Origin of the sequence: Staphylococcus sp. OJ82, assembly GCF_000294465.1 — a bacterium.
In the GTDB taxonomy this organism is placed as follows: Bacteria; Bacillota; Bacilli; order Staphylococcales; family Staphylococcaceae; genus Staphylococcus; species Staphylococcus equorum.
Genome location: NZ_ALPU01000003.1, coordinates 173015 through 288357, shown reverse-complemented (window position 1 = coordinate 288357; position 115343 = coordinate 173015). Strand labels below are relative to the sequence as shown.

Genomic DNA, 115343 nt, shown 5'->3' with positions numbered 1-115343 from the left:
CATATATAGCTGCTTCTGCAATATCTTCAGGGTCTAATTTTTTACGTTCTCCCCAATCCGTTGCTCCACTTAAAGGCGTATCAACCATTCCTGGTGAAATACTCGTTGCCCTAACGCCTGTCTTAGCCAATTCTTTTTCTAAGCCTTGTGTTATCGCATGTACAGCTGCTTTTGACGCACTATATAATGTACTTTTTTTCGTTACTTCAAATCCAGAGATAGAAGCTATATTTATAATATGACCACTTGATTGATTTAAAAATGTTGGTAGCACTGCATTTATGCCATAAAGTGTTCCTTTAACATTCACATCAATCATTGCATCCCACGCTTCTACATCACCATCTGTAATTGCTGAAGACAGCATTTGACCAGCACTATTGATTAATATATCTACACGACCATATTTGTCTTTCGCCGTTTGGACTAAGCGCTCAACATCTTGTTTGTCTGTAATATCCACTGCTAATGTCTCAACGTCTGCATTGCCTGCTTTTTGAATACGTTGGGCAGTATCATTTAAACGTGATTCATTACGCCCTGACAATACCACTTTCACTCCATGACTTGAAAGTACTTGCGCAATACTTGCACCAATCCCACTACTTGCCCCTGTAACAATTGCAACTTTATTTTTTAATTCAACCATTTATAACTTCCTCTCTTTATAATGTAGGTAAATCTTTCCTTATATTTTCACATTGTATCATGCAGTTATAAGGATAAATAAATAATTGAATTTGGGTTATCTTGTCAGAATACATATTTCATTATAAAGTAGGTGTATATAATAAATATAAGTAGCAATATGTTCGATGCTTAAAGGAGGATGGCTCATGAATTTTGAAGAACGCTTAGCTAAGTTACGTGAAACGATTGGTAAAACAAGCTTTGATTTTCGATTTGAATCATTATTTGATAAAGAAGAATGGATTAATATGAACATACCACAGCGTAAACAATTAGAACGTGAATTTCATAAATTTATAGAACAAAACGACCATTTACGTATACCTTACACTACCGAAGACCATATTCGTATGCGCTTGTATAATTTAGTTTATGATTACAATGAAATTAAACATAATTTTAAGTCCTATATTTGATTCCTTCATACTAAGATAACGTTTGAGTATGCATTTTATATACAATACAAAAGGGAGTGGGACAGAAATCTAATTTTCTAATAAAATTTCGTCGTCCCACCCCGGCACAGCTACTGTAAAATGGAATACAAGCGCTTCAGCGCTTGCATAAGAACTACTTGTCTTCATAAATGAAGTAGTAGTTCTTTAAAAGCTTGATATAAGCGCATTTTCAATTCAGTCAGCCACTGCCAATATAAAAAACTGAGGCTAAGACATGTGATATGTCCCAGCCTCTTTTTAAGATTCTAACGGACGAACGGTAAATCATGAAAGTTGATACGTGGAGAAAACCATGTCAGAAGTTGGCTAATACCTTTCATTATTGCACAGTCATAACGAGAGGTATTACTTAACGCCATAATCACTCGATGCACACAGTGTATAAATCATTAGCTAGCTACTTTTTTTGCAAGTCCATAATTGTATAATTTCTCTGCATCAACGTAAGCTATATAATCAATACTTCTGTATCCATCTTTAATATCATTGATAATACCTTGATTTACACCGGTATGAGTGTAAATATCATAACTACTTTCATTTGAAAAAATAACTTCCTCAATTACTTTTCTCATTATAATCACTCCGTATTTTTACTTTCGCTAAGCTTTTTCTATCTTCTACACTTTCATCATAATAGATAGTAACTTGATTTGAAAGTATTTTGTGATTATTTTCACAAAATCATCACTTTTAAGCTTTTTCTATTTATTAAAATCGTTTATTAATTGACTTCTCAAATTAATTGAAATGATTTCTTTATTTTTATGATGTTGAAAGTATTCTTATATTATTATTTTTATAGAAATACATAAGCTATGAGTTCCTCATTACGTTCTTTCACAAACATATTTTTTATTAAAAGAATAACCTTTTTGTTAAAATACCTCTTTAAACTAAACATTTTGTGAAAATTATCACATTATTCCGTGAAATAATGTGGTATTTTTGCTTTGAGCGTGATAATTTTAATAGTGTAATGTAAGCGCTTTATAAAATTCTCTACGCTTAGACTAACAATGCTTTAACTATTTATTCGTAATGTTTAGATAACTATAAATAAAAATTATTTTTGAAAGGAGCATTTAATATGATCGAAACTTTATCACAATATCAACCTAAATTTAAAAAATTGATTTGTGTTGATTCAGATGGTTGTGCCATTGATTCAATGACAATTAAACACGAACGCGCTTTTGGCCCTGCGCTTGTAAATGAATGGCAACTTGATGATATCAAAGAAGCTGTGTTACAGCGTTGGAATGCTTTTAATTTATATGAAATAACAAGAGGGATCAATCGTTTTAAAGGCCTCGAAAAAATGTTAAGCGAACTTGTAGCAAAGGGATTAAACATTGAAGGTTATGAAGATATAAAGCATTGGGTTCAAACCACTGCATCTTTTTCCAATCCGGCTCTAGAACAAGCAATACAAGCCTCTCCTGAAAAGTTAGGCTTACAAAAAGCACTGGCATGGTCGCACAGTGTAAATGACCACATCAAGAATTTACCTAGTATTGGTCCTTTCGACCATGTCCAACGTACGTTGAAAAATGCCTCAACGTTTGCAGATATTGCAATCGTATCTTCCGCAAATTTATCCGCAGTTGCTTATGAATGGGAAACATATCACCTTACACCCTATTTGAGTGGCATGTTTGCTCAAGAAGCTGGTACTAAAGAATACTGTTTAGAACAATTGAAACAATATTACAATACCGAAGACATCATCATGTTAGGTGATGCTATGGGTGACATGGATGCTGCAAAATCGCATGATATTTATTTTTATCCTATTTTAGCAGGACATGAAAATCAATCATGGTTAGATTTTGATAATAAATATTTAAAATTATTTAAAGAAGGTCGATTCAATCAAGACATTCAATCATCCTTAACTACTATATTTTATAATAATTTCGAAGGAGAGAACTAAATTTATGGCAAAAGTAAATTTAAAAGCAACACCTTATAATTTAGATGACGAACAAATTTCATGGGTAGAGCGTACACTTGGCAGTTTGACAGACGAAGAAAAAATTGGACAACTCTTTTTTAATTTGTTTTCTTTAGAAGGCGGTAAGAAGTTTCATGATGCTGACTTAACAAATAAAGAAGTCTTAGAACGTTTCCACATTGGTGGCGCACGTTATGAGGGCGGGAATAAAGAAGATGTACAAAATTTACTCAATGATTTACAAAAACACGCAAAAGTTCCAGTCTTAGTAGCCGCAAACTGTGATTCAGGTGGTAACGGCGCTTGTAAAGATGGTACCTACATCGCAAGTGCTGCTCAATGTGAAGCAGCACAAGACACAAAAGTAGCTTATAATGCTGGCCTCGTATCAGCACGTGAATCTTCTGCTTTAGGCGTACATATTAATTTCGATCCATGTGTAGATATTTTGCAAAATTGGCGAAATACAATAGTGAACACACGTGCTTATGGTACAAATGCAGAAACAGTTATAAAATATTCTAGCGCTTTTATAGATGGATTTAACTCTGAACGTGACATGATTACTTGTATCAAACACTTCCCAGGAGATGGTACTGAAGAACGTGACCAACATCTCGTACTTGGTGTAAATGAACTCTCAACACAAGAATGGGATGATAGTTTCGGAAAAGTTTATCAGCATCATATCAATCGTGGTGTTCAAATGATTATGGCAGGTCATATTGCACAACCCGCTTATTCTAAAAAATTAAATCCAGCGCTTGAAGATAAAGATATCTTACCTGCTACACTTGCACCCGAATTAATTACAGGCTTATTAAAAGAAGACTTAAACTTTAATGGATTAGTTGTTACTGATGCCAGCCATATGTTAGGTATGACCGCTGCAATGCGTCGTGAAGACTATGTGCCACAATCTATAGCTGCCGGCTGTGATATGTTCTTATTCTTCAATGATTTAGAAGAAGATTATCAATTTATGTTAAATGGTTATAGAAATGGTGTTATCACTGAGGAGCGTTTAAATGATGCAGTACGTCGTATTTTAGGACTTAAAGCTCAAATGAATTTGCATAAACAACAAGCAGAGGGTACACTAATCCGCTCACAAGAAGATTTAGCTATTATTGGTTGTGATGAGCATTTAGCAATGCGTACTGAAGCTGCTGACTTAGGTATCACTTTAGTTAAAAACACTTTAGATCAATTACCGATTCGACCTGAAATACATAAGAATATTCAGTTATATATTATAGAAGGTGAAAAAGATGGTATCTATAAATCTGCAAACAATGTAGAAGAAGATATTATTCAAGAATTAGAATCACGTGGTTTCCATGTGACATTGAATGATGGTTCTACACGAGTTAAAGGTAAAACGTTAGAGTATCGTGAAAAAGTAGATGCAGCACTTGTCTTTGCTAATATTATTGGTTACGCAGCTGAAAATAATTACCGTATTAAATGGGGCACTGCCATGAGTAATGAAATTCCTTGGTATGTGCATGAAGTCCCAACAGTATTCGTTTCTTTAAACTTCACAACTCATTTGCACGATGCGACAATGGTCAAAGCTTATATCAATGCCTACCATTCAAACCCAGAAACAATCAAACAAACAGTAGATAAAATCATGGGTGAAAGTGAATTCAAAGGTACTCATAACGACTTAGTTTGGACTGATAAATGGCAAGCAAAATTATAATATTAAGTAAGTTTTCTATATTAGATTGTTGAAACATTTTTAAGAACATAAATACTTATCAACGACTAAAAGGGATTTTCCACTTATGGAAAACCCTTTTTATATTTGTCGTTACAGTCGTTACCTTTATTTGCATTTTCAATCATGCTTTACAACGGACCAGCCTCAACTAGTAGTCCTCGGCTAGTGTTTTATTAACTCGTCAGGAGTCGCCCTAAACTACTACCACTTTTCAAACAACATAGGATATAACTTAAAAAGTGATAGTGTTTATAATATTAATTATATTAATAGTTAAAAGATATCAAATGAAGTAGTTTTCATATTGGAATGCTTTCACAATAATCACTTATTACATAAATTAGTTAGCAAAAAGTTTCATGATATTTATAAATGTATACAAAATAAACCCCCTACAAATGCCATCATCCATCGTAGAGGGTTCAATGTTTAAACTTTATTATAAATCATGTGTGTTATTGTTTATATCCAAAATCAGGAATATTGTCCCAACGTTTTTTAAAATAATGTGCGACTGCTTTCGGTCTTCTCTCACGAGTGAAGATACCCTTTTTATTTCCTTGGACTCTAATAATTCCACTAGATGTTTCAAAGTCAGCAAAGTTCCATGTTTGTTCACCTATAAATTGAGGATAGTTATCTATAACTTCATGATTGGCTTCATAATAACGAATTTGATATTCTTCCGTAAATAATTCGTCATTAATTGCGTGCATCCCCGCTATTGTATCTGCACCGTATTCCGTAAACATAATTGGCTTGCCTGGTTGTTTCTCGCTCCAACCATCTAACTCTGTTCTCAATGCTTCTTTTGCTGCTTCTAAATCGCCGGACTGTGTATACCAACCGTAATATCGATTTAAGCACAGCACATCTACTAAATCTTGTACCTCACATGTATCTGGTTGTGAAGTGAGAATTGTCACAATCGTTACCGGACGTTGTTGTGGATCACATGCTCTAGCTAAGTTTACTAAAGGTTCAAAGTACGCTTTAGCGCCTTTTTCAGTAGAAGCCGGTTCGTTGGCGACAGACCACATCACTACACATGCATAGTTCTTATCACGCTCAATCAGATCTTTAATTACCGCTTCATGCGCTTCTTTAGTACCTATTTCCTTAAACGTATCTCGTGTCGTAGTACCAGATAAAATAGCGCTAAAGTTTAGGTGCACACCTACCGCAGTCGTTTCGTCTATGATGACGATACCTTGTTCATCTGCTAAGCGCATCATTTCTTCTGAATATAGATAATGTGATGTTCTAAATGAATTAGCACCAATCCATTTCATCAGATTAAAGTCTAATACGTTTGTAACTTCATTCATACCACGTCCACTATAATAAGCATCCTCATGTTTACCAAAGCCTTTAAAGTAAAATGGTTCTCCATTAATTAAAAATTGTCCTTCTCTGACTTCTACAGAACGAATACCGAAACGCTCTGCATACGTATCAATAACTTGGTCATTATCTAACAGTGTGACTTCTAAATGATATAAATAGGCATTTAATGGTTGCCATAAATGAGGATTGTCTACTTCTATGATACCTTCTGCGCCTGATGTTTCAGCTACGATATTATCCTTTTCATCTCGCAGCTTAACAACTATTGTAGGCACTGCTTCATTCGTAGTGACTTTATATTGTACCTTAGCACAGTTTTCTAATACTTCTGGCACAATTTCAATATCTTCTATAAATACTTTAGGTGTCGTATATATTTTCACAGGTCTATGTAAACCTGCATAATTAAAGAAGTCGAAGTTTGGTGAATTTTTCTTAATTATTTTACCATCATTATTAATCGTTTCACTGTACTCACCAACTGGCAAAGTGGTTTCATCTAAAATATTATTCACACAAACTGTTAAACGATGCTGACCAGAACCAAATTCCGAATCGAAGTCAACTTCAAATGGTAAGAAACCACCTTGATGTGATGTTACTTCTTTACCATCGATATATACTGTTGCTTTATGTGTTGCAGAACCAAATCTTAATACAACACGCTCGTTTCTTAACACGTTAGGTATTGTAAATGTTCTTTCATACCATACATTACCAACGTGATTACGAATATCAGAAGTAACACCTTGGTCGTTATATGATCCTGGCACTGCCATAACTAAATCCGTATCTAATGGTCGTGTCACATCAATTTGATCATCTACGCCCTCTATCTTAAAGTCCCAGATGCCATTTAAATCAATGATACTTCTATATTTATTTATCACTGGATATAACATGATTTAACCCCCTCTAAAACAGTTCAATTATCTAAAAATGAATTATAATTCTTCTCTAAGTGCTAATTCCTTAACAATTTGTTTATGTCTATGGTCAGTTAATGGATATGCAAAGAAGAACAATATCACTGCGATTAAACAAAGTGAAGCAGGTACAATAAAGAACAATACTTTTAATCCTGCTATTGTTTCAGCTGATTGAGCTGCTTGTGGTACATAACCAATGAGCGTTAAAGCTAAACCTGGTAGGAAACCAGCTAAACCTTGTGATATTTTTCTAGTGAAACTGTAACTTGAATAAATAATACCTTCTGATCTAATACCTGATTGCCATTGGCCATATTCTACAACGTCTGCAATAAATGCCCAAGTCACAGTATTAGGAATAACTAAGAATAATTGTGCAATCGTATTAACAGTTAAGAATAATAACACATTATCGGAGAAGAACATGAAGTTAATAAATTGGAATACAACGAAACCAGATACACCGATAACTGCTGTCATTTTCTTACCTACTCTTTTACTTAAAAATGTAGTTAAGAACAATGCGGGTACTAATATAATAACGTTTAATGTACTCACAACGCCCACTAAATTAGCTTCACCCAGCACATATTGGAAGTAATATAGTTGCGAGGACTGTTGTAAGAATAATGCTGTAATCGTTAATAAAGTATATAATGCTAAAATGATAAATGGTCTATTTTTAAATAAATTTAAAAACGCTTTACGACCAATACCTTTTTCTTTCGGTCTTTCTACTGTATGACGTTCTTTAACGCCTTTGTAACACAATAGATGGAATGTCACACCAGCGACAGCAAGTATACCTACTACAACTGGATAACCCAATGCATGACTAGGGAATAGACTAACTAACGGGATAACTACAATCCCAGAAATAAACATAGCCCCCTGTGAACCTAAGTTACGAAACACTGATAGTTGCGTACGATCATCTGCATTAATTGTCATAGATGCTGATAATGAGCCATATGGGATATTCACAAATGAATATGCTGCGTTAAATAATAAGTAAGTTCCAAATGCCCATATTATTTTCCCCGTTTGACTAATATCTGGTGACATAAAGGTTAAAACTGTAAGTAAGGCGAGCGGTATCGTACCGTACAAAATAAAAGGCTTAAACTTGCCACGTTTAGCAAAGTTCCTTTGATTATCTACTAAAGTCCCCACTCCAGTATCTACAAAGGCATCAAAGAACTTCGCAACAAGAAACACAGCTCCCCCAACTACTGACGGTATGCCCAAAATATCTGTATAGAATAACAGTAAGTAAATTTGTCCCATATCAAACATTAAGCCATTACCTAAATCTCCAAATCCATATGCAAGTTTTTCTTTGAATTTTAATCTTGGTGATTGAATTTCTTTAAAACTCTTTAACTTACTATTTACCGGTTTTAATTTTGCTGTAACCATGCTGATAACCTCTTTCCACTATAGAAACGTTCCTGACTGCGCTTTGCTGTTTTAATCGTTTCTTAGTATGTATTAGTGATTGTTACAATCAATCGATAATAAGACACATAATTATGTAAGCGTTTTCTTATATCGTTAAAATTTTTTATTCCCATAAATTAAATTACTTTTGAAGTCGCTAATGATATGTCGCTCACCCTTATTTATAGGAATCTTAACTTTATTATATTTTTAATTACAGAACAGTCAACATTAAAATAACAACGTTGTTATAAAATGAGTTTCACTTAATTAACACATCGTAAGCGTAGGTGATTCACAAACTCTATAACTACAGCTTTTATTGACATACGAACTCAGCTATTTCTTTTGGTTTGCCTACAATTCATATTTTAAATATAAGTGTGTAAACTTGTATGTTAAACAATGGTTTTACATCATAATTATCATTTTATTAATATTTTTAATAATATATTCACTAAAAATGAAACAATTAATGCCTTTTTCTAATTTTCTATACTTCATTATCCTAATAAAACTCTTTATGTTTTGTTCGATAACTTAATGGTGTTGTTCCGTATTGTTTTTTAAAACACTGTGTAAAGTAACTTTGCTCTTTAAATCCAACGTAATTTGCCACTTCAGCGACGGTCATTTTAGTTCTCGCAATAAGGTCACGTCCCTTTTTCACTCTTGATTCAATGATGTATTGTGAGATAGATTTATGAATTTCCTTATTAAATATTTTGGACAAGTAACTTGGTGCCAAACCAACATATGAGGCGAGCTCATTTAATGACAATGCACTATCTAAGTTTCTTTCAATGTATTGAATTACCTTACTTACTTTTGGACTATAGGCATTCGCTTTTACTTTCATCGCACTATCTGTATATGCTTTAACAATTGAATGGGTGATTTCATCTAAAGTTTCTATGTCCATTGTTTGATCTATTAATGCCGCATACTTTGCAGATATTTCGTCAATATGAATCAAACTTACACCCGCTTTTTCTCCGGCTTTACGGCATAACGTATTTATCAAATATGCTTTGTATTGTTCATTTGAAATATCATCCCTTACACGTCGTAAGCCTGCAACTGATAAATTCATTGCATTTAGAATTGATAAAGCTTCATTAGCATTGCCATTTTCAACTGCAGTAAGTAGCTGATTCTCCATATTATAACGATACTCTATTTCTTTTAATGTATAATCCATTTGCGCTTTGGATTCTGCTAACTCTTCTGTATTCGAATGAAAACTAAAATCAATTTTCACAGTTTCATAAATGCTATTTCTTTTTTTCAAAAAACGAATTGCCAAGCGACACATTTTTTGTGCTTTAACTTGGTGACACAAAGGTATCGTCAGTAAATATTGCTTCAATATAGAAAGTTTCGATATTTTAATATCTAAGCTTTGGAGTAACTCATTACAACGACGTTCATTTGGTCGCTTCTCCATATATGGACCAACAATATAAATTTGCTTATACTTTTTAAATTTGAAAATTAAAAAGTTTACACCAAAACGATTCGTATAATGATAAATTTTATTGCTATGCATTTGTACGATAAAATGTTTCAACTCATTATTGAACTGCTTGCGTGCAGTATTTGTAAACGGCGTCTTGATATGATTAATCACCCCATTCATATCACTCATATCATATCCTTCTAGCCGAATTCCCAATAATTGTAGCGCATGCATCTGTAAAATCTCTAGCGTTTCCTCATTCATAAAAAACACCCCATTCCTTATATTTTTATTATATCTAAAAATATAAGGAATGGGGTGTGAAATTTATATTAAATTTCTTTGAACTTATCAAACAATTCTATAACCAGTTCGTTTTTTATTATCAAAAAAATTAATTCAAAATATTAATTCAAATTGGATAAACAGCTATTTACGGTATCTTCACACGTTTACTCATTTGAATTTTTCTTACCAAATTTGAGTTTAAATGGTGCATAGAATAATACAAATATAAGTACAAGTCCTAAATAACCTATTAATGGATAGAAAATTGCTACTAAATCTGTAAAACCTACGAAACTCAAACACAAACCAATGATGACTGTAACTGTAAAGAAAAGTTTAAAACGTTTCGTATCTACCACCGTAAAGCGTGTTGCAAATGCATAGAACATACCTAAACCAGTATTGAAAATCATACCGAAAATGACAAAAGCCATAACGACACCAAGTATAGGTGAAATATGATTCACGATACCTAACATTGGCATCTCCATTTCGCCAACAATATCGATTTGTGTAAAGATAGCTAAATGACTTAGTACAATCATAACGCCTAATGCAAGTCCACCGAATAAACCACCTAATGCTGCAACTTTTGTATTTTTCTCAGAACCACCCATAACAATTGCCATAGAAGCACCAACTGCTGTATTAAATGATGCATAGTTTACACCTGCTATAAACCAGTTCGGTAATGTTGATGGTTTCGCATCTGAAATTGTATTAAGTTGTGAGAATGGTACATCTGTTGTCATAAAACTATAAACTGAAATTATTATAATGAATATAATTAAAAATGGAGTTATATTCCCAATTACTTTAACAACGCCCTCTACTTTCATCATACCCGCAAGTAAAATAAGTATTGTCATAAGAATCGTACCTACAATTGAAGGCAATCCGAATTGTTGATTAAGGTTTGATCCAGCTCCTGCAATCATAACGACACCTACACCAAAGAGTGTAAAGATAATGACTAAATCAATAATCCATCCTAAAATTTTACCGAATATAGATTTTCCTGTGATATTATGTATAACTTCTTTATGAGAATCTGTCTTAGATTTACTTCCTAACCAAACAAGCATCATACCCACATAAGCAAATAATGCTGTAGTAATGATAGCGCCAAATGTCCCCATAATGCCAAAGCTCGTAAAGTATTGAAGTACTTCTTGCCCTGATGCAAATCCAGCTCCTACAATGACTCCAATAAATGCGCTTGCGATCAGTAATATTCTTTTCATAATTAAGCCCCCTATTTTACTTACTATAAATGAGTTGTGTATAATTTCAATACTCGTATATTTGTGTAACATCAATAACTCACTTTTCAATCACTCAAAAAGGTTGAAATAGACGTTTTGATACCGCTAAAAATTTGATATTGATTCTATTTTATCATTTTAAAGCAATTGGATGTTGTTCTTCTCAACGACATCTATATTTAAGTAACGTAAAATCACAACAAAAATTTAAAAATTCATAATAAATTAAATAAAAATCTTCTTAGCTATTAAAGAGTTCTTTATTTGAGATTATCTTTGTTCATCAATTTCATTATTTAATTCTAATAGAAATTAAGTTAATCTTTTTTTCGCTTTTTCAGTTATATTTTTATATGTTTTTGCTATTATATGAGTTCAATCATAAGATTATTTTAGTTTAAAGTAGCAATTATTTAGGCCGATTCCTGACTCGTTAAGAAAGTACTAACCGAAGACTAGAGGCTGTGCCCGCGGAAAACGTGCACAAAAAAATGCCAACAAAGTCGTTAAACTTTGTTGGCAGATTGGCTTTCTATTTTAGACAAACATATTAAGTATAAGTATGAAGATTAAACCAGATACTGAAATCACAGTTTCAAGTAATGACCACGTTAAGAAAGTCTCTTTAACAGTCAAGCCGAAATATTCTTTGAACATCCAGAATCCTGCATCATTAACGTGAGATAAAATAACACTACCCGCACCTATTGCAAGCACAACGAGTGCAACGTTAACATCTGATACTTGTAACAATGGTAAGACGATACCTGTAGATGAGATTGCTGCAACTGTTGATGACCCTAAAGCAATACGAAGTACTGCAGCAACAAGCCATGCTAAAAATATCGGAGACATTTCTGTACCTTCAAACAATGTAGCAATAGTATCTCCAACGCCACCTTCAATTAATACTTCTTTGAAAGTACCGCCACCACCAATAATTAAGATCATCATCCCAATTGGATAAATCGCATTAGATACTGAATCCATAATTTCTGAGTTTTTACGTCCTTGTTTAATACCCATAGTAAAGATTGCAAACAGTACAGCTATAAGCATTGCCGTAGCTGCAGTACCAATAAAGTAAATAAATGATTCAAAGCCATTTGTAGCTTCTTCATGGCCTGTAATCAATTGTACAATTGTTGATAGCAACATCAAAATAACAGGAGAAATCGCAGTTAATAAACTGACTCCGAATCCCGGCATTTCTTCTTCTGAAAATTCTTTTTGTGCACCTAAGGCTGATATATCGCCCTCACGTGTATAAGCCGTTGGTGCAATTTTTTGTGCAATTTTATTAAACAATGGTCCAGCTATAATTGTAACTGGAATTGCAATAATCATACCGTAAAGTAATACGTGGCCTAAGTTTGCGTCTAATTCTTTAGCTATAACTACTGGTCCTGGATGTGGCGGTAAAAATCCGTGCGTTACAGATAAAGCCACAACCATTGGAAAACCTAATTTTAACTGTGAAACATTTGCACGTTTAGCAATCGTAAATACTAAAGGAATCAATAATACTAAACCTACTTCAAAGAATAAGGCAATACCTACAATAAACGCAGCTACAAGCATTGCCCATTGTACATGTTTAGGTCCGAACTTATCGATAAGCGTGTCGGCAATACGTGTCGCACCCCCACCATCAGAGAGTAGTTTCCCTAATATAGCACCTAATCCGAAGATCAATGCAATATGTCCTAGTGTACTTCCCATACCATTTTCTACTGTTTCAATGATTTTATCTAAAGGCATACCTAGTAAAATTGCAGTCACAATTGATGTGATAATTAATGAAATAAATGTGTTTAACTTTAAGAAAATAATAAGTGATAATAATACGATAATTCCTATTACCACCGTAATCAATGGCCAAATTGTTTCAAACATCATCGTTCTCCCCTTTCAAATTAAAGATTGAATTAGAACTTTACAGACATGTATCTAATCAATCGTGGTAACGCTTTCTTTCATAATTAAAATTTTAAAGAGTATGTGACAAGTTCTTCGTAACGTGAGTGTCGCTTGTTGACTTGTCACTTTTCTCTTTAAAGACTCTTTCTATATCGCCTTACTATGGTTTGTCATCCGTCATATGTTCACGTTGGAATGTTGCAATTTCTGTGTAGCGATCCTCTAATGAACGACTTAAGTTGATAAATATAGAAATGAGTTGTTGATACACCTTCACATTATCTTGGTTCGGCTTATGTTCGTTTGTAGTACCGACCATCTCTTCGATAACAGAAAAATCATCAATTTCGCCAAGTGCTTTCATTCCTAATACACATGCACCTAAGCAAGAGCTTTCATAACTTTCCGGTACAATTAAATTCGTATCAAAAATATCTGACATCATTTGGCGCCACACTTCACTTTTCGCAAAACCACCTGTTGCTTTAATTGTCGAAGGTGTTTCATCCATTACTTCGATTAGCGCAAGATATACGGTGTAAAGATTATAAAGAACACCCTCTAAAGCAGCACGAATCATATGTTCTTTTTTATGCGTTAGTGTTAATCCAAAGAATGAACCTCTGGCATCTGCGTTCCATAATGGGGCACGTTCACCAGCGAGATATGGATGGAAAATCAATCCTTCTGCACCTGGTTTAACTCGATTAGCAATTTTAGTTAACACGTCATATGGATCGACGCCTAAACGTTTTGCAGTCTCTACTTCGCTGGCTAATAATTCATCACGAAGCCAACGTAATACGACACCACCATTGTTTACAGGACCACCTATAACATAATGATCTTCAGTTAACACATAGCAGAAAATACGCCCTTTATAATCTGTACGTGGTTTATCTATCACCGTTCTAATTGCTCCCGATGTTCCTATCGTCACCGCAACTTCACCTTTTTTAAATGCATTCACACCTAAATTGGAAAGTACACCATCACTTGCACCAACCACAATTGGTGTATTTTCATCTATGCCCATCAATGTTGCATAGCGACGTTTCATACCTTTTAAAATGTGTGTTGTTGGTACAACCTCTGGTAATTGTGTCTCTTCAATACCTAGCAGTTCTAGCGCTTCTTTGTCCCAAGCTAATGTTTCTAAGTTAAGCATCCCAGTAGATGATGCCATAGATTGATCTATAACAAATTGCTCAAATAATTGATAGAAAATATATGTCTTAATATCAGCAAATGTAGCAGTTTGGTTGTATATTTCTTGTTGTTCATGCTTCATCCAAAATATTTTAGCCAACGGGGACATAGGATGGATTGGTGTGCCGGTTCTTTGATATATTTCATTACCATTATGCTCATTTTTAATCTGTTCAGCGTATTGGCTTGCGCGATTATCTGCCCAGGTTAAATTTTCAGTTAATCGTTGGTTACTCGCATCCATTGCTATTAAACTGTGCATCTGAGCACTAAATGAGATTAATTTAAGATCTTCTTTAGCAATATTAGCTTCTCTCATTACATATTTAACTGTCATTAACACTGCATCAAATAACTCATCTGGGTTTTCTTCAGAAGTTTCCACATTCGGTGTATGCAATGGATAACCGATATTGTGTTTCATTATAAATTGACCTTTTTCGTCGTAGAGTACTGACTTTGTACTCGTTGTGCCTATATCGACACCTATCATGTATTTCATGATTTTTCCTCCTACTTCTTTTACCGAGTTAAAACACTAATTTAACCAGAAACTGTCAACATCCTCGCCAACATCATCAAAGTTGAGATGGAATGCTTCTCTAAGTTTTACAGCATCTTGCTTCGCAATCGCTTCTATAAACACTTCATGATTACGATGAATACGCTCAAAATCTTCTGGATTCTCGCTCATGCGTGTACGCATTGACAATAATATCAGTGCTTCCATTACCGGTCTTAAGTTATTCCAAAAAGTTTTTAAGTATTGGTGCTTTGAAGCGAGTATCGTAACTTCATGAAATTTCATATCATGTTCAGTAAATGCTTCTGCATCTTCAAATTTAACTGCCACTTTCATCATTTCTAATTGTTTACGTAATTCTTTAACAATCTGTTCATTATTCAAAGTTTTGATTCTACTAAACGCAAATGATTCCAACATTATTCTTAAATCATAAAGTTCTTTTTTCTCTGTATCATCAAAAGGCAATACTTCTGCGCCCATTCTTTCTAAATGTATCAATTGATCTTGCTTTAATAATTTAAATGCATCCCTGACTGGTGATCGACTAACATTAAATTCTTTAGCAATTTGATTCTCCGTCAATAACGTATCTGGCGTTATTGTGCCCTCAACAATTCTTAAACGAATCTCTGCAGCAATCATTTCACCTTTCGAGACACCCTCTAGCCATTGTTCTGGATACTTATAATTCATGATGATATCACCTCTTTTTATCAATACGATATACTTGTATACAAGTATAGTAATACACAACTTCACTATTTGCAAACGCTTGCAAAGGGTGTTTTTATCTATTTTCAACTAAAAAAACCGACATGACAGGTCTTGAACCTATCATATCGGTTATTATATTTATTTTACTTTCATAAAAATTTGAAGCATTGTGACAGTTGAAGCTCACGACATCCATTCCTCAGCAACAACAAATTAGAGCTTCAACTTTAATGTAGTTTTATTTAATTATCGAATACTTCAGAATGTATATTTTGCATTTTACTTTCAACCATTGTGATTTCGTTTGCACATTGCTTTAATGCATTTCTATAGTTCTCAGTATTTTCCGTGTTTTTATAACGTATTTTATGCTCTAAGCTTGCCCACATATCCATACCAATTGTTCTGATTTGAATTTCTACAGGCACAGTTTCTACTGTATTAGCTAAAAATACTGGAATTGCCACAACGATATGTAAGCTACGATATCCATTATCTTTAGGATTTCCAATATAGTCTTTACGTTTCAAGAGCTTCACATCTTCTTGTTTAAGTAATAACTCTTCTATCACATAAATATCATCTATATAGTTACAAATCACTCTAATACCTGCAATGTCTAATATATTTTCTCTAGCTGACTCTGTGCTTATCTCTAATCCTTTACGATTTAACTTTTTAATTAAACTTCGCATTTCTTTAACACGACGCTCCATATGATGGATTGGATTATGTTTATACATTTGTTGAAAATTATCATCTAAAATATCTAATTTTGTACTAATTTCTTTAAGTGCTGAAGAATATAATTGTTCCAAAGCAACGAACCCTATTACCATATCAAATGCATCTTCTTGATTATTGATATGCTTTATACTCTCTTCAAATTCTTCCTTCAAATCGTCTATATTTAGTGATGGTTTACGTTCAATGTACATATTTCTTTCCTCCCAAGAAATCTACTTAGACTACATTATAGCTGATTTTTATTTATTATCTAAATAAAAAGATACTTCAAATATGATAAAATACACTTTTAAAAATCGTTGTTTTTTCAAACTAAAATATGTTTATAAAAAAAGTACTAGTCCATCAAGTTAACGGAATAGTACTTCGGCGATTAGTAACTATGTCCCGAAATCTCATACTCTATGTTCTATTATTTCATGGGACAATTGAATATTTGATTGCTATTCATCTTTCTTATGTTCTCTCACTTCTGTCGATCTGTTATCAGCAATATTACGTGCACGTTTCATCGCATCCTCTTTCTTATCAAAACTATCGGAAGCTTGCTTAGCACCGTCTGTTTTAATCTTCCATTTATTATCTTCATAATAAACGTGAACATCTTTATTATTTAATTCAGGGTTCGCTGAATCATCTTTTTCATGTTTAGTTATTTTCTTGTTTTTCAATTCGTCTAATTCTTTTTTAGAAGCGTCTTTATACCAAGATTCAGCTTGTTTCGTAGCAATAGGTATTGCTCTATCTTCCTTATAACCATCTTTGAGCATCGCATTTCCAATATCTATTGCTTTTTTAAGTTCTAATTTTTCCATGTTTTTCCAACTTTGTGGGTAATCATCCATTGTCCAAGGCATTAACTTCAACCTCCTACGTTATAATTTATTTTTCGTCTTAATTGTTGTTTACCACTACTAAAAAGTTACAAACAAAGCAATAAACACTTTCAATTAAAAACTCAAAATAGATAGCAATGATTAATTTTCTTAATGAACGGGAATTAAAGTATGAATCTAATCATTTCATACACTATTTATAAAGGAGGGATATAATGACTAATATAGCGATAGGTTTAATTCCTTCACCTGATATGCCACATAAACTTATTAATAAAATTTCCGATTATCTAGCCGATGATATCCATAACCATGTAGATGATAAAACAAATTGGGATTTTGAAACACATGTCGCTTCCATGGTTGGGACAGCTGAACATATGGATAAAGCACTAGATATCGCATCAAATATAAAAAAACAAAAGAATTGGGACTACACAATTTGTATAACTGATTTACCAAGCCTATCTAATAATAAAACTGTGATTTGTGATATAAATCTAGATGACAAAACATCATTAATATCTGTGCCAGCATTAGGTGCTGTGAATTTAAAACACAAGCTACGTCATTTTATTACATTTATTGTTAAATATTTTTTTACTTCAGGTTCAGATAAAAGCCTTTTGAAATCAAAGTATTTTAAATTAACAAAATTCAATGAAGTTATACCAAATGAAGATAACAAACAAGATAATAGAAAGCGTATTGTTTCTAAAACATCATTTTTAGGTTGGTTTCATTTAATCTTAGGCATGACTTTTTCTAATGAACCTTGGTCTGCTATTTTAGATTTCAAAAAAATTATTTCAGTATCCTTTGCAACTGGAACATATATCGCAATATTCTCAACACCATGGGATTTGAGCTTAGATTATGAATACTGGCGCTTTATTCTACTCATGTTATTATCTATAAGCGGCATGGTCGGATGGTTAATATATTCATATAATTTATGGGAACGCCCAAATCCAAAAACACAACAATCCTATCGTTTCATTTACAATTTCACGACACTGACTACATTATTCGCTATCACCATTTTTAATTTTGCTGCATTATTTATATTACTCACAATAAGTACATTATTATTTGTACCACCAGAGATCTTTTCTAGCTGGACTTCTTTGAATGAAAAACAACCAACTTTCGTCAACTATATTAACCTTATTTGGTTTATAACTTCGTTGGGTATTTTAGCTGGTGCCATGGGTTCAACAGTTGAAAATGCTGAAAAAATCAAACGTGTAACATATTCATTCAGACAATATTATAGATATAAAGAACTAGAACAAGACGACGATAACACTAATAGTACTAATCAAGCGTCAGATTACAATAATGGCAAAAAACTATCACACAGTGAGGGGGATTCCAATGACAAATAGAACGATTGAAATCGGATTAGTAGCAGCACCAGGTATAACGGAAAAAATCGCTCACAATCTTAAAAATAACTTGCCAGACATATTAGCGAATTATTTCGCTAAAGATATGGAATGGAAAATCAATACAGTTGTTGATCCCCTCACTGGTTCTGCAGAAACCACCAAAGAAATATTCGAAAAAATTGCTAACTACCAAAATAATAATAATTGGCAATACACTATAGGACTGACTGACCTCCCTATTATTAAAGATAATAATGTTATCGCTTTTGATATTAATAAAAGTAATGGTGCCAGTTTAATTTCCGTACCTTCCTATGGATGGCGACCAGTTCAAAAACGTATACAAAAATCTATAGTTGGAATTATTGAAACTGTGAATATGGATCATTCACAGGATTTACAAAAAAATGATCACAACGATAAAGGAAGTCAAGAGAAATTAAAATCACAATTCCCACTTTCAACTTTAAAATCACGCACAGCATATTTAGAAGACACAAATTCCAAACATACACACTATTTTGTTTCATCTAATACAAAAGGTTCTTTTCGTTTAATCAGTGGTATGACATTTGCAAACAACCCATTAAACATGCTCAGTAGCTTGAGTAATGTCGTAGCCATCGCATTCACTACTGGTGCTTTTGGTATCGTTTTTACTACGATGTGGAATTTAAGTTATGTTTATTCATCTTGGCGCATGTTACTCATGATGGTAGTCGCCATTTTGGGCATGATGTTTTGGATTATTGTAGCGCACCATTTATGGGAATCGAAAAAGGAAAGTAGAAATAAAAGAGTTACGATGTTATATAATTTGACGACGGTGCTCACGTTAACTGTTTCACTTATCATTTATTATATAATATTGTTCTTTTTATTCTTAATTGCTACTCTTGTAGTCTTGCCTTCAGGCTATTTAGGTCAAACTTTACAAATGGGTGGCTCCGCAAATTTAATCACTTATATAAATCTTGCTTGGTTTGCTACTTCTATATCAACAGTTGCCGGTGCAATTGGTGCTGGTTTAAACAATGAAGAAGTCATATTAGAAAGTACTTATGGTTTTAGACAAAAAGAACGTTATAAAAAAATGGAAGAGCAAGAAAAACAACAAGAACAGAAAAGAACTGAAGCTAAGAAAGATATTGAAGAGAAGAAACAGGAAGAAGAAAAGAAAGCAGAACAAGAAGCTAAAAATAAACAAGATCACTAGGGACAGTCTTACCTCAGACAAACCTCAGACTTCCTTTCATACTTGAAAACTTGTTTGACACCTTAAAACAAATAAAAAACAAAGCAAGCCAACCAGTGATTTCATTCATCATAAAGGTTGGCTTGCTTTTTAAATTTGTGCTAAATTTACTTTTTGTCTTGCGTTCATACAATTATTTTGAATGCTCATCAATGATGTTTTAATGTGCATATACTGAGGTAGTTCGGGTATTTCTTGAACTTTAATATGCGAACCTCTTTCAAAATGTTTTGCTATATTTTCAAAAATAAGTAAGTATTTGCCCATTGTTTCATCATCTATATGATACCTTTCTTCATTACTCAAAGCTCTTGTAAGCATAAAGCTAATTTCTTCTAGAGCATAAATACTCGGATAATAATACTGTATGACCATCTTATTACTAAACAGTTCACCATTTGCGCTGTTATATACTTGCTTCATGTTATTAAGTTTCACGCTTAACTGAAGCATTTCTTGTTTGTCTTGTTCTCGTGATGAATATTTACTACTTGCAAACAAGTAATGGAATAATACTGCCTCGTCTCTTGCTACGTCCGCTAGTGTTGCTGGTAACATGGATGACGCTGTCTTTCTGCCTATTACCAATAAACAAATAACAGCAATTGCAATACCCACAATTACATCAATCACACGTGGTAATGCAATTAAAATTGTTAAGTGATTCGCTGCTATACCATTCAACAAGATCACTTGAATCGTTATAAAAATAACAGCGAATGAATAGTTAGCACCCACAAATACCTCTGTCACACCTGCTGCTGCAGCTAACAAGATAATCGCAATTGGTAACGGTGGCGTCGATAATAAAATTATAGATAATACAAGCACACCTATAATTGTACCAACGCCCCTAGATCCAGCACGTTCAAAACTATGTAACGTTGTTGAACCTAATAGTACTGTATGTGTACTTAAAGGGATCCAATATGCTTTTTCAAAGCCAAACATAAGTGCAATAAAAATTGAAATAGCCATAATAACTGTATAGCGTAATGTATTTCTAAACACAAAGGAATCCAAAGTTAAATTTGTTAACATACGGTGTCCATAAATAGGAACACGAATATCAATTTCATGTTCTACACGTTCATTACCTGCATTCATGATTGCATCTACTTTGAATATATTATCAACTAGATTTTGATATTGGTCATCAATTTCCACTGTTTTTGTCCATTGTTTTTTAAAATTACCTTCAGAGTATACAAGTTTTATTACAAAATCTGCCATTTCTTTGATTTCTTTAGGTAAAGGACGCATGTTCTTTTCATTCAGCTCTAATAATTCTGAATGAATACCTTGCGCTGTATTATGAAGTAATAGCAAACGCTGAAATTCGGGCGATTCTTTAGATTTCGCAGTACTAGAAGTAATCAGTTGAGTATCTGAATTTCGAAAAGCAGTCACTGCGAATTGTGATGCTTTAGCAAATGCCTTCGGATCATCAAAATTATAAATAAGTTGTTTAATGATATTATAGTCATTTTTGATGGCTTTTGACTCTGCAGATTCTTTAGAAATAACTATAAGTATAGTAACAATTAATGTTGCTAATAATCCCCCAACAAACATAGCGAGCCCTCTATATAAAGCTTCTTCTGGAGCTACAGGTAAGTTGAAAGGTAAACTGAAAGCAACAATAAAGAACGTCGATGAAGGTCCAGGTATATTCAATGAACTAAATATATAATACGGAATGACCGTAACAATAAGTAGCAATACACCAAAGATAAGTGGTTGGCTTACTGTGAGCGTACCTAATATCATTGCAATAGATAACCCTATCGATGAGAAAAATACGATACGCAGTTTTGATTTAGATGACCCACCAAATACATATATATGTGCTAAAGTACCAGTAGATATTAATAATCCTGTAGAAAGATGACCCATTAAATAACCAATAATGAGTGGGATAAACATTAATATAGCTTGTCTTAAACCTTTAGCAACATCGATTTTCATGGAATTAAATCGAACAAGTGACTTTAAATATTTAACCAATGTTGGTGTTCATCTCCTTTAATATTTTATTTTTCATTAGTTTAATACGTGTGTGCTCTACAAATTAAAGTCTTTAAAAAGCACAAATAAAATGGGAGAAGGAGAGAAATCAAAAATGTGAAATTTGATTTCGTATTCCAACCCCCACAAGGCTGACTAAATATCTTAAAAGTTTGATATAAGTACAATTAGATATCAGACAGTTACTGTTTAATCTCAAATTTACATTTACGACATAGTATGTTGTATTTATATCCTAGTCTTATTAGGTCGTAAACACATGTAGTCTATTTATCTCAGCTTACTAACAATTCAATATTTAATACAATATTGTTTATTATCGTAAAAATTACATATGTCCAACTTAAAACATCACTTTACTATTTTAACACTTTTTGAAAAATATTTTGTCGTATTTGATTGGATAATATCATAGACAATTTATTATAAATCATTTCATTGTTAGTATGATGTAAAAAATCTTTTTATATCGCCCAAATGATTTATTCTGCTTCTTTAATATCTTCATGAACGCTTGAATAATCGATATCTGTTTCTAAAAATTCATCATTATTCACAGGAAAGTGTTGTTCAAGTGTTTCTATATTACTAATTTCTACTGAGCCACTATTAAATTCAAAGTCTAAGACATGGCCACCAAACGTTTTATTTTTATCAACAAAATGTAAATGAAATCCTCCTGCAGCTACGCCATGAAATAATTGTGGAGAATAAAATCCTACAATCGTGCCATGCACTTGTTCTTGCGTATATTCAGGTTGTTTTTTAGCCGATTCTATTAATTTAGTATAAGGTCTCTCTTGTTTCGGCATCATTCTGACATGAATCATTTCAAATTTACCGGTGATTTTGACAGCTATAAATATATTATTACTCGCTGCTTGACGTTGTATTTCATTTAACAAAGCTTCAGAGTCCGTGATATAGCGAACATCAAATTGCTTATCTACTTTGAAAGGGGTAACTGTAGAGAATGGTGTCATTTCATTACCTTCTAATTGTTTGAACTCACCATATTCATTGGCATGATATGCGTTACCATCTAATATAATAACTTCACCATCAGAACCAGTTAATGTTCCTATACCTAAATTACCATGTTCTAAAATTTCGTTAATCGTAGCAGTGCCTTCTAATAAACCTGCCATCAACGTACCTAAAGTTCCGTGTTGATATAACATTATTTCTTCTCTCCTTACTAAAACGTATTACTTACTTTTTAAAATTGGGGGTATTTTTATTATAATTGCTTCCAACATGAAATTATACACCATTATATTACACTGCAACAGCTTAGTGTCTTAATCGACCATATTAAAAGGCATAAAAAGTCTAAACTCACGAGATTGTGTAAGTTTAGACTCTTATTTTTGAAATGGTATTTTATTTAGTTTGAGAAACCTTAATATCTGGTTTTGTAATCAAATATTGCGTAACTTCTTTGAAAAAGTGTTGAAAGTGTTCTGTGCCATTGTGTACTTCTAAAGCTTCTTCATTTTCATATTGTTCGATAAAAGCAAATGTATTAGGCTCATCCGTTCGTTCAAAATGTGCATAATACAATGCGCCGTCTTCTTTGTTAGCTGCTAATACAAGCGGTTCTACTAACGCTAAATACTGATCACGCTTTGACGGATCAATTTTCATTATCGCATTTACAGTAATCATCTTTTTCTCCTCCTAGGAAATCATTATCTTTATAAATTACCGCAAACTAAATATCGCAAACATTGCATGCTTAATATCAATTATTAAAAAAAGTATCATTCAGTAATAAATCGAAATACTCCAAATTTTGAAACCAAATATATCAAAAAAAGACTAACTCCCCCTTTGAAGTTAGTCTTTTATAATATATAATTTCTCCCGTTTTAAACTAAATGAGTGACTTTATAGTTTAATATAAAACTTCATCTAGCTTATTTGTTTAATTTTGACTACATAATTTAAACCCCTTATTTAAATTATGTTTTACTTTTTCTTGCCAACGCTTTTAACAGTTTGACGTACATCTGCTAAATCCCCTTCAACATCGATGTCAGGTTTTTTAGTAAATTTACTTACTACAACCGTTACAATTAAACTTGTTAAGAAGCCTGGTATGATTTCATATAAATTAAAGAAATCATTGATTTCACCAAGTGGTTTAACAAACGCAATCCATATAATTACTACAATTGCCCCTGCTAACATACCACTTACTGCACCAGTACGACTTAAGCCCTTCCAATATAATGACAATAGTACAAGTGGTCCAAATGCCGCACCAAAACCTGCCCATGCATTACCTACAAGACCTAAAATCGTGTCGTTTGGTGTCCAAGCAATCCAAAGCGATATAAGTGCTACAACGATTACTGATAAACGTCCCACCAAAACAAATTCTTTTTCATGTTCTTTGGCTGCTTTCTCACCACGGAATATTTTATAAAAGTCTTCTGTTAATGAACTTGATGTCACTAACAATTGTGAAGAAATTGTACTCATAATCGCGGCTAAAATAGCAGCAAGTAAGAACCCACCAACAAGCGGATGGAATAAAATTTGTCCCATTAAAATAAATAGTGTTTCTGGATCTTGTATGTCTGCGCCACCACTATTAATAAATGTGATACCTGTAAGACCAACGCCTACTGCTCCTAGTAAGCTAACTGCCATCCAACCGATACCAAAACGTCTTGCTGTTGGTATTTGTTTGATTGATTTGATAGACATAAAACGTACAATGATATGTGGCTGACCAAAATAACCTAAGCCCCAAGCAAAGAATGAAATAATACCTATCGCTGTTGTCCCTTTAAATAAATCTAAATTCGTTGGTTTTATTTCTGCTGCTTGTGATATTGTATCAAGTCCACTTAACTGCATCATAGCAACAATCGGTACCATCACCATAGCAATAAGCATAACGACCCCTTGGAAAAAGTCTGTTAATGATACGGCTAAATAGCCACCAAAGAATGTATATCCAATAACAATGACTGCTACGATTACCATACCTAAGTGATAGTTCATACCAAATGCACTTTCAAATAATACGCCACCTGAAACCATTCCAGAATGAGTATATAATGTAAAGAATACGACAATAATTGCTCCGGCAATTATTTTAATAGTGTTAGATTTATCATCTAATCTGTTTTTAAAGAAATCTGGTAACGTAATAGCATCCCCAGCTTTCTCTGTATATACACGGAGACGCGGTGCTACAACAATATAGTTTATGTATGCCCCTATAGTTAGACCAATAGCTAACCACGCTGCTGACAGTCCGGTAGTATAAACTTCCCCAGGTAGTCCCATAATCATCCAACCACTCATGTCGGATGCTCCTGCAGATAACGCTGTTACATATGGACCAATATTTCTGCCGCCCAACATATATTCACTGACATTGCCTGTCGATTGCTTAAAGCCATAGTAACCTATGCCTAATAATACAATGAAATAGACAGCTAGCATAATATACGTTTGCCAGTTCGGATCTACTTGACTCTGTAATGATGCTCCCAATGTAAACATTGAACAAACTCCCTTTTATTTTATGATTTTGTCACATGCATTCATTATACAAAAATCAGAGAGATTTTAAACCACTTATCAGAAAGTTTTTTCTTCCATTTTTTATTAAAAGGGCTTTATGGCACTTTGAACACTGATACATAAGCGTTTTTAACGCTTAAAATTAAAAGTGTAATAATTCTCTTTTGGTGCTTTTAATCTCTTTTTACAATTCACAAAAATGTATGTTTCCCACAACTTTTATATAAATATCGTTTTTAATGTATTTGAGTAACGTGTTATTTTACATTGATCTTTGTAATAATCGAACTTTTTTATTTATAAGCTTATGTATACATTTTCTATCGTTTATACATTATTAAGCCATTTTTTAGAATTTATTTACAGTTAATAATATAATAAGAAATAGACATAATAATCAAAATTAATGCTACAATAAAAACTATATAATGAAAGCGTTTTACATAGCTGTAATACAAAACATTACAAAAACTATACAACTGGAGTGACATAAATCATGTGTAAAACAACGGATAAGAGCGTAAAGGACAGATATTTAGATTTACTTTCAGAACAATTCCACTCAAAAGAAGAATTGGCTACAGAAATCATTAATTTGGAATCCATTTTAGAACTTCCAAAAGGTACAGAACACTTCGTCAGTGATTTACATGGTGAGTTCCATGCTTTCCAACACGTGTTACGTAATGGCTCTGGAAATGTACTATCAAAGATTAATGACATTTTCCAAGATACTTTAACACGTAAAGAAATCAATGAATTTTCCTCACTCGTATACTACCCAGAAGAAAAAATAAAATTAATAAAAAATAATTTCACTTCTAAAGCCGAATTAGATGAGTGGTATGTAACTACAATTAATCGTTTAATTAAATTGATTACATATGCATCATCAAAGTATACACGTACAAAATTACGTAAATCGCTGCCTAAAAACTATGTCTTTATTATTGAAGAGTTACTGTACAAAAGTAATAAATACAATAACAAACATTCATATTATGAAACACTAATCAATCAAATCATAGAGCTTGAACAATCTGATGATTTAATCATCGGTCTATCATTTACCATCCAACATTTAGTAGTTAATCATTTACATGTTGTGGGTGATATTTATGATCGTGGACCAGAGCCAGATAAAATTTTAGAGACTCTTATTGATTATCCCTCAGTAGATATTCAATGGGGCAATCATGACGTTTTATGGATTGGAGCATATGCTGGTTCTAAGGTTTGTTTAGCCAATTTACTGCGCATTTGTGCACGTTACAATAATTTAGATATTGTTGAAGATGCCTATGGTATTAATTTACGTCCATTATTAACACTTGCTGAAAAGTACTATGACGGTAATAACAAAGCATTTCAACCTAAAAACACTCAGGATTTAACCCAAGCAGAATTAGAACAAATTACAAAAATACACCAAGCTGTCGCAATCTTACAGTTTAAATTAGAAGCGCCTATTATTAAACGTCGCCCAGCATTCGAAATGGAAGAACGTTTAGTGCTAGAAAATATCGACTATACTAAAAATGAAGCAACATTGTACGGCAAGACTTACACGTTAGAAAACACTTGCTTCCAAACAATTGATTCTAAAGACCCTACTAAACTGCTTGAAGAAGAAGAAGAAGTGATGAACAATTTATTATTATCTGTTCAACAATCAGAAAAATTAAAACGTCATATGACTTTCTTAATGCAAAAAGGTAAGCTTTATTTGCCATATAATGGAAATTTACTTATCCATGGTTGCATTCCTGTAGATGAAAATGGTGAAATGGAATCTATGACAATAGACGGTGAAAAACGTTATGGTCGAAACCTATTAGACTACTTTGAAACTCACGTCAGAAAAGCATTCGATAATAAAGAAATTGAAGATGACTTAGCAACTGATCTCGTGTGGTATTTATGGACTGGTAAATATTCTTCATTATTTGGTAAACGTGCAATGACAACTTTCGAACGTTACTTTATTACTGATAAATCAGCACATAAAGAAGCTAAAAACCCATATTATTATTTACGTGAAGATGTAGATATGTGTAAAAAAATGCTGAAAGACTTTGGATTAGATCCTGAACAAGGCCATATTATTAACGGACATACCCCTGTGAAAGAAATTGATGGCGAGAATCCAATTAAAGCAGAAGGTAAAATGATCGTAATTGACGGCGGTTTCTCAAAAGCCTATCAATCAACGACTGGCATCGCAGGTTATACCTTACTTTATAACTCATTCGGTATGCAGCTTGTGGCCCATAAACACTTTAATTCGAAAGAGCATGTTCTACTTAACGGCGCTGACGAACTTTCGATTCGTCGCGTCGTAGATAAAGAATTACAGCGTAAAAAAATACGTGACACAAATTCAGGCCAAACTATTCAAGAAAAAATCGATATTTTAAAAGAGTTAATGCATGACCGCTTCGTAAATTAAACATCTATATAAAAGCATTAAAAAAGTCCATTTGCTCACAATAAATCATTGCGCAAATGGACTTTTTTCTATATATTTTGATGTAAATAAGCGTCTTTCAAATAACCAATCATCCCTTTTTCTGATTCTACAGGATTATTATTACCACGCTTGAATGTTACGACTTTAGCATCACTAATATGATAAAGTATCATATCATTTTTAGTTAACTCACCTTTACAAGATACTGGTATTTCTATAATATTGTGATCTTTAATAAAACGGTTAAACCAACGTGATGTAAAATTCCAATCAAAAAGGATATGATTTTTGATTGGCCCATCCACATTACTGCGTGCATGTTCATCACTAAATGACACGGGCATCATATCTACATTTTTCAAACCAAATTCTGGGACTAATTCATTAAATGCTAGACTGTTAAATACAAATGATTGCGTCATCAGTAAACATTTGTAGTAACGTGTCATATCTGCATAAATACGATCATTACTAGACAGTAAATTGCCTTCAAAAATTTCAAAATCTAAATCATGTGAGCGTTGAGACGTATTTTTAAATAAATTAAATGCCATAACTGGAATATTATGTTCTCTCAATTTTGCACCGAGATGAAAAGCAAATTCACTTTCCCCTACAATGATTACACCCGGTGGTTCTGTACTTGAAAGCCTCATAACTTTACTCAATGGTAAGAAACTAAAACCATAAATTACTACGGTAATAAACACTAAACCAAATGTAACTGGCGTGATGAATTCAGCCATCGGTGTACCTTTCTCTACAAATAAGCCACCAAAAAACTGAGCAACAGTAAGTACGACAATGCCACGTGGTGCCATCATAGACACCATCGCGCGTTCACGTTTTGAAATTTCTGTATTTATCGTAGCCAGTAAGATTGAAACTGGTCTAATTAAAATAATCATAATTGCACAAAAAACAAATAATCTCCACGACATAACACTTTTTAATACTTCTAATGTTAAAGAAGATGTAATTAAAATAAAGACTGTTGAAATCATGATTGATGATGTATTCTCAATAAAATGATCAGATTCTTTAAATATTAAATCGTGACGTTTCATGCGTGCCATCATTAAACCGAAAATTGTAACTGCAAGTAATCCAGATTCTGGTAAAATTTCGTCACAAATAGCAAATATTAATAAAATAAAAACTAATTGAATCGGTGGCATGAGATTTTGAGGGATTAAATCACGTTTAATCAACCACATAAATAAGTAGGATGCGCCAAAACCGATGACCACAGCTACTAAGATACGTAAGATGAAACTCAATATCATTTGCAATTCAAAGCCCTGTTCAAATATTTGAAACACATAAAAAGCACCGAGCGCTAACATAGGTCCAATAGGATCAAGTATGATACTTTCCCATCTTAATATTGAATCTACACTCTTTCGGACTTTAGCTTGTTTTAATAACGGTTGAATTACGGTAGGCCCCGTTATTAAAAATAAACCGCCTAAAACGAGTGAAATTGCCCATGAGAATCCTAATATATAATGTAAGGCAATTGAACCTAAGAACCAAGCAATCGTAGCTCCTATAGTAATGATACGCATCACTGCCTTAGAAATACCTTTTAATTCACGAAAGTCTAAATTACTACTTCCTTCGAATAAGATAATTGCTACAGCTAATGATACTAACGGACTGAACACTTCTTGCCCTAAACTTTCTTGAGGGTTAATCAGACCAAATATAGGCCCTACGAGTAACCCTACGATAGCCATGACTACAATCGATGGCCATTTAATTCTGGTAGCAAACCACTGGCTGAAAATGCCAAGCGCTAAAAATATAACGATGAGCAACATTAATGGTAAGTTTAGTAAAGTCACATAACTCCCTCTCTCTATTTTTAATATCAAACAACTTTTGTATTCTTTTTTCAAAAATTCATTAACAGAAAAACATACTATCAAAATTTGAAGTTTAACGCACTAAAATGACCTTCACTATATACCCACACATATTTCACTTTAATCGTAGCGTTATTCCGAAATACCTCGTTGAGTACTCTCCTGATATACATATGTCTACACCAAATAAACTTTCGTGTTTATTTCTCTTCCTTTTTAAGGTAGAATTAACTATTGTGATGCTTTTTATATAACATAACTTAATTCGGATAATGAATTGTCATGAAAGGATTCCAAACAATATGAATAAATTCAAAGAAATTATTATTGTTGCTTTTGCATTTGTCGGTGTTGTAGTAGGTGCTGGCTTTGCTACAGGGCAAGAAATTTTCCAATTTTTTACAAGTAACGGTAATTTTAGTGTGTATGGCGTTTTTATTACTGGCTTGATTATTACTGTTGGCGGGGTTTTTGTACTGAACACAGGTTATCGTCTGCGTTCACATAGCCATACAGAACCGATCAAATTTTACTTACCTCGTACTATTGCAACGATATTTGATGTCATATTAACATTATTTTTATTTGCATTAGCAATGATTATGACTGCAGGTGGCGTATCTACAATTAATGAAAGTTTTGATATTCCCTATGGTCTTAGTTCATTTTTATTAATCTTAGTTATTTTATTAACACTTTTTTTAAAATTTGATCGCTTAATTACTGTATTAGGCATGGTTACCCCATTCTTAGTCTTACTTGTAACGATTATTGCCATATATTATTTTTCAACTGGCCAATTTAATTTTGAGGCTGCTAACAGCTATGCAAATAGTGAAGGCCGCACAGATAACTGGTGGTGGTTCGATGCTATCAATTACGGAAGTTTACAAATTGCTGCTGCTTTTAGCTTCCTTTCAGTAATGGGAGGTCGTTTAAAATTTGAAAAATCAACTATTTGGGGCGGTATTTTTGGTGGTATTATCATTACCTTCCTATTATTAATGCTCAATCTCGGTATGGTTACAGAATTTGCCCAAATTACAGGCGTTGCACTCCCATCATTATTACTAGCCAATAATATTTCCCCTTTTATTGGTGTATTTATGGCTATCGTTATGATTTTAGTTATTTATAACACAGTCGTAGGATTAATGTATGCGTTCGCCTCACGATTTACTGAGCCTTATAGTAAATCGTATTACATTTTAATTACCATAATGGCAATTATTACTTTTGCTACAACTTTTATTGGTTTTATCGAATTGATAGGCAAAGTATTCCCTATCATGGGTATTTTCGGTTTCATTCTATTAATTCCAATATTTATTAAAGGTATACTTAAAAACAAACCCGAATAACACATAATTGATTATCTATATTCCGAAAGAAAATCAGTTTTATAGGATACAGACAAAATTGAATATTTTGCCACCGCACTGAGTCACTCTATTTTGAGAGTGACTCTTATTTTTTATCTATTTTAAATCTAGTTATTATGATCTATAAATTAAAAAACAAGACATAAACTGCATGCGCTCTACTACACACATGAAGTTTATGTCTTCTATTTCTTGCTATTGTTTTAATGTTTCACATTTTTCATTATTATATATTATTGATTTAATACTGTTTGACCTGCTTGAATACCTGCTTGCGTCAGTTCGTGACTATTCACCCAAACTTGCGTCACATTTGCTCCACGACTCTCAAAAATATCAATTACGTTCTTACTAGCTTCTACAGTAACGATTGGATCGTTTTCTCCCATAGAGAGTAATACATCTACATCACTTAAATCTTTATTGTTCACTAAATCTACAGGATAAAGTGGTGCATATAACAATGCTTTTTTAAATGTAATATCATCATGTAACATCATGCTAATCGCTATATTTGAGCCATTTGAAAATCCTACCGGTATGGCTTGTGCTAAATCAAAGTTATATTTATCAGCCGCTTCTTTTAAAAATGTAATTAAGCGCTCTGTTCTATATTCTAAATCTTCGATATCGTATTTTCCTTCTCCTAAACGTTTGAAGTAACGGTTCATACCATTTTCAGAAACTTCTCCTCTAACGCTTAATACATTATATTTAGAATTCAATACTTCACCTAATGGTAACAAGTCGTTTTCATCCCCGCCTGTACCATGTAATAAAATAAATGTAGGTGCGTTTGCTTCGCCTTCTTTAAAAATGTGTTCCATATATCGACATCTCCTTTAATTGTGTATTATATTCATTAAAATTGCTACTGTGTAAAATTGCTATTATCATACATCACTATATTCTAATTGGTGGTAAATGGCGTAAAAGTTCTTCTCTTTTTTCTTCATATTGAGGTGGTAACATCAAATGTGTACCAAGTTCCTCAAACCGTTCATCAACGGTAAACCCTGGCCCCTCTGTCGCAAATTCAAAAATAATACCACCATGTTCTTTCATGTAAACTGCATTAAAATAATTACGGTCTTTAACATCTGTTACGTGGTAACCTTTTCCTGTCATTTTTACTTGCCAACCACGATGGTCTTTATCTGTAGGTACAGACCAAGCAATGTGATGTACAACGCTAACACCCCAACGTACATGTTCTTCCGGTGCGACTTTCTGAACCATGACGTGATGTTGCCAATCACCAGCTGTTTCAATATGGATATAATCATCGTTTTCACTTACTTGCGACAATCCCATATCATTTGTTAAGGTACGTGCAGTCGCTATTGGATCCATCGACAACATCGTCACACCATGAAAACCAATAATGTCTTTGTCATTATCTGCATTTGTTTCTCCTTCAACAAGTGCCAATGGCAAACCATGTATATCATCAAACTCTAAAGTTTCTTTATCGAATAACTGTGTTCTTTCTACATTTATATCATTTTCTAGTAAATGTTGTTCCCAAGCTGCAATAGCATCTTTTGGAATTCTAAACGCAATTCTTTCAACTTGGCCTGCACCAATACGACCTTTATGCGCATTTGGCCAATTGAAAAACGTTAATATCGTTCCATTATCGACGTTGCCATTCGAGAAATATAAATGATACGTAGACGGGTCATCAAAATTCACTGTTTTTTTAATTAATTTCAAATTTAATATATCTCTATAAAACTGAATGTTTTCTTCTGGATTACCTACAATTGCTGAAATATGATGAATGCGTTGAATTGCTTCCATAATTGTTCCCCCCCTAATTATTTACCTTTTCACTTTTTTTAAACGCGAGTGCTTTATCGTTTTGTGTTAAATGGTTTGACTTCTGATTCAATATATTCACGTTGTTCTTCTAAAAATGGTGGCAGTGCTAGACTTTCTCCAAGTGTTTCATATGGTTCGTCACCCATAAAACCTGGGCCATCTGTAGATACTTCAATTAATATATGACCAATACGTGCATATAAAGCTTCAAAATAAAATCTATCTACTAAGCCAGAATTACCTATACCTAATTCTTTATATTTTTCCATCCATTGCTCAATTGCTTCATGATCTTTTAATCTAAATGACACATGATGTACTTCACCGTAGCCTTGACGCGATGCTGGTCCTTCAGCATCTTTTCTTAAAATTACTTGACCGCCATTGCCACCTTCGCCGACCTCTAATAAAGCAACATTATTTTCTTCATGTTTCACTTTCATACCAAAGACTTGTTCTAATATTTTGATAAAATCTTCAAAATAGCTAACTGTAATTTCAATTGGTCCCAATCCATAAATAGCTTTGTCTGTTGGTACAGGACCATTTTTCCATGGTGTACCCGGTGCAACACCTGTATTATGTTCATCTGATACAAGTTGGTATCTTTGACCATCCACTTCTTCAAATGGTAAAACTTTTGTGCCAAATAACGTTTGTATGCCATCATGTTTTATTTCAAAGTCATTAAAACGTTGTTCATAATATTCAAGCGCTGCATCATTTGGAACTCTAAACGATGAACGTGAAATTGAATTTGTTCCTCCAGTACCTTTTGGCACATTAGGAAAATCGAAAAATGTCATATCTGTTCCTGGTGAACCTACATCATCTGCAAAAAATGTGTGATACGTATATATGTCATCTTGGTTTACTGTTTTTTTAACAAGTCTCATACCTAATACTTCTGTGAAAAATTTATAGTTTCTTTCTGCATCGTCAGTGATCGCAGTTACGTGGTGGATACCTAATAATTGATTGTTTGTCATAATAAAACTCCTTATTTTATAATTTATCTCGATTTCGAAGTAATTTTCACTAAATTTTAAAAGTGCTACTACACTTCTGTGGATTGAGCACTTATTTTTTTCAAAGCTTGTTTTAATGTGGTCATTTCTTCATCGGTAAGTACCGAGAATGTTGATGTTAACGTTGCTGCATGTTCTGGAAATATATCATCCATCAATGCATGTCCTTGATCGGTAAGCGAAGCATTGGTAACACGTTTATCTTGTTCATTACGTATTCTGATTACAAAACCTTTTTCTTCTAATTTATCTACAACATATGTGATGCTACTGCTAGCAATTAATACTCTCTGTCCAATACGTTGTATCGGTTGATCACCTTTGTTATACAATAATTCCATTACTTCAAATTCTGTAAGATTTAAGCCATAACGTTGAACGTCTGTCCTAACAATTTGTTCCAAATAGTCTACCGTTCGGTTTAATCCAATGAATGTATTTAATGATTCTTTTGTACGGTCCATTACGTCACCAACTTTCAATTCATTTCGAATTCGAGATAAATATAACACCTCTCAATAACATAGTCAACATATAAGTATAAAAAATATACCAAAATAAATAAAACATCTATTTTATGGTCTTAGTTGAGACTAAAAGTCATTTTCATCGCTTATTTTTACTTCGAATTTAAATTAAAATATCCAATTAATTATTATACAAAATAATATTTTTCTCTCATTCTCGTTTTCAAAAAATATTCAGTGGTAGAAGAAAGTATATGGAGGTGTCATAATTGAACAAATTATTTATTAATAATGAATTTATCGAAAGTAAATCAACTGACACAGCAGACGTAATCAACCCTGCTACGGAAGAAATAATAGATACAATTTCATTCGCAACAGAATCCGAAGTTAATGATGCAGTAGAAAAATCAAAACACGCCCAGTTAGAATGGGAAAAAGTACCTGAACCTACGCGTGCTGATCATGTAAAATTATTAATTCCATTATTAGAACAGAATAAAGATACATTGGCAGAACTATACGTTAAAGAACAAGGTAAAACACTTGCTTCAGCTAAGGGTGAAATTGATAAAGCGATTCAGTTCATCGATTATATGACTAGTTTAAGCATGAGTAACAAAGGTGAAGTTTTACAAAATAGTCGTGAAAACGAAACTATTTTACTTACGAAAAAACCCGTTGGTGTTACTGCTGGCATCGTTCCTTGGAACGCGCCAATTATGGTATTAATGAGAAAAGTCATACCGGCTATCGTTACTGGCTGTTCGGTAGTGATTAAGCCAAGTGAAGCAACTTCTTTAATTACACTTAAACTTGCAGAACTTATTCGTGAATCTACAATACCTGCTGGTCTTGTACAAATTCTACCAGGTAAAGGCGAAACAGTTGGCACTCAATTGGCACAACATCCGGACATTCAATTAATCTCTCTTACTGGTAGTATGCGTGCAGGTAAATCTGTATACGCTGAAAGTGCTAGTACAGTTAAAAAGGTTAATTTAGAGCTTGGTGGTAATGCACCTGCGCTCGTCACTTCAAACGCTAATTTAGATAAAGCTGTTGACTATATCGTTACAGCAAGAGTAAACAATGCTGGTCAAGTGTGTACATGTCCAGAACGTATTTTTGTACACGAAGCGATTCACGATACATTTATCAATAAATTAAAAGGTAAGATGGAACAACTTAAAGTTGGTGATCCATTCAATAAAGACACAGACTATGGTGCTATTATTAATCAACAACAGCTTGATAGCATTGATGACAAAGTACAAGATGCTGTGAAAAATGGTGCTGACTTAATTACAGGCGGACATAAAGTTGATGGCGCCGGCTATTTTTATGAACCAACTATTTTAGATAAAGTTAATCCTCAAGATAGTGCATTTAAAGAAGAAATTTTTGGTCCTGTCATACCGATTGTGACATATAATGAATTTGAAGATGCTATTGAACAAGCAAACGATACTAATGCCGGATTATCGTCATTTATCTTTTCTGAAGATTTAAAAGAAATAATGACTGCTACAGAGCGATTTAAATTTGGCGAAGTTTATGCTAACTGTGAAGCTGAAGAAGTTGTAAATGGTTTCCATGCCGGTTGGAGAGAATCTGGTATAGGTGGCGCTGATGGCATTCATGGCCTTGATGAATATTATAATACCACTGTATCTTATATAAGATACGACTAGACACATCAGTCACAGACTTGAATAATAACAGTAAAAAGCCACGAAGAAATGTGCTAAAATAGCATTCTTTCGTGGCTTTTTGACTTTGATTTTTTAATCGTTCAAAGCTTTATCCAATGATTTTATGTTTTCTTTCATCAATGATTGATATGAAATGTTTTCTTTATCCACTTCGGATTTGGACAAGGTTGCCATATTATGGAAACCTAACGGTGTCGTATCAGATTCTTTCTGAATGACATTCGTTACTTTAGAAGAAATATTTTGTTCATATAAAACGTAAGGTTGTCCTGTTGCTTTAATGTTTTTAACAATATCCATCAAATCTCTTTGACTTGGTTCTTCATTATTCATACCGCTAACACCCACTTGCTCAAAACCATATCTGTTAGCTAAATAACCGATAGAATCATGCGAAATAACTACTTTATCACGTTTCGTATCTTTAGTAATTGCTTTCATTTGCTCATCAATATCTTCAATATCTTTAACTAATTTTTGATAATTTTTGTCATAATAATCTTGGTGTTTAGGATCTTTTTTCGTTAAATCATCTCTGATTTCTTTCGCAAATATTTTGTTCATTTCTGGATCGAGCCACACATGAGGGTCATTCTTGCCATGATCATGACCTTCGTGTTCGTCTTCATGTTCATGGCTATGCTCTGCTTCCTCGTGTTCGTGCGCTGTTTCCTCATGTTCATGGTTATGCTCTGCTTCCTCGTGTTCGTGCGCTGTTTCCTCATGTTTATGATTAGCATTAAAATCGTCTTCACTCAAATTTTTTGCTAAGGGCAATTTTAAATTATCATTATTGATAGAACGCGTAATTGTTTTTGCGACTGGATCCATAGCTTCACTGGAATAAACAAATAAATCACCTTTAGCAATATTAATCATTTCTTTTTGCGTAGGCTCAAATGAGTGCATATCAGCACCAGGTGGGTAAATAGATTCCGCTTCAACATATTTACCACCGATTTGTTCGGTAAAACTTTTGAATGCAAATGCAGTCGTATATATTTTAAGTTTATTTTTAGAACTGACGTCTTGTTTTTCTTCTTTATTAATATCCCCGCATGCACTGAGTAACACAGCGCATACACATGTCAGTATCAACAGTATACTTTTTTTCAAAAAATTGCCCCTCCAAATCGAAATTATTCCGTTAAAACTATAAACTTATTTCACATATTTTTCAATGGTTTTCGCTTAATCATTATATATTTCTTTACTTAACTTTATCACTTCTATATTAATTCATACTGTAAATTGTTTAACATTTGGCAAAACGTGATATTTAGTAAGTAATACATTTATAATAGGAGTGATAAAATGGCTGATATTAAACAAGGTACGAATAAATTTTACATTGGTGATGATGAAAATAACCCACAAGCGCAAATTACTTTTAAACAACAAGGTGATAATCAAATTGATATCGATCACACTGGTGTTCCAGAAGAATTTGGTGGACAAGGTATTGGTTCAAAATTAGTTAAATCTGTTGTAGATTATGCACGTGAGAATAATTTAAAAGTAACTGCATCTTGTCCTTTTGCTGAAGCAGTAATTGAAAAGAATTCAGATTATCAAGATGTTTACGTAGGTTAAGCTTTAAAATTTTAAATTAGATATTTCACAATAGCTAGCTGATATTTAACTTAATTTATTTCAAGTTCTTAAAGAACTACTTCCTCATTTATGGAGATGACTAGTTCTTACGCAAGAGCTTTAGTTCTTGTATTCTTTTTTCAGTCATCCTTGTAGGGCGGGCGTATGAAATCAAATTTGATTTCATACGCCCGCCCTCTTTTTATCCATTTTGTAGTAAATACATATTATGATATATACCATGTTGCGCAATCAATTGATCATGAGTCCCTCTTTCTACTATTTCCCCACGATTTAATACAAGGATTTGATCCGCATCTTGTATTGTGGATAATCTATGTGCAATTGCTAAAGTTGTGCGACCTTTTCGCATTTCATTTAATGATTTTTGTATTTGCTCTTCTGTTGCTGAATCTATATTTGCAGTTGCTTCATCTAAAATTAATACTTTAGGATTCGTAGCAATTGTTCTCGCGAATGCAATTAATTGTCTTTCACCACTTGAAAAAGCACTCCCTTTTTCTATTACTTTATGATTATATTGCTTAGGCAATTTCTCAATAAAATGATTAGCATGTACAAATTCTGCTGCAGCCTTCACTTGTTCAAACGTCATCGTAGGATGATATAACTTAATATTAGATGCGATTGTACCGTAAAATATAAATGCATCTTGTAAAACTAAACCTATTTTCTCTTTTAATTCAGCTTTAGGTATAGTCTTAAGTGAATTGCCATCGACTTCAATGTCACCTCGGTTAAATTCATAAAAACGCATAAACAAGTTAACGATGGAACTCTTTCCAGAACCCGTATGGCCAACCAATGCTACCATCTCACCAGGATTGGCAGTAAAAGTGATATCTTTCAGTACATCTGTTTCACCATCATAACTAAAACTAACATGTTTAAATGCAATTTTCCCGTCCTCAATTTTGTGTGTATTGGTTTCATGCTGTTGTGGTTCATAAGTGTCATCATCAATAAGTGCAAATACTCTGCTAGCTGATACAAGTGCTTGTTGTAAGATATTTAAATTCTGACTCACTTGATTAATAGGTTCAAAGAAACGTTCCATATATTGTACAAACGCAAATACAACACCTGCCGTGATGCCAGTAGTAAAACTAATAACACCAAAATAACCAAGAATCATAACCACTGCAAAAACAGATATAGAACTGATAGCAGGACGTAATAATAAACTATCAAGTTTTACTGTCTTCAGCATATAGTCATAATGTTCATCATTAATCTTGTTAAATTCTTTATTTAATCGTTGCTCTTGATTAAACGCTTGAATAATTCTCATACCTTCAATTGATTCTGCTAATTTAGAGTTCAAATCAGATAATCTTTGTCTCGTTTTAGTAAAAAGAAAGGCAGAATATTTTCTATACGTCGCTAATATTATAAAAATAATAGGTAAAAACACAAGTGCAATTAATGCTAATTTTACGTCCAAAATAAACATCATAATGTAACTTGCAATCATCATAAAAAATGCCATGATAAAAGTTGAAAACACACCAATGATCATATCCACAATTGTTTCTGTATCATTCGTCAATCTTGATACAATACTGCCTCCAGGGACTTTATCGAAATACTTCATCCCTAATTTACCTAATTTGTTAAAAGCATCAATACGCAATTGTTGGATTACCTTAAAAGCTAAATATTGGAACATATACTGACTGAAATAAAGTGTGATAGCACCTATGATTTGTATACCTAAAAATATAACAATCAACCAAATCATCGTATCTTTTGGAAAATGGCGTGGCGTTAAATAATCATCAATAAATATCTTGACCATATACGGTGTCATCATACTTGCCACAGTGGATAAGATAAGCATGATAAAGGCTAATGTAATCGTACCTTTATAGGGTAACGTATATTTAAACAACCGAATTAATGCACTTCCTTGGTCCTTTGCAGTTAAGTTAGTACGTTCAGTCATTTTCATCGCCCCCTTTCGTAAGATGATCTAAGTTACGTGATAACTTATCTTGTAAAGCTTGGGCTTGATACGTTTCATAATACCAACCTTTTTTCTCTATGAGTGAGTTATGAGTACCACTTTCAACGATTGTCCCTTCATCCAATACAATGATGAAGTCTGCATGTTTTACAGCGCTCATACGATGTGCAGTAATGATATTGGTTTTACCATTTCTCACACTTTCTAAATTAGCTAAAATAGCTTCTTCCGTTTGCGCATCCACAGCTGACAATGAATCATCCAAGATAAGAACTTCTGGGTCTACTAACAATGCTCGTGCGATTGACACACGTTGCTTTTGACCACCAGATAAAGAAACACCCCGTTCACCAACTACAGTATGATAACTATTGGGGAAAGCCATAATATCGTCATGAATATGACTTAAGCGACTCGCTTCATAAATACTGTCATCATCAATCTCCTCATTACTAAATGCAATATTATTACGTATCGTTGTGGAGAATAAAAAATGTTCTTGTGGCACATAGCCAAACTGAGCTCTTAAATGCTTCACATTATAATCACGTATTGGATGACCACCGTAAGTGATATCTTGCGGTCTTTTAGTATCAAATTCTCTCAATAGCAAACGTATTAATGCACTTTTCCCAGAACCTGTACGTCCTACAATTCCAAGTGTCGATCCCTGCTTAACTGAAAAATGCATATCATATAGTCCTTGTTCATCATTACCCGGGAAATTAAACTGTTCTATATTAAATATAATGTCACCCGTTGGAGGACCATCGATTTTATAAGTGGTTTCTATATCGTTCGGTAAGTTTTCAATTTCATCAATACGCTCATAAGACGCTTTGGCTCTCTGCACAATATTAAAAAATAAACCTAGCGCTAATAATGGCCATACGAGCATGCCTAAATATGTAGTAAAAGTAATAAGTTGTCCTAGCGTAATCTCATTTTGAAATACCATTTGTGCACCAAATGCAATCGCTAAAAAATAGCTAGTACCAATTACCAAAGTTATCGTAGGATCAAATAAAGCATCTATTTTCGATACTTTTAAATTTTTAGCTACAACATCATCACTGAGTGCTTTAAAATCTGCTTGGTCACTTGATTCATAACCAAATGTTTTAGTCACTTTAATACCTGCAACACTTTCCTGCGTTTTATCATTCAATTTACTAAACGCAGCTTGTGCTTTTTTAAATCCTTTGCTTAAAAGTGATCCATAGTAACTCGTTAATAACACCATAAAAGGTAAGGGAATAAGTGCAATTAATGTTAGTTTCCAACTTACCGTCGTAGCCATAGTAATTACAACGGTACCTCCACTAATTAACGAATCAGCAATCATTAGAATACCCGCACCTGCAGCATTTTGTACTGCTCTTATATCGTTAGTTGCATGCGCCATTAAATCGCCTGTACGTCTGTTTTGGAAAAATATCGCGCTCATAGCCGTGTATTTTTCATACAAATAGGTTCTCAAAGTCTGCCCTAGCTTTTGACTCGTTCCAAAAATGGATAATCTCCATACATATCTTAAAACATACGTTAATATCGCTACAATAGTTAGGATAATAAGGTAGATTGTTAATAATTTGGGTGTTAGCTTATTTGTCGTCATTTGGTCTATTGTCTTACCTATGATTTGAGGTGGTACGATTTCAATTAATGCGATTAATAGCAACGTAAATAAACCAACAATATAACTCTTTTTTTGTTGTTTAAAAAACCATCCTAATTTCCAAAATACTTTCAATTCCTCACCTCCAAAATCATGTTAATTACACTTTCTCTATAGTTTACCACAAGTTTACATAGGTAAATATATCAATATTTTTACACTACAAGTCACTAAAAGACATATAAAAATACCGGCAATGAAAATCACTGCCGGCATAAATATAATACATTTTAGTTTGAGTTTTTTCGCTGTTGTTCTTGAAATTCGTAAAACACTTGGAACAACATAATTAACATTGCTGGGTGATACGTTTCACCTTCAATATATACGTCATGACGTGACGCTAATTTAAAGCGCTCAGACTTTGTTTGCATTAATTCATTATGTCCATCTGTCACTTTTACACTTCTAGAAAAAAGTCCTGATTGAAATTTTAATGTATCACCTTTATTACCCTCAAAAAGCAACGTAGGTTTAAAGCCTATTTTCGAACGAAAAACACCTATTGGATTGTCGTTTTTTTCTACTTGCCATACTGTTTTAAATGGTGTTTTAAACGCCCCACTTATAGTTTTTTCCTGAAGAATACGATACGTATCTTTGCCATCTGTGATCTCAAAGTTTTGTTTGCTATTGCCAAACATTGCAAAAGCCTCTTGTGTTGATGAAGTATAAAATAATTGTAACTTAAATACCGCTTCATCCTTATCATTAAACACATCAATTACTGCTTTGGAAGAACTGAAAAAATTTTCTTTAAAATAATAATGTGCCATTTTCAAAACTCCTATCCGCTAACTTTTTTCATTTAACCTTAATATACCGCATGCTGAAATTCAAACTATAAATCGCTTTGAAATTCTATTTGTACATTCGAGCAAATTGTGTTGACTTATAAAGTAAGATACTCTAAACTCAAACTTGTAACAATAATAAATACAAGTAATGATAAGGAGCTTTATTATGACTTTTCACGATAATACATCAATCCAAGTAACGAATATCACTTTAAATGTTGAAAACCTATCAACAATGATTAAATTTTATAAACAAATTTTAGGTTTAACCGTCAATACTGAAACTCAAAAGGACGTCATATTTAATATAGGCAACCATGGTCACACTTTAACTTTACACGAAATCACTGATGGACGTCGCCCTTCTATGAAAGAAGCGGGTCTATTCCATATCGCCCTACTATTACCATCTAGAATAGATTTAGCTAACTTCTTATATCACGCATCAAGTTTAGGCATTCAAGTTGGTGGAGGTGACCACCTTGTCAGTGAAGCGTTATACCTTTCAGATCCTGAAGGCAACGGGATTGAAATCTATGATGACCGCTCAAAAAACGAATGGTCATGGAACGGCAATAAAGTAAAAATGGATACACTGCAAGTCGATGTTAATGACCTTGTTGCACAACGTACAGAAACAGGTTGGCAAGGTATGCCTGACGATGCCAAAATAGGACATTTACATTTAAAAACTGCAGACTTAGAACAAGCGCGTCATTATTATATTGATCAATTGGGATTAGATCATATTTCCGATTACCCACAAGCGCTATTTATGTCTACTAATCAATACCACCACCATATCGCAGCAAACGTATGGCAATCCAACACGGTACGTCAAGATAACGACACAAGTTTAGGTTTATCACATGTTGATATATACAAACCTAGTGCAACTTCTGAACAATTTATCGGACCAGAAGGTTTTGAAATTGCAATACACAGCGACGCTTCACTTGTGGCTGATAAAAATAAATAACTACTGGTAATTTTTCGAATAAAGTATATAAAGAAACCTCCAAAGCTTCTACAAAAAGTAGGTAGTTTGGAGGTTTTATTTATTATACAAATTCAAATATTTATTATAACCATTCTACAACATCTGCTTGAGGCTGGCGTACTTTGTCTTTAGATTCTGTTTCTCTATAACCAAAAGCTGCCATTACGGAAGGAGCAAAGTGTTCTGTATCTGCAATACCTTCTTCAGCTAAGAATTGAGTGACTGCATCCAAATCAAAACCTTCTATAGGACAAGAATCAATGTTTAACAATACTGCACTCGTCATCATATTTCCAAGTGCAATATATGTTTGTTTCTTAGCCCATTCTAACAATGTTTGTTCAGTGTCATTAATATGAAAACTCGTTTGGAAATTTTCGAATTTTTCTTCTGTTGCTGGAATACTTTCTTCACTATACTTTTTAATATCACGTATCATATGTTGAACGAATGGTGATTTCGCTGTAACATTTTTGCGTGCTAAGATTAAGACAAAATGACTTGCTGTATCTAGCTGGCCTTTTGCACCCCAACTAATTTCTTTCAATTTGCTTCTAATCTCACTATTTTGAATCACAACAAATTTCCATGGCTCTAATCCGAGTGAGCTTGGTGAAAGTCTGCCCGCTTCTAAAATAGTATTAAAATCACTGTCTTCTATTTTTTTACTTGCGTCAAAACGTTTCGTTGCATGTCTAAAATTAAACGCATCTAAGATCGTTTGTTGCATTTGTGTCATAACCTGAGTGACCTACCTTTCAAATCAATTATATATATCAGTATAGCTACTTTCTAATTCTTATTGAAATAATATGTTTATATAATTGCGACGGCTAATATAAGCGATTAAGACTGTGTCCTAGGCAAGCGAGTATGAAATTTATATAGCACTATCTAAATTATGTCTGTAAAAAAGAAACAAAAAACTGCCAACAAAGTTACGATTTTGTCGACAGTTTAAGCGTAAGGCACATAAATACAGCAAAGTTAAAGATTTCTGTCCCGCTTTCCTATATATTTAATTCAGTACACTTAATACTTTTTCTTCAATTACAGTTAACACACCTTGTTCATCATTCGTAGGTGCAATGTGATTTGCTACTTCAAATAATGTTTTATCTTCACTATTTTTCATAACATAACTATGTGTTGCAAGCTCTAACATATCTAAGTCATTATTGGCGTCACCAAATGCCATCAAGCTATCAGGACTTAATTCCCATTTCTTTAATAAACGATGCAATGCCTGGCCTTTAGTCATTCCAGGTATAATAAGATCGATACTGTCTCGACCACTTGATACAAGCTTTAAATCTTCAGTAAAGTTTGCACTTAAGTCTTCATCTAGTGTTGGGTGTGATTTTCTATCAATATTCAATGCTATTTTCACATATTCATCATCTGGTAAATCTTGAAATGACTCAATTTCTTTTAATTGACGATAATAAAAATGCGCTTCTTTTTTAAACGCTTCTGTATTATCTTTTAGTATATAGGCACTACGTAATCCACAAACAATCAAATTATCAATGCCACGCTCAATGTTTAAATAGTCAATTACTTTTTGATAAAAGCTTCTATCAAATGCTTCATAGTCATATAAAGTATCCCCTTCATATATAACTGCTCCATTTTCAGCTACAAACAACATATCACGTTGTCCGAAAATAGATTTTAATTTAGCATATTGGTTACCACTTGCTGCAATAAACTTAATGTCATGTGCTTTGAGCTGTTGAAAAATTTGTTCAAATCTTTTTTCATCATAACCTTTTTTGGAATCTAAAAATGTTCCATCCATATCAACCGCAATTGCTTTTATCATAATGTCCCCTCAAATCTTCCTATTTATGTATATCTTTACATTATATCGACTATACAGTGTGATTCAAAGTAAATTCATCATATATTGTAATTTAATTATTAATATTAAACGCTCACTGTCTTATTAAAAAAATCATTTTTAAGTAATTTAATTTTATATTTTTTCCTATAGCTTAAATAATGGAAAATAAATACAAAAACTGCCGAAAAATTCAATACTTTTTCGACAGTCTATATACTTCCAACGTACTGATTTTTGCTTTTATTTCAAGCTATATTATGTCTTTAACAGTTATTTTAATTAAGTTAAGTAATTGTATGATGCTGCTTAACTTTTATGTTTTTTAACATGCACTTTAGAAATATAATTAGATTTTTCTTTAATGTCATAAATCGTTAAGCCTTTAATATCTTTCTTCTCACCTGAGACAATAATACTCACAATATAAGAGAAGATAAAAGCAACTACAAATGAAATAATTGAAACAAAGAATGGTGAGTTTCCTCCACCTACGCCATTAAAGATATAAGCAATAATGATTCCCAAAATTAGTCCCACAATTACGCCAAATGTATTTGTACGTTTTGTAAATATACCAACTGCAAATACACCTGCTAATGGTACGCCTACAAGGCCTGTAACTAATAAGAATAAATCCCATAAATCATTGGAATCTGCTGCAATAAGATAGAGCGACATTCCAAAACCAAATAAACCAGCTAAAATAATCATCCCTCTTGCAAAAGCGACTTCGCTTTTTTCTTCACCTTTGCCGAAAAATCTATGTTTAATATCAACAGATAAACAAGCAGAAATTGAATTTAAGCTTGATGAAATCGTTGACTGTGCGGCTGCAAAATAGCAGCAATTAATATTCCAGCAACAAACGGCGGCATTTCAGTAAGTATAAAATACGGTACGATTGATGACGTATTAAAGCCTTCTGGTAAAGTACTTTCATGGCTATAGAATGAATAAAGCATTGTACCCATACCATAAAATAATGGTGCAGAAATTAACGCTAAAGCACCATTCATCCACAATGCTTTTTTCGTTTCTTTCATCGAATCTGACGCTTGGTAACGTTGTACCACGTCTTGACTCGCAGTATATTGATGTAAATTATTAAATATATTACCTAAGAAAATAATAGGAATTGCTGCAGCTGCCGAATTTAATTTCCAGTTATCTACACTAATAATTTTCTTATTTTCCATTGCATCTGATATAAGTGTGCCCATACCATCTTGTAAGTGTGATACACCTAGTATGATAATTGCTGCGGCACCGCCTAATAAGATGACCCCTTGAATAAAGTCACTCCATACTACACCTTCAAAGCCCCCTAAGAAGGTATATAAGATACAAAGTATCCCAACGAGACTCGCAACCACATAAGGATTCATATCAGATACTGCTGTGATTGCCAATGTAGGTAAATAAATTACAATTGCAACTCTACCTATATGAAATAACACAAACAGTAATGAACCTATGATACGGACACTCGGCCCAAATCGTGCTTCTAAATACTCGTATGCAGAAGTAACATTTAACTTTTTGAAAAACGGTACATAAAAATAAATTAACAGTGGAATAATAGCTACAATTGCAATATTACCAGCAATATAAGACCAGTCAGTTAGAAATGCTTTTTCTGGCGTAGACATAAACGTGATCGCACTTAAAGTGGTTGCATAAATAGAAAAACCTACTTCCCAAGACGGCAAACGTCCACTTGCTGTGAAGAAGCTATCTGTATTTTGACTTGCGCGTTTGGTAAAGTATGCACCAATTAATAACATAATCAATAAATAAGCGATAACTGCTACCCAGTTCCATGTACCAAAACCTACCTGTTGCATTTACTTCATCCCCTTGTGTGATGTTTTATAAATTATAGTTTTTGATTAATGTTTCCAATTTACTTCTATTACTTTCATCAAATGGTTTGAATGGGCGCTTAGGTTGGCCACCATCAATACCACGCGTTGCTAGAATTTCTTTTAATGTTGAATAGATACCCATGGATAATACATTTTCAATAATGTCATTTGTATCGTGTTGAATTTGATAAGCTTCATCAATTTCACCATTTTGAGCTTTTTCAAAAATTTGTCTAGCGCGCTTACCATTCACATTATAAGTTGAGCCAATTGCGCCATCTACCCCAGATATTGCAGCTTGGACTAACATTTCATCAAAGCCAGAAAGAATTAATTTGTTTGGATATGCTTTACGTATACGCTCGAGCAAGAAGAAGTTTGGTGCAGTGTATTTCACACCGATTACTTTTTCATGTTCAAAAAGTTCGCCAAATTGCTCTATTGATATATTCACACCTGTTAAATCAGGAATAGCATATATAATGAGATTGTTTTGAGTTGCTTCAATTAATTCAAAATAATAATCTTTAATTTCTTCAAATGAGAAAGGATAGTAAAATGGCGTAACTGCTGAAATTGCATCATAGCCCAATTCTGTAGCATATTTCCCCAATTCAATCGCTTCATTTAAATCTAAAGAACCGACTTGTGCAATCATCTTCACGTCATCATTTACTGCTTCTTTAGCAAGTTTGAAGATTTGTTTTTTCTGTTCTTTATTTATTAAAAAGTTTTCTCCAGAACTACCATTTACATATAATCCGTCTAAACCTTCTGTTTCAATTGCATTTTTAGCAATCTGTTTTAATCCTTCTTCTTTCACTTGACCTTGTTCATCAAACGGTACTAACAACGCTGCATATAAACCTTTTAAGTTCTCTTCCATGTGATAACCCTCCATCTATTTTTCTTAAGTTATTATTATAAAAAATGTATATAACCTTTTATGATCTATATATCATCTTCCATAGATTTCTATTTACATCTCAAATTGTAAACGCTACCATAAATAGTGGCAATAGCTTTTTGAAAAGTTTCATCATTTATTACGATATTTTATGAAAATTATTTTCAAATGTAGTTATAACTACACATTTAAATATAAAGATGATACATATAATAAGAAGATGTTACAGGAGGCATGGCATATGGAAAATTATAAAGTCGCAATTGATATCGGAGGAACAGCAATTAAGGCGGCTGTTTTAGACGAAGATTTAAGTTTTATAGATTATCACAAAGTTTCTACACCGGACAATATTAATCATCTTATCGTTGATACTGTATACGCATTAGTTGAACGTTTTCAAAAAAAATACAATCTTAATCCCTTACAAGTAGGCATATCTAGTGCTGGTGTTGTTGATGAAGAAAATGGCATCGTTGTCTACACTGGACCAACGATACCTAATTATAATGGCACAAATTTTCACCATTTACTAGCACCACTGAATGCACAAGTACAAGTCTTTAATGATGTGAATGCCGCCTTACTCGGTGAACTTAGTCTTCACCAATATGAAGTGGATAATATATTTTGTCTTACACTAGGTACTGGGATTGGCGGCGCTTTTTATAACGATACGCTACAGTTATACAATGGAGAACGTAATAGAGCAAATGAAATAGGTTATTTATTATATAACGCGGAAGAGAATAAAACATTTGAACAACGTGCCTCAACTTCAGCACTAAAATCTTTAATGTTATCTCGTGCGTTTCCCTATGAAGAGGATGTACCTAAACTATTTGAATTAGCTGAGCAAGGAGACACGTTGGCACTATCTATTCTTAATCAATGGAGTCAAGCTGTTGCCGAAGGTATTGCACAAATTCAAATCATCTATGATCCTGGTTTAATTCTTATCGGTGGCGGCATATCTTCCCAAGACCAGCAATTACTCAAATATATCACACCAAAAATCGAAAGATTCTTACCTCCACAATATGGTCATGCAGCCATACAAACTACACGTACACAAAATCATGCTTCACTGTTTGGTGCAATTTCTAAATTTTAAAAATAACCTGTGAAATCCTGCGTTTTCTTTAATTTGAACGACTATATGTCATTCAGTAAATATGAGAAAAGTCACGCACTCCATTTCGCAGGTTATCTGTTGTTATCATTCATTTAAAATCACTTTTTTAGTTTGTTGATAAACATTATTCATATATTTATCATCTAACAATAAATAACTGACAATATCTATTAAGAAAAGCGTCGCTATTTGTGTATTAATAAATTGTGTATCATTAATTCTAGATTGATCCGTTGTAATTAATACCAAATCTGCGCATTGCGTTAAAAGACTTCCTTCATAATTTGTAATGACTACCACATAAGCACCTCGTTCATGTGCAATTTCTGCAGCAGCAATTAACTCTGTAGTCTCACCGCTATTTGAAATAGCTACAAAAGTATCCGAAGCTGTTAATAATGACGCAAATATTTTCATTTGATGCGCATCTGTAGAAACGCTCCCCTTCAGTCCCATACGCATCATGCGATAGTAAAATTCAGTTGCAGATAAACCTGAACTACCGAGCCCAGCATAAATAATTTGACGGCTACGATTAATTTGATTTACAAAACTCTGAATTTTTTCATCAGATATAAACTCTCCTGTTTGTTGAATAATATCTTGATGATACTTATGAATACGTTGAATCAGTGGACTGTTCTCAATAACCCTGTCCGTCATTTCTTGTTGTAAATTAAATTTCAAATCTTGAAAGTTGTCATAATTCAATTTATTACTAAAGCGTGTAATGGTCGCTGGTGATGTTTTAATAGCATACGCTAGCGAATTAATTGTGGAAAATGTATCATCAAAATCATTATTTTGAATGTAATCAACAATTTGTTTATCAGTTTTTGTAAATAAATGATGATAACGTTGAATACGATTTTCAAATTTCATAAATTTCACCCTTTCAAAATAAATAATAATTAAAGTATATATGAAAATGTTTTTCATAACAACAAAAACTATTGATTATTATTTTCTTGATGTTATATTAAAATTACTAAGTCGATACAAATTATTTTTTATATTAAATCTACTAAAGTTATGGAGTGTAATATTATGTTACCACAAGGATTAATTGTTTCATGCCAAGCTTTATCTGATGAGCCTTTACACTCATCATTTATCATGTCAAAAATGGCTCTAGCTGCATACGAAGGTGGCGCAGTTGGCATTAGAGCAAATTCTAAAGAAGATATCATTGCTATCAAAAAAGAAGTTAACCTACCAATCATCGGTATCGTTAAACGTGATTACGATAATTCAGACGTTTTCATTACAGCAACAAGTCAAGAAATTAATGAATTAATTGAAAGTAAATGTGAAGTAATTGCCTTAGATGCTACAAAACAACAACGTCCTAAAGAATCATTACAAGAACTTGTTTCATATATACGACAAGCAGCACCAAATATTGAAATTATGGCTGATATTTCAACGCTTGAAGAAGCGCAATACGCGGACGAATTAGGTTTCGATTATGTAGGCACTACATTACGTGGCTATACCTCTTATACTAAAGGACATATTTTATATGAAAATAATTTCCAATTTCTTAAAGATGTTTTAGCAAATGTTAATGCTAAAGTTATTGCTGAAGGTAATGTCATCACCCCTGAAATGTTCAAAGCAGTTACTGATCTCGGTGTGCATTGTACTGTCGTTGGCGGAGCAATTACGCGTCCAAAAGAAATAACAAAACGTTTTATCGACGTTATCGATCAATAATATAAAAGACCGTTATCAAGCGATTATTACAAGCTCATGCTTGCCGTTAAACTACACTCTTGTTCAATCACAGTAGTTTAATACAATCGTCTCGATACGGTCTTTTTTCAATTACTAATATCATTTAAGTCGCTTCAGCTACAAATATTTTACGGTCTTCCCACTCACCTGTTTGTTCATTATAGTTATCACAAGTAATTAAAGTTAATTGCTGTTTATCTAATTGTTGTTCTTCTAGAACTTCAACATCTTCAGGCTTCACGTCAAATATTTTAGTGATTTTATATGTTTTTTCCTCATTACCAGTTTTAAAATAGACACTGCTTCCTTTTTTTGCTTTTGGCAATTTAGAAAATTGATAGGTCGATGAACCTGTGAACGTATGACCAGCAATTGCAATGTTTTGATCTTCTAATGACTCATCTGCTTCAGCAAAACTCACACCTCTTTCAAGTTGTGCTGGTGTCGCTGGTCCAGGATAAACTGGTGTTTTTATATCTGCATCTGGCACGGATATATAGCCCGCCATTTCTGATTTATCATTTGGTATTTCAACATGCTTTTGTTGGTTCTTGTTATGTTGTTTATCGAAAGTTTCAACTTTTTCCTCGTTCTCTTTCTCAGTAAAATAATTATCAATATGTGGCTTGGCAAAGATATAAATAGCTGCCAATATAAGCAATACTCCAATAAGTGAAATGAGTCGGCTCCCCCATTTTTTCATGCTTTATAACTCCTTTATTAGCTTTAATTATTATAGAATTCTACATAAGTATAGCACAACGCATAATAAGCTATACATTCTTTTCCTAAGTTATTGTCTATTATATAATCTAAGATGTTAACTTTCATAACAATAAATTGCGTATTCATCATATTAGGTGTTAAATATAAATAAATGATTTTCTAACTACACTTATGGATTATTTTCACAAAAAATCACTGAAAGGATGATATACTATGATACGTAACGCAGTTCAATCCGACTTACCTAATATATTAGACATCTATAACGATGCTATACTCAATACTACAGCAGTTTATACATATAATCCCCAAACCCTAGAATCACGAGAAGCTTGGTTCGAAAAAAAGACCAACAATAATGAACCTGTCATCGTATATGAAGAGCAAGGAGAAGCAATCGGTTTTGCTACTTATGGTTCATTTCGAGATTGGCCTGCCTATCAATACTCAATTGAACATTCTATTTACGTTAATAAACACCATAGAGGTAAAGGTATTGCTTCTCAATTACTCTCAGAAATCATTGAACAGGCACACAGCAATGGCTATAAAACATTAGTTGCTGGTATTGATGCTACAAATGATTATAGTATTTATTTACATAAAAAATTTAACTTTACGCATTCAGGCACCATACATAAGGTAGGTTATAAATTTGATAAGTGGCTTGATTTAGCCTTTTATCAATTAGATTTAAGTACTATGCCATTGAAATAATACTATACATTTCAAATATTTGTCTTCGACAACGTCATATACGAAATTAAAATTTAATATATCGATTTTGATTGAAAAGTTACAGTAATTTAGGCCGACTCCTGACTAGTTAAAAAAGCATAAGCTAAAGACTACAGGCATTTTTTGTCTCCATAAAAAATGCCAACAAAGTCGTGAACTTTGTCGACACTCTGAACAGCCCTAAAATTGAGGGCTGTTTTATTATTATATTTATTTATTCATTTCTAACCACTTCGCCATTTCATTTAAATTATTCACTGTAATGGTCGGCGACTGTCCATTATCATCATATTGTTCTCCTTTACGGTTTACCCATACGGTATCAAAACCAAAATTAGCTGCTCCCGTTACATCCCAAGAGTTTGAAGACACAAACAAAATATCTTCTCTAGTCATTTTATAATATTCTAATATTAACGCATAGCTCGCAGGGCTTGGCTTATATTGTTTAATCTCATCTACACTAATCACAGTATTTATATAGTCACTGATTTTTGAATTGTCGACTAACGGCATTAACATACTATCATTGCCATTAGAAAGTATACCAATATCGAAACCTTTTCCATTCAAACTAGAAAGTACACGTGGAATTTCATTAAAATAATTTAAATCTAAAAAGGCATCAAATAATTGATTTATGTCGTCCCTATTATACTGAATTTTATGTTCATCCAGTACATAGCGTAAAGCATCTTTAGTTAAATAATCAAATGGAATATAGCGCTGCATAATTTGTCTTAAAAACATATGGTTTAATTGCGTTTTTCGCCATAGTTTTGAAATTGATGCTGCTAATTCATCATCAAATTGAGTCATATCATTTTCTAAGGATGACATATCAAAGATTGTTCCATACACATCAAAGATAATAGCTTTATACATATTGAACCTCCTCTTCTTGATAAAACTAAACTACTTACTCTTTAGCACAATATTGGCATGTTAAACAGTTTTGACCTAAAATTTAAACTTAATTTATTAAATTCTTGCTCTTTCTTATGCAACATTTATATTGTTCGCTATAACTTGACTGCTTATCACTTTTATAAAGTTTTGGTAAATTTATACATATTACTATTACTTTTTGTTTAATCGGTTATAGAGAAATAAGAGAGGAGCTTGGTGACTATGAAAAAAATACTTTTGTCTGATATATTAAATCTTTTTGTTATAGCTTTAATCTACATGGTCTTTATCACGTTAATACTGTTCTCCCTTGATTTGTTTGAAATCCAAACAACTGGCTCCATATTTTTGGAAAAACTTAGCTCTATAACCATCTTTCAAATCTTCAGAAATACTTTATTTAATGGCTTATTTACTTTGTTTTTATTTATTACCTGTTCAATTTTAATTTTTAAATCTATAGACTTATATGCTAACCAAAAATGATTCTACTAAAAATTATTTCTCTCTCATTATTAAGTGCTAACTTATGTTAATTTCAAGAAAGTTAAGCCATTTTAACAAACCTAATTTGCATTGTTCAAATTTTTATTATTTATGCATTTTATATTGTAAGACTACATTGTTAGTTATATAATATTTATAGAGAATGTGTTTGCGTTTTATATAAAGGCCCATCATCGTGCCGTTTATTATCATAGTTATATTCCATTCCCAGAATTAAACTTTATGCACCCGTTTTAATAAAGCGTATCAACATGATTCTCAGCAAATGAGCATATACTTCAATATGGCCCATTGCAAGAGATCTAAAATCACTTTCAGGCTGTGGTTTTAGATCTTCTTGTATTGTTCACTGTTCCCTTTATTATCCTTCTAAATAAATCATAAGGTTAGCACGTCATCCTTATTTTTAAGTGCAACAAACTCCTTCTTTTTCATTATTTACTACTTTCTCTCACTTTAATTTAAAACAGAAGTATTTGTATCATCATTTTTATGTTTATTGCATATATTTAGCTTATGTTTAAAAATTATATACAAATCCATTTATTTGTAACTAACCTCAAATTTTCACGTTCTAAATGAAATATCTTATTTATTAATTTAAAGCCCAATAAATTTAATGAATTCCAATTCTCCATTAATAAATCATTTGTCTGAACGACTAATTATTTCTTTAAGATATCCATTTATTAATCTTGTTTGATATTCGAACATTTTTTCATGTCACAGTTGTACAATAGCGTTATTACTATAAAGCAATCGGTTTATATTTAGGCAAAGGTGATATTTGTGATAAGTTCTTTATCTATTAGAAGTCATTACACAACTGAATTAACACGCTGTATAAATAAGGTTATTATACTTCTTCCGTTAGGGAAGCCATGTAAAATTAATTTGAATGGCTCAATTATGAGGATAGAAAATGGCGTTATAATTAATAATGCTGATTTATATCAAATGATTGATGTTCAAGATCTTCTTGAACTAGATATCCCATTACCTCTATTTATTGAAAAAGATGCATGTTTATCGCATTCATTTTTTGACTTTAATCAAATACGTTATGTAGAGCAATTCAAAAATTTAATTTTACAAAAGCTCCAAAATAATGCTCAAGACAAAAATTTAATGAATTACTATATTTCTAATATAATCGAGTTTTTACTAAAAGAAGCAAAAGTGACATTACAATATAATTATTTACCACCTCTATACACAAACCACCCACTAGTTTATCGCCTAACACAATATATCCATAAAAATATCTATGACACTTTAACTACTAAGCAAGTATCCAAAACATTTTTCATTTCACAATCCTATATCTCTATTTTATTCTCAAAAATATTAACTATGAATTTCAAACAATATATAAGTTCATTGAAAATTGCTTTATCAGTCTTTGATTTAATACAGGATAATAAAGCGATTCACGATGTAGCAACAAAATATAAGTTCATGAATGTGAGTACTTATTCAAAACATTTCAAACATTATATTGGTGTACCTCCTAAAAGGTATATTTATCAATTTAGAAAAGGGTATTTCAACGATCCTTATCAAATAGCAATCAACGAACCTAATTTATCCAAATATTTTTCGGATATTTATTATTATTCTCGCAATCAAACAGAAATACCATATACTTTAAATCTGGCTGACCTATCTTTTAATCAACGCTTCCATGATACTTTTATGGTTATTCGGATAGATAATTTACAAGACTTATTAAAATTTAATTACAATGCTATACAAAATAATATTTATTCCAACTTCTCTAAAGTAAACTTTTTAATTAAAAATACAGACTTTGTGTACTTAAATGATTTAGATACTCAACAGTTATTTGATACAATTAAATATTTAATTACTCAAGGATATGATTTAACATTTAAAATTACAACTTTAAATTTAGTGCAAACATTTGATTATCATGTACTTAAAGTATTGAAAGAAACGCTTAATACTAAAAATTGCTTAGAGCAAATAACTCTATTATTTGAACTTGAAACCAGTTCTATTAAAGATATGCAATGCCTCATCAAAAGATTAAATCACCAATTTCCTTTGTTAAAAACAGGAATCGTTATAGATCCTTTTATTGAATATGGTCATAACCTCACTCACATCATTAAGAAAATTAATGCATTACAAGTAGATTATTTTTACATTAACCATGACTTGATTACATTTGGAAACTTAATTTCAAAAAAATCAACTTATTCTAAATCAGAAAATACTTTAAAACAAAATATAGCGCTGTTCCTTCATAAAATGGGGATAAAACATTCAAAAAAATTAATTTTCGCTAAAATAACCCATAATGCATTAAAAGTTTATTTCAATAATGAGACTGATGCTACACATATATTATTGTCTGAATTATTGATTGAACTGAATCAATACATCGCTGGCTTTGGCTATGCCTATTATACAGATGATAAAGAGCACTTTATGCTTATCAATCACCATCAAAGCGTAATGCCTATCGTTCATGTTTATAGTTTATTAAAGCCTTTTCTCAATAATCAAGTTGCATTGCTTTCTTATGGAATCATAGCTAAAACAAAAAACCATTATCATTTTTTATTGTTTAATAATCAAAGCAATCAGACTCATAAATACGTAGAGGTCAATATTAACCATAATTTCTCCAACGATTTCCCTGTATTTACGCGTCTACTTAACCGTGACCATGGTATGGTTTCACAATTGGTACCTCACAAGCTCAACCAGAAATATATTAATCCTGCAATACTGAAACAAATAAATAATACCAACTATCCATTAGCAAAATTAAATATGCATGCTCATAAAGAACCTATGGTATTAACAGTTTCTAATTCTTCACTTTTGTATTTCATGATCCCCATAAAATAATTATATTGTAAAAAAAATGACTGTTAGATTTCCGTAGAATTCTAACAGTCATCTATTAAATTTTGAGTTTAAGCTTAAACGTCTTTAAAGATAGACTAATATATCATTAATACTTTAAGATTAAATGCGGCGTTTCAATTCTAAAGTTCTTTTTAAGTTCGCTTGCTTTCACTTTCTCATGCACAGTTAAATCATATGTCATCTTATCGTTTGTGTTTAAACTGTTTAAATAACCATAAGTGAAGCGTTTAGGCAACATAAGTGCTGTCATCCCTTCCGATAATAAGTAATTGAATTTTAAGCTACGTAATTGTATTGTTTTACTATCTTTAGAAGTAACTTCTAACATGTCATACAGTTTATTATTAGTTACATAGAATGACAGGTTATCAAAATCTTTCGTGAAGTATGGCGTAAAGCGATAATATTTATTATTACTTTCTGCAATTGTACTTGTCTCTACTTCATAAGGGTATTTTGCACGTTTACTACCAATACGTTTTTCAACAATCATATTATCTACTCTCATCTCTAAAAAGGCATCCCAAACCTTTTCTTTCACCAAGTATGGGATTATATCATTCATCGACGCACTAAATTTAAAGCGAGATTGATCGTTAATTGCTAACGGTACATAAATCAGTTCTTTTTTGTTTCGAGAAACAAGCTTTAATTGAATCATTGTCGCAACATGATTAGGATTAATGATTGATTTTAAGAATTCTAGCTCTATTTCAAATCCTTTATCATTAAATTTAAAATGTGACATTCTTAAATCAGGTTTAATCACTTGTTTGAATTTGAAAAACGGCTCATTTTCACCAAATTGTATTTCCAGTTCTCCTTGGTGTGCATTATAGTTATAAAAGCGACCATTTTTATAACTTTCTTCAACCTTTTGGTAATGTTTCATATCTTTTAGACGTGCGTAATACAACAATGGTTTCAAGGAATCGTTTACTAATTCATCTACTTCTGAAGGTACTTTTTGAATAAAGTCACCTAAGGCATCCATCCATACTTCTTTTTATCATCGGCTATTTTCAGAGAAAAATTATTAGTTCTTGAGAAGGAGAAATGACGATCTATAAAATAACCTAGCACCTTATGTTTATTATCTAAAGGACTGTCTAATATTGCTTCTGTTATCAATGACATGACCTTGTAAAAATCTTCTGGTGAAACGTAGGCTGAACTCATATGTTCGCCTTCACGTTTTGCAGCATAGTAATAAGGTTTATCAGCTAGTACAGCTATTTTATCCGCATTGAGATAAGCTTTCATTGTAAATAGTTGATCTTCAGCGCTACGCAAATCTTCTGGAAAATCAATATTATTATTGCGTAATAACGATGTTCTATAGAACTTAGTAGGACCTAGTGTATATATAATCCTCGAATTTTCCAGTGTCACAGAGTCACTTGTTTCTTTAAACATAGACCTTGGAACACCACGACCATTTACACCTTCCATTCTTACTAATACCACATCTGCATTATTGTTATCTACAAATTTAGACACATCTTTTAACGTATCGTTATTAATATAATCATCAGAGTCTACAAAAAATACATATTCTCCTTGAGCAATTTGTAGTGCTGTATTTCTTGGCTTACCTGGGCCACCTGAATTAGTATCAAGCTTTTTCACAATTAAATTCATCTTATCTTTATATGGCTCTACAATTTTTACTGTGTCATCTGTTGAACAATCGTCAACAACTATCACTTCAAAATCCTTTTTATCATACTTTTGATTTTTTAGACTGTTTAATAACTCTTCAATATATTTTTCCGAGTTATAGCTTGGTACTATAATTGAAAATTTCACTTTATTTCACCTCATAAAAAGTGAGCTAAGATACAATGCAATATACTTAGTTTAATAGCAAATAAAATATACGCTATATCTTACCATCAGTCTATTTATCATTGTACTTAACTCACTATATTGATCTTATTATTTTAGTTGTACTATAAGTTAACTTCCAAATACATTTCTTACTAAACGTTCACTTGAGCGCCCGTCTTGATATTTAAAATGTTTGTCTAAGAAAGGTGATACTTTTTCTACTTCGTAATCGCTATTATCTAATGCCGTAATTAAATCTTCAAATGATTCGATAATTTTACCTGGAACAAAAGTTTCATAAGGTTCATAAGGTTCATAAAAATCACGCGAAGTAATGTAGTCTTCAAGGTCAAATGCATAAAAGAGCATTGGACGTTTAAATACTGCAAATTCATATACAAGAGAAGAATAATCACTGATCAATATATCTGTAACAAATAGAATGTCATTAACTTCTCTAAAATCTGATATATCTACAAAATATTGTTCATATTCTCTAGGTATATTTAGTCTGTTTTTCACAAATGGATGCATTTTGAACAGCACAACTGCATTATTTTCACGACAATAACGCGCAAATCTCGCAAAGTCTATTTTAAAGAATGGGTAATGTGCTGTGTGGTGGCCACTGCCTCTAAATGTTGGTGCAAATAGAATAACTTTTTTACCTTTAATGATAGGTAAATCTTGCTCCATTTCAGCTACAATTTCTCTTTCATAATTTTCATCGAAAAGAATGTCTGTTCTAGGCACACCTGTTGGTATAATATTCTGTTCTTTAATGCCAAACGCTTCCCCATAAAAAGGAATATCTGTTTCAGATGAGACAAAGGCTTTTGTATAATTTCTGTGGTTGACGGAATTAAAGAACGGCCCACCTTTTTTACCAGTACGGCTATATCCAACTGTTTTAAAGGCACCTACTGCATGCCAAACCTGTATAATTTCTTGGCTTTTTCTAAACTTCACTGTACTGTATATAATAGTGGATGAAAATCATCTACGAAAATATAATCTGCTTTACCTAATAAAAACGGAAACTTAAACTTATCAATGAAATTTCTTCTTGCAGAAATATTCGATTTAAACAAGGCATGAATTTTATACTTTTCATCTAAATTTTGACGTAACATTTCATTATATACATACTCAAAGTTACCTGACATATATTCTCTTGAATCAGAAGTGAATAATACTGTATTGCCTTTTTTTAAGTGGAAAAATTTAGTTACTTTAAATATAGATTGAAATACAAAATTACGCACATTAAAAGAGTATCTATTGTATTTCAAACGCAAATCTATCATTTTTTTCTTAACTGGATTTACTTTTGGTAAAGGCGCTTTAAAATCAATATTTAATACAAATTCATTTACTTCGCTTGAAATCATTGGCTGAACAATATATTCTGTTTTCTTAGAATTGCCGCCTTTTTTAAATACGAACTCATAATGCGTCAAAAGATAATTATTTTTTCCATTTTGTGTTTCTTCTGCTGCATATTCTTCTAGTTGTGTATCATCTAATTCATAACTATCAGGATTCAGTAATGTTTCATTGATATGTGCAATATAATCAAAATCGTCTTTATAGACAATGAGATATTCACCAGACGGAAGATAGTTTCCATCATCTAAAATCGCCACATTAAAGCGTGCTTTAAACTTGTTTCCTTCAATCTTCACATCATTTGCTGCTAATTCTTTAGTTTCAGTCAAATTTCGCAAAACAAAATTTTTCTTGTTAAGCTCAATATCGTTAACGTGACCTTCAATAAATAATTGAATTCGCTCCCAATAGATGTCATCAATTATTATTTTAGATTTGCTCAATTTCAAAAACCCTCTCTTGTTCAATTAATTAGATTTAAAACCGTAAAACCGATATTAATAACTAATTTAAAATAATTAAAAATAAATATAAATTGAATTTTCAGTTATCTTTATATATAATTGTTCTTTACATTGTCCATTTAAGCACAGTCTTACCCCATGATGTGGATAAATCTGTTTCAAATGCTTTTACCGCATCATTTATTGTTTTAATATCAAATTCATTACCTTTTAGAAGTGCTAATTTTTCAACGACATCAGGATTGTCTTTATAAAATTGAGCAACATCTCTGAAATCTTGTGCACCACTTCTACTGCTACCAAACATCGTTATACCTTTTTCTAGTACAAGACGTGTATTTATTCCTATTGGATATTCACTTACGCCTAACAAACTAATTGTCCCTTCTGGCGAAATCAAATCAATAATCTGATTCACCGCTGACTGACTTCCTTTACCGCCTACACATTCGAAACCATGGTCAAATGAGACATTTTCTGGAACTTCATGAATGTGATATATATGTTCTACAAATGAAAAATGACTTAATTTGTAATCCGTTTTACCAAAAACATAAATTTTAGCATTTGGATATAGTTTATGAAGTAAAATAGCTGTTATATAACCTAAATTTCCATCTCCCCATACACCAAAACTATTTTTATATGCAATTGATTTACGTTCAAAACGTTGAATTGCATGCCAAGCTACACTGACTAATTCAGAGTAAGCAATTGTACTTAAATCTTCTATACTATCATCTATTTCAACGACTCTATCGTGATCCATAAATACATAATCTTGCATAAATCCATCAAAACCACTAGATCTAAATTTACTGCTTGGCAAATAATTTTCAGCTATAACATCATCTTTTTCTACTGGTGTATTAGGCACCATGATGACTCTCGTACCAATCTCAAACACACCTTTATTATCATACACAACTTCTCCAACACCTTCATGAATCAATGACATTGGTAACTTGTTTTTCAGCACTTTTTCATTTCTACTACCTGTATAATATCTTTGGTCTGCTGCGCAAATTGACAAATACAATGGTCTTATAATAACTTTATCGCTTTTAATGTCTTCATTATTATATGTTACTTCAAATTGTCTCGGAGCAACGAGTTGATATACTTGATTAATCACTCGACATCCCACCTTTTATGATTGAGTTAGCAACTTTAAGATCATAAGGTGTCGTTATTTTTATATTGTATAATTCTCCCATAACTAGTCTTACAGATTTGTTTGCTACAACTAGTATCTTACAGGCATCTGTCATAATTTTCTTATCGTCACTTGATAGCTCATTATAACTATTTCTTAACAAATTAATATTAAAAGATTGAGGCGTTTGACCTTGATACATTTCACTTCTAACTGGTATAGACTTTATGGATTCACCATCTTCTGATGTGATGATTGTGTCAGTAGCTGTTATTACAGTATCTACAGCACCATATTTCAAAACACTTGCTATGTTTTCTTTAATAATACGGTGTGTTAAAAACGGTCTAACTGCATCATGTGTAACAATAACATCTTCATCAGTAATACCATTTTCAGCTTCTGCTGCTTCTATAATACTCATAATGGTTTCATTACGGTCCTCGCCGCCTTGCACAACTTTAATTCTGTCATCATTAATATTATGTTTACGTAAAGTATCTTTTGTATGAGAAATCCATTTTTGAGGTGTAGCAATATAGATTTTATCGAATTCACTTGTTAATAAGAATTTCTCTACTGTATGAATAAGAATAGGTTTCCCATCTAAATCTAAAAATTGTTTTGGTAATGGAACATTTCCCATTCTTGATCCAATACCTCCAGCCAAAATACCAGCATATATCATATATTTCCCTCCTATATAATTGTTGTTGTTACTTTTTAAATTTTATTATTAAATACCTTGCTATATAAACATATCTTATAAGCCCATTTTTGTATTGAACTCATAAAATGCATTATATAAACATTATATTACCAACTATTATGGTCTTTTTCTACTTATATCTATCCATGCACAATTTAATATAGTTTTTTAATTCCAAACCATATCTTTACTTTTATAATAAATATCACAGAACTTTATAAAATTTATTTCCGACTAATATCCTAAACTTATTTAATATTGATATGGCAAAAAAGCAGATTTCCTATTTAAGGAAATCTACCTTCTCATTTTTTGCCATCAAATTTGTTTTTTTCACTAAACTAACTCATTTAGCTTGTGCCTTATTTTATCTATTACCAACATCGTGTCCTATTTCTACAGTCTTATCATTTTTATTGTAAAGTGCTGCTTGAACACTACCAAAGTTAGGATCATTTCGTTTTTCTTCTACTTTAAAACCTAAACTTTTGAAAATAGAAACATCTGCCTTACTCATAGCATTTTCATAAAATACTGTACCGCCATCATTGTAAAAGCGTGGCTTATCTATTGACTCTTGAAGCGTGCCATTACCTTTTAAATAATCTATCAGCACTTCATTGGTTGTGGTAGGAATCTTATTACCTCCTGGCGTCCCAATACCCATATAATAATCAGGACCCACGACTATACTTGGAGCTGTATATGATCTAGGTGTTTTATACTTCCCACCATGGTTAGGACTTAAAGGATCAGAAGAAAAGTTTGATAAAGAGTTGTTCATATAGAAACCTTCCTTCATAAAATCACCTGAACCAAAGAAACTTGATAATGTATTAGTAGTACTTGTTACTTTGCCCTCTTTATCAACTACAACAAAGTGTGTTGTACTTGTATTATCTACATTATTTGTATTGAAATTACTTTCAAAGTTCACTTCATTTAGTTTGCCTAATAAATAATCTTGAGATAAGTATTCATCGTAATCTTCATCTTGTCCATTGACTATATCTCTATTTCGATACATAAGTGCTCTCGATTTTAAAATACCAGTAATATAATCTAAACGGTTATTAGGGGTAGTTTGATTATTTGGGTCTATTTGATCATTTTCTGGCGCAGACTGTGTATTTTGCGGCACTTGATTGTTTGTTGCTTTATCTATTTCTAAACCTTGAAGCATCAGTGTGCCACCTAATGGATTAGATGCAGAATAAACTTTAGTATTTAAATAATCTGTGCTAACCGGTTCTTTTTTCGTGGTTTTATAACTATTAAAATCTTTTTCAGTTATTTCTTCATCTACTTGATCAGAAACACTTTCCCCCACTTTATCATAGAAATAATCTGGCCCATGATCTCTAATTCCTTTAATTGTTTTAGCTAATTCTGGCTGTTTAACTACTTCACCTTCTCTTTTGGTTTTATCACCATCAAAAAATGGTGAGTCCCTATCAACATCAGAACCGTATAATTTTAAACTGCGTTCTAATTCTGAATCAACTTCAAAACCTTCTTCTGCTAATGGAATCACATAGTTTAAAATTTTCTCTTCATCCATTTTACCCGCTTCTTTATGTGCATCATGTATCCCACGTACAAAGCCTGGTGTACCTATTTCGTCTTTCTCATCATATTTAAACGATGAAATATCTTTGTATTGCCATTGCTTTGGCGCAACATTCGGTTTGCCATCATAGGCTAACATCGCGCCTCCGCCACCTAAACCAGATGAGTGAGGCTCGGTTATTGCTAATGCATATGAAACACCCATGGAAGCATCAACAGCATTGCCTCCGTCTTTAATAATTTTCTCCCCAACACGGCTTGCTATTGGATTATTCGAAGCAACACCGTAAATTTCATCTGATGGGTTCTGATCATGATCTGCAATCTTATTTTCATATAATTCATCTTTATTATAATTATCTTCTTTGGTTGCTATAAAAAAGATAAAAGAAATAATTATAGTAAGGAGTAAGATTGCGATGAGCGTTTTTTTATTATAAATACTCATACTTAAGCTCCTTTAGACAAATATTGGTGATGCGATGTTTTAAGTTCATTTTGTTCATATTGATCTAAACCTTCATTTGCTTGAGCAAATACAATTAATAAAAAGATAACTAATACTATTGAAACTACTGTAATACTCACCCATTGTGTTTTAATGTTCATATACGTAACCTCCATTCTCTTTTTTTAGATCTACACTTTTACTTTCAATATTGTTCAATAATTTAATTTCTTCCACTTTGTTAGGATTGGATTCTGTTATTTTTCCGCCTTGTGATTTAATTGGTGTTACCATAAATTCTGAATCCTTACCATTCCAATTTTGTTGAACAGCCAAGCCTTGTTTATTCTTAGATAAAAAATCCTCAGACGTTACGTTACCAAGACTATAAAAAATACTAGTACCTTTATATTTTTCAATCTGTTGAATCACTGAGTTGTGACCAATAATTACATCTGCACCAGCATCAACAAGTGAATGTGCATATTTCTTTTGTCGCGTTGTAACAGCACGTTCATCCGTTATTCCCCAGTCGACATTGACTACAACGTAATCATTTTCCTCTTTTAACTTTTTAATTAATGGAATATAAATATCCGGTTCTAAACTTACTGAAGTTGTATTCTTCAAGGAGTCAGTGTAATCAGACTCAACATCTGTAAACGAAACATTGGCAATTTTTTTACCTTTAACTGTTTGTTGTACTGTTTTACTATTAATAGGATTCGAACCATTTCCAGTTAAGTAATTATAACCAGCCTGCCCTTCTACCGCTCTACTAAACTCTCTCGCTGTTATATTATCGGTGACCTGGTTAATAATATTTAAACTTTTAATATTTAACCCCCTTAAAAACATGACATTCTCTAAATTTTTATTAATATTTGCTTTTCTATCTTCTGAAAAATTGGTGAGTTTTAAGCTTGCTGTTGAATAATCACTTGCATTTAAAACACTTTCTATCGGACTAAAGGTGTCGTTAATATTGTTTTTCCTTATGTGCTTATTCATTTCTATATTACCTAAATAAGTCATCCTTATATCATCTTTGGCTTTCTTCATAGCTTGAACTGGTTCAACTTCTTGTGATGACATAGTGAATATTAAAAGTGCAATTGCCCCTATTAAAATAATGCCGGTGTATATAGAGTTGCGTTTTTTGTGACGTTTCGTCCATTTTAATACCCGTTCCTCTATAGTAAATCGTTTAGATTGCTTCATATTTATGCTCCTTACTAATTGATAAAGCTATAAAAGAATAAGATGACATAAGTAATACATGTTAATAACATACATGTAGATAAAGTAATAATGACACCTTGTTTTTGAATTGTATTTGCTATGATACCTGGAATAACAACGCCAATCCCTGACATTTCCACCATTTCAAATGGAGTTAAGGGATAAATGATGTCAAATACAAACTTTAATACCATACCAGTAAGTATCATTGCCGCAAATTTTCTACGACCATATAAAATTACGATTTTGCTTACACCATGATTAACAATGAAATATGTAATGCAACTAATAATGAGTACAGATAGTAACATAATCGGCTGATCAAAAATCAGCGCTAAATATCCTGGTACTACTAATCCAGCTGGACTAATACCAAATTTTTCGGCAAAGATTAGACTTAGTACAATGCCCACAAATAATGAAAAATATAACTCTGAACCTATCATATTATTTGATCCCTTCTATATATTGCGCTATTTCTTTACCTGGTCCGTGAATATTACCAACACAGAAAATCAAGGCATTTTGAGACTCTTTATATAATGCGCGCTCAACTTCTTTTATATCTTTACCTTCGAAGTTTAAATACTTCTTATTCGGCTGGCCTTCCATTACATCGTTGACCATTTGAGTACTTTTACCTGTACAAATTAATGTATCGAATTCGACATCCTTTAAAAAATCTTCACAAAATTGTCTTGTTCTGTCGATTCTGTCGGAACGACAATTTAATATAAGTACAATTTTTTTATAAGGATAATTATAAGTTTCAACTTTGTCTAATATTGCTTTTGAAGATTTCGGTTCATTTGCAGCAAATGCATTAACATAAACGTTAGTTGAATTATTAGCGTTAAAGTATTTAACTTCAACCGCTCCAACATCAGGGGGTGCATTTAACATGCCACGCAAGGCTGTATCTCGATCTATACCCATTGCTTCGGCAACACCCATAGCAATTGCAACATTATCTGGGAATACAATGTAACCGAACTTTCTTAGATAAGATTCGGGCACCTCTTCTTTATCAACAACGATTAATTTTGTTTTACGTTTTTTAGCAACTTTAGCAAAAAATTTAGTGTAGTCATCTTTCATTACTACAAGATGTCCTTTGTATGGAATGGTCGCTGTAAATGCTTCGGCAACTTCATCTAACGTCGGTCCTAACACATCCATATGATCTTCCATCACATTTACAATCACACCAATATTTGCTTTCACTAAGTCTTTTTGGAATGTAATTTGATAATCTGGATTAACTGCCATACATTCATTTACTAAGGCGTTGGCTTTTTGTTTTACAACTTTGCGAATAATATCACGTTGTTCGCCGATATTTGCTCCTTGAGGCTTCCTATAAACTGGATACTCTCTTGGTGTAAACCAATACAACATACGTGCATCTGTTCCTGTAGTTTTACCTATAACTCGGTAGTCATCCTCACGTAGTGTACTGTAAATCAATCTAGTTATAGTAGATTTACCTCTTATACCATTTATATTTATGCGTATCGGTACTTTTTCTAATCTGTAGGAATGTTGTTTTTTCTCAACAATACCTAGCCAAAGAATTAGACCTACGCATATGATGATGAGTAGCAAATTTTATCCCTCTTTTCAGCAGCGTATTTAATTTTATGTAAATATCAAAGCAGGTTAATCATGTTATTAATACATAGTGAAGATGTATCAACTAAAAATAGCATTCACAACATTTAAACAATTCCTACCTATCAATACCGTTATCCTACCATGTAGTTATTGATTTAATATAAATTGTTTGAAGTATAGATTAATTATTCGTAAATTCAAATTTACAAAACATGTAATATTTATCTTTTATCTTTATAAACCCTTATATAATGGCATTTTTATTTTTAGAAAAAATAAATACTTTTTTCGAAAAAATTTAATTTAATTTAGTAATGGGGGATTTTTTGCCATAAACAAATATATAATATTTACTACTTCTTAACATGCTATTAAAATTCAAATGTTATCTTATATGTGTAGGGAGCAATAAATCTATCTAGGAGGCAGTTTATGAGTAAATCTGTTAAATTAGTAGTTTCTATATATCTTGTTGTTGTATTTCTTATCACTTGTAGCTATCTCATTTTGATTTTAATTGGAAGTATTCAAGGTAATGATATGAAGGGTGCAGTATTAGATACTGCCAATCCTACAAACATTGAAAATGTAGAATACAATAATGAATCTTCACCTGAAAAGACAACAACTGAAAGTAATAGCGTACCTGATGAATTACAATCTAGTCTTACTAAACCATTAAACACAGAAGCTTTATCACACAATGTTAATACTCATACAGGGTCCCTAGATCGCACTTTATCTAAGAGCCCTGTATGATTTTTTTGTTAAATATACGATATGTGCTCAAAATATAACTAAAAACTCAAATAAAATTCGTCTTTATTATCCATCTCCTATTTCGATACTTTAAAATTTAATTAGTCTGAATCTTCAGATATAATTAGATTGATAGTTATTATTTTATGAAAAGGGGTTTTATTAAGATGAGTAAATTTTCAGAAGCAGAAAAAGTTCAAATACTAGAAGATTTAGTAAGTATTAAATCTGTAAATGATCACGAAGTTGAAGTTTGTGAATATCTTAAAGATTTATTATCTAAACATGGTATCGACTCCAAAATAATTAAAATCAACGATACGCGCGCAAATTTAATAGCAGAGATTGGTGAAGATGGACCAGTTCTAGGTATTTCTGGGCATATGGATGTCGTTTCAGAAGGCGATAATAATAAATGGACATATGATCCATTCAAATTAACTGAAGTAGATAATAAATTTTATGGACGTGGTTCTGCAGATATGAAATCAGGACTTGCTGCATTGGTCATCAGCTTGATTGATATCAAAGAACAAGAATTATTAGACCATGGTAAAATTCGTTTGCTCGCAACTGCAGGCGAAGAAATTGTCGGTGAAGGCGCAAAAGCTTTCCAAGAGCAAGGCTATATGAAAGATGTAGAAGCGCTCGTTATTGCCGAACCATCTCAAGATAGAATTGTTTATGCACATAAAGGTTCAATGGACATTCGTGTTACTTCAAAAGGTAAAGCTTCGCATAGTTCCATGCCACACCTCGGGTTTAATGCTATTTCGCCACTTGTGAAATTTGTTTATAAAGCAGATGAAGGTTTTGAAAAGTTCAACAAAAGCAATACCCTTTTAGGTAATGCCATTATGAATGCTACTATCTTTAATGGCGGTAACCAAGTGAACTCTATTCCAGAACACGCTGAGTCAGAATTTAATATCCGTACAATTCCAGAACATGATAACGAACAATTCATTTCTTATTTTAATGAGATTTTAAAACAAGTTGAAACTGATCAAACAGATATTGAAATCGACACTTACATGTCTAGACCCCCTGTTTATACAACTGGTCAAAATAAACTAGCAGAATTAGCTCACGAAATGGGTACAAAATATTTAAATACTGATTTACCTTTAGAAGCTTCACCAGGTGTAACCGATGCTTCCGACCTACTTGTAGATAAAGATAAAGACTTTTCATTTATTATGTATGGCCCTGGTTTAGTCAGCCAAGCGCATCAAGTAGATGAATATGTAGAAAAAGATGTGTATTTAGCATTTATTGATTTATTCACAGAATTTTTCCCAACTTATTTAAAAAATAAATAAATGATACTGCTAATCCGTATCATTTCCTAAAATGACTTAAGAAACAATATTTTATATATGAATTTAGACAATAACAATGAATGTTTCATTATATTTTTTCTTTTTACTAATTATAGTGCTTTGCGCCGACTCCTGACTAGTTAATAAAGCACTAGCCGAAGACTACGAACTGATGCTGTGACAGCGGAATGTGCACAAAAAAACTGCCAACAAAACCCCAAACTTTATGGCACTCTAAAAGGGCTTTCCCAAAAATGGAAAGCCCTTTTATTTATATAGATTAATTTATAAAGATTTTTAGGTTAAAAGATAAATTATTCTTAATGATTATTGATAATTTGCTTTAGTTGTTCTAAAAATTGTCGTCTTTCCGGAATTGGAAAGATTGGATGAATATGGAATAAATTATAACCTGGTAAGAAATCATGTTCGATATTTTTTTCATTTAATAAGTTCGATAATTTCACTGCATCTGGATATAACGTTTCTTTTGTACCTATTGAAATCGTAATATGTCCTAAACCATCTAATGCACCATTGATTGGAGAAACCCGCCAATCTGTTAATGGTGTATCACCTGTCCACAATTCTATGAAATACTGCGTACCTTTAATAGCTAACATAGGATCTATTTTTTCATACGCAGGTGCTTCAGGATTAGATAAGGTCACATCTAAAACGGGAGAAATCAATACAATGTGACTTGGCTGTTCTAAGTCTAATGTTTTGATATATTGCGCAAATGATAATGCAATTTGACCGCCCGCCGAATCACCCATGATAATTACTTGTTGTGGATGTTCTACTTGAGCAATTATATTTTTATAGATTTCAGTAAGCAATCTAAACGTCTCTTTGTAAGTTGCATGTGGTACTTTGGGATATACCGGCATAATGACTTTCGCGTCCAATTCATCTGCAACTATATCTATATACTCAAAGTGTGTTTTAATAGGGTCTTGGACCCACGCACCTCCATGTAAATACAATACAACTCGTTGTTGGCTATCTGCTTTATCATTCACTACATACGTCGTTGCATTTTGTATAGTTGTAGTTCGAACATCGTTTCGAAAGCTATAATCCGTGCCTTTGTGTGGCCCTTCTGTATCTCTCATCACAACTTTCAACATTTTCTTCGCATTTTCTACACTTTCAAATGGCTTTTTCATTTGTGTAGCTCTTATTGTTGCTTCATATAAAAAGCTTTTATAGCTACGTTTTTCTTTTACCTTAGCATAAAAATAGGAAGTTATTACGCCAACACTCGTTAATCCTATAATTTTTTTAAACAAAATATATAACCTCCTCAATTCGTCTGATATATATTTTATAATAAAGAAGTTCATATTTTTAGTAAAAGCAATTATTTATATTCAATATTTTAATTTTATGTATATATCATTGATTTCTCAACCTTACCTTGTCTTTTCGCCTGACATCTACAACATGCGAGTAGCATTAGAAATAAAATCCTAATCCAATATCATTGGCATATAGAGTTCATCATAGTAATGTTCATCCATATAAATGGATTCACGCTTAATACCTTCGATTTTAAATCCTAATTTTTCGTAAAAATTAATAGCAGGTGTATTCGATGTGATCACATTTAATTCTAAGCGTCTTAACCCCTTGCGCTTTGCCCACCTAATTGTTTCATCAAACATTTTTGTTGATAAACCTTGCTGCTGCTTATTGTTAACGAGTCCTGTCATAATATAACCAATATGTTTCACCTTAAATAATGTACTAATATGTACAGAAAGATATCCTAAGATTTCATTGTCATCTGTTTTAACACCAATATAAAAATTACGCTTAATATCATCAATAAATACTTCTTTATCAAAGCTACGTTCATCTGGCAAATACAACATATATTGCGTTTCTTGGTCGATTTTCTTCATACAAGTATATAGTTCCTCTGCTTCATCAGGACAGATTCTTTCTATTCGCATATACATCCCCCTATTGTACTATTAATATTCTTTATCATACATTATTCATAAGAAATATGAAACTTTTTATCTAATTACTCACATTTTTATTTTAAACAATTTAATTATTTTGTGTTATTACAAGTATCAACAACACAAAGATGGACTCATTATCAATGAGTTTTTGTTCTATATGATGGCTTTTGATTTTGAGATAACCACATCATACGAATACTATCTGAAAGTGTAGCTTCAATTCTTCGTCCAGAAAATATAGATTGTGTATAGCATAAAGAATTACTTTCAATATCATTTTAGGGTGATAAGGTGATGCACTATTTAAGTGATTGAATTCGTAGAATTCTGTTTCTGGGATTATTTCAACAATTTGATTAACTGCATGTGCGATATCATTGTTAGGAATCAAAATTTCAGTCTCCATTGGTAGTGTTAACTGAGTCATATTATAATTTTTATACATAAGACACCTCGTTTTAAAGTTATGTTAGAGTAACTTTAAAACGAGGTGTCTTATTTTTGTATTAATTTATATAATTGTACCGATTTTAAATAGAAAGAAATTGTACGCTACAATGCATTAATCTATACTTTGATACATCAAATTCAACTGATGTTCAAACCGTTGCATATCAATAAAGCGACCTTGTCTGTGCATTTCTTTTCCATCTAAATATATTAAATCTACTGGCACAGTAAATATCGATAGTTCACCAGCGATAGCTTCTAAATTACTTTGGTTTATAACCCCTAGTGACACATTAGGATATTCACCTACAAGTCCTTCTATTTGTGGTAACACTGCATGACAAACGCTACAATTGTCTCTCATTACATGTATAACCACCAATTTATGATTGTTAACAAACGCGTGAAATGATTCTATCGTAGTCAATGTTCGCGTCATTTTTAAACACCATCCTCGTCACACAAATTGTATCTCATTATGAAACATTTTCAGATGAATAATCAACGTATTTGCTTCGAAAATACAATAACCCAATATTCTAAAATAGCTACTATCCTTTTAGCAATTGAACATATTATATTTTAAAATATAGCATACGACTATTATAGTGACTTGGTGTTTTTTAACAGTAATTGTTCGATACGCGTTCTTATCTCTTGCGTATAACCTTGTAAGCCACCTGTATGAATAAATAAAATGGATTGCTGATCATTATAATGACCTTGTTTTATTTCCTCAACAAGACCTCGAAAAGCTTTTCCAGTATATGTGGGATCTAATATTATTCCCTCTTGTTGCGCAATGTCGATATAAAACTGAAGTTCTTCATCCGTTGCTTGGCCATATCCTAAACCAATATATTCGTCGTTGATTAAAATCGATTCAAACGAGGGCGTGTCCTTGTCTAAATCTTTAATAATCTCAATCACTTTATTTTTAAAGGTTTCAGCATTTTTGTTTACAGCATATCCAATGATTTGAGTCGCTAAATTATTACTCGTTTTGCCAAACCAAAGTCCAGCATATGTCCCACCAGAACCTACCGCTAAATTAATAGAATCAAACTGAACACCCATCGTGATTTCTTGGTTTAATATTTCTTCATAAGTATTAATATAACCATGAGCGCCTATCCAGTCAGATGCGCCAGCAGGTATTTTAAATGGCGTTTTGCCAGCTTCTTCTAATTCTCTATACAATATTTCCATCGTTTCTTCTCTTGAAGCGCTAGGTTCTATAAAATGTATATGAGCGCCTAACATCGTTGCCAAAAACAAATTCCCTTCATAGTACTTTTTAGTTCCTCTCAATATCAAATGGCATTCTATATTGTATTGCGTGCAGACAGCAGCAGTTGCACGCGCATGATTAGATGTGATTGCTCCAGTTGTAATGACTGTATCATAACCGTTATCTAATACATACTGTATTGTATATTCTAATTTCCTTACCTTATTGCCTGAAATTTCGGTTCCTGTATAGTCATCTCTTTTAATATAGATGTCTTTACCTAATGACTGACTTAGTGCTTCTAATTTATGAATAGGTGTCTTTAAATTCGCGATATTTAATTTTCTTTGTAGCATCATCGATTCCCCTTAATTAAAGTATAATATTTATTTTTTAGGTATAAACACTTCAGCTTCACTGTCATTTGGATAATAATAACCATTAGGGATGGTCTGTAATTCAATTAAACTCCCCCATGGCGTGCGTATATATACGGTTTTATTATTTGCTGTATCTTCATATTTTGTATTACTGTGTGGTGCCGAAATCGGTTCGCCTCCTGCTTGTTTCACTTGATTAAAAGTTGTTTCAAAATCATCTACGTAAAATGAAATATGTGTAAAACCAATATCTTGTAATGATGCCGGACTTTGTTGAGTAGCATCTTTGAATTCAAACATTTCTATATTAGGTCCATTATGAAACACCATCATGCGTTTTTTTATAATTTTTGCTCCTTGTTCTATATCTAAGACATGTTCTACAAATGCACCTGATCGCGAATCATCAGCTTTGGTTTGACTATCATAGGCTATCTTGCCATCCAAAGCTTCTTTGAAAAATGTAGTTGCTACTTCAATATCTGGTACCGTCAATCCAATATGGTTTATCCCTCTTGTGATATCCATATCCATCCCCCTTTCAAAATCATATTTTTCAAATGTGATAAAAGTGTTCAATTTATTCTAGTGGAAATGTTCTTTTAATAATATATAACGGTTCATATCTCTAAATACTTCTCCATCGAATACATCTTGATAATCTGTAGCAACAAAAGAAAAGCCAACTTTTTCAGCAACTTTATTGCTTGGTATATTTCGAACATCGGCTAAAATAGTCAATTTATTTAAGCTTAACGTTTCAAACGCATAATGGCACATATACTTCACGCACGTCGTTGTAATTTGCTTACCTGTATAATCTTCAGCAATCCAATAACCAATTTCTGCTTTGCGATTCTTCGTATCTATTTTATGTAAATCTATGGTACCTATAAGATCATCTTCATAATAAATAAGAAATAAACGACCTGTATTGTCTGCATGTTGTTGAATCATCATTGTCAAATATGCACTTTCGTCTTGTACTGTGACATCTTCTGTAATAAATTCTAGAAATGGTTCTAAGTGTGAAAAATTTTCTTTAATTGTTTGATATAATGCTTCAGCCATATTTGACTCTGGTGGCACAAGTGTTACTTTGGGCATCACTTGCATTGTTGGTCGATAGTTCATAATTTCACCCTCATTTTTAATATAATCATAACTCCTATGATATTTATAATTTCAGAATATTTCAACATTTTATTTTGTAAAATAAAAAACAGTTCGAATTCTTATCAATTCGAACTGTTTGAGATGCTATATAATATGATTATTTAGTCTTGTTTAACTGTCATAATCAATTGTTGTGATTTCACTTCTGATACATCAGTTATTTCAAGTGTACGATTTTCTAAGTTTGTTAATATCAATGGTGTCACGATACTAGGTGCATTTGCTTTAATATAGTCTAAATCAACTTGCATTAGCTTTTGACCTTTTTTAATTGTGTCTCCTGTACTCACCATACTTTCAAAGCCAGAACCATCTAATTTAACAGTATCAATACCAATATGAATAAGTAATTCTATACCTTCATCTGACTCTATACCAATCGCATGCTTTGTAGGGAATATTGTTTTCACTGTACCGTCAAATGGTGCCACAATTTCTCCATCTTCAGGAACAAATCCTACACCATCACCCATCATTTTTTGAGCGAACACTTGGTCAGGTACTTCTGATAAAGGTATGATTTGACCTTTACCTGGTGAGTAAATTTCCACTTCATCCAAATCGTCCATATGTGTAACTTTATTATCGTCTTCAACTGGTACGGTTGTTTCAGTTGGTTTAGTAATTTCACCTTTCATAATCATAGCCATATCATGCTTGATTTGATCGGATTTAGGACCGAATATTGCTTGCATATTATTACCTACTTCAAGCACGCCAGAAGCACCCAATTCTTTCAATCCAGCAACATCGACCTTACTCTTCTCTTTCACTTCAACACGTAGGCGTGTGATACAAGCATCAAGATGTTTAATATTCTCTTGGCCACCCATTGCATCTAATACTTCAAATGGTAATTCACTCGCTGTTGCTGTAGAAGCTTCAACTTGCTTGTCTTCACGACCAGGCGTTTTGTAATTGAATTTTGTGATTAAGAATCGGAATACAAAGTAGTAAATTACTGCGTATACCAGTCCTACTGGAATCACAAGCCACCAATTTGTTTGGTTCGGTAACACGCCTAATAATACAAAGTCTATAAAACCACCTGAGAATGTATATCCTAAATGCACGTCTAATAGATACATAGTTAAGAACGCTAAACCATCCAGTATTGCATGAATAAAGAATAATAATGGCGCTACGAATAAGAATGAGAATTCTAATGGTTCCGTAATCCCAGTTAAGAACGAAGTTAAAGCTGCAGAACCCATCAAACCAGCCACAACTTTCTTACTTCCAGGTTTCGCTGTATGATAAATAGCCAAAGCTGCTGCAGGTAATCCAAACATCATTACCGGGAATTCACCCTGCATAAATTTACCAGCTGTTAAATGACTTCCTTCACGAATTTGTTCTATAAAGATACGTTGGTCACCACGAATAATATCTCCTGCTGCGTTCGTCCATGAACCAAATTCAAACCAAAACGGTGCGTGGAAAATGTGATGTAAACCAAACGGTATTAATAAACGTTTGATAAATCCGAATAAGAATACAGATAAACCTGTATTGGCATCAAGTAACCCTTCACTAAATGCATTTAGTCCTGTTTGAATAGTTGGCCATATTAAAGCCATCGGGAATGCTAATACAAAAGAAGTCAGTGCCATCATAATTGGCACAAAACGTTTACCAGCAAAAAACCCTAAATATGATGGTAATGAAATATTAAAGAATTTGTTATAACACCAAGCAGCAAGCGCCCCAATGATAATACCGCCAAACACCCCTGTTTGTAATGTTGGTATACCTAATACACTCGCATAACCACTCGCTGCATCATTTACGTTATCTGGTGACACATGTAAAAATGCACCCATCGTTTTATTCATAATGATATAGCCGACAAACGCAGCAATAGCTGCAACGCCATCACCACCAGCTAACCCGATTGCAACACCCATCGCAAATATGATTGGCAAGTTATCGAATATAATACCACCTGCGCCAGCCATCATCTCACCGATACTTTGAATTCCTCCATTTTGTATAAATGGAAGGTATTGTTGTAGGGACTCCCCTTGAATTGCTGTACCAATTGCTAGTAATAAACCAGCGGCTGGTAAAATTGCGACTGGTAACATTAACGCTTTACCAATACGTTGCAATTGTCCAAAAAACTTTTTAAACATACACAAAAACATCCCTTCTCTATCTTTTTCGCCAAAACGCATACAAAAAGGCATGAGCAAACAGACTATTCCCGATAGTCGCTTTGTTTGCTCATGCCTGCTTAACCAGTAACACGCAATATGACGATTTGTTTTAATTTAGTATATACTATTTCAAAAATTTATACAATATCCATTCGCATTCTATTTTTCAAAATGTTATAACTTCTTTTCACTATGATGTGCAATCAGTAGCCGATTATTAATGCAATAGACATCCCGATACTACAAATCACTACCCATATCACGATTAATTTCCACGCAAATTTCAGCCATTGTGTGTAAGTAATTTTCCCAACAGCTAACGCGCCCATGAGTATTGCCGACGTTGGGAATAAAACATTACTAATCGCATCTCCATATTGGAAGGCAAGCACAGTAACTTGTCTATTAATATTTAATAAGTCAGATATAGGTACCATTAAGGGCATTGTTGTTAATGCTTGGCCTGAACCTGATGGTATAAAGAAATTCAAGCAAAATTGTAATATAAACATTGCTATGATTACCATTGAAGAAGGTATATCTGCTAATAAAGTTGTCATGCCATAAACAATTGTATCGATGACTTGACCATTCTCTAAAATCACAATAATACCTTTAGCAAAGCCGACAATCATTGCTCCAAATAGTATATCTTTCATACCTTCAATCATTGCATCGAAAGTGCCATTCATCCCTAGACCACCAATGAAACCTGCTAATAAACCTGCTAGTAAAAAGTTCGCACTCATTTCATTAAATGACCAACCATAAGTAAAAATACCATATACGTTTAATACAATCGCTGCAACGATTAAACCTAAACCTATCGCCTGTCTTTTTGTAAAGCGTGGTGTGGACATTTGGGTTTCTAAATTACTTTCTGCTTGTTCCAATTCATAAACAAGACTTTTAGTTTTATCCTTCTTAACTTTTCGGGCATAAAGCATTACTGTCATTATCGCGGCACTTAAAATAAATAGATAAATGATTGTCCGTAGCCCCCAACCTGAAAACATGGGTAATTCAGCTACAGATTGCGCTACACCGACTGTAAATGGATTGAGCATACCACCTATAAATCCACTAGCTGCCCCAAGTATTACCATGGCAGCACCTGTAAGCGCATCATAGCCTAATGTTCGGGCGATAATGATACCAATTGGCACGAAAATAATCGTTTCTTCTGCTAGCCCAATAGAAAATCCTAGTATAGAAAAAATAGTCATTGTTAAAGGAATCATAAGCCCTTTATACGTTCCTAATGCTTGCATCGCTTTATTGACACCATTTTCAAATGCACCCGTCTTATGTACGATACCGAAGGCGCCACCTACTAAAAAGATGTAAAATACAATTTCTCCACCACTAATTAATCCTTCAGGTATCGCACGAAATATATCGAAAAATGATACACCATGTTGTGCTACTTCTTGATAAGATCCTGAAACAACTAGAGTTTGTCCGTCCTTTTTCTCACGTGCGAACTCCCCCGCCGGTATTATGTATGTAAGTAAGCTTGAAAAAGCAATAATTATTAATAATAATGCATATGTATGTGGCGTTTTAAAACGATTTGATTTAAAAATTGATTTAAACATCACGTTCTTCCTTTCTTCTCTCAAACTTGCATTCGTCGCTATTTGTTCTTTATATACTTATATAGCCTATTTTATGCGAAATAAGCACTAATGTTAATCTTTATAAAATAATTTTTCACATTATAATTTTATCATTTGTTATGCATTAGTATATGAAACACAACATAGGTGAGCAAGAATAAAATAACAATATTTATAGCAATGAAAGTTTAGCTTTATATAATAAAAAAGCTACCAAACATAAAAGTGTTTGGTAGCTTTAAATTACAATATAAGTTTAGAAGAAACGTTTTACCGCCGTTGACATTGGAGGTAACTCCTCTAGGTCTAATTTTCCATCTTCAGTAATTGATCTAAATGCCCATTTACCATAATTCATTGCTTCATCCATCACAATCTTGCCTGGTAATGGTGCTGCAGTTTCATCAACGTACACGTTGACAATTGTTGGACGGTCTTGCGACATTGCATCTTCAACTACTTCGTCAATTCTATTTGGGTCAGTTAATGTGTAACCAACCCCACCACAACTTTCAGCAAATTTTGCGTAATCAATATCAGTGAAATTAATTGCATATTCTAATTCACCAGCTGCTTGTTGTTCATATTTAATAAATGAAAGTTGTTGATTATTTAACACAAAGAACGTCATTGGTAAGTCATATTGTACTGCTGTTGCAAAGTCTTGCATTACCATTTGGAATGCACCATCACCAGCAATACCGACAACTTGACGATTAGGGTATGCTGTTTTAGCAGCAATGGCACCTGGCAATGCACAACCCATTGTACCTAACCAACTAGATACAATAAATTTATTGTTAACTGTTAAATTTAAATAACGTGTTGACCATACTGTTGATGTACCTACATCAATAGAAAAGATTGCATCGTCTGTTCTTACTTGGTTAATTGCATCCATTAGACGTTCTGGTCTAATTGGTTTACTGTTATCTTCTAAATCTTTTGCCATCCATGCATCCCAAGTTGCTTTTCTTTCTAATGTTTTCGTTAAGAAATCACGTTCTGATACATGTTTTACTGAATCTGTTAATTGTAGCAATGATAATTTACTGTCACCAACAATACCCACATTCACATCAAAACGGTGGCCAATATTTTCAGCATTGTTATCAATTTGAATTGCTTTAATATTTTTCTTAGGTAAATAATCCACATAAGGATAATTCGTACCTATCATGATTAATAGGTCGGCATCTTGTATTGTTTGGTAAGATGTTTTCGTTCCGATTTTACCTAGATTCCCAATATTATAAGGATGCGCATCCGCTAATAAACCTTTCGCAGGTAGCGTGATAATTGAAGGTATTTTCACCGCTTCAATAAATTGAAGTAGTTCATCTTTGGCATGCTTGGCACCCATACCGACAAGTACTACCGGACGTTTACTTTTATTGATAAGCTTAGTTGCTTTTTTAATACTACGTGGTTTTGGTGTTACACGTGCTGGTGGTGCAGTGTCCACTTTTGTATTTGTTGTATCTTTAACTTTATTTGTTAATAAGTTATTCGGTAAGATTAATACGGCTACACCTTTTTTCTCATATGCAGTACGAATCGCTTCATTGACAATACCAAATATATCTTTGTCATTTTCAGATATTTGACGGTTATAGACTGACACGTCATCAACTAATTTGCTAATATCTGTTTCTTGGAATGCTTTCGTACCTAAAGCTGTACTATCTGTTTGACCAGCTAAAATAAGTTGAGGTACATTGTCCATTTTCGCATCATACATACCGTTAAGTAAGTGAATTACACCAGGTCCACCAATACTTAAAGCTACTCCAATTTTGCCAGTCACTTTCGTGTAACTTGAAGCAGTTAGACTTGCAACTTCTTCGTGTCTAACATTAACAAATTTAATATTATTTCTAACTGTTCTTAAACTATCTACGACTGCATCTATAGAATCTCCTGGAATACCATATAAATGATCAATATCCCATGCTTGCAACGCTTTTACTAATGCTTCATTTGCTTTAATTTTTGCCATTTTTAAAATAGCTCCTTTCAAATTTCAATCATTTTAAATCGTTGATTCTTCTGATGTTGTTTGCAGTAAAATATCTAGTTCGTTTTAAAACTTAATATAATAAGAGGACTAGTATCGGTAATACAATAGAACTTAAAACGGCTGTTAAAATCATACCGATAGAACTAAAAGCGCCCGACTCATCATCTATTTCAAATGCTTGTGCCGTACCGAATGCATGAGATGCATTACCGTACGTTAAACCTTTTGCAATAGCGGTCTTAAATCTTCCCACTTTTAATAAATAAGACCCTAATATACTACCAATTAACCCTGTCGCGACGATAAACATAACAGTAATCGTATCTACCCCGCCCAGTTGGTTTGAAACTTCTATACCAACTGCGGCAGTCATAGAGCGTGGTAACATCGTCATAATAACTTCTCTTGAATAACCTAATATTTTCAATAAGCAAAATATAAACACAAAGTTTAATATCACTGCTGAGAAGACACTACTGAATATGATATTGGCATGTTTTAATATTTTATGACGGTTCTGATATAACGGAAAAGCTAAACAAACCACCGTACAGTTTAATAGATAATTAATCCATTGACCGCCAACCATATAACCTTGATAATCTACATTAAATAGAAGCAAGATCGTAATAATACCAATAGAAGATATGAGTGCTGGATTTAAAAACGGGTTTTTAAATTTTTGCTGTAATTTTTTAGCTCCAGCATACATAACAATTGTTAAGACAATCATTATCAAAGCATTTAAAAGTGTCATCTAATCTTGTCCATTCCCATATTCCGTAGTTCTAACCATTTTCTCCGCTATAAACCCTGAAATTAAAGCAACACAGCAAGTTCCTAAAATAATCATTGCGAAGAATAAAATGAAATTTAAATTAATCTCAGATACGACATCCATGACCCCTACAACGGAAGGTACAAAGAAAAATACCATAGTTGTTAAGAAAAAATTCGAACCTTTACTAACCCATTGTGATGGGATAATTTTAAATTGTAGTAAGAGAAAAAATAAGATTAAGCCTACGATGCTTCCTGCAATTGGAATGTGCAGAACCCTTTGCAAGACATTTCCAGCATACGTAATAGCCATAATCATTAATATTTGAAATAAAACTCTAACTACCTTTAGTGACATCTGCATTTTTATCATCCCTTTATCGTCATTTTTATTTGGTGTTTTATTGATTACATATACTAGTATAAGCCCGTACGTAATATAATAAAAATATTGATTATCAATGACACCTATTACTTTTTTTCATGTAAGCGATTGAATACATTATATTTCATTATATTAAACAATAATAATGAAACTTTAAATACTCATGCTTTTCATTCAACAGCCCCTGCTATTTCGGCACTTACATGACTTTACATTTGATTATTTATGTTGTTGCAAACAAAAAGAGAGCAGGAAGAAATCAAGTTTTGATTTCTTCCTGCTCTCATAAGACTGACTAAAGTCATAACCAACCTATATAAGTATTTTTATAACCTTTGTTTCATAAATTCAATCCACTTTTTAGTCGCATGACTTAAATATTTTTCCTTTTTCCATATAACGCCTAACTCCCAACGCATTGCTGGGTCATCAATTTTTATACTTTTAAAATTACCATCAAGTAAATTCACAATATTCTCTGGTAAGATACTCACACCAAGATGTGCGCTTAATAAATTTTCAATAAAGTTCCACTGAGAAATTTTAGAAATTGTATTTGGCACAAATCCTGAATTTTTAGCCGCTTCAATAATTTTGTCATTTAAATAGAAATCTTCATTAAATAGTATAAAGTCCTCTTCTTTTAACATACTCATGTTTATTTGTTCATAATTCGCTAATCTATGCTCTTTATTCAATACGAGTCTCAATTCTTCCTCATATAACAACACAGAGTGAAAAATGGACTGATCCACTGGAATTGTGGTAATACCAATATCAATCTCATCTTTAATTAACTGAGTCTCAATCATCTTCCCACCATTTTCCACTAAATTATATGTAACATTTGGGTATTTTTGATGAAACTCACCAAGTATATGAATAAACTTATTCATGTTCATCACTGCAGACAAACCTATACTGATATGACCTGTTTCTAAACCAAGTAGACTATTAACCTCTCTAGGCAAATCATTATAGAGCGTTAAAATTTCTTTGCTTTTCTGATAAAACACCCTACCAGCATCAGTCAATGCAAGTTGTCGTTTACTGCGGTCGAAAAGTGTCATGTTCAATTCTTTTTCTAAATCTTTTATTGCTTTACTAATCGTTGGCTGAGCAATATATAAAGATTTGGAAGCATTTGTCATACTATTTTGGTTTACAACTTCAACAAAGTACTTCATCTGTTTAATATCCATGCACGTACTCCTCTACTTGAAACATAATTAATACTTTCAAGTATACGTTTAAATTTTAATTTTTCAATATCAACTCATTACAAAAACGTTAATTCACAGACCATTATTATTTTTAAATAACTATCACAAACGAACAAATAAACGTGAAAAATGCACTCCTAAAAATTGAAACTAAATTCAACTTTGGAGCGCATTTATTTTTCAATATATTCGGACAATTTTAATTAATCAGAAATATATGTTTATGCACTTAATTCATATTATATTGTTTAGATTACTAACCTTGAATTAAATACAACTGTTACAAATCAACGTGTTGACTGCTTTTAAACCAAATTGCTATATTATGTTAGGTTCGCCTCTTCTTCTTTTCTATTTTGTTCAATTTCTTCTTTACTTAATCCTATAATTTTAAAACCAATATACCCAAATATAATAGATATGACTGGTACTGTATAATTTAAAATTGCATAAGGCGCATATTCTATAACAGACACTCCTAATGTCGAAGCAATAAATACACCACAAGTATTCCATGGTACAAATACAGACGTTAACGTACCGCCATCTTCTAAAGCTCTGGATAAGTTTTTAGCATGTAAATTTTTCTTTTTAAACGCCCCTGCGTACATTCTGGATGGGACGATAATTGATATGTATTGTTCCGAACATGTAAAGTTTGTACCAATACATGACACTATAACAGATGCAATTAATGATCCTGTAGATTTAGCAAATTTTAAAATAACCGAAATTAATGCAGTTAACATGCCTGAATATTCAAGCACACCGCCAAATGTCATTGCGACAAGTGTAAGTGAAATCGTATAGAACATTGATTCTAATCCACCACGGTTAAATAATTCATCAACGAGTTCATTACCAGATTCAATCGTGTAACCTGTTTGTAATGCTGTTAATCCATCTACAATCGAGTCACCTTGTATAAACAGTTGCGCGAAGAACCCTAATATAATACCTACGCAAATCGCTGGTATTGCTGGTACTTTGACTACTACAAGTGCGATGACTGCCAATGGTACTATGAGCAACCACGGTGTAATCACAAAACTATCTTGCATCGTAGTCAGTATTTCATCTATATTTTTGGTGTCAAAGTTTTTATCACCAAAACGTATACCTATAAAGAAAAATGCAACTAGTGATATCACCAAAGCTGGTATCGTTGTAAAAAACATGTGTTGAATATGTTCAAATAAATTAACACCAGACAAACCAGAAGCTAAATTTGTCGTATCAGATAATGGACTCATTTTATCACCAAAGTAAGATCCACAGATGACTGCGCCTGCAACCATACCTGGCGAAATACCCATGCTCAGGCCAATACCCATAGATGCTACACCTACTGTCGCCATTGTAGACCAACTACTACCTATAGCTAATGCCACAATACCACATAGCACAATTACTACTACTAAAAAGTATCTTGGGTCGATTAATTGCAGTCCGTAATAAATCATAGTAGCTACTACACCACTACCTATCCATGAACCAATTACTAAACCTACGAGAATAATGATTACTATAGCTGGTAATGCATGTCGAATCCCCTTATACATCATTTCCTCTACTTCGCTAAATGCGTATCCATGTAACATGGTTATAATAATCGCAACTGCCGTACCAATCATTAATGGTATATGAGGCTCTTTCTCAAGCACCGCTACCGTTAATAACATTGAAGTTATCATAATGATTAAAGTAATTAAAGCAGATGTAAGTCCTAATTCTTTCTTTGTTCTAATCTTTTCGCCATTATTTTTAGATTTCTTATTAAAAATAGTAGGCACCTCCCCTTTGTTATTTTATATCACACTTAACTTTTTATGCGCTTTCAACAGCGTATTTATTATTTAAAGGTAGTTATTATCACATTTGTAGTTATTTTACATCATTCAAACCACTTTTTTTATAAAGATAGGCCACTATTTTTTACAACTCGTTTTTTAAAACAACAAGTCACATCATATTCCCCCAATCTTTATTAAAGGGAATGACTATGTATTAAAAACATTAATATAGAAAAAATGTAACTCCGAGTCGAAGTTACATTTTTTCTATATCTGTTTATTCAATTAAATTTAATGAAATTGGTAACTCTGATGTCCCTTGGCAAAACCTTTAGCAGTAAATAACCAAGAGTCTCCACCCATTTCTATATCGTTCGCACTAATAATTAATTGATCTGTACCAGGAATAAAGGCAGGATGCGTTGATCTCAACATATGCCCTTGGTCACGCCCTGGTATCAAGATTTGACCTATTGGATAACCTTTTTTATTAAAAACAAGTACTCTTCCTTGACCATACATTGCAACATAAAGGTTGTCATCGCTATCAATGCAACAAGAGTCTGGACCTTCATGTCCTGTGAAGTGATAAGGAATAGAGGCACCAAATGGCGCAATCGTAACACCATCATCCAATAAATCTATGCGATGTAATCGATTTGCATTTGTCTCTGTAACCCACAATGTTTTTTCATCAGTACTTAAGGCCACACCATTGGCCACAGCAAGATTCTGAATGACAGGTGTGATTGTTTTATAATCTGGTGACACATAATAAACGCCACCTTTAGGATTTGTAGAATAACCACGGAAATCTGTAAAATAAAATCCACCTTTACTATCAAATACTAAATCGTCAACACAATATTCAGTATCAATATCTGAAACAATTGGAACTTCTTGATCACCTTCTGAATTTACTGCAAAGATACCTCCTGAGCTTTCAAAATCCCCCAAATAACAAACAAAAAGTCTTCCATCTTTATGTATTTTAACTGCTGCTGGATTTTGTTTTTGTGATTGAAATAGTGTTGTCACTTTTTTCTCTGGCAGGTCTACGTGAAAGATTGTACCTCCAAATACTTCACATAAAAGTAGATTCCCATCTTTATCAAAGCATAGCCCTTCAAGTTGTAAACCTTCATCAGAGATTTTCAGCCATTGTTCTGCCGTAACCGTTTGGATATCCGCTTCATGTGAAAGTATTGGCACAGCTGTACTTGCATTCCCTTTATATGATAATGCCGGAATGTTGTTGTTTTCCATTATTCATACCCCTTTTCTACTTTTTCTTATATAACAAGTATATGATAGTATTTTCTTAAAATAAAATCATAACCATAGCATTGGATAATAGAAATAGCGTTTTAACAATTTAACCAGAGATATTTATTTCTCTTCAAACTAAGCACGCTAAAGGGGAGTGGACATTATCGTGTCTCACTCCCCTAATACATCCACCTATGATTCAATCATACCTTTCACATTGAAGGTGCTTTATATATACTAATTCTATTTGTTCTCTCTTAATTGATCTAGCAATTGTTGTGCTGTAGCTGTATTGGCTCTTGGCTCAACTTTCAACATATCTGCGATTTGTGCGATTTCTTTACCTTCTGCACCCACAACAATGGCTAACGATTTATACTGTAAGCTCATATGTCCTTTTTGGATACCTTCTGATACTAATGCACGACAAGCAGCAAAGTTTTGTGCCAAGCCAACAGCAGCAACTACATGTCCAAGTTGTTCAGCGGAATCTACTTTCATTAAATCTAGCGCTGTTTTAGCAATTGGTAACACTTTTGTACCGCCACCGACTGTCGCTAATGTCATAGGAACTTCAATCGTCCCAACTAATGTCTGACGTTGCTCATCATAATGCCATGTTGCTAAGCCACGATACTGTCCATCTTTACTTGCATATGCATGTGCGGTTGCTTCAACACCACGTGTGTCATTACCTGTTGCTAAGACAACAGCGTGGATACCATTCATTACACCTTTATTATGTGTCGCTGCACGGTGAATATCTACTTGTGCTAATACAGAAGCACGTTCCATACGTTTCGCTACTTCTTGTCCATTGCGGCCATCTTTGGATAAAGCAGAAACTTCTATTTCACCTTGTACTTTAACTACAGACGCTGTCGCATGGTTAGATAAAATACTCATTAAAATATCAATATTGTCTAATTCATTTTTCAAATAAGCTGTAATACCTTCTAAAATTGTATTCAGCATGTTCGCACCCATAGCATCTTTTGTATCTACAAATACTTTTAATGACAATAAGCCTTCCGCTGAAAACGTATCAATTTCTATGCGGCGGTAGCCCCCGTCTCTTTCTAAAATTGAAGGATATACTTCATCAGCAATTTGTTTAATTTGTGGTTCCAATTGATTAATTTTTTGTGCAAGTGCCTGTGTATCATTTACGCCATCAAATACAATTTGACCAATCATTAAGCGTTCACTAGATACCACTTTGAAACCACCAGTTTGATTGACAAGTTTAGCACCATAACTTGCAGCTGCAACAACTGAAGGTTCTTCTACCATCATTGGCACGACAAATGGTTTTTGATCAACAATAATTTCAGGTAGTAAACCTACAGGTAAAGAACCTTGACCAATTACATTTTCAATCAAACTATTCGCAATCTCTTCAGGAATAAGCGGGTTATTTAGCAATACCGCTTTATTTTCATTGCTCAACCAGCCTTTTTGAACAAGTTGCTCTAATTTCTCTTCACGAGATAAATGACGAAATGACTTATCTAATGCTTCCATTATTTATGCCCCTTTTCAATTTCTAGTGCTATACCTAAGCCGCCGCCAATACAAGCCGTAGCGATACCACTTTGTTTATCCTCCTGTGACAATACATTCACAAGTGTCGTTACTAAGCGTGTACCAGTTGCACCGATTGGGTGACCTAGCGCAATCGCACCACCATATAAATTGAGTTTCTCTTCAGCTATGCCTAAATTATCTCGAACAGGGATACTTTGTGATGCAAATGCTTCAGTCATTTCAACTACATCTACGTCATCAATATGTTTACCTGTCTTATCTAATAATTTCGTAACTGCATGATATGGTGCATATCCCATATAATCAGGATCACAACCTATTTCAGCGTGTTCTCCTAGAAGCGCTAAAATTTCATAGCCTTGTTCTTTTGCATAAGCTGCGTCCATTAAGATAATAGTTGAACCACCATCATTAATACTAGATGCATTACCACCAGTAACTGTGCCATTTTCCTTAAAAATTGTTTTTAAAGTTGCAAGCTTTTCTATACTCGTATTGCCACGTATACCTTCATCACTTGTCATCCATTCACCATTTACGTCTTTTAAAGGTACAATTTCATTATCAAATTTGCCCGCTTCAGTCGCTTGATGTGCTTTTTGATGAGAATCATTTGCAAATTTATCTTGTTGCTCGCGTGTTACATCGTATTTTTCAGCTATTTTTTCTGCTGTGATGCCCATTGGCACATTTGAAAAAGCATCTGTTAAACCATCATGCATAAAGCTTTGAACAGGTGATTCTCCTTCTTTCAAAATAAGTTGTGGTGCGTTCGTCATACTTTCTACGCCACCAACTGCAACTACTTTCGCTTCTCCCAATTGGATTGCTTGTTTACCGAGGATAATTGATTTTAATCCTGAACCACAAACTTCATTAATCGTCATAGCTGGCGTCGTATTCGGTACACCTGCATTGATACTAATTTGACGCGCTGGGTTTTGTCCGCTTCCACTTTGTAACACATTGCCATAAATGACTTGATCTATTGTATTTGGGTCTAATTTAATTGCTTCTATTGCTGCTTTTAATGTTTTCTTTCCGAGTTCAACTGCTGAATAATTACTTATTTTCCCTTTAAATCTTCCAATTGGTGTACGTTTTGCACTTACGATTGCTATTTTATTCATTTTCAATCTCCTTTATTTACAGTTAATTTTAAATCATTGTATTTTATAAGCGTGATTTGGTATGATACAGGTGCTTATTTATATATAGAAAGGTGTCGATACGCTTTATGACAATTGGTATTGATCAAATTAATTTTTACGTTCCAAGATTTTATGTAGACATGGCTAAACTTGCAGAATCACGCCAAGTTGACCCAAATAAATTTCTACTTGGCATTGGCCAAAATGAAATGGCAGTTAGTCCAGTAAGCCAAGATATTGTTACAATGGGCGCAAATGCCGCAAAAGACATCGTTACTGATGAAGATAAAAAACAAATCAGTATGGTTATCGTTGCAACAGAATCTGCAATTGATTCTGCGAAAGCTTCAGCAGTACAAATACATAACTTGCTTGGCATTCAACCATTTGCACGTTGTATTGAAATGAAAGAAGCTTGCTATGCTGCAACACCAGCAATTCAATTAGCTAAAGATTATTTAGCACAACGTCCAGATGAAAAAGTATTAGTTATCGCTAGCGATACTGCACGTTACGGTTTAAACTCTGGTGGCGAACCTACACAAGGTGCAGGTGCAGTTGCTATGATAATATCACAAAACCCACGAATTCTTGAATTAAATGATGACGCAGTTGCATTCACTGAAGATGTCTATGATTTTTGGCGTCCAAGTGGACAACCTTATCCTCTCGTTGATGGCGCATTGTCAAAAGACGCTTACATTCACTCGTTCCAAGAAAGCTGGAATGAATATGCTCGTCGCTACAATAAAACATTAGATAATTTTAAATCATTATGTTTCCACGTACCATTTACTAAAATGGGTAAAAAAGCACTTGACTCAATTTTAACAGATTCTGTTGATGAACAAACAAAAGCACGCTTAACTTCTGGTTATGAAGATGCTACATATTATAATCGTTATGTAGGTAACATCTACACTGGATCTTTATACTTAAGTTTGATTTCATTATTAGAAACGCATGACCTTTCTGGCGATGATACAATCGGACTCTTCAGTTACGGTTCAGGTTCTGTAGGCGAGTTCTTTAGCGGTAAAATTGTAAAAGGCTACCAAGATGCACTTGATATTCAAGGACATAAAGACCTTTTAAACAATCGTACTGAAATTTCAGTTGAAACGTATGAATCATTCTTTAAACGTTTTGATAATTTAGAATTCGATCACGAAACTGAATTAGCTGATGAACCAAAAAATATTTTCTATCTTGAAAGTATTAATGATCATATCCGTAATTATAATACCTTAAATTAAATCTGAAATCACTTAATCGTATCATGATTAAGATGCATAATTTAAATTACCATATTTAGCTTATGCATTTAAATCATGTGCTAGGAAGTCTTTACTGAATTTAATAAATTTATGTATATAAAAAGCACATTCATGAAAAATGAATGTGCTTTTCTTTTTACTCAACAAACTAAAACAGAGGAGATATTTGTCAATTTACGACTGTATCTCCTCTGTTTTATGTACGTCTCATGTTATAACGTAATTATTTTTCTGCTTGTTCTTGTTCAATCTTACGTGTATATGCTTCGTATCGTTCTTTATTAGGTTGTAAAGTCAAACCTAGATATTTCCGTTCTTTGTTTGCATCTTTATATAAAGCAATCATCATTAATATCACTACAAAACTAAACGGTAGTGCTGATATGATAGCAGCAGATTGTAAGGCGTCTAAACCAGTATCTCCGCCAGCTAATAATAAGACATATGCAATACCTGCTAATGCTAATCCCCAAACAACTTTAACAAAAGCAGTAGGGTTTAACGTACCGTGTGCAGTCTGCATACCTAAGACATAGGTTGCTGAGTCTGCCGAAGTAATAAAGAATGATGCAATAAGTGCTAATGCAATCATTGAAAGAATAAATCCAAATGGTAATTCATTAAAGATTCCAAATAATTGTGTCTCAGGTGGTAATTTAAATAATTCACCTTGTTCTTGTCCAACTGTGATACCTGTTGTACCAAAGGCACTAAACCAAATGATACTAACCACTGTTGGAACACCTAACACTGCAACAACAAATTCTCTTATACTACGTCCTTTTGAAATCCTAGCGATGAATATACCAACAAATGGACTCCAGCTCATCCACCAGCCCCAATAATAGATTGTCCATGTTTGTAACCAGTCCGACTTTTGTTCATTTAACGGAGCAACGTCTAAAGTATTAAATAAAATTGAATTCAAATAGTCTCCTGTGCCACTTGTCATCATGTTTAAGATAAGTAGCGTTGGTCCCACAATAAAAACAATTACGAGTAGTAAAGCAGCTAACACCATATTCAAATTACTTAAATATTGAATACCTTTGCTTAAACCACTCCATGCACTATATAAAAACAATACAGTAACTACTGCTATAATTATACCTTGAACCAATGAATTAGCTGGTATACCAAATAAATAATTAAGCCCAGCGTTAATTTGAATGGCCCCTACGCCTAAAGAAACTGCAACACCAATTACTGTTGCAAAGACTGCTAGCACATCTACAACCGTGCCAATAGGACCTTCTACTCTATCGCCTAAAACTGGGCGTAGCGTTCTTGAAATCAAACCATTTTCACCTTTACGGAACTGTGAATATGCTAGTGCCAAAGCAACAACACCATACATCGCCCATGGATGAACACCATAGTCTAAAAATGAAGATTGAAACGCTTCTGACATGGCTGCTTTTGTTTCAGCATCTGCTGTTGGCGGTGCTAAATAATGCGAAATAGGCTCTGATGCTCCGTAGAATACTAAACCTATACCCATACCTGCACTAAATAACATCGCTAACCATGACACCGTACGAAATTCTGGTTTATCCGAAGGTTTACCTAGCTTTAATTTACCGATTGGACTAAATGCTAGAAATATGCAAAAGCCTAGTATTACAGTATATAACAACATATAATACCAACCGAATGTATCTGAAACCCAAGTAGACACACTACCTGTAATACTCCCAAATTGTTGAGGGAAAATTGCGCCAACCAAAACAAGTAATCCTATGATGGCAGCTGAATATATAAATACACTTGAAAATTGTTTTTTCTCTTTTGGCAAAATTCTCACCATCCCTTAAATTTTTAGCAAAGACGTGTAATAGAATACCATACTGAGTTAAATTATCAACTTAGTTAGAGTTTTTTTACAACTTGCAAGCGTATTTAAGTAACTTTTTTGAACATTTTAATTCATTGCTCAACCTTACTGCTTCAAGGCTTTGTACTATGCTTAGGTCTATAAAATGCATCCATATCCATTTTTTCTAATTTAAGTAACTCAATTTTGGTATCAATGCCACCACCATAACCGGTTAAACTACCATCTTTACCAACAACTCTATGGCATGGAATGATAATTGAAATTGGGTTGCTGCCTACTGCGCCACCCACCGCTTGTGACGACATTTGAGCTTTACCTCTTTTTTCCCCTATTATTTGTGCTATTTCACCATACGTTGCTGTTTCGCCGTAGGGTATTTCTAAAAGTGCTGCCCAGACTTGTTCACGAAATTCCGTGCCAGACGCTTTTAAAGGAAAATCAATTTCCGGAATATTTCCCGAGAAATATGCGTCTAACCAACGTTCTACTTTATCAAAGATAGGTTGTTCTGTTTCTACTAACTTATGGTCATATTTTAATTCGAAATCGGTTTGGTTGGGTAGCCACAAGCCAGTGATATGCTCTCCGTCAGATGTTATTGCAACGCGTCCGATAGGTGCTTGATAGTATCTTTTATAATGCATGATGTTCCCCTCTTTCTGTCCTTCTGAATTTGTTTTATCATAAATCTTTCTTGGTTTTATGTAAACCATTAAGGGAATGAGTAAGACAACTCAAGATATGTATGGGAGGCCTTTTCTATGTCTAAATCAAAGCAACAAAATTCTATTAACAAAAGTGCTGATTTAAATTTTAATACACCTCAAAGATCTGAACGTCTTACAATGATTTATAAAGCACTATACCAATTAAACGATGTTGTTCTTGGCATCATATTCTTAATAGGTAGTTTTTTATTTTTCAGTGATACTACTGTCACTATAGGTACAGTATTATTTGTAATCGGCAGTATACAGATGACAGTTAGACCGCTTATTGCATTGTCACATGATTTACATTTGGCACATAAATATAAAAAATTAGAAATGTATGACCAATAGTATACTTTATAATTCAACGTAATAAAGACCTCTGCAACGATAACGTTACAATGGTCTTTAATTTTAATATTTAACTATTTATTTTACGTGTCGGTATAATTAATGCACTCGCGAGAACACCACAACCAACAATACAAGCACCAACGATAAAGCCTGCGGTTGCCGCTGTATGTAAACTTTGTCCACTTTGCATGATCGCTGTGTAAATAGAAGTCATAATTGCAATACCAAATGCGCCACCAAGTGTTGAGCCCATTTTAAATATACCGGAAGCGACGCCCACTTTTTCTGGAGGTGTAGTTGAAACTGCAGTACTCAATGCAGGTGTTGCAAAGAGACCTGTACCGCCACCAAAAAAGACTGATGCAATTAACGCTACAACGATATACCCTGAGGTACCAAAGAACGTTAAACTAAATAATAATATACCTATTCCTGTAAATATTGGTCCGATAACCAACGCACGTTTCGCGCCAAATCTTTTAATGCTCTTTTCACCTAAGCGTACAACAATAAGTAGTGTAATCAAGTACGGTAAAGTAAGTAAACCTGCTTGGAACGCACTAAATTCCAACCCACCTTGTGCATACATATTAAATAAAGCAATGACACCAACGCCTGTGTTAAGTAAGAAGTTCGCAAGTACTGCGCCTATATAAGGTCTATTTTTAAATAATTCAAAATCGATAAACGGCACTTTTTGCCACGTTCTACTTTGAAGAACATAAATACACATATGATAAAGACAGCTAATAATATTAATGTTGGCGTACTCAGCCATCCCATTTTATAACCTTGTGTAATGACAAAACTAATACTCGCAATCATAATCACAAATATTGTAAGTCCTACATAATCAAAACGATTTGCTTTGTCTTTAATTAATTTACTTTCTGGTAAATGTTTTAATAGCATCAGCGCAACAAGAGATAATATAATCGACAAAATAAAGATAGATTGCCACGAAATAAATGTTGCCATTGCTCCTGCAAAGAAAGATGATAAACCTGTGCCGCCAAACGCACCAATCGACCAAAAACTCAATGCTTTTTGTCTTTCGTCCCCTTCAAAAAAGTCATTGACGATGGAAATCGTCGCTGGCATGATAATTGCTGCTGATAAACCTTGCACAACTCTACCTAGAATCAATAATACGACATTTCCTGAGACGATAAGCATAAGTGAACCAACGATGCTTAGTATGAGTGCAATACGTGTCATTTTCACTTTACCAAATTTATCTGAAATGTTACCTGCTACTACCATAAACACACCAGTAACAAATGACGTTAAACTTATAGAAATATTGACTATACCTGGACTAGCACCAAAAGTTGACTGGATTTGAGGCCCAATATTCAAAAATGACTGGGCAAATAACCAATAAGTTAATATTGATAATACAATACCCGTCAACAATTTACCCCCTGAAATTTGTTTCATTTTTTCTACCATAAAAGCATCCCCTATGTTTGTTAATAATATAAAGTTAGAATTTAAAAGACACTTCTCTTCGCAAATTACAAATGAGAATATTACACAATTAAGTTTACGATTATTTCTTTTAAAAATTCTTACACTTTAAATTTTATCATTAATTAAGCATAAAGGTCAGAATTTACATGCTATTATTTCGAATTTTCTGATAAATAATGGCTATAATTTGTCATTTTTTACGTGAGCAAATTAACTAAAATATTTTTTTTACCGCTTTATTAAAGTATTTTTTGAAATAAATTTGCTGGTGTAATCCTTTATTATTTGTAACGAAATGAAATGTTATTTGTTCAGAAATTAAGAGCTCATTTAGAATGTCTACGCCTTGTTCAGTTTGAGCTAAGATATTGGTATTGATCTCTGGATGTTGTTCATCTTCAAGCGTGCCAATATACCAATAAACATGTTCTTCTTCTTTAATAATAGGTTGCTGTTTCATAAATGTTAGAAAGCCTGGATACCATATTGAAGGTGAAATCAGTATATATGTGCCAAATGTATCTGGTTTCTTGAATAACGCATAGAGCGCAACTAATCCACCTAGTGACGCTCCAGCAATACTTATATCCAAGCGCTGTTCAGATACATTGAAACATTTTTTTAAATAAGGCAACAATTGATCAGAAATCCATAAGAGATAATCATCCACTGCACTATAAAATGCTTCATCTTCGACTTTATCTTGCCAAGCCGCATAAATTTTGTCATTATCATTCTGCATTAATCCTACAAATATGACTTCTCGTTCAATATCCTTAAATAAGTCATCACCATCTTGAACAATAACTAAAGGATATGGACCAGCTTTACGCTTAAAGTATCCTTTAGGTAATTTCACTTTAATATCACAGTGTTGAAAACGAATATTAAAATTCCTTATATTCATAGCAATCAACCCTCTTCCTATTCACCTTCATTAACTCAGGTGATTTTATAGAAAATTATATAACCCGATATCATTTTCTTTCGCATATTCTAGAGCAAGTATTTCTAAGATATTAATTAGTGCAGGGTTACCTTTAACTTTGATATATTGGAATTTCAAATTATGTTCTTCTGCTTTAATATTTTTTAATTCTGATTCATCTAAATTTTGTTGCGCTACATAGGCTTTTCTAAATTTTGCTGTGCCAGCATCTGATTTCACATTGAATTGTGCAAGCTTATCATTTAAATCTTTTTGAGTAAGTTTGTATCCAGTCATAAACCCACCTGCTTGTCCTACATATAATGGTTTTTTATTTTTAAAGATAACAAAAACACCCTTTTGTTCTTGAACTTCACTTCTAGTTTCTTTATCAAATGTAAGTGCCTTTGACTTATCATATTTGAATAATTTTTTTAACGACTTATTATAATCTTCAAGCAATTCACTTAGTTTTTTATCTGCATTCATTTCACTCATCCTTTTTCATTGTTTTATTATTCTATATATACACTTTAATGCGCTTGCATAAACTACATGAAAAATGAGAATAAAATTATGCACACAAAAATAAAGGTTGTAGCCCAGTATAATAAGCTACAACCTTTATTTTATGTTTTAATAGTTTATTTTAAATAATTGAATACGGTAACGCCCACTGCTTCTGCAGCTACGCGTAATGATTTTTCACTGATATCAAATTTAGGATGGTGATGCGGATGAATGTCACCATTGTCAGGTGCAGCACCTGCATAAATAAATGTGCTCGGTATAGCTTTAGCATAATATGCAAAATCTTCAGAAGGTGGTTGTGCTTCACATCTTTCTATACCTTTAATTGCATCTGTATCAGCACTTTCAATAGATTCTACAACAAAATTCGTAAACTCTGGATCATTGTACAATGCAGGATAATCGACATTATATTCTAATTCACATGTCACACCAAACATTGCTTCTAAGCCATCTGTTAAACGTTTAACCTCTTTTTTAATCGTTTGTTTGGTTTCATCAGTCAAGGCACGTACATCGCCCTCTACTTCAATACTATCTTTGATTACATTAAATTGTCCTTTACCGTCAAATGAACCAATTGTTACAACGCCAGTTTCAAAAGGATTCAAACGTCTTGAAACTATTGTTTGTAAAGCATTAACAAAATATGCACCAGCTACAATACTATCATTTGCCGTATGTGGTGATGAACCATGTCCTCCTTGGCCATTCACTTTAAGTTTAAAGAAATCTCTACCCGTTTGTACATTACCTTCACGATAATATACATTACCAGATGGCATATGACTCATCACATGGACACCTAATACATGGTCGACACCATCTAAGACACCATCTTTAATCATCGCTTGTGCACCGCCTGGAGGTACTTCTTCAGCAGGCTGATGAATAACAACAACTTTACCTTTAAATTGATTTTTCAATTCAATAAGTGTTTCAGCAAGAATTAGCATATATGCGGTATGTGCGTCATGACCACAAGCATGCATCACGCCTTCATTTTTTGAAGCAAATTCTAACCCAGTATCCTCTTGAATTGGTAGTGCATCAAAATCAGCACGTATTGCAATCGTCTTACCAGGTTTCCCACTATCGATTGTCACTTTCAAACCATTAGGACCTATATTCGTTTCTACTTCACAATCTTTATCTTTATAAAAGTCTTCAATATACTTAGGCGTTTCTTCTTCGTGGAAAGATAGCTCAGGATATTGATGAAGATAGCGACGTATCTCAATCATTCGATTTTCTTTCTCTTTCAATATATCTATTAATTGTTTCACCATAACAGTTCCTCCTATATTAAATATATTCAACTTATTTACATTATATACTTTTTGAGTGTAATTTATGTGTTAGAGCATTTGTTGAATAACGTAAATGTTATGCCTTTTTAAATGATGGGACAGTAATCAATATGATAATTAACGATAATAATGCCATCAACACATTGAGTAATAATCCTATTAATGCGCCAGTTTGGACATTAGTAGTACTTGCCACGATACCATAAAGTGCGCCTGATAACGCGATACCAAATGCACCACCGAGTGATGAAGCCATTTTATAAATACCAGAAGCCACGCCTACTTTATCTTCAGGTGAATTTGAAATAGCCATATCAGTTGAGGGTGTAGCATAGAAACCGAGTCCCAAACCATAAAGTAAATATCCAATGATACAAACGACTACATAAATTGTGCTTGGTAAAAATGTAAGCGAGATTAAAATTATACCAATCATATTAAAAAATGTGCCGAGCATCATCGGCTTTTTAGCGCCTACTTTTTGTAGAATCTTTTCTCCTACTCTAATCATTAATAATACTGTTACCAAATAAGTAATAGATAATAAACCAGTTTGGAATGCATTAAAGCCTAAACCTTGCTGCACAAATGTGTTAGCTACTAACAGTGCACCTGCTACACCATTTAATAAAAAATTAGAAAGTGTGGCACCTGTATATGCTTTATTATTAAAAAGTTTGAAATCGATTAATGGATTTTGTTTTTTATTTTCCAATTTAATAAAACTTATTGTCGAAACTATAAATATTATTATTAAACCTATAATGATTGGTGAAAAAATACCCAATGATGCACTTTGTGTGATCACCACATTAATACTTAACATCATAACAACAAATAATAGTAATCCTGTGTAATCAAATCCTACCCTAGTTTTGCTAACTGATTTTGTTTCAGGTGTGCCTTTTATTAATAACATCGAAACTAAGGCGATGATGATAGACAAGATAAATATCCATCTCCATCCTACAAATGTCGATACCATCCCGCCAAATAAAGATGCTAAACCTGAGCCTCCCCATGAACCGATAGACCAATAACTTAAAGCACGTTGTCTATCTTTCCCATCAAAATAAGCTTTCATTATGGCTAATGTTGACGGCATAATTGCTGCAGCAGACAACCCTTGAATCACTCTACCTACAATAAGTAAGATAGATAAGTTACTCACGATAATCAATAATGAACCAATAATACTAAGCCACAAACCAATATAAGTTATTTTTACGCGTCCAACTTTATCAGCGAGACTACCTGCACCTACCACAAACATTCCTGAGAAAAGCGCAGTAATACTCACCGCAATACTCACTGTTCCTATATTACTGTTAAAAGATTGCTGCAAAGTCGGTACTACATTTAATAGTGATTGTGCAAACAACCAAAAGGTGACGACCCCTAATACAATTCCTAATATTAATTTATTATCTCCTTTATATGTCTGTACATTTCCTTTTTGAGTCATTTTTTATCCTCCTAAATTAAATTTTCAAATGACAAACAGGAAAGATAAGCCTAATTGTAAAATGTTTTTCTCTTAACATCCTCAATCAATAACGCTCGCTATCCTTTATAAAAAATATTGTAGCGCGTAATTTTAGATCTCAATATAGCGTATTTGTTGTTTTTATATCTTATTTATAACGCATTCGATTTATATTACTTCTATGACAAAAATGTACATATTGATTTTTGTCATCAATAATTATTCTCACGTTTAAATATAGGATTAATGATACTTACTCGAAATAAAAACTAGAGAATAGGCCAGACACTCTACTTTTTAAATGAGCTTCCGTTGTCCAACCTCTAGTTGCTTTTTAGCTATATTTTTTATCAAAATATCTTCTAAATTCAATAATTTGAATTGCATTTGTAAGTAATTTTAAGTGATATGTTATTGTATCGATTATATCTACTTCACTTACGTCCAGTTTGGGAAAAGATACTCGATTAACATAATTAATCGTTTCTTCATCCATGCCATGTCGCGTATTATATTGTTGCCATATTTTATATAACGCACCATGGTTTTTATCTAATGTTAGATGCTTAATTTTGTATGTCCCAGGTAATAAATCAAAAATATTTATTTGATACTCTTTATGATTTAAGTCATTAGAGGAATCATTCAAAGTAAAATAAGGGTTATAATGTTCTGCATCCCAGAGCACAATTTGAAAATGCTCGGTATTACCTAAAGCAATACAATTTCCATTTCTATACAAGATGTTTTTTAATAATTTTTTAAAAAACATACTTGTAAAAAAAGCAGGTCTTTTACCATCAAATTGATGGTATAAATCAATACCATTTAATTCTTTTTTTATATCTTTCTGACTATATTTCTGATGTATCTCAAAATTCAACCAGTATCCAATCATATTAATATGGCCATTCATTTCTATAAGTTGTTCAAAAATAATGCCTGCTCTAAAATATTCTCCATTTGTCAGATTTGTATTGCCTATCAATGTATTCCAATTCAATAATGTAAAGGAAATTTTTCGATTTTTTACATCTAACCATTCCATAATTTTCTTTAATTTGAGCGTGATGTGTTTCTTAGCTAAATTAAATTGGTCACTCTCGATAGATTGAAAATTAATTATGTCATTTTGATTTGCACAGAATGCAATACTATCAATATGTTGCTTATGATCCTCTAAAATGCGTTTAGCTATGTGTACTTCTGCTTGATTTTCAATATTAAAGTTCAGTACAATTTTGATATTTTTAAAATACTGTTTAAATAATGTGATTATTGTTTGAGAGTTCTGTTCATCTATATAATTTATGTAAAGTACTAGATTAAATAAATGACTATCTGGAACTGTGTTATAAATATGTTCCAATACATATACCAATTCTTTATAATAACTTTTGAACTTCGAGATTGCTTTCGGTGGATTTATCTCTATGCCTAAACCAATGTGATACATGAGTAAAAAATTCAAGCATTCATCTATCTTCATATAACGGTGTACATTCGGTATAACTTCATCACTTTCGATAATTTTATCCTTAATAAAACCTTCTCTAATCGGATCTTTAATCAGTACATGATTTAATCCTATACACTTTTTCACTTCTAGTAATTGTTTTCGATATCTTTGAATGAGTAATACGTCTAAATTTCCTATTTGTATTACATGTTGATAATGCAAAAGTGTTTGTTTTGAGTCTTTTAAAGTAACATCAATGACTTTTTCTGCTTCAGTTGATTGGATAGCACTATCGACAGGTTGATTGATATAATCTGATAAATAGTGCAAATAAATTTGATATGCAATATTTTCATTTTCTTCATATAGATTTTCACTCAAATGTGTATCTTTATATTCCCCCCTATATTGCGTAGGTGTCATTTGTGTATCTTTCTTAAAATGTTTCAGTAACATGTTAGAATTGCTAAAACCATTTTTCAAAGCAATTTGCGTAATTGTGTTATCTGTATAAATCAAATCTTCCTTACAATGCTCAAGTCTTATGTGAATCAGATATTGATTGAATCCCATTCCCATTTGCTGTGTGAAAATTTTTGATAAATACGTAGTGCTAAGTGCTACCTTTTTGGCTACTTTAGTTAACGAGATATCATTGGTGTAATTACTTTGAATATAGTTACATACAAATTCTACTCGATAGTCATTTAACATTGTTTTATATGATTCGTTCATTTTTGTCGGTAAGAATCGTACAATTATAAACATTAAATTTATTAACTGCTGTTCTATATACAAACGATAATACTCCCCCTTTCTAATATCCACAACGCCTATCATTGCAATAGCATTTACGATTTGTTTATAAATAACTTCTTGCAAACTCCCTTTTTCTAAAATTAAAATTTTATTATTATAATCATCTATATATTGCTTTAAGTAACTTTCAGTTAAATGAATAGAAATATAGAGTGTATCTTTATTTTCTATGAAACGAAATTGCTCACGATGATTAACAATAAAAATATCACCTTTCTGGTATTCATATATTTCATTATATTTCCATACTATCAATCTACTTCTCAGCACTAACACAAGGCGTAGTCCATCATTTATGCTAACTGTTACCTTGTTTGGTTCATTAAATTCTACTTGATAAAAAGTTTTCATGATTCACCTCTTTATAATTCAATATTTTAATAAAAATTATAAATTTAGCTATAATCTACGCTATTTTGTTGATTTTTGGACAAAAAAACTGCCAACAAAATCTGAAATTTTGTTGGCAGTAATTGATTCTCAATATAATTAAGAATCCTAATATATTTAGACTTATTTTTTATTAATCGTTTTCTCGATTAATTCATTCAGTTTGTTAATATTTTTACTTTGTTGCGCTAACAGTGACATAACGTCTTCATCTTTGTTTTCTGTACTTGATGTTGTATTACGTTCTGTACTGTTATCTACATTATTAGCGTCATTATTATCGCTGTAATAATGCGGTTGTTTTTTACCTGCTTGATAGTCTGCTAATGCTTGATATAAGAAATCTGTTTGCGCTGTTTGTTGCGCAATCTCATCATATAGCATTTTAGTTTTTCTATCAACTGAAATTGCATTACTATTTTTAGCTGTTGTCGTTGATTGTTGGTGAATATTGAATGTACGATCATAACTTTCTTTTGAAGTACTCACTTTCTGAGCAGGCATCATACTTTGTAATTCATGTCCTTCAATATCCACACTTGGTAAAATTCTATTTAACCATGCTGGCATATACCATGATGCTTTACCAAACAACTGTGTCAGTGCAGGTATCAATAGTAAACGAACGACAAATGCATCGAATAATACACCGAAACCAAGTGCTATACCCATTGATTTTATCATCACATCATCTTGGAAGACAAAAGCGATGAACACACTGAACATAATTAATGCTGCAGCAACCACAACCGGGCCACTTTCTTTAATACCCACTTTAATAGAATGTTCGTTGTTACGTGTCTTACTGTATTCTTCATGGATACGTGACATTAAGAACACTTCATAATCCATTGCGAGACCAAATAATAAACCGATTGTTATTACTGGTAAGAATGCGAGTAATGGGCCTGTCGTATCAACACCAAACAGACCAGACATGAATCCTTCTTGCATGATTAATGTCGTAAAGCCAAGTGTTGCTACTAATGATAATACGAATCCTAGTACTGCCTTCAATGGAATAATAATTGAACGGAATACTACCATTAATAGAATAAATGCTAAAGCTACGATAACACTCGCAAATAATGGAATTGCTTCATTTAATTTTTGAGACATATCAATGTTGATTACACTTTGACCAGACACTTCTGTTTTGAAATCATATTTATCTTGTGCATCGTCATTATAATCTCTTAAATCATGGACTAAATCATTTGTAGATTGTGCGTTAGGTCCTTTTTCAGGAATTACAGCAACTAAGGCATAATCTTTACTATCACTTAGTTGAGGAGGCGTCGCCATATCCACGTTATCCATACCATTAATATCTTTTGTCAGATCTTGTAAATCTTTTTGTAATGCTTGAGGATCATCTTTCTTATCTTTAACATTCACAAGCATAGCAATTTGGCCATTATAACCTTCGCCAAATTTGTCTGAAATAATATCATATGCTTTTTTCTGTGTCGTATCTTCCGATTTCATACCATCATCTGGAATACCTAAACGCATATCACTAATTGGGATTGCTGCTACTACTAAAATAATAAGTCCAATTAAGACTGCTGCTAAAGGTTTGCCTACAACAAATTTTGACCAAGCTGTATCAACATCGCCTTTAAATTCTGATTTACTTTGTTTAGGCTTAATGCTCTTATGGAAAATGCTGATGATTGCAGGTAATAATGTTAAAGCACTAATTACCGCTACTAATACACTAATAGCTGACGCATAGCCCATGACTGCTAAGAAGTCTATGCCAACGAGGGCTAGCCCACAAACTGCAATAATTACAGTTACACCAGCAAAGATAACAGCACTACCAGCTGTACCTACAGCTAAACCGATAGCTTTAATATGATCTGGTTCTGTCTTCACTATTTGACGATATCTAAATAGTATAAACAGTGCGTAATCTATACCTACTGCAAGTCCAATCATAACGGCTAACGTCAATGTAACGTTTGGAATATCAAACGCGTAAGTAAGTAATGAAATAATCCCTACGCCTGTACCCAAGCCAAGTAATGCACTGATAATTGGCATACCTGCCGCAATGAATGAGCCGAACGTAATTAATAATACAACGAATGCTACGATAATACCTATTATTTCTGAAGCACCGCCAATTTCAGTAGACTCCATTCCTGAACCCATTAATTCAGCTTGTACATTATGTTTATCTTCTAATTTTTCAACTTCATCTTTTACATTATCTTTAGAATCTGCTTTTAAAGCTGTAGCAGACACATCATAATTGACATCCGCAAAAGCAGTTGTCTTATCTTTACTTATTTGTTTATTATCATAAGGATCTGAAACATTCTTAATATCATCATCATTGTCTTTAATGTCATTCAATGTGTCTTTGATATCTTTAGTCATATCTTCCTTAACTATGCCATCTTCAGAATCGCTCTTAAATACAATTCTTATTTGTGCTTTTTCACTATCCTGGTTAAATTCATCTTCTATTTTTTCATTTGTATCGAGTGATTCTAAACCGTTCATAGTGATGTCATTATCAAATTTAGGTGAACTTATTGTAAGTGGTATAATAATTGCTGCGAGTAAAACGACCCATGCAACAACACTCCACCATTTATGTTTTGCAATAAACGAACCTAATTTATACAAAAACTTTGCCAAACTATTGCCTCCTAATTTAATCAACGTTATAGTTTATACATATAGTGTAGATTATTTATATTAACATTTTACAAGCTAAGTCGTATTATAAAAAGAACTAATTATGCCAATATGTCTATTTAAACTACAAAAAGGGAGAAGTGTAGAATGAATGAAAAAGATCTCCGTGTTATTAAAACAAAACGCGCGCTGTCTAAAAGTTTTTATGATCTCTTGGAAAAACATCCTTTTTCAACAATTACCGTAAACCAAATTTGCAACGAAGCTTTGGTACATCGAACAACTTTTTATAAACATTTTTACGATAAATATGATTTACTTATTTATTTAATTACCTATTTAATGAAGGATTATTTTTCAATTGATTTTAAAGAACGCATTAACAATCCATTTACTATTATGGAAAAAACAATAACAGATATCGATGAACTTAACAAAGTTAAAGAAAAGCAAATAGAAGACAAAGATTTTGAACGAACGATTACAAATTATTTCATCCGTGTATTACAAAATGACATTAAAGATAATATGTCACGTATTTCTGTAGATCCGAGTGTTCCAATCGAACTGATTTTTTATGTATATGGCGCAAGTTTATTTGGCTTTATGGAGTGGATGCGCGACCACAATATTAAACGCCCGGCACACGAAATAGATGAAATCTTTCATAAAATGATTAATATCAAAGTAAAGACGTAAAACAATAAATTCACGCCAAAAAACCTCTCACTGCAAAGCAATGAGAGGCTTTTAAATTATTTTATAATTTTAATTAGAACATTTCTGAAGCGACTTTTTGTTCTAAGAAGTTTAATAGATAGTCTGGGCTACCTGTCTTAGCGTCAGTACCTGACATTTTGAAACCACCGAACGGGTGATAGCCAACAACTGCTGCAGTACATCCACGGTTAAGGTATAAGTTACCTACATCGTATTCTTCAACTGCATGAATCCAGTTTTCACGATTATTAGTAATTACAGCACCTGTTAAACCATAATCTGTATCGTTAGCAATGTCTAATAGTTCTTCAAAGTCGTTGCCTTTAACAAAGCCAACCATCGGACCAAAGATTTCTTCTTGCATGATTTGGTCTCTTGATTTTAAGTCTGAGATGATTGTAGGTTCAATAAAGTATCCAGTAGTACCATCCGTACCACCACCGAACTCTAATTTACCTTCTTTGCTACCAATTTCAATATAATTTTTAATTTTATCAAATTGTTTTTTATTAATAACTGGTCCCATGTTCGTGTTATTCTCAGTATTGCCCAATGTTAAATTCTTAGTTAATTCAACTGATTTTTTCAATACTTCATCATATACATCTTTGTGTACGATTGCACGAGAACACGCTGAACATTTCTGTCCTGAGAAACCAAATGCAGAACTTACAATAGATTCTGCTGCTAAATCAGTGTCGATATCTTTATCAACTACGATTGCATCTTTACCACCCATTTCAGCAATAACACGTTTTAAGAACTTTTGTCCTTTTTGTACTTTTGCAGCTCTTTCAAAAATTCGAGTACCTGTAGCAAGTGAACCTGTGAAAGTTACAAAATGCGTGTGTACGCTATCTACAAGATAGTCACCTATTTCTTTTGGATCCCCTGGTACAAAGTTAACAACACCTTTTGGTAATCCAGCTTCTTCTAAAATTTCAATTAATTTATATGCAGTTAATGGTGTATCTTCTGCTGTTTTTAAAAGTACTGTGTTCCCTGCAACTACTGGCGCTAATGTCGTACCAGCCATGATTGCAAACGGGAAGTTCCATGGTGGAATTGTAACACCAGTACCAATTGGTTTATAGAAGTATTTATTATGTTCTCCTTCTCTATCCAATGTTGGTTTACCGTCTGCTAATTCCATCATTGATCTCGCATAGTATTCAATGAAATCAATACCTTCTGCTGCGTCACCTACAGCTTCATCCCATGGTTTACCTGCTTCGTAAACCATCACTGCTGAGATTTCTTCTTTACGACGTCTAATAATTGCCGATACTCTAAGTAAAAATTCAGCGCGATCTTTGTGTGACCATTTCTTCCATGATTTATAAGCTTCGTTTGCAGACTCAAATGCTTTATCTACATCTGCTTGAGTTGCTTTTGAAACTTCTGCAATAACTTCAGTAGTATTGGCAGGGTTGATAGATTGATACGTATCTTTTGTGAATATTTCTTCCCCATTAATTACTAAAGGAATTTTTTGATTTAATTCACCTTTAACTTTCTTTAAAGCCTCTTTAAATGATTCTACATTTTTACTGTCTGTAAAATCGATACCTGGTTCATTCTGATAATTAACTACCATTTTTCTACCCCCATGTCAGTTTGTAAATAGAAAACACGAATGGAATTATTCCACTCTTGATTTTATTGTATATGTATCACACCACAAATGCAATCGCTTACAATCACTTTTTTTAATTAAATCGTATCTCACCTATTTCGCATTATTCCCTAAAATTTGCTATTATATTCATTGATATTTATTGTTAATATCATATAAATAGTAAATGCTAATTTAATAAAATTCATCTTAATATTTACACTGAATTCTCATTACGTATGTTATTATTTAAACTTGAATATAATCATAACAATATTTATTTTCAAAAAAGGAACAATCGAGAGGTTAAGCTATTTATGAAAACATATACGTCTGTTATTTTTTGGATGCGTACTATAGCTTGTTTAAGTATTGTTCTCATTCATGCGATTACAACTACATTTTCCAAAATGGATTTTGTGGGCCATGGCACTGCTATTAGAATATTTCAATTATTGCTAATGTTTAGTACGCCATTATTTGTATTCATTTCAGAATTTTTATTAGCGAAAAATTATCACGTTAAAACAAAACCTGGTTTCTTTAAAAACAAATTGATTTATTTAGGCATTCCATATATTGTGGTTAATCTAGCTATCTCATATTTCTATTTTGAACCTGAGACATTAGAAGATTACTTTGGGCATGTTTCAAACACGATGTTCCATGGTGGCGCTGTGACATACTTTATTGTAATTATTTTCCAATTCTATATATTACACATTCTCTTTGCTAAATACATAATTAAATGGAAACCTATTCCTGTAATTATTGGTGCAACAATATTCGCCACATTGTATTGGGCATTTAGAGAATTTGTACCCCCATCAGAAAATCCAATTTTAGGACTGTTTTGGGGAAGAGAAGGTTGGATGCTCTTTTTAGGTTGGATTAGTTATTTCTTACTTGGTTTTTATACAGGCATATACTATGAGTCCCTCATGAAGAATATTAAAAAATATACTTGGCTTATTATTTTTGGCGCAATCTTGTCAGCAGGTATATTAATTAGTAACTATTTATTCGGTGTTAGTACTTGGGTAGAATCTAAACGCTTTGATATACCATTTTATGTCACAATGGTGATCTTACTGTTTTTCTTATTCTCATCCTATGTCAAATATGTTCCAAAATTCGTATTATTCATAAGTAACTACTCATTCTGTATATATTTAGTTCATTACTTCTTTGTGCATGATTTAGGCTTATTGAGAGCGGATAGTTCATTAAGAAACATTGCTTTCACTTTCATTCTCACAGTCACAATATCAGTTTGTCTAGCATATGTATTCAACTTATTCAAATTCGGAAAATTTATGGTAGGTGGGATTGGACACATCAATTACGACAAAGTGTATGAAAGTTATAAACACGGCAAGATGGATTAATAAATTAACAAATTATATATCAAATACAATAATTAAAAGAGGACTAGCTGTATTTTACAATCAGCTAGTCCTCTTTCTTTATCTTATTATTTCATAGTATCACCATTTATCAATTTACGTTCACCATGAAATACTCCTACTTTATTTATCTTTACGATCTTGGCGACGTTGATACGTGTAATCATCAGAAGTCGATACCGCTTCGTCTTTGTCATCACTTAGTTTCTCTTGCTTTGTAAAGTCTCTATCATCAGTTTGATGTTCTGGTGATTCATCTTTTAATTCAGTATTTCGCTCTTGATAATGATTGTCTGTATTGTTTCTATTATTTGAATTCGTAACACCTTCATAGCTCGGTTTATGCGCTTTTCTTACTAATAGTAAAATACCAGCTACTAACCACAATAATGCAGTAATCCAATTAAATGTAAATACTGTAACAATTGCAATTAATATCAGTACAACACCCGACACTTTAGGAATTTTATTAATTAATAACGCAAATATAATTGCGATAATTGTACATACGATAACTGCTCCTAAAGCTACAATAAACAAGCTACTCGCCATATCTAATAATTGAGATGGTGTCATTTGATTTGATACCTGATTAAATTCTTGACTATTGTTCATTGATTGTATGAGTGAATCTTTTACGCTCGCATCATTTAAAAATGGCGTAACGATAGCCATTAAAAATATTAAGATAAACTGTAGGATAATGCCTACCCAGGTTAATATTTTTTCCACAGTTCTTTTCATAATTTTCCTCCTCAGGAATTTACTTCTAGCTTTGTTAATGCTATACCCCTCACAAATAACGTTATGCAATAATATGATTGCTCAATCTATTCTATTGTATTTAAATACTTAAAACAAACGAATTTAGTCCAATGAGTAACAAAATAATAATAAGGGTATGTAATTATAATCTAAATAAACAAAGGAATGATTAAATAGCGTTATGAATAATAAGCATAAGAGAAAAACAAAAAATCGTAATTTGGTCTACATTATTTCAGTAGCTATCATTTTACTCATCACTTTAGTTGCTGGTATTTTCCCAAAGGGGTTTGGAACCTACGCACAACAAGTTTATGACTACATATCAAATTCTTTCGGATGGTTATTCTTAGTTATTATTTTTATTTTAGATATCTTTTTAATCGCGTTAGCTGTATCTCGTTATGGACGCTTTAAATTAGGTAGAGATGATGAAGAGCCTGAGTTTTCTATGCATTCTTGGATTGGAATGCTATTTTCAGCAGGCTTAGGTGTAGGGATTGTCTTTTGGGGTGTCGCTGAACCATTAAGTCATTATTTACATTCTCCCTTCCCAGGCACAGTCGCAGATGAGTCGGCAGAATCTGCAAGAGTCGCAATGGGCTATACATTTTTCCATTGGGGTATTTCACAATGGTCTATATTTGCAATTGCCGGTCTTACTGTCGCTTATTTCCAATTCAGAAAAAATCGTAACGGGCTAATTTCAACAGCGATGGAGCCTGTATTTGGCGAAGCATATAAGCGCCCTTACAGAAACATCATCGATATTTTAGCTATTATTGCGACAGTGATGGGTATCGCAACCTCAATTGGATTAGGTATTATGCAAATTAGCGGTGGGTTAGAACATGTCTTTAATATACCTAATAATAATATTACTAAAATCACAATCACTGTATTAATGGTAGCTATTTTCCTAACTTCTGCAGCAACTGGTTTAAATAGAGGTGTCAAATGGCTAAGTAATATTAATATAGGATTAGGTGCCTTGCTTCTTATCTTTATGTTCATTTTTGGTGATTTAAAATTCATTTTCGAATCTTACACTTTAGCAATTGGTGATTATTTACGCCATTTTATTGAATATAGTTTACGTATTAGTCCATATACCGGAGACAATGGCTGGATTCAACAATGGACAGTCTTTTATTGGGCATGGGTGATTTCATGGTCTCCATTTATAGGTGGTTTCGTTGCGCGGGTTTCACGTGGACGTACGATAAGAGAATTCATCGTTGGCGTACTCATTATTCCACCGCTAATTTCATTTACTTGGATTGCTGGTTTTGGGGGTACAGCAGTTAAAATTGCACTCAAAGAGAATGATAATATTGCTAACGTTGTTGATCAAGACTACACCGTAGCGTTATTTGAATTGTTATCTAAATTCCCTCTTGCTGACATTACGAGTGCTTTAGCAATTGCACTGATATTTATATTTATTGTCACAAGTGCTGATTCAACAACACATATTGTCTCAGGCATGGCAACAGGTGGCATAGCAAATCCTAAGACGAAGCACAAAATCATTTGGGGTATTTTAATCGGTGCAATTTCAGTATCTATGACAATTGCTGGTGGCTTAACAAGTTTACAAACCGCTTCTGTTGTCACAGGGCTTCCGTTCTCTATTATCTTGCTATTAATGATTGTGTCATTAATGCGTGCATTGCGTAGAGAACCAACGAAACATTTTAAAATGACACATATAGATGATGATAAAGATTATTCAATTCCACTTGAGCAACGTGAAGATGATGACACTAACGATTCAAAAGACGATTCAGCAAATGATAAGCAAAGCACAACTCATGATGAAAAAGAAGCTGAATTAAACAAACAATATAGAAATAATAAAAAAGACGAAAATAATAACGACAAATAAAATGATTCACCCCTCCTATTCTCTAGCTAATGGAGGGGCATTTTTATAAACTTGTAATATACATATATTTAACTGTTATGACTTATTTTTGCTAAACTAACGATAAGTTTTAAATTAAGGGGATGGTTTTATGAATTTAGATAATATACAGCCACATAAACTAAGAGAAATGATTAGTAATGGAGAACTTACTGATCCTACCAGTGGTATGGCTAAAGGATACGTACAAGCCAATGTCGTTATTCTACCTTCAAGCTACGCATATGATTTTTTAAAGTTTTGTTTTAGAAATCCTAAAACATGTCCACTTTTAGATGTATCCGAAAAAGGTTCTACTACCTTTCCTTTCTACGGTAAACAAGCAGATATTAGCACAGAGGTGGCAGAATATCGTGTCTATCGTTATGACGAGCTTGTTGAATCACCAACAAATGTCTCGCATCTATTTAATGATGATATGGTCAGCTTTTTAATCGGTTGTAGTTTTACCTTTGAACATGCCTTATTAGAAGCCGACATTCCGATTCGACATATTGAAGAAGATCACAATGTACCTATGTTCATCACTGATATACCCGCAGAACCAAGTGGCGAATTTGCAGGTAATATCACAGTAAGTATGCGCCCGATGACAATGCAGCAAGCCATTAAAGCAACTGAAATTACTACACACTTTAAAAATATGCATGGGACACCGCTACATATTGGTGATCCATCTAAAATAGGTATTGATAATATTACAAGACCTGATTTTGGAGAACCTGCCACAATAAAGGAAAATGAAGTTCCTGTCTTTTGGGGATGTGGTGTGACCCCACAATCTATCGCTCTAGATGCCAAGCCAGAATTAATGATTACCCATGCACCAGGACATATGTTTATTACAGATATACTTAATAGTCAAATTGGTGATTAATAACTAGTTATCTATTACTGTTTCAAATATCTCAAAAAATAAAAGGACGTTTAGATTTCATCTGAAAAATCTAAACGTCCTTTTTTATTCAAGATTTTATACTACAACGCATTACAACGTATGTTTTAACGGGATTCTATATCCTCTTGCGTTACAATTGGATAATTTTTGAAAAGTTTAGAACATACATAGCCTACAATTAGACCAATAACAGCGATAATTGCACCATAAATGAAAATTTTCAATGGATCATTAAATCCAAACATGACTAAGAAACCAGCTAGTGGGGTTGCCGTACCAGTAGCATCATTTATCATTCCAGATGAAGCGATAACCGCTCCGGCTAATGCACCACCTATAAAATTCGCAGTATATATTGGAACAGGATTTGCCGACACAATATCTGCTTGAGATAATGGTTCAATACAAACAGCAATTCTAGATTTACGATCGCCTAATTTCAATTTATTAAACATTGTGCCATTAATAAATGAAGAAGAGAAAGAAACCATAGCAGCAATTGCCATTGGCATACCAGTTAGACCAAGTAATGCCGTTAAAGCCATAGAGCTTAATGGCGCTGTTCCTACTACTGTAATAACACCACCAAGAATAATCCCCATAATAATTGGGTTTATTTCTGTAGAACTTTGAATGATGTCACCTATTTTTAATAGTGAATTATTAACTAACGGGGTAATACCAGTCGCAACTAATCTTGCTAAAGGTGCAATAATTAAAATACCTACGATCAAATCTATACCATCTGGTACTTTTCTTTCCGCGTATTTCATTAAATAACCAACAACATAGCCAGCGACGAAACCAGGTATTAAATCTAGTCCTCCACATGAGGCAGCTATAACTAAAGCATATACAGGTGAAACACCAATAGCTAATGCTACAAGTCCAGCTGCAGCTACACCACCAAGACCTCCAGCAGCATCGCCCAGTTCACCTAAAAATTTAATACCTAATAGGTCGCCACCTACGTATTTATGAAATGCTTCAACTAAGAATGTTGCAATTGCAGCATTTGCTAAAGCACCCATCGCACGCATACCCATAGGTGCTCGATATGTAAACAGTGTAAATAACGCTAACACTACAACTAAAAACAAAGTTCCAATTAATATATCCATCTTTGAAATGCCTCTTTCCTTTTCTTGAAGTAGTTATGTTTTTGTGTGGACATAATTGTTTCAATTCTAACTATAAGCAGATTTATCGATTCCTTTCTAAAAATCAGATTCATCTATCTTATATATATTCATCTACAATTATATTACTTACCTTTTCACTCACATTTTTATATCTTAACACATTTCACTATTATATTCCGAACAATTTTATTATTTTAAATTTAAGCACCGCGGAACATTTTTCTACATTGTTTTAATTTGTTTTTTAATATTACACGATTTAATGATAATGACTATTGTAGATTATTTTTATATTTCATGATTATTTACACTATGTACAATGAAAAAATGGTGGTAATATCCATTACGTAATGAATGTTACCACAGCTTTTTCTGTTAAATATTTATTAATTATCTATTTTATTTATAGGTTTAGCTGGTGTTCCGACTGCTAGTACATTTTCCGGAATATCCTTCGCCACAACACTACCTGCCCCAATGACTGCTCCATCACCGATTTGAACACCCGGCAACACAATAACGTTAGCACCTAACCACACGTTATTTCCTATGTTAATAGGTAATGCTTGTTCTAACCCTATATTTCTCTGTTGATATTGAAGAGGATGAACAGCTGTATAAAGTCCACATTTCGGACCTATAAAAACATTATCTCCAATAAAAATCTTTCCGCCATCCATAAAATAACAATCATGATTTACAAATACATTATTTCCTAAAAAAACATTGTAGCCATAATCTACTTGGAATGGGCTTAATATTTCTAAATTATCTGGCTTATCATTGAGTAAGTCAGTTAAAATTGCATTGCGTTTTTCTGAATTGCTCGGCTTTGTGTGGTTTAATTCAAAGCAAAGATCTTTCGCTTTATTCCTTTCAACATCCAAAGCTTCATCAAAGTTAGCATCATACCATTCACCTGCTAACATCTTTTCTTTTTCGTTCATACATATATCCCTCCATCATTAAGTTCCGTCAAATATACATACATATTCTAACACCTTTTACAATTTATCCTAGATGAATAAATAATTGATACATCATTGTTCCAGCATAATTTCCTATTACATAACCTAATGTACCAATAATAAGTATCGGGCCCACTAAACCTGACCAGCCTTTTCCAATAGCTAAAGCTGCTGCAGTAGTAGGCCCTCCCGCAGTTGCATTACTTGCTAACAATATTTCTTCAATTTTAAATTTAAAGAGCTTACCTAAAATAAGACTTAAACCTAAATTGAAAATCAAAATAATAATGACAAAAACAAATAACAACGGTGCAGTTGTAATAATTGTAGCAAATGAAGCCGGCGTGCCAATGACTACAAAGAATATATAAATAAGGAAAGTGCCGATTTCTGATGCACCTGCTAACTTCTCAAAGAAATCTCCCCAGATAGCAACAACTATTAATGTCAGTGTTGTTAACAATAAATAAGAATCACCAAAGAAAGATACAATGATTGTTAATATGAGATTACTTTTAGGTACCCATAGTTGTATCAATTCTGCTATTTTGAAACTAATCGCTACAAGTGCAATGGCACTTGCCATTGAAAATGCAATATCTAATAATTGAATTTTTTTTGGTTGCCAAAATGACTGTTGTGTCTCAGGTGTCGTTTCGGATTTATAATTAGTAGTAAAATACTTTTTTATCCAAGGCATTGATGGAATGGCTATAAGTAATATAAAATACAGTGCCATAACACTGTTATCAGCAACTACTGTCGAAGAAACCATGTCTCCAGGTGTTTGGAATTTAGAACTTAAAGCTGCAAAATTCACGCCACCACCAATATAGCTTCCAGTCATCATGGCGCCTATTTTAGACAGGTAAGGTATCCATTGATTTAAAGTAAGAAATGCGACCACTGTACCTATCATTGTCCCTACCGAAGCAATCATAAAAATGAATAATAATCGTCTACTTTCTTTCCATATCTTTAAAATGTTTGAACTAAATAATAATAATGGAATAGAAAGTGGCACGATAAAATCCCATACCGTATCATACACCGGTGAACTCGTTGGTATCACTTTAAAGTTTGATAAGAGCATTGCCCCCACTAGCGCTATAATAGCTCCCGAAATTGTACTTGCCCACTTGTATCGCTGTTCTAGGAATAAACTTATTGTTGCCCAAACTATAATAATTGCCCATAACATCCACGTGTCATCTTTAGCTATAAGTGCACCTAATACCATGAACATTCCCCCTTTGAAATAAATTTTTATTCTAAGATATTAAATACAGTTTACCAGTATTTTTCATTAATTTTTATAATTTTCTGAAAAAATACATTGTTTTGCTCTTTTTAAATTGATATTCTTGCAACTATAGACAATAACAAGGGGGGATTTTTGCAAATGAAAGAAAAAATCGGTTTAATCTTAGGGCCATCACTCTTCATCATTTTTTATTTTATACCCAGTATTACAGGTTTAGCGGATGAACCACGTGCTGTTCTTGCAGTCACACTTTTTGTAGCTACATGGTGGATTACAGAAGCAATTCCTATACCCGCTACGTCACTCATTCCATTGATATTACTACCTTTGAGTGGCGGGACAAATGAACAAGTAGCTGCGAGTGCTTATGCTGATCCAATCGTCTTTATGTATATGGGCGGCTTTATTATCGCACTGGCCATTGAAAAATGGAATTTACATAAACGCATTGCTATGACCATCATTTCTTTGATGGGTTCAAATAGTAATCGTATTATTTTAGGTACGATGATTGCAACTGCATTTATTTCAATGTGGATTTCAAATGCAGCAACCGCACTCATGATGTTGCCAATTGCGTTAGCATTAATAAAAGAAATTAAAGAGGCACAATTCCTCAAACCAGAATCAGCCCACAAATTCGGGAAAGCATTATTATTAACTGTCGCTTATTCAGCATCTATCGGTGGCTTAGCAACGCTTATTGGTTCAGTACCAAATGCGGTTTTCGCAGCCATCGCTTCCTCTACTTTAAATAGAGAAGTGTCCTTTGCACAATGGATGTCATTTGCCTTACCGTTGACAATTATTTTGTTAATCATTTTATACTTGTTAATGACAAAATGGTTATTTAAAATTGAAGACTCCGATAAAATATCTTCAGATTTTGCAAAGAAAGCTTTACATGATTTAGGTCCGATGAGTTTAGAAGAAAAGTTA

89 protein-coding genes and 5 pseudogenes (2 of these 94 running past the window's edge) are annotated in these 115343 nt (G+C 32.9%); 23 read left to right on the top strand and 71 right to left on the bottom strand.

The annotated features are described in order from the left end of the window. Positions 1–649 carry the 5' portion of an SDR family oxidoreductase gene (locus SOJ_RS03565; RefSeq protein WP_002506722.1) on the bottom strand. 56 nt of this gene lie to the left of the window's left edge, so the window shows 649 of its 705 coding nt (coding positions 1–649); its start codon is at positions 647–649; its stop codon lies off the left edge, out of view. A gap of 187 nt (positions 650–836) precedes the next feature. On the opposite strand from SOJ_RS03565, the gene SOJ_RS03560 reads away from it, so the two are divergent. Continuing rightward, the gene (locus SOJ_RS03560; RefSeq protein ID WP_002506721.1) at positions 837–1106 is read left to right on the top strand and encodes a DUF1413 domain-containing protein; all 270 of its coding nucleotides are present in this window, start codon (positions 837–839) and stop codon (positions 1104–1106) included. Between the two features lie 431 nt (positions 1107–1537). Here the strand turns inward: SOJ_RS03560 and SOJ_RS03555 are convergent, their stop codons facing one another. After that, on the bottom strand, positions 1538–1723 hold the full coding sequence (locus tag SOJ_RS03555; RefSeq protein ID WP_002506720.1) for a hypothetical protein: 186 nt from the start codon (positions 1721–1723) through the stop codon (positions 1538–1540). 515 nt (positions 1724–2238) lie between these two features. Here SOJ_RS03555 and SOJ_RS03550 point away from each other — a divergent pair. After that, positions 2239–3084 (top strand): HAD hydrolase-like protein, encoded by an 846-nt coding sequence (locus tag SOJ_RS03550; RefSeq protein WP_002506719.1) that lies wholly within the window; start codon positions 2239–2241, stop codon positions 3082–3084. Positions 3085–3088: 4 nt separating this feature from the next. Next, positions 3089–4813: a glycoside hydrolase family 3 protein gene (locus SOJ_RS03545; protein ID WP_002506718.1), complete on the top strand. Its 1725-nt coding sequence runs from the start codon at positions 3089–3091 to the stop codon at positions 4811–4813. A 476-nt stretch (positions 4814–5289) separates the two neighbouring features. On the opposite strand, the gene uidA is transcribed toward SOJ_RS03545, so the two are convergent. From uidA to SOJ_RS03500, 9 genes are all read right to left on the bottom strand, one after another. Further along, a complete protein-coding gene (gene uidA, locus SOJ_RS03540; protein WP_002506717.1) occupies positions 5290–7083 on the bottom strand; it encodes a beta-glucuronidase in 1794 nt (597 codons plus the stop codon). A gap of 42 nt (positions 7084–7125) precedes the next feature. Further along, positions 7126–8529: an MFS transporter gene (locus tag SOJ_RS03535; protein WP_002506716.1), complete on the bottom strand. Its 1404-nt coding sequence runs from the start codon at positions 8527–8529 to the stop codon at positions 7126–7128. A gap of 529 nt (positions 8530–9058) precedes the next feature. Continuing rightward, positions 9059–10273, bottom strand: a complete 1215-nt coding sequence (locus SOJ_RS03530; RefSeq protein WP_002511521.1) for a helix-turn-helix domain-containing protein — start codon at positions 10271–10273, stop codon at positions 9059–9061. Between the two features lie 188 nt (positions 10274–10461). Further along, complete coding sequence (locus tag SOJ_RS03525; RefSeq protein ID WP_002506714.1) at positions 10462–11541, bottom strand: YkvI family membrane protein; 1080 nt, start codon at positions 11539–11541, stop codon at positions 10462–10464. 558 nt (positions 11542–12099) lie between these two features. Next, on the bottom strand, positions 12100–13458 hold the full coding sequence (locus tag SOJ_RS03520) for a gluconate:H+ symporter (protein WP_002506713.1): 1359 nt from the start codon (positions 13456–13458) through the stop codon (positions 12100–12102). Between the two features lie 184 nt (positions 13459–13642). Beyond that, entirely contained in the window at positions 13643–15193 is a 1551-nt protein-coding gene (gene gntK / locus SOJ_RS03515) for a gluconokinase (protein WP_002506712.1), read from the bottom strand. Between the two features lie 36 nt (positions 15194–15229). Beyond that, positions 15230–15910, bottom strand: a complete 681-nt coding sequence (locus tag SOJ_RS03510) for a GntR family transcriptional regulator (RefSeq protein ID WP_002506711.1) — start codon at positions 15908–15910, stop codon at positions 15230–15232. 263 nt (positions 15911–16173) lie between these two features. Further along, entirely contained in the window at positions 16174–16869 is a 696-nt protein-coding gene (locus SOJ_RS03505) for a GTP pyrophosphokinase (protein WP_002506710.1), read from the bottom strand. Between the two features lie 252 nt (positions 16870–17121). Beyond that, positions 17122–17535, bottom strand: a complete 414-nt coding sequence (locus SOJ_RS03500) for a DUF2188 domain-containing protein (protein ID WP_002506709.1) — start codon at positions 17533–17535, stop codon at positions 17122–17124. 194 nt (positions 17536–17729) lie between these two features. Here SOJ_RS03500 and SOJ_RS03495 point away from each other — a divergent pair, with 194 nt between their 5' ends. Both SOJ_RS03495 and SOJ_RS03490 read left to right on the top strand, forming a co-directional pair. Further along, positions 17730–18902, top strand: coding sequence for a hypothetical protein (locus SOJ_RS03495; RefSeq protein WP_002506708.1), 1173 nt, complete (start codon positions 17730–17732; stop codon positions 18900–18902). Beyond that, entirely contained in the window at positions 18892–20121 is a 1230-nt protein-coding gene (locus SOJ_RS03490; RefSeq protein WP_002506707.1) for a hypothetical protein, read from the top strand. The genes SOJ_RS03495 and SOJ_RS03490 overlap by 11 nt, the downstream gene beginning before the upstream one ends. 129 nt (positions 20122–20250) lie before the next feature. Here SOJ_RS03490 and SOJ_RS03485 read toward each other — a convergent pair whose 3' ends face one another. The 4 genes from SOJ_RS03485 to putP all read right to left on the bottom strand — a co-directional run bounded on the left by SOJ_RS03485 (position 20251) and on the right by putP (position 25710). Further along, positions 20251–22167, bottom strand: coding sequence for an FUSC family protein (locus tag SOJ_RS03485; RefSeq protein WP_002506706.1), 1917 nt, complete (start codon positions 22165–22167; stop codon positions 20251–20253). Between the two features lie 503 nt (positions 22168–22670). Then, the gene (gene budA, locus SOJ_RS03480; RefSeq protein ID WP_002506705.1) at positions 22671–23369 is read right to left on the bottom strand and encodes an acetolactate decarboxylase; all 699 of its coding nucleotides are present in this window, start codon (positions 23367–23369) and stop codon (positions 22671–22673) included. Between the two features lie 202 nt (positions 23370–23571). Continuing rightward, positions 23572–23856 (bottom strand): putative quinol monooxygenase, encoded by a 285-nt coding sequence (locus SOJ_RS03475; RefSeq protein WP_002506704.1) that lies wholly within the window; start codon positions 23854–23856, stop codon positions 23572–23574. Positions 23857–24159: 303 nt separating this feature from the next. Then, complete coding sequence (gene putP, locus SOJ_RS03470; RefSeq protein ID WP_002506703.1) at positions 24160–25710, bottom strand: sodium/proline symporter PutP; 1551 nt, start codon at positions 25708–25710, stop codon at positions 24160–24162. A gap of 517 nt (positions 25711–26227) precedes the next feature. Here putP and SOJ_RS03465 point away from each other — a divergent pair. After that, positions 26228–28180, top strand: coding sequence for a fructose-bisphosphatase class III (locus SOJ_RS03465; RefSeq protein ID WP_002506702.1), 1953 nt, complete (start codon positions 26228–26230; stop codon positions 28178–28180). 68 nt (positions 28181–28248) lie between these two features. Here the strand turns inward: SOJ_RS03465 and SOJ_RS03460 are convergent, their stop codons facing one another. Beyond that, entirely contained in the window at positions 28249–30024 is a 1776-nt protein-coding gene (locus SOJ_RS03460) for a cation:proton antiporter (RefSeq protein WP_069818503.1), read from the bottom strand. A 347-nt stretch (positions 30025–30371) separates the two neighbouring features. On the opposite strand from SOJ_RS03460, the gene SOJ_RS03455 reads away from it, so the two are divergent. Continuing rightward, positions 30372–31430, top strand: a complete 1059-nt coding sequence (locus tag SOJ_RS03455) for a YkvI family membrane protein (protein ID WP_002506700.1) — start codon at positions 30372–30374, stop codon at positions 31428–31430. Between the two features lie 254 nt (positions 31431–31684). Here the strand turns inward: SOJ_RS03455 and mhqD are convergent, their stop codons facing one another. From mhqD to SOJ_RS03435, 4 genes are all read right to left on the bottom strand, one after another. Beyond that, entirely contained in the window at positions 31685–32278 is a 594-nt protein-coding gene (mhqD, locus tag SOJ_RS03450) for a methylhydroquinone degradation carboxylesterase MhqD (protein WP_002506699.1), read from the bottom strand. A 76-nt stretch (positions 32279–32354) separates the two neighbouring features. Next, positions 32355–33254: a VOC family protein gene (locus SOJ_RS03445; RefSeq protein WP_002506698.1), complete on the bottom strand. Its 900-nt coding sequence runs from the start codon at positions 33252–33254 to the stop codon at positions 32355–32357. A gap of 53 nt (positions 33255–33307) precedes the next feature. After that, positions 33308–34264: a ring-cleaving dioxygenase MhqE gene (mhqE, locus tag SOJ_RS03440; RefSeq protein WP_002506697.1), complete on the bottom strand. Its 957-nt coding sequence runs from the start codon at positions 34262–34264 to the stop codon at positions 33308–33310. 68 nt (positions 34265–34332) lie between these two features. Beyond that, a complete protein-coding gene (locus tag SOJ_RS03435; RefSeq protein ID WP_002506696.1) occupies positions 34333–34767 on the bottom strand; it encodes a MarR family winged helix-turn-helix transcriptional regulator in 435 nt (144 codons plus the stop codon). A gap of 272 nt (positions 34768–35039) precedes the next feature. Here SOJ_RS03435 and aldA point away from each other — a divergent pair, with 272 nt between their 5' ends. Then, positions 35040–36464, top strand: a complete 1425-nt coding sequence (gene aldA / locus SOJ_RS03430) for an aldehyde dehydrogenase (protein WP_002506695.1) — start codon at positions 35040–35042, stop codon at positions 36462–36464. A 93-nt stretch (positions 36465–36557) separates the two neighbouring features. Here aldA and SOJ_RS03425 read toward each other — a convergent pair whose 3' ends face one another. Then, complete coding sequence (locus tag SOJ_RS03425) at positions 36558–37601, bottom strand: metal ABC transporter solute-binding protein, Zn/Mn family (protein WP_002506694.1); 1044 nt, start codon at positions 37599–37601, stop codon at positions 36558–36560. Between the two features lie 198 nt (positions 37602–37799). Here SOJ_RS03425 and SOJ_RS03420 point away from each other — a divergent pair, with 198 nt between their 5' ends. Then, a complete protein-coding gene (locus tag SOJ_RS03420; RefSeq protein ID WP_002506693.1) occupies positions 37800–38078 on the top strand; it encodes a GNAT family N-acetyltransferase in 279 nt (92 codons plus the stop codon). A 202-nt stretch (positions 38079–38280) separates the two neighbouring features. Here SOJ_RS03420 and SOJ_RS03415 read toward each other — a convergent pair whose 3' ends face one another. The 3 genes from SOJ_RS03415 to SOJ_RS03405 all read right to left on the bottom strand — a co-directional run bounded on the left by SOJ_RS03415 (position 38281) and on the right by SOJ_RS03405 (position 42519). Beyond that, entirely contained in the window at positions 38281–40044 is a 1764-nt protein-coding gene (locus tag SOJ_RS03415; protein ID WP_002506692.1) for an ABC transporter ATP-binding protein, read from the bottom strand. Continuing rightward, positions 40037–41818 (bottom strand): ABC transporter ATP-binding protein, encoded by a 1782-nt coding sequence (locus tag SOJ_RS03410; protein WP_002506691.1) that lies wholly within the window; start codon positions 41816–41818, stop codon positions 40037–40039. Before SOJ_RS03410 ends, SOJ_RS03415 begins: the two co-directional genes overlap by 8 nt. Positions 41819–41973: 155 nt before the next feature. Further along, the gene (locus SOJ_RS03405; RefSeq protein ID WP_002506690.1) at positions 41974–42519 is read right to left on the bottom strand and encodes a tubby C-terminal domain-like protein; all 546 of its coding nucleotides are present in this window, start codon (positions 42517–42519) and stop codon (positions 41974–41976) included. A 187-nt stretch (positions 42520–42706) separates the two neighbouring features. On the opposite strand from SOJ_RS03405, the gene SOJ_RS03400 reads away from it, so the two are divergent. Further along, positions 42707–43519 (top strand): VOC family protein, encoded by an 813-nt coding sequence (locus SOJ_RS03400; protein ID WP_002506689.1) that lies wholly within the window; start codon positions 42707–42709, stop codon positions 43517–43519. A 103-nt stretch (positions 43520–43622) separates the two neighbouring features. Here SOJ_RS03400 and SOJ_RS03395 read toward each other — a convergent pair whose 3' ends face one another. From SOJ_RS03395 to SOJ_RS03380, 4 genes and pseudogenes are all read right to left on the bottom strand, one after another. Next, on the bottom strand, positions 43623–44279 hold the full coding sequence (locus tag SOJ_RS03395; protein WP_002506688.1) for an NAD(P)H-dependent oxidoreductase: 657 nt from the start codon (positions 44277–44279) through the stop codon (positions 43623–43625). Between the two features lie 279 nt (positions 44280–44558). Then, complete coding sequence (locus SOJ_RS03390; protein WP_002506687.1) at positions 44559–45365, bottom strand: Cof-type HAD-IIB family hydrolase; 807 nt, start codon at positions 45363–45365, stop codon at positions 44559–44561. A gap of 327 nt (positions 45366–45692) precedes the next feature. After that, positions 45693–47230 (bottom strand): annotated as a pseudogene (locus tag SOJ_RS03385) (sodium:solute symporter). Between the two features lie 25 nt (positions 47231–47255). Next, a complete protein-coding gene (locus SOJ_RS03380; RefSeq protein WP_002506684.1) occupies positions 47256–48137 on the bottom strand; it encodes an N-acetylneuraminate lyase in 882 nt (293 codons plus the stop codon). A gap of 262 nt (positions 48138–48399) precedes the next feature. On the opposite strand from SOJ_RS03380, the gene SOJ_RS03375 reads away from it, so the two are divergent. Continuing rightward, the gene (locus SOJ_RS03375; protein WP_002506683.1) at positions 48400–49272 is read left to right on the top strand and encodes an ROK family protein; all 873 of its coding nucleotides are present in this window, start codon (positions 48400–48402) and stop codon (positions 49270–49272) included. Between the two features lie 105 nt (positions 49273–49377). On the opposite strand, the gene SOJ_RS03370 is transcribed toward SOJ_RS03375, so the two are convergent. Further along, entirely contained in the window at positions 49378–50175 is a 798-nt protein-coding gene (locus tag SOJ_RS03370) for a MurR/RpiR family transcriptional regulator (RefSeq protein WP_002506682.1), read from the bottom strand. A 165-nt stretch (positions 50176–50340) separates the two neighbouring features. On the opposite strand from SOJ_RS03370, the gene SOJ_RS03365 reads away from it, so the two are divergent. Beyond that, on the top strand, positions 50341–51009 hold the full coding sequence (locus SOJ_RS03365) for an N-acetylmannosamine-6-phosphate 2-epimerase (protein WP_002506681.1): 669 nt from the start codon (positions 50341–50343) through the stop codon (positions 51007–51009). A 124-nt stretch (positions 51010–51133) separates the two neighbouring features. On the opposite strand, the gene srtA is transcribed toward SOJ_RS03365, so the two are convergent. Next, positions 51134–51733: a class A sortase SrtA gene (srtA, locus tag SOJ_RS03360; RefSeq protein WP_002506680.1), complete on the bottom strand. Its 600-nt coding sequence runs from the start codon at positions 51731–51733 to the stop codon at positions 51134–51136. A 236-nt stretch (positions 51734–51969) separates the two neighbouring features. Between srtA and SOJ_RS03355 the strand changes: the two genes are divergently transcribed. Beyond that, the gene (locus SOJ_RS03355) at positions 51970–52473 is read left to right on the top strand and encodes a GNAT family N-acetyltransferase (protein WP_002506679.1); all 504 of its coding nucleotides are present in this window, start codon (positions 51970–51972) and stop codon (positions 52471–52473) included. Between the two features lie 231 nt (positions 52474–52704). On the opposite strand, the gene SOJ_RS03350 is transcribed toward SOJ_RS03355, so the two are convergent. Then, the gene (locus tag SOJ_RS03350; protein ID WP_002506678.1) at positions 52705–53379 is read right to left on the bottom strand and encodes a haloacid dehalogenase type II; all 675 of its coding nucleotides are present in this window, start codon (positions 53377–53379) and stop codon (positions 52705–52707) included. Positions 53380–54819: 1440 nt separating this feature from the next. Here SOJ_RS03350 and SOJ_RS03345 point away from each other — a divergent pair. Continuing rightward, on the top strand, positions 54820–56790 hold the full coding sequence (locus SOJ_RS03345) for a helix-turn-helix domain-containing protein (protein WP_238536964.1): 1971 nt from the start codon (positions 54820–54822) through the stop codon (positions 56788–56790). 106 nt (positions 56791–56896) lie between these two features. Here SOJ_RS03345 and SOJ_RS14860 read toward each other — a convergent pair. The 9 genes and pseudogenes from SOJ_RS14860 to pgsB form a co-directional block, all read right to left on the bottom strand. Continuing rightward, a pseudogene (locus SOJ_RS14860) lies at positions 56897–58620 on the bottom strand (glycosyltransferase). Positions 58621–58770: 150 nt separating this feature from the next. Continuing rightward, positions 58771–60473: pseudogene (tarL, locus tag SOJ_RS03335) on the bottom strand (teichoic acid ribitol-phosphate polymerase TarL). Positions 60474–60600: 127 nt separating this feature from the next. After that, complete coding sequence (locus SOJ_RS03330) at positions 60601–61629, bottom strand: alcohol dehydrogenase catalytic domain-containing protein (protein ID WP_002506672.1); 1029 nt, start codon at positions 61627–61629, stop codon at positions 60601–60603. Continuing rightward, entirely contained in the window at positions 61622–62338 is a 717-nt protein-coding gene (locus tag SOJ_RS03325) for a D-ribitol-5-phosphate cytidylyltransferase (RefSeq protein ID WP_002506671.1), read from the bottom strand. The genes SOJ_RS03330 and SOJ_RS03325 overlap by 8 nt, the downstream gene beginning before the upstream one ends. 388 nt (positions 62339–62726) lie before the next feature. Beyond that, positions 62727–64376 carry a gamma-glutamyltransferase gene (locus SOJ_RS03320; protein WP_002506670.1) on the bottom strand — a complete coding sequence of 550 codons (1650 nt, stop codon included), beginning with the start codon at positions 64374–64376 and terminating at the stop codon, positions 62727–62729. 2 nt (positions 64377–64378) lie between these two features. Next, positions 64379–64537, bottom strand: coding sequence for a hypothetical protein (locus SOJ_RS14545; RefSeq protein WP_002506669.1), 159 nt, complete (start codon positions 64535–64537; stop codon positions 64379–64381). Next, positions 64527–65597, bottom strand: coding sequence for a CapA family protein (locus SOJ_RS03315; protein WP_002506668.1), 1071 nt, complete (start codon positions 65595–65597; stop codon positions 64527–64529). The genes SOJ_RS14545 and SOJ_RS03315 overlap by 11 nt, the downstream gene beginning before the upstream one ends. A gap of 14 nt (positions 65598–65611) precedes the next feature. After that, positions 65612–66064 (bottom strand): poly-gamma-glutamate biosynthesis protein PgsC, encoded by a 453-nt coding sequence (gene pgsC, locus SOJ_RS03310; protein WP_002506667.1) that lies wholly within the window; start codon positions 66062–66064, stop codon positions 65612–65614. 1 nt (position 66065) lies between these two features. Beyond that, positions 66066–67223 carry a poly-gamma-glutamate synthase PgsB gene (pgsB, locus tag SOJ_RS03305; protein WP_002506666.1) on the bottom strand — a complete coding sequence of 386 codons (1158 nt, stop codon included), beginning with the start codon at positions 67221–67223 and terminating at the stop codon, positions 66066–66068. A 441-nt stretch (positions 67224–67664) separates the two neighbouring features. On the opposite strand from pgsB, the gene SOJ_RS03300 reads away from it, so the two are divergent. Then, positions 67665–67991 carry a hypothetical protein gene (locus SOJ_RS03300; RefSeq protein WP_002506665.1) on the top strand — a complete coding sequence of 109 codons (327 nt, stop codon included), beginning with the start codon at positions 67665–67667 and terminating at the stop codon, positions 67989–67991. Positions 67992–68158: 167 nt separating this feature from the next. Continuing rightward, entirely contained in the window at positions 68159–69313 is a 1155-nt protein-coding gene (locus tag SOJ_RS03295; RefSeq protein ID WP_002506664.1) for an ArgE/DapE family deacylase, read from the top strand. A 320-nt stretch (positions 69314–69633) separates the two neighbouring features. Here the strand turns inward: SOJ_RS03295 and SOJ_RS03290 are convergent, their stop codons facing one another. From SOJ_RS03290 to SOJ_RS03210, 17 genes and pseudogenes are all read right to left on the bottom strand, one after another. Continuing rightward, a complete protein-coding gene (locus SOJ_RS03290; protein WP_002506663.1) occupies positions 69634–70608 on the bottom strand; it encodes an alpha/beta hydrolase fold domain-containing protein in 975 nt (324 codons plus the stop codon). 180 nt (positions 70609–70788) lie between these two features. Then, positions 70789–71274 (bottom strand): GNAT family N-acetyltransferase, encoded by a 486-nt coding sequence (locus SOJ_RS03285; protein WP_002506662.1) that lies wholly within the window; start codon positions 71272–71274, stop codon positions 70789–70791. A gap of 164 nt (positions 71275–71438) precedes the next feature. Next, a pseudogene (locus tag SOJ_RS14340) lies at positions 71439–71734 on the bottom strand (transposase); the annotation flags it as partial. Positions 71735–71851: 117 nt separating this feature from the next. After that, positions 71852–72178: a thioredoxin family protein gene (locus SOJ_RS03275; RefSeq protein ID WP_002511539.1), complete on the bottom strand. Its 327-nt coding sequence runs from the start codon at positions 72176–72178 to the stop codon at positions 71852–71854. Between the two features lie 164 nt (positions 72179–72342). Then, complete coding sequence (locus SOJ_RS03270) at positions 72343–73326, bottom strand: D-cysteine desulfhydrase family protein (protein ID WP_002511540.1); 984 nt, start codon at positions 73324–73326, stop codon at positions 72343–72345. 30 nt (positions 73327–73356) lie between these two features. Then, positions 73357–73878, bottom strand: coding sequence for a VOC family protein (locus tag SOJ_RS03265; RefSeq protein ID WP_002506659.1), 522 nt, complete (start codon positions 73876–73878; stop codon positions 73357–73359). Between the two features lie 57 nt (positions 73879–73935). Beyond that, on the bottom strand, positions 73936–74484 hold the full coding sequence (locus SOJ_RS03260) for a GNAT family N-acetyltransferase (RefSeq protein ID WP_002506658.1): 549 nt from the start codon (positions 74482–74484) through the stop codon (positions 73936–73938). A 143-nt stretch (positions 74485–74627) separates the two neighbouring features. Beyond that, positions 74628–76661: a glucose-specific PTS transporter subunit IIBC gene (gene ptsG / locus SOJ_RS03255; protein WP_002506657.1), complete on the bottom strand. Its 2034-nt coding sequence runs from the start codon at positions 76659–76661 to the stop codon at positions 74628–74630. Between the two features lie 227 nt (positions 76662–76888). Beyond that, positions 76889–78283 (bottom strand): YfcC family protein, encoded by a 1395-nt coding sequence (locus SOJ_RS03250; protein WP_002506656.1) that lies wholly within the window; start codon positions 78281–78283, stop codon positions 76889–76891. Positions 78284–78560: 277 nt separating this feature from the next. Further along, entirely contained in the window at positions 78561–80303 is a 1743-nt protein-coding gene (locus SOJ_RS03245; RefSeq protein ID WP_002506655.1) for a pyruvate oxidase, read from the bottom strand. A 91-nt stretch (positions 80304–80394) separates the two neighbouring features. Then, positions 80395–81081 (bottom strand): LrgB family protein, encoded by a 687-nt coding sequence (locus SOJ_RS03240; RefSeq protein WP_002506654.1) that lies wholly within the window; start codon positions 81079–81081, stop codon positions 80395–80397. Next, the gene (locus SOJ_RS03235) at positions 81082–81468 is read right to left on the bottom strand and encodes a CidA/LrgA family protein (RefSeq protein WP_002506653.1); all 387 of its coding nucleotides are present in this window, start codon (positions 81466–81468) and stop codon (positions 81082–81084) included. A gap of 347 nt (positions 81469–81815) precedes the next feature. Continuing rightward, entirely contained in the window at positions 81816–82691 is an 876-nt protein-coding gene (gene cidR / locus SOJ_RS03230) for a cidABC operon transcriptional activator CidR (protein ID WP_002506652.1), read from the bottom strand. 344 nt (positions 82692–83035) lie between these two features. Continuing rightward, entirely contained in the window at positions 83036–84505 is a 1470-nt protein-coding gene (gene nhaC / locus SOJ_RS03225; protein WP_002506651.1) for a Na+/H+ antiporter NhaC, read from the bottom strand. A gap of 291 nt (positions 84506–84796) precedes the next feature. Continuing rightward, positions 84797–85771, bottom strand: coding sequence for an SMP-30/gluconolactonase/LRE family protein (locus SOJ_RS03220; protein WP_002506650.1), 975 nt, complete (start codon positions 85769–85771; stop codon positions 84797–84799). Between the two features lie 246 nt (positions 85772–86017). Beyond that, positions 86018–87298 carry a hydroxymethylglutaryl-CoA reductase, degradative gene (locus SOJ_RS03215; protein ID WP_002506649.1) on the bottom strand — a complete coding sequence of 427 codons (1281 nt, stop codon included), beginning with the start codon at positions 87296–87298 and terminating at the stop codon, positions 86018–86020. Further along, a complete protein-coding gene (locus tag SOJ_RS03210) occupies positions 87298–88452 on the bottom strand; it encodes a thiolase family protein (RefSeq protein WP_002506648.1) in 1155 nt (384 codons plus the stop codon). Before SOJ_RS03210 ends, SOJ_RS03215 begins: the two co-directional genes overlap by 1 nt. A 107-nt stretch (positions 88453–88559) precedes the next feature. Between SOJ_RS03210 and SOJ_RS03205 the strand changes: the two genes are divergently transcribed. Beyond that, positions 88560–89729, top strand: coding sequence for a hydroxymethylglutaryl-CoA synthase (locus SOJ_RS03205; RefSeq protein ID WP_002506647.1), 1170 nt, complete (start codon positions 88560–88562; stop codon positions 89727–89729). 244 nt (positions 89730–89973) lie between these two features. Here the strand turns inward: SOJ_RS03205 and SOJ_RS03200 are convergent, their stop codons facing one another. Both SOJ_RS03200 and SOJ_RS03195 read right to left on the bottom strand, forming a co-directional pair. After that, positions 89974–91557 carry a BCCT family transporter gene (locus tag SOJ_RS03200; protein WP_176722561.1) on the bottom strand — a complete coding sequence of 528 codons (1584 nt, stop codon included), beginning with the start codon at positions 91555–91557 and terminating at the stop codon, positions 89974–89976. Positions 91558–91697: 140 nt separating this feature from the next. Continuing rightward, positions 91698–92231: a methylated-DNA--[protein]-cysteine S-methyltransferase gene (locus SOJ_RS03195; protein ID WP_002506645.1), complete on the bottom strand. Its 534-nt coding sequence runs from the start codon at positions 92229–92231 to the stop codon at positions 91698–91700. 117 nt (positions 92232–92348) lie between these two features. Between SOJ_RS03195 and SOJ_RS03190 the strand changes: the two genes are divergently transcribed. Continuing rightward, positions 92349–92648 (top strand): YrhK family protein, encoded by a 300-nt coding sequence (locus SOJ_RS03190; RefSeq protein WP_002506644.1) that lies wholly within the window; start codon positions 92349–92351, stop codon positions 92646–92648. Positions 92649–92718: 70 nt separating this feature from the next. Here SOJ_RS03190 and SOJ_RS03185 read toward each other — a convergent pair. From SOJ_RS03185 to SOJ_RS03155, 7 genes and pseudogenes are all read right to left on the bottom strand, one after another. Beyond that, positions 92719–94103, bottom strand: a pseudogene (locus SOJ_RS03185) (MFS transporter). Between the two features lie 235 nt (positions 94104–94338). After that, positions 94339–95031: an alpha/beta hydrolase gene (locus SOJ_RS03180; RefSeq protein ID WP_002506641.1), complete on the bottom strand. Its 693-nt coding sequence runs from the start codon at positions 95029–95031 to the stop codon at positions 94339–94341. A 45-nt stretch (positions 95032–95076) separates the two neighbouring features. Further along, positions 95077–95541 (bottom strand): hypothetical protein, encoded by a 465-nt coding sequence (locus tag SOJ_RS03175; RefSeq protein ID WP_002506640.1) that lies wholly within the window; start codon positions 95539–95541, stop codon positions 95077–95079. 155 nt (positions 95542–95696) lie between these two features. Beyond that, complete coding sequence (locus SOJ_RS03170) at positions 95697–96872, bottom strand: M20 family metallopeptidase (RefSeq protein ID WP_002506639.1); 1176 nt, start codon at positions 96870–96872, stop codon at positions 95697–95699. A 97-nt stretch (positions 96873–96969) separates the two neighbouring features. Beyond that, positions 96970–98358: an MFS transporter gene (locus SOJ_RS03165; RefSeq protein WP_002506638.1), complete on the bottom strand. Its 1389-nt coding sequence runs from the start codon at positions 98356–98358 to the stop codon at positions 96970–96972. Between the two features lie 355 nt (positions 98359–98713). After that, entirely contained in the window at positions 98714–101008 is a 2295-nt protein-coding gene (gene aryK / locus SOJ_RS03160; RefSeq protein WP_002506637.1) for a transcriptional regulator AryK, read from the bottom strand. A 162-nt stretch (positions 101009–101170) separates the two neighbouring features. Beyond that, positions 101171–103699: an MMPL family transporter gene (locus SOJ_RS03155; protein WP_002506636.1), complete on the bottom strand. Its 2529-nt coding sequence runs from the start codon at positions 103697–103699 to the stop codon at positions 101171–101173. 147 nt (positions 103700–103846) lie between these two features. Here SOJ_RS03155 and SOJ_RS03150 point away from each other — a divergent pair, with 147 nt between their 5' ends. Continuing rightward, entirely contained in the window at positions 103847–104398 is a 552-nt protein-coding gene (locus SOJ_RS03150; RefSeq protein ID WP_002506635.1) for a TetR/AcrR family transcriptional regulator, read from the top strand. Positions 104399–104471: 73 nt separating this feature from the next. Here the strand turns inward: SOJ_RS03150 and pruA are convergent, their stop codons facing one another. Next, a complete protein-coding gene (pruA, locus tag SOJ_RS03145; RefSeq protein WP_002506634.1) occupies positions 104472–106016 on the bottom strand; it encodes an L-glutamate gamma-semialdehyde dehydrogenase in 1545 nt (514 codons plus the stop codon). 335 nt (positions 106017–106351) lie between these two features. On the opposite strand from pruA, the gene SOJ_RS03140 reads away from it, so the two are divergent. Beyond that, the gene (locus SOJ_RS03140) at positions 106352–107422 is read left to right on the top strand and encodes an acyltransferase family protein (RefSeq protein ID WP_002506633.1); all 1071 of its coding nucleotides are present in this window, start codon (positions 106352–106354) and stop codon (positions 107420–107422) included. A gap of 141 nt (positions 107423–107563) precedes the next feature. On the opposite strand, the gene SOJ_RS03135 is transcribed toward SOJ_RS03140, so the two are convergent. After that, positions 107564–108184, bottom strand: coding sequence for a DUF4064 domain-containing protein (locus SOJ_RS03135; protein ID WP_002506632.1), 621 nt, complete (start codon positions 108182–108184; stop codon positions 107564–107566). 202 nt (positions 108185–108386) lie between these two features. Between SOJ_RS03135 and SOJ_RS03130 the strand changes: the two genes are divergently transcribed. Both SOJ_RS03130 and SOJ_RS03125 read left to right on the top strand, forming a co-directional pair. Next, a complete protein-coding gene (locus SOJ_RS03130) occupies positions 108387–110093 on the top strand; it encodes a BCCT family transporter (protein ID WP_002506631.1) in 1707 nt (568 codons plus the stop codon). 130 nt (positions 110094–110223) lie between these two features. After that, a complete protein-coding gene (locus SOJ_RS03125; protein ID WP_002506630.1) occupies positions 110224–111009 on the top strand; it encodes a putative hydro-lyase in 786 nt (261 codons plus the stop codon). Between the two features lie 125 nt (positions 111010–111134). Here the strand turns inward: SOJ_RS03125 and SOJ_RS03120 are convergent, their stop codons facing one another. The 3 genes from SOJ_RS03120 to SOJ_RS03110 all read right to left on the bottom strand — a co-directional run bounded on the left by SOJ_RS03120 (position 111135) and on the right by SOJ_RS03110 (position 114380). Beyond that, on the bottom strand, positions 111135–112151 hold the full coding sequence (locus tag SOJ_RS03120; RefSeq protein ID WP_002506629.1) for a PTS sugar transporter subunit IIC: 1017 nt from the start codon (positions 112149–112151) through the stop codon (positions 111135–111137). A gap of 407 nt (positions 112152–112558) precedes the next feature. Then, positions 112559–113119: a sugar O-acetyltransferase gene (locus SOJ_RS03115; RefSeq protein WP_002506628.1), complete on the bottom strand. Its 561-nt coding sequence runs from the start codon at positions 113117–113119 to the stop codon at positions 112559–112561. Between the two features lie 64 nt (positions 113120–113183). Next, positions 113184–114380: a DUF819 family protein gene (locus SOJ_RS03110; protein WP_002506627.1), complete on the bottom strand. Its 1197-nt coding sequence runs from the start codon at positions 114378–114380 to the stop codon at positions 113184–113186. Positions 114381–114542: 162 nt separating this feature from the next. Between SOJ_RS03110 and SOJ_RS03105 the strand changes: the two genes are divergently transcribed. Further along, positions 114543–115343: the 5' portion of an SLC13 family permease gene (locus tag SOJ_RS03105; RefSeq protein ID WP_002506626.1), read on the top strand. The gene runs 621 nt beyond the window's last position; 801 of the gene's 1422 nt are visible here — the first part of the coding sequence; its start codon is at positions 114543–114545; its stop codon lies beyond the right edge, outside the window.

Bases quoted from the DNA above. Each gene is read 5' to 3' on its own strand.
- SOJ_RS03285 (WP_002506662.1), bottom strand. From the start codon at position 71,274: ATGCGAATAGAAAGAATCTGTCCTGATGAAGCAGAGGAACTATATACT.
- aryK (WP_002506637.1), bottom strand. From the start codon at position 101,008: ATGAAAACTTTTTATCAAGTAGAATTTAATGAACCAAACAAGGTAACA.
- SOJ_RS03355 (WP_002506679.1), top strand. From the start codon at position 51,970: ATGATACGTAACGCAGTTCAATCCGACTTACCTAATATATTAGACATC.
- SOJ_RS03215 (WP_002506649.1), bottom strand. From the start codon at position 87,298: ATGGAAGCATTAGATAAGTCATTTCGTCATTTATCTCGTGAAGAGAAA.
- SOJ_RS03275 (WP_002511539.1), bottom strand. From the start codon at position 72,178: ATGACGCGAACATTGACTACGATAGAATCATTTCACGCGTTTGTTAAC.
- srtA (WP_002506680.1), bottom strand. From the start codon at position 51,733: ATGAAAAAATGGGGGAGCCGACTCATTTCACTTATTGGAGTATTGCTT.
- SOJ_RS03195 (WP_002506645.1), bottom strand. From the start codon at position 92,231: ATGCATTATAAAAGATACTATCAAGCACCTATCGGACGCGTTGCAATA.
- SOJ_RS03300 (WP_002506665.1), top strand. From the start codon at position 67,665: ATGAGTAAATCTGTTAAATTAGTAGTTTCTATATATCTTGTTGTTGTA.
- SOJ_RS03370 (WP_002506682.1), bottom strand. From the start codon at position 50,175: ATGAAATTTGAAAATCGTATTCAACGTTATCATCATTTATTTACAAAA.
- uidA (WP_002506717.1), bottom strand. From the start codon at position 7,083: ATGTTATATCCAGTGATAAATAAATATAGAAGTATCATTGATTTAAAT.
- SOJ_RS03220 (WP_002506650.1), bottom strand. From the start codon at position 85,771: ATGGAAAACAACAACATTCCGGCATTATCATATAAAGGGAATGCAAGT.
- SOJ_RS03140 (WP_002506633.1), top strand. From the start codon at position 106,352: ATGAAAACATATACGTCTGTTATTTTTTGGATGCGTACTATAGCTTGT.
- SOJ_RS03245 (WP_002506655.1), bottom strand. From the start codon at position 80,303: ATGGCAAAAATTAAAGCAAATGAAGCATTAGTAAAAGCGTTGCAAGCA.
- SOJ_RS03365 (WP_002506681.1), top strand. From the start codon at position 50,341: ATGTTACCACAAGGATTAATTGTTTCATGCCAAGCTTTATCTGATGAG.
- SOJ_RS03115 (WP_002506628.1), bottom strand. From the start codon at position 113,119: ATGAACGAAAAAGAAAAGATGTTAGCAGGTGAATGGTATGATGCTAAC.
- mhqD (WP_002506699.1), bottom strand. From the start codon at position 32,278: ATGGAACACATTTTTAAAGAAGGCGAAGCAAACGCACCTACATTTATT.
- SOJ_RS03465 (WP_002506702.1), top strand. From the start codon at position 26,228: ATGTGTAAAACAACGGATAAGAGCGTAAAGGACAGATATTTAGATTTA.
- SOJ_RS03560 (WP_002506721.1), top strand. From the start codon at position 837: ATGAATTTTGAAGAACGCTTAGCTAAGTTACGTGAAACGATTGGTAAA.
- SOJ_RS03475 (WP_002506704.1), bottom strand. From the start codon at position 23,856: ATGATTACTGTAAATGCGATAATGAAAATTGATCCGTCAAAGCGTGAT.
- SOJ_RS03320 (WP_002506670.1), bottom strand. From the start codon at position 64,376: ATGAGTATTTATAATAAAAAAACGCTCATCGCAATCTTACTCCTTACT.
- SOJ_RS03235 (WP_002506653.1), bottom strand. From the start codon at position 81,468: ATGCAGATGTCACTAAAGGTAGTTAGAGTTTTATTTCAAATATTAATG.
- SOJ_RS03125 (WP_002506630.1), top strand. From the start codon at position 110,224: ATGAATTTAGATAATATACAGCCACATAAACTAAGAGAAATGATTAGT.
- SOJ_RS03175 (WP_002506640.1), bottom strand. From the start codon at position 95,541: ATGAATGCAGATAAAAAACTAAGTGAATTGCTTGAAGATTATAATAAG.
- pgsC (WP_002506667.1), bottom strand. From the start codon at position 66,064: ATGATAGGTTCAGAGTTATATTTTTCATTATTTGTGGGCATTGTACTA.
- SOJ_RS03550 (WP_002506719.1), top strand. From the start codon at position 2,239: ATGATCGAAACTTTATCACAATATCAACCTAAATTTAAAAAATTGATT.
- SOJ_RS03455 (WP_002506700.1), top strand. From the start codon at position 30,372: ATGAATAAATTCAAAGAAATTATTATTGTTGCTTTTGCATTTGTCGGT.
- SOJ_RS03505 (WP_002506710.1), bottom strand. From the start codon at position 16,869: ATGTACATTGAACGTAAACCATCACTAAATATAGACGATTTGAAGGAA.
- SOJ_RS03545 (WP_002506718.1), top strand. From the start codon at position 3,089: ATGGCAAAAGTAAATTTAAAAGCAACACCTTATAATTTAGATGACGAA.
- SOJ_RS03120 (WP_002506629.1), bottom strand. From the start codon at position 112,151: ATGGATATATTAATTGGAACTTTGTTTTTAGTTGTAGTGTTAGCGTTA.
- SOJ_RS03265 (WP_002506659.1), bottom strand. From the start codon at position 73,878: ATGGATATCACAAGAGGGATAAACCATATTGGATTGACGGTACCAGAT.
- SOJ_RS03555 (WP_002506720.1), bottom strand. From the start codon at position 1,723: ATGAGAAAAGTAATTGAGGAAGTTATTTTTTCAAATGAAAGTAGTTAT.
- SOJ_RS03250 (WP_002506656.1), bottom strand. From the start codon at position 78,283: ATGTTTAAATCAATTTTTAAATCAAATCGTTTTAAAACGCCACATACA.
- ptsG (WP_002506657.1), bottom strand. From the start codon at position 76,661: ATGTTTAAAAAGTTTTTTGGACAATTGCAACGTATTGGTAAAGCGTTA.
- SOJ_RS03150 (WP_002506635.1), top strand. From the start codon at position 103,847: ATGAATGAAAAAGATCTCCGTGTTATTAAAACAAAACGCGCGCTGTCT.
- SOJ_RS03530 (WP_002511521.1), bottom strand. From the start codon at position 10,273: ATGAATGAGGAAACGCTAGAGATTTTACAGATGCATGCGCTACAATTA.
- SOJ_RS03500 (WP_002506709.1), bottom strand. From the start codon at position 17,535: ATGCCTTGGACAATGGATGATTACCCACAAAGTTGGAAAAACATGGAA.
- gntK (WP_002506712.1), bottom strand. From the start codon at position 15,193: ATGAAATACATGATAGGTGTCGATATAGGCACAACGAGTACAAAGTCA.
- SOJ_RS03350 (WP_002506678.1), bottom strand. From the start codon at position 53,379: ATGTATAAAGCTATTATCTTTGATGTGTATGGAACAATCTTTGATATG.
- SOJ_RS03210 (WP_002506648.1), bottom strand. From the start codon at position 88,452: ATGAATAAAATAGCAATCGTAAGTGCAAAACGTACACCAATTGGAAGA.
- SOJ_RS03180 (WP_002506641.1), bottom strand. From the start codon at position 95,031: ATGAATATAAGGAATTTTAATATTCGTTTTCAACACTGTGATATTAAA.
- SOJ_RS03110 (WP_002506627.1), bottom strand. From the start codon at position 114,380: ATGGTATTAGGTGCACTTATAGCTAAAGATGACACGTGGATGTTATGG.
- SOJ_RS03130 (WP_002506631.1), top strand. From the start codon at position 108,387: ATGAATAATAAGCATAAGAGAAAAACAAAAAATCGTAATTTGGTCTAC.
- SOJ_RS03345 (WP_238536964.1), top strand. From the start codon at position 54,820: ATGAGGATAGAAAATGGCGTTATAATTAATAATGCTGATTTATATCAA.
- SOJ_RS03325 (WP_002506671.1), bottom strand. From the start codon at position 62,338: ATGATATATGCTGGTATTTTGGCTGGAGGTATTGGATCAAGAATGGGA.
- SOJ_RS03520 (WP_002506713.1), bottom strand. From the start codon at position 13,458: ATGTTTGAAACAATTTGGCCATTGATTACGGTGGTAATAGGAATTATC.
- SOJ_RS03405 (WP_002506690.1), bottom strand. From the start codon at position 42,519: ATGGCACATTATTATTTTAAAGAAAATTTTTTCAGTTCTTCCAAAGCA.
- SOJ_RS03270 (WP_002511540.1), bottom strand. From the start codon at position 73,326: ATGCTACAAAGAAAATTAAATATCGCGAATTTAAAGACACCTATTCAT.
- SOJ_RS03445 (WP_002506698.1), bottom strand. From the start codon at position 33,254: ATGGAAGCAATTCAACGCATTCATCATATTTCAGCAATTGTAGGTAAT.
- SOJ_RS03460 (WP_069818503.1), bottom strand. From the start codon at position 30,024: ATGTTGCTCATCGTTATATTTTTAGCGCTTGGCATTTTCAGCCAGTGG.
- SOJ_RS03380 (WP_002506684.1), bottom strand. From the start codon at position 48,137: ATGGAAGAGAACTTAAAAGGTTTATATGCAGCGTTGTTAGTACCGTTT.
- SOJ_RS03205 (WP_002506647.1), top strand. From the start codon at position 88,560: ATGACAATTGGTATTGATCAAATTAATTTTTACGTTCCAAGATTTTAT.
- SOJ_RS03165 (WP_002506638.1), bottom strand. From the start codon at position 98,358: ATGACTCAAAAAGGAAATGTACAGACATATAAAGGAGATAATAAATTA.
- SOJ_RS03420 (WP_002506693.1), top strand. From the start codon at position 37,800: ATGGCTGATATTAAACAAGGTACGAATAAATTTTACATTGGTGATGAT.
- SOJ_RS14545 (WP_002506669.1), bottom strand. From the start codon at position 64,537: ATGAACATTAAAACACAATGGGTGAGTATTACAGTAGTTTCAATAGTA.
- SOJ_RS03390 (WP_002506687.1), bottom strand. From the start codon at position 45,365: ATGATAAAAGCAATTGCGGTTGATATGGATGGAACATTTTTAGATTCC.
- SOJ_RS03535 (WP_002506716.1), bottom strand. From the start codon at position 8,529: ATGGTTACAGCAAAATTAAAACCGGTAAATAGTAAGTTAAAGAGTTTT.
- SOJ_RS03260 (WP_002506658.1), bottom strand. From the start codon at position 74,484: ATGAACTATCGACCAACAATGCAAGTGATGCCCAAAGTAACACTTGTG.
- SOJ_RS03240 (WP_002506654.1), bottom strand. From the start codon at position 81,081: ATGACACTTTTAAATGCTTTGATAATGATTGTCTTAACAATTGTTATG.
- SOJ_RS03400 (WP_002506689.1), top strand. From the start codon at position 42,707: ATGACTTTTCACGATAATACATCAATCCAAGTAACGAATATCACTTTA.
- mhqE (WP_002506697.1), bottom strand. From the start codon at position 34,264: ATGACAAACAATCAATTATTAGGTATCCACCACGTAACTGCGATCACT.
- cidR (WP_002506652.1), bottom strand. From the start codon at position 82,691: ATGGATATTAAACAGATGAAGTACTTTGTTGAAGTTGTAAACCAAAAT.
- SOJ_RS03490 (WP_002506707.1), top strand. From the start codon at position 18,892: ATGACAAATAGAACGATTGAAATCGGATTAGTAGCAGCACCAGGTATA.
- SOJ_RS03525 (WP_002506714.1), bottom strand. From the start codon at position 11,541: ATGAAAAGAATATTACTGATCGCAAGCGCATTTATTGGAGTCATTGTA.
- SOJ_RS03170 (WP_002506639.1), bottom strand. From the start codon at position 96,872: ATGGTGAAACAATTAATAGATATATTGAAAGAGAAAGAAAATCGAATG.
- SOJ_RS03295 (WP_002506664.1), top strand. From the start codon at position 68,159: ATGAGTAAATTTTCAGAAGCAGAAAAAGTTCAAATACTAGAAGATTTA.
- SOJ_RS03435 (WP_002506696.1), bottom strand. From the start codon at position 34,767: ATGGACCGTACAAAAGAATCATTAAATACATTCATTGGATTAAACCGA.
- putP (WP_002506703.1), bottom strand. From the start codon at position 25,710: ATGTTTACATTGGGAGCATCATTACAGAGTCAAGTAGATCCGAACTGG.
- SOJ_RS03395 (WP_002506688.1), bottom strand. From the start codon at position 44,279: ATGACACAAATGCAACAAACGATCTTAGATGCGTTTAATTTTAGACAT.
- SOJ_RS03375 (WP_002506683.1), top strand. From the start codon at position 48,400: ATGGAAAATTATAAAGTCGCAATTGATATCGGAGGAACAGCAATTAAG.
- SOJ_RS03510 (WP_002506711.1), bottom strand. From the start codon at position 15,910: ATGAATTATAAGTATCCAGAACAATGGCTAGAGGGTGTCTCGAAAGGT.
- SOJ_RS03200 (WP_176722561.1), bottom strand. From the start codon at position 91,557: ATGGTGAGAATTTTGCCAAAAGAGAAAAAACAATTTTCAAGTGTATTT.
- SOJ_RS03135 (WP_002506632.1), bottom strand. From the start codon at position 108,184: ATGAAAAGAACTGTGGAAAAAATATTAACCTGGGTAGGCATTATCCTA.
- SOJ_RS03415 (WP_002506692.1), bottom strand. From the start codon at position 40,044: ATGACTGAACGTACTAACTTAACTGCAAAGGACCAAGGAAGTGCATTA.
- SOJ_RS03315 (WP_002506668.1), bottom strand. From the start codon at position 65,597: ATGAAGCAATCTAAACGATTTACTATAGAGGAACGGGTATTAAAATGG.
- budA (WP_002506705.1), bottom strand. From the start codon at position 23,369: ATGTTATATCAACACGGAACTTTAGGTACGTTGATGGCAGGTTTATTA.
- SOJ_RS03190 (WP_002506644.1), top strand. From the start codon at position 92,349: ATGTCTAAATCAAAGCAACAAAATTCTATTAACAAAAGTGCTGATTTA.
- SOJ_RS03495 (WP_002506708.1), top strand. From the start codon at position 17,730: ATGACTAATATAGCGATAGGTTTAATTCCTTCACCTGATATGCCACAT.
- pruA (WP_002506634.1), bottom strand. From the start codon at position 106,016: ATGGTAGTTAATTATCAGAATGAACCAGGTATCGATTTTACAGACAGT.